This is a genomic window from Malonomonas rubra DSM 5091 (assembly GCF_900142125.1).
Classification (GTDB): domain Bacteria; phylum Desulfobacterota; class Desulfuromonadia; order Desulfuromonadales; family Geopsychrobacteraceae; genus Malonomonas; species Malonomonas rubra.
In genome coordinates this window covers 114,896-230,238 of the sequence record NZ_FQZT01000001.1, presented here as the reverse complement: position 1 = coordinate 230,238, position 115,343 = coordinate 114,896, and the positions used below count along the sequence as shown (strand labels likewise).

Annotated in this window: 96 protein-coding genes, 3 tRNA genes and 1 riboswitch (2 of these 100 running past the window's edge); of the genes, 67 read left to right on the top strand and 32 right to left on the bottom strand. The window is 51.3% G+C overall.

The genetic code is table 11. The features are described 5' to 3' along the window. From lon (BUB13_RS01030) to BUB13_RS01015, 4 genes are all read left to right on the top strand, one after another. On the top strand, window positions 1-1,801 hold the 3' portion of the coding sequence (gene lon / locus BUB13_RS01030) for an endopeptidase La (protein ID WP_072904890.1). It extends 518 nt beyond the left edge of the window; the window shows 1,801 of its 2,319 coding nt (coding positions 519-2,319); the start codon falls outside the window, past its left edge; it ends in the stop codon at window positions 1,799-1,801. Between the two features lie 108 nt (window positions 1,802-1,909). After that, on the top strand, window positions 1,910-3,388 hold the full coding sequence (locus BUB13_RS01025; RefSeq protein ID WP_072904889.1) for a M16 family metallopeptidase: 1,479 nt from the start codon (window positions 1,910-1,912) through the stop codon (window positions 3,386-3,388). Continuing rightward, window positions 3,388-4,797: a M16 family metallopeptidase gene (locus BUB13_RS01020; protein WP_072904888.1), complete on the top strand. Its 1,410-nt coding sequence runs from the start codon at window positions 3,388-3,390 to the stop codon at window positions 4,795-4,797. Before BUB13_RS01025 ends, BUB13_RS01020 begins: the two co-directional genes overlap by 1 nt. A gap of 38 nt (window positions 4,798-4,835) precedes the next feature. After that, entirely contained in the window at window positions 4,836-6,233 is a 1,398-nt protein-coding gene (locus BUB13_RS01015; protein WP_072904887.1) for a YihY/virulence factor BrkB family protein, read from the top strand. Here the strand turns inward: BUB13_RS01015 and BUB13_RS01010 are convergent. After that, window positions 6,221-6,928, bottom strand: a complete 708-nt coding sequence (locus tag BUB13_RS01010) for a UDP-2,3-diacylglucosamine diphosphatase (protein WP_072904886.1) — start codon at window positions 6,926-6,928, stop codon at window positions 6,221-6,223. The two genes, BUB13_RS01015 and BUB13_RS01010, sit on opposite strands and share 13 nt — an antisense overlap. A gap of 69 nt (window positions 6,929-6,997) precedes the next feature. Between BUB13_RS01010 and gloA the strand changes: the two genes are divergently transcribed. From gloA to BUB13_RS00985, 5 genes are read left to right on the top strand one after another with little or no spacing between them, the layout of a single operon-like run. Further along, on the top strand, window positions 6,998-7,387 hold the full coding sequence (gene gloA, locus BUB13_RS01005; protein WP_072904885.1) for a lactoylglutathione lyase: 390 nt from the start codon (window positions 6,998-7,000) through the stop codon (window positions 7,385-7,387). A 14-nt stretch (window positions 7,388-7,401) separates the two neighbouring features. After that, on the top strand, window positions 7,402-8,172 hold the full coding sequence (locus BUB13_RS01000) for a tetratricopeptide repeat protein (protein WP_072904884.1): 771 nt from the start codon (window positions 7,402-7,404) through the stop codon (window positions 8,170-8,172). Window positions 8,173-8,195: 23 nt separating this feature from the next. Further along, on the top strand, window positions 8,196-8,546 hold the full coding sequence (locus BUB13_RS00995) for a CidA/LrgA family protein (protein WP_072904883.1): 351 nt from the start codon (window positions 8,196-8,198) through the stop codon (window positions 8,544-8,546). Then, a complete protein-coding gene (locus BUB13_RS00990) occupies window positions 8,543-9,238 on the top strand; it encodes an LrgB family protein (protein WP_072904882.1) in 696 nt (231 codons plus the stop codon). The genes BUB13_RS00995 and BUB13_RS00990 overlap by 4 nt, the downstream gene beginning before the upstream one ends. A 3-nt stretch (window positions 9,239-9,241) precedes the next feature. After that, window positions 9,242-11,194 carry a monovalent cation:proton antiporter family protein gene (locus BUB13_RS00985; protein ID WP_072904881.1) on the top strand — a complete coding sequence of 651 codons (1,953 nt, stop codon included), beginning with the start codon at window positions 9,242-9,244 and terminating at the stop codon, window positions 11,192-11,194. Window positions 11,195-11,273: 79 nt separating this feature from the next. Here the strand turns inward: BUB13_RS00985 and BUB13_RS00980 are convergent, their stop codons facing one another. Continuing rightward, window positions 11,274-11,561, bottom strand: a complete 288-nt coding sequence (locus tag BUB13_RS00980; RefSeq protein WP_072904880.1) for a PxxKW family cysteine-rich protein — start codon at window positions 11,559-11,561, stop codon at window positions 11,274-11,276. A 150-nt stretch (window positions 11,562-11,711) separates the two neighbouring features. On the opposite strand from BUB13_RS00980, the gene BUB13_RS00975 reads away from it, so the two are divergent. Further along, the gene (locus BUB13_RS00975; protein ID WP_072904879.1) at window positions 11,712-12,014 is read left to right on the top strand and encodes a YkgJ family cysteine cluster protein; all 303 of its coding nucleotides are present in this window, start codon (window positions 11,712-11,714) and stop codon (window positions 12,012-12,014) included. Between the two features lie 134 nt (window positions 12,015-12,148). Continuing rightward, entirely contained in the window at window positions 12,149-13,573 is a 1,425-nt protein-coding gene (locus BUB13_RS00970; RefSeq protein WP_072904878.1) for a phosphoglucomutase/phosphomannomutase family protein, read from the top strand. A gap of 70 nt (window positions 13,574-13,643) precedes the next feature. On the opposite strand, the gene ptsP is transcribed toward BUB13_RS00970, so the two are convergent. From ptsP to BUB13_RS00950, 4 genes are all read right to left on the bottom strand, one after another. Further along, a complete protein-coding gene (ptsP, locus tag BUB13_RS00965) occupies window positions 13,644-15,974 on the bottom strand; it encodes a phosphoenolpyruvate--protein phosphotransferase (RefSeq protein ID WP_072904877.1) in 2,331 nt (776 codons plus the stop codon). Between the two features lie 407 nt (window positions 15,975-16,381). Beyond that, the gene (locus tag BUB13_RS00960; RefSeq protein WP_072904876.1) at window positions 16,382-18,679 is read right to left on the bottom strand and encodes a sigma 54-interacting transcriptional regulator; all 2,298 of its coding nucleotides are present in this window, start codon (window positions 18,677-18,679) and stop codon (window positions 16,382-16,384) included. A gap of 63 nt (window positions 18,680-18,742) precedes the next feature. Next, on the bottom strand, window positions 18,743-19,729 hold the full coding sequence (locus BUB13_RS00955) for an ABC transporter ATP-binding protein (protein ID WP_072904875.1): 987 nt from the start codon (window positions 19,727-19,729) through the stop codon (window positions 18,743-18,745). Further along, window positions 19,729-20,685, bottom strand: coding sequence for an ABC transporter ATP-binding protein (locus BUB13_RS00950; protein ID WP_072904874.1), 957 nt, complete (start codon window positions 20,683-20,685; stop codon window positions 19,729-19,731). Before BUB13_RS00950 ends, BUB13_RS00955 begins: the two co-directional genes overlap by 1 nt. A gap of 135 nt (window positions 20,686-20,820) precedes the next feature. On the opposite strand from BUB13_RS00950, the gene BUB13_RS00945 reads away from it, so the two are divergent. Then, entirely contained in the window at window positions 20,821-23,097 is a 2,277-nt protein-coding gene (locus BUB13_RS00945; RefSeq protein WP_072904873.1) for a Tex family protein, read from the top strand. 74 nt (window positions 23,098-23,171) lie between these two features. Then, a complete protein-coding gene (locus BUB13_RS00940) occupies window positions 23,172-24,047 on the top strand; it encodes a PHP domain-containing protein (RefSeq protein WP_072904872.1) in 876 nt (291 codons plus the stop codon). 1 nt (window position 24,048) lies between these two features. Here the strand turns inward: BUB13_RS00940 and BUB13_RS00935 are convergent, their stop codons facing one another. From BUB13_RS00935 to hrpB, 3 genes are read right to left on the bottom strand one after another with little or no spacing between them, the layout of a single operon-like run. After that, window positions 24,049-24,228, bottom strand: a complete 180-nt coding sequence (locus tag BUB13_RS00935) for a hypothetical protein (RefSeq protein ID WP_072904871.1) — start codon at window positions 24,226-24,228, stop codon at window positions 24,049-24,051. Window positions 24,229-24,240: 12 nt separating this feature from the next. Further along, window positions 24,241-25,023, bottom strand: a complete 783-nt coding sequence (locus BUB13_RS00930) for an enoyl-CoA hydratase-related protein (protein WP_072904870.1) — start codon at window positions 25,021-25,023, stop codon at window positions 24,241-24,243. A gap of 1 nt (window position 25,024) precedes the next feature. Then, entirely contained in the window at window positions 25,025-27,523 is a 2,499-nt protein-coding gene (gene hrpB / locus BUB13_RS00925) for an ATP-dependent helicase HrpB (RefSeq protein WP_072904869.1), read from the bottom strand. Window positions 27,524-27,768: 245 nt separating this feature from the next. Between hrpB and BUB13_RS00920 the strand changes: the two genes are divergently transcribed. The 3 genes from BUB13_RS00920 to BUB13_RS00910 all read left to right on the top strand — a co-directional run bounded on the left by BUB13_RS00920 (window position 27,769) and on the right by BUB13_RS00910 (window position 34,309). Then, window positions 27,769-29,742 (top strand): response regulator, encoded by a 1,974-nt coding sequence (locus BUB13_RS00920; RefSeq protein WP_072904868.1) that lies wholly within the window; start codon window positions 27,769-27,771, stop codon window positions 29,740-29,742. 201 nt (window positions 29,743-29,943) lie between these two features. Beyond that, on the top strand, window positions 29,944-32,454 hold the full coding sequence (locus BUB13_RS00915; protein WP_072904867.1) for a two-component system response regulator: 2,511 nt from the start codon (window positions 29,944-29,946) through the stop codon (window positions 32,452-32,454). A gap of 73 nt (window positions 32,455-32,527) precedes the next feature. After that, complete coding sequence (locus BUB13_RS00910; RefSeq protein WP_208610103.1) at window positions 32,528-34,309, top strand: thiamine pyrophosphate-binding protein; 1,782 nt, start codon at window positions 32,528-32,530, stop codon at window positions 34,307-34,309. Here BUB13_RS00910 and BUB13_RS00905 read toward each other — a convergent pair whose 3' ends face one another. The 7 genes from BUB13_RS00905 to BUB13_RS00875 all read right to left on the bottom strand — a co-directional run bounded on the left by BUB13_RS00905 (window position 34,310) and on the right by BUB13_RS00875 (window position 43,128). Next, window positions 34,310-35,134 carry a citrate synthase family protein gene (locus tag BUB13_RS00905; protein WP_139249266.1) on the bottom strand — a complete coding sequence of 275 codons (825 nt, stop codon included), beginning with the start codon at window positions 35,132-35,134 and terminating at the stop codon, window positions 34,310-34,312. Beyond that, the gene (locus BUB13_RS00900; protein WP_072904864.1) at window positions 35,121-35,939 is read right to left on the bottom strand and encodes a citrate synthase family protein; all 819 of its coding nucleotides are present in this window, start codon (window positions 35,937-35,939) and stop codon (window positions 35,121-35,123) included. Before BUB13_RS00900 ends, BUB13_RS00905 begins: the two co-directional genes overlap by 14 nt. Window positions 35,940-35,941: 2 nt before the next feature. Beyond that, window positions 35,942-38,047: a TonB-dependent receptor plug domain-containing protein gene (locus tag BUB13_RS00895; protein WP_072904863.1), complete on the bottom strand. Its 2,106-nt coding sequence runs from the start codon at window positions 38,045-38,047 to the stop codon at window positions 35,942-35,944. 52 nt (window positions 38,048-38,099) lie between these two features. Next, window positions 38,100-39,716, bottom strand: coding sequence for a sensor histidine kinase (locus tag BUB13_RS00890; RefSeq protein WP_072904862.1), 1,617 nt, complete (start codon window positions 39,714-39,716; stop codon window positions 38,100-38,102). 7 nt (window positions 39,717-39,723) lie between these two features. Next, window positions 39,724-40,713, bottom strand: coding sequence for an ABC transporter substrate-binding protein (locus BUB13_RS00885; protein WP_084091634.1), 990 nt, complete (start codon window positions 40,711-40,713; stop codon window positions 39,724-39,726). A 123-nt stretch (window positions 40,714-40,836) separates the two neighbouring features. Continuing rightward, the gene (locus BUB13_RS00880) at window positions 40,837-41,991 is read right to left on the bottom strand and encodes an aminotransferase (protein ID WP_072904861.1); all 1,155 of its coding nucleotides are present in this window, start codon (window positions 41,989-41,991) and stop codon (window positions 40,837-40,839) included. A 3-nt stretch (window positions 41,992-41,994) separates the two neighbouring features. After that, window positions 41,995-43,128: a M20/M25/M40 family metallo-hydrolase gene (locus tag BUB13_RS00875; RefSeq protein ID WP_072904860.1), complete on the bottom strand. Its 1,134-nt coding sequence runs from the start codon at window positions 43,126-43,128 to the stop codon at window positions 41,995-41,997. A 201-nt stretch (window positions 43,129-43,329) separates the two neighbouring features. On the opposite strand from BUB13_RS00875, the gene BUB13_RS00870 reads away from it, so the two are divergent. The 6 genes from BUB13_RS00870 to BUB13_RS00845 are packed head-to-tail and all read left to right on the top strand — an operon-like array spanning window position 43,330 to window position 50,053. After that, window positions 43,330-44,691, top strand: a complete 1,362-nt coding sequence (locus BUB13_RS00870; protein ID WP_084091632.1) for a M23 family metallopeptidase — start codon at window positions 43,330-43,332, stop codon at window positions 44,689-44,691. Then, window positions 44,688-46,427: an aldehyde ferredoxin oxidoreductase family protein gene (locus tag BUB13_RS00865; protein ID WP_072904858.1), complete on the top strand. Its 1,740-nt coding sequence runs from the start codon at window positions 44,688-44,690 to the stop codon at window positions 46,425-46,427. The genes BUB13_RS00870 and BUB13_RS00865 overlap by 4 nt, the downstream gene beginning before the upstream one ends. Next, window positions 46,424-47,602: a class II aldolase/adducin family protein gene (locus BUB13_RS00860; protein WP_072904857.1), complete on the top strand. Its 1,179-nt coding sequence runs from the start codon at window positions 46,424-46,426 to the stop codon at window positions 47,600-47,602. The genes BUB13_RS00865 and BUB13_RS00860 overlap by 4 nt, the downstream gene beginning before the upstream one ends. A gap of 18 nt (window positions 47,603-47,620) precedes the next feature. Further along, window positions 47,621-48,730, top strand: a complete 1,110-nt coding sequence (locus BUB13_RS00855) for a tetratricopeptide repeat protein (protein WP_072904856.1) — start codon at window positions 47,621-47,623, stop codon at window positions 48,728-48,730. Between the two features lie 24 nt (window positions 48,731-48,754). Then, window positions 48,755-49,348 carry an acyl carrier protein phosphodiesterase gene (locus BUB13_RS00850; RefSeq protein WP_072904855.1) on the top strand — a complete coding sequence of 198 codons (594 nt, stop codon included), beginning with the start codon at window positions 48,755-48,757 and terminating at the stop codon, window positions 49,346-49,348. 18 nt (window positions 49,349-49,366) lie between these two features. Continuing rightward, window positions 49,367-50,053, top strand: coding sequence for a CAAX prenyl protease-related protein (locus BUB13_RS00845; protein ID WP_072904854.1), 687 nt, complete (start codon window positions 49,367-49,369; stop codon window positions 50,051-50,053). A 59-nt stretch (window positions 50,054-50,112) separates the two neighbouring features. Here BUB13_RS00845 and BUB13_RS00840 read toward each other — a convergent pair whose 3' ends face one another. Together BUB13_RS00840 and BUB13_RS00835 are read right to left on the bottom strand one after the other, a co-directional pair. After that, complete coding sequence (locus BUB13_RS00840; RefSeq protein WP_072904853.1) at window positions 50,113-50,625, bottom strand: hypothetical protein; 513 nt, start codon at window positions 50,623-50,625, stop codon at window positions 50,113-50,115. A 185-nt stretch (window positions 50,626-50,810) separates the two neighbouring features. Next, window positions 50,811-52,145, bottom strand: a complete 1,335-nt coding sequence (locus tag BUB13_RS00835; RefSeq protein ID WP_072904852.1) for a radical SAM family protein — start codon at window positions 52,143-52,145, stop codon at window positions 50,811-50,813. 42 nt (window positions 52,146-52,187) lie between these two features. Here BUB13_RS00835 and BUB13_RS00830 point away from each other — a divergent pair, with 42 nt between their 5' ends. After that, on the top strand, window positions 52,188-53,939 hold the full coding sequence (locus BUB13_RS00830) for a B12-binding domain-containing radical SAM protein (protein ID WP_244151819.1): 1,752 nt from the start codon (window positions 52,188-52,190) through the stop codon (window positions 53,937-53,939). Between the two features lie 54 nt (window positions 53,940-53,993). On the opposite strand, the gene BUB13_RS00825 is transcribed toward BUB13_RS00830, so the two are convergent. Together BUB13_RS00825 and BUB13_RS00820 are read right to left on the bottom strand one after the other, a co-directional pair. Further along, complete coding sequence (locus BUB13_RS00825; RefSeq protein ID WP_072904851.1) at window positions 53,994-55,226, bottom strand: OmpA family protein; 1,233 nt, start codon at window positions 55,224-55,226, stop codon at window positions 53,994-53,996. A gap of 107 nt (window positions 55,227-55,333) precedes the next feature. After that, a complete protein-coding gene (locus BUB13_RS00820; protein WP_072904850.1) occupies window positions 55,334-57,001 on the bottom strand; it encodes a DUF6178 family protein in 1,668 nt (555 codons plus the stop codon). A gap of 194 nt (window positions 57,002-57,195) precedes the next feature. Here BUB13_RS00820 and BUB13_RS00815 point away from each other — a divergent pair, with 194 nt between their 5' ends. Continuing rightward, window positions 57,196-59,592, top strand: a complete 2,397-nt coding sequence (locus tag BUB13_RS00815; RefSeq protein WP_139249265.1) for an ATP-binding protein — start codon at window positions 57,196-57,198, stop codon at window positions 59,590-59,592. Next, a complete protein-coding gene (locus BUB13_RS00810) occupies window positions 59,585-61,720 on the top strand; it encodes an LVIVD repeat-containing protein (protein WP_072904848.1) in 2,136 nt (711 codons plus the stop codon). Before BUB13_RS00815 ends, BUB13_RS00810 begins: the two co-directional genes overlap by 8 nt. 1 nt (window position 61,721) lies before the next feature. Here the strand turns inward: BUB13_RS00810 and BUB13_RS00805 are convergent, their stop codons facing one another. Continuing rightward, window positions 61,722-64,103, bottom strand: coding sequence for a TonB-dependent receptor plug domain-containing protein (locus BUB13_RS00805; protein ID WP_072904847.1), 2,382 nt, complete (start codon window positions 64,101-64,103; stop codon window positions 61,722-61,724). 125 nt (window positions 64,104-64,228) lie between these two features. On the opposite strand from BUB13_RS00805, the gene BUB13_RS00800 reads away from it, so the two are divergent. The 4 genes from BUB13_RS00800 to BUB13_RS00785 all read left to right on the top strand — a co-directional run bounded on the left by BUB13_RS00800 (window position 64,229) and on the right by BUB13_RS00785 (window position 70,398). Further along, window positions 64,229-65,110, top strand: a complete 882-nt coding sequence (locus tag BUB13_RS00800; RefSeq protein ID WP_072904846.1) for an energy transducer TonB — start codon at window positions 64,229-64,231, stop codon at window positions 65,108-65,110. Between the two features lie 158 nt (window positions 65,111-65,268). Next, window positions 65,269-66,561, top strand: a complete 1,293-nt coding sequence (locus BUB13_RS00795) for a response regulator (protein ID WP_072904845.1) — start codon at window positions 65,269-65,271, stop codon at window positions 66,559-66,561. A gap of 10 nt (window positions 66,562-66,571) precedes the next feature. Then, on the top strand, window positions 66,572-68,050 hold the full coding sequence (locus BUB13_RS00790) for a chemotaxis protein CheW (protein ID WP_072904844.1): 1,479 nt from the start codon (window positions 66,572-66,574) through the stop codon (window positions 68,048-68,050). Next, a complete protein-coding gene (locus BUB13_RS00785; RefSeq protein ID WP_072904843.1) occupies window positions 68,050-70,398 on the top strand; it encodes a hybrid sensor histidine kinase/response regulator in 2,349 nt (782 codons plus the stop codon). The genes BUB13_RS00790 and BUB13_RS00785 overlap by 1 nt, the downstream gene beginning before the upstream one ends. Before the next feature lie 104 nt (window positions 70,399-70,502). Here the strand turns inward: BUB13_RS00785 and BUB13_RS00780 are convergent, their stop codons facing one another. Then, a complete protein-coding gene (locus BUB13_RS00780) occupies window positions 70,503-72,482 on the bottom strand; it encodes a methyl-accepting chemotaxis protein (RefSeq protein WP_072904842.1) in 1,980 nt (659 codons plus the stop codon). A 136-nt stretch (window positions 72,483-72,618) separates the two neighbouring features. Here BUB13_RS00780 and BUB13_RS00775 point away from each other — a divergent pair, with 136 nt between their 5' ends. From BUB13_RS00775 to BUB13_RS00735, 9 genes are all read left to right on the top strand, one after another. Further along, window positions 72,619-73,212 carry an NUDIX hydrolase gene (locus BUB13_RS00775; protein ID WP_072904841.1) on the top strand — a complete coding sequence of 198 codons (594 nt, stop codon included), beginning with the start codon at window positions 72,619-72,621 and terminating at the stop codon, window positions 73,210-73,212. Between the two features lie 125 nt (window positions 73,213-73,337). Continuing rightward, window positions 73,338-73,414, top strand: a tRNA-Arg gene (locus tag BUB13_RS00770). A 54-nt stretch (window positions 73,415-73,468) separates the two neighbouring features. After that, window positions 73,469-73,544, top strand: a tRNA-His gene (locus BUB13_RS00765). A gap of 94 nt (window positions 73,545-73,638) precedes the next feature. Then, window positions 73,639-73,723: transfer RNA gene (locus BUB13_RS00760), tRNA-Leu, on the top strand. 92 nt (window positions 73,724-73,815) lie between these two features. Continuing rightward, complete coding sequence (gene tig, locus BUB13_RS00755) at window positions 73,816-75,147, top strand: trigger factor (RefSeq protein ID WP_072904840.1); 1,332 nt, start codon at window positions 73,816-73,818, stop codon at window positions 75,145-75,147. Between the two features lie 2 nt (window positions 75,148-75,149). After that, entirely contained in the window at window positions 75,150-75,737 is a 588-nt protein-coding gene (clpP, locus tag BUB13_RS00750) for an ATP-dependent Clp endopeptidase proteolytic subunit ClpP (RefSeq protein WP_072904839.1), read from the top strand. A gap of 24 nt (window positions 75,738-75,761) precedes the next feature. Then, window positions 75,762-77,009 (top strand): ATP-dependent Clp protease ATP-binding subunit ClpX, encoded by a 1,248-nt coding sequence (clpX, locus tag BUB13_RS00745; RefSeq protein WP_072904838.1) that lies wholly within the window; start codon window positions 75,762-75,764, stop codon window positions 77,007-77,009. 88 nt (window positions 77,010-77,097) lie between these two features. Beyond that, entirely contained in the window at window positions 77,098-79,452 is a 2,355-nt protein-coding gene (gene lon, locus BUB13_RS00740; RefSeq protein ID WP_072904837.1) for an endopeptidase La, read from the top strand. A gap of 137 nt (window positions 79,453-79,589) precedes the next feature. Then, window positions 79,590-79,877, top strand: coding sequence for an HU family DNA-binding protein (locus tag BUB13_RS00735; protein ID WP_279625953.1), 288 nt, complete (start codon window positions 79,590-79,592; stop codon window positions 79,875-79,877). A gap of 60 nt (window positions 79,878-79,937) precedes the next feature. On the opposite strand, the gene BUB13_RS00730 is transcribed toward BUB13_RS00735, so the two are convergent. From BUB13_RS00730 to thiF, 6 genes are all read right to left on the bottom strand, one after another. After that, complete coding sequence (locus BUB13_RS00730) at window positions 79,938-81,707, bottom strand: SLC13 family permease (protein WP_072904835.1); 1,770 nt, start codon at window positions 81,705-81,707, stop codon at window positions 79,938-79,940. 75 nt (window positions 81,708-81,782) lie between these two features. Further along, on the bottom strand, window positions 81,783-82,409 hold the full coding sequence (gene thiE / locus BUB13_RS00725) for a thiamine phosphate synthase (RefSeq protein ID WP_072904834.1): 627 nt from the start codon (window positions 82,407-82,409) through the stop codon (window positions 81,783-81,785). Beyond that, entirely contained in the window at window positions 82,409-83,533 is a 1,125-nt protein-coding gene (gene thiH / locus BUB13_RS00720; RefSeq protein WP_072904833.1) for a 2-iminoacetate synthase ThiH, read from the bottom strand. Before thiH ends, thiE begins: the two co-directional genes overlap by 1 nt. 4 nt (window positions 83,534-83,537) lie before the next feature. Further along, window positions 83,538-84,308 (bottom strand): thiazole synthase, encoded by a 771-nt coding sequence (locus BUB13_RS00715; protein WP_072904832.1) that lies wholly within the window; start codon window positions 84,306-84,308, stop codon window positions 83,538-83,540. A 33-nt stretch (window positions 84,309-84,341) separates the two neighbouring features. Next, on the bottom strand, window positions 84,342-84,539 hold the full coding sequence (gene thiS, locus BUB13_RS00710; protein WP_072904831.1) for a sulfur carrier protein ThiS: 198 nt from the start codon (window positions 84,537-84,539) through the stop codon (window positions 84,342-84,344). A gap of 14 nt (window positions 84,540-84,553) precedes the next feature. Continuing rightward, the gene (gene thiF / locus BUB13_RS00705; protein ID WP_244151818.1) at window positions 84,554-85,387 is read right to left on the bottom strand and encodes a sulfur carrier protein ThiS adenylyltransferase ThiF; all 834 of its coding nucleotides are present in this window, start codon (window positions 85,385-85,387) and stop codon (window positions 84,554-84,556) included. Between the two features lie 27 nt (window positions 85,388-85,414). Next, a riboswitch (TPP riboswitch) is annotated at window positions 85,415-85,516 on the bottom strand. Between the two features lie 146 nt (window positions 85,517-85,662). Here thiF and BUB13_RS00700 point away from each other — a divergent pair. Next, entirely contained in the window at window positions 85,663-85,983 is a 321-nt protein-coding gene (locus tag BUB13_RS00700) for a hypothetical protein (RefSeq protein ID WP_139249264.1), read from the top strand. 13 nt (window positions 85,984-85,996) lie between these two features. Continuing rightward, the gene (locus BUB13_RS00695) at window positions 85,997-86,305 is read left to right on the top strand and encodes a DUF3467 domain-containing protein (protein ID WP_072904829.1); all 309 of its coding nucleotides are present in this window, start codon (window positions 85,997-85,999) and stop codon (window positions 86,303-86,305) included. A gap of 15 nt (window positions 86,306-86,320) precedes the next feature. Here BUB13_RS00695 and BUB13_RS00690 read toward each other — a convergent pair whose 3' ends face one another. Together BUB13_RS00690 and BUB13_RS00685 are read right to left on the bottom strand one after the other, a co-directional pair. Next, on the bottom strand, window positions 86,321-87,250 hold the full coding sequence (locus tag BUB13_RS00690; RefSeq protein WP_072904828.1) for a diguanylate cyclase: 930 nt from the start codon (window positions 87,248-87,250) through the stop codon (window positions 86,321-86,323). A 185-nt stretch (window positions 87,251-87,435) separates the two neighbouring features. Beyond that, complete coding sequence (locus BUB13_RS00685) at window positions 87,436-88,479, bottom strand: 3-deoxy-7-phosphoheptulonate synthase (RefSeq protein WP_072904827.1); 1,044 nt, start codon at window positions 88,477-88,479, stop codon at window positions 87,436-87,438. Between the two features lie 208 nt (window positions 88,480-88,687). Here BUB13_RS00685 and BUB13_RS00680 point away from each other — a divergent pair, with 208 nt between their 5' ends. The 11 genes from BUB13_RS00680 to gcvPB all read left to right on the top strand — a co-directional run bounded on the left by BUB13_RS00680 (window position 88,688) and on the right by gcvPB (window position 97,155). After that, the gene (locus BUB13_RS00680; RefSeq protein WP_072904826.1) at window positions 88,688-88,975 is read left to right on the top strand and encodes a YggT family protein; all 288 of its coding nucleotides are present in this window, start codon (window positions 88,688-88,690) and stop codon (window positions 88,973-88,975) included. 15 nt (window positions 88,976-88,990) lie between these two features. Continuing rightward, complete coding sequence (locus BUB13_RS00675; protein ID WP_072904825.1) at window positions 88,991-89,527, top strand: DivIVA domain-containing protein; 537 nt, start codon at window positions 88,991-88,993, stop codon at window positions 89,525-89,527. Window positions 89,528-89,565: 38 nt separating this feature from the next. Continuing rightward, on the top strand, window positions 89,566-89,832 hold the full coding sequence (locus BUB13_RS00670) for a DUF167 domain-containing protein (protein WP_244151817.1): 267 nt from the start codon (window positions 89,566-89,568) through the stop codon (window positions 89,830-89,832). 68 nt (window positions 89,833-89,900) lie between these two features. Next, window positions 89,901-90,143 (top strand): FmdB family zinc ribbon protein, encoded by a 243-nt coding sequence (locus BUB13_RS00665; RefSeq protein ID WP_072904823.1) that lies wholly within the window; start codon window positions 89,901-89,903, stop codon window positions 90,141-90,143. 217 nt (window positions 90,144-90,360) lie between these two features. After that, window positions 90,361-91,215, top strand: a complete 855-nt coding sequence (folD, locus tag BUB13_RS00660; protein ID WP_072904822.1) for a bifunctional methylenetetrahydrofolate dehydrogenase/methenyltetrahydrofolate cyclohydrolase FolD — start codon at window positions 90,361-90,363, stop codon at window positions 91,213-91,215. Window positions 91,216-91,224: 9 nt separating this feature from the next. Beyond that, window positions 91,225-91,887 carry a methylenetetrahydrofolate reductase C-terminal domain-containing protein gene (locus BUB13_RS00655; protein WP_072904821.1) on the top strand — a complete coding sequence of 221 codons (663 nt, stop codon included), beginning with the start codon at window positions 91,225-91,227 and terminating at the stop codon, window positions 91,885-91,887. Then, window positions 91,884-92,741, top strand: a complete 858-nt coding sequence (locus tag BUB13_RS00650) for a methylenetetrahydrofolate reductase (protein ID WP_072904820.1) — start codon at window positions 91,884-91,886, stop codon at window positions 92,739-92,741. The genes BUB13_RS00655 and BUB13_RS00650 overlap by 4 nt, the downstream gene beginning before the upstream one ends. Before the next feature lie 43 nt (window positions 92,742-92,784). Beyond that, window positions 92,785-93,870, top strand: coding sequence for a glycine cleavage system aminomethyltransferase GcvT (gene gcvT / locus BUB13_RS00645; protein ID WP_072904819.1), 1,086 nt, complete (start codon window positions 92,785-92,787; stop codon window positions 93,868-93,870). Window positions 93,871-93,912: 42 nt separating this feature from the next. Next, on the top strand, window positions 93,913-94,296 hold the full coding sequence (gene gcvH, locus BUB13_RS00640) for a glycine cleavage system protein GcvH (protein ID WP_072904818.1): 384 nt from the start codon (window positions 93,913-93,915) through the stop codon (window positions 94,294-94,296). A gap of 49 nt (window positions 94,297-94,345) precedes the next feature. Then, complete coding sequence (gcvPA, locus tag BUB13_RS00635; protein WP_208610112.1) at window positions 94,346-95,701, top strand: aminomethyl-transferring glycine dehydrogenase subunit GcvPA; 1,356 nt, start codon at window positions 94,346-94,348, stop codon at window positions 95,699-95,701. After that, window positions 95,698-97,155, top strand: coding sequence for an aminomethyl-transferring glycine dehydrogenase subunit GcvPB (gcvPB, locus tag BUB13_RS00630; protein WP_072904816.1), 1,458 nt, complete (start codon window positions 95,698-95,700; stop codon window positions 97,153-97,155). Before gcvPA ends, gcvPB begins: the two co-directional genes overlap by 4 nt. Here the strand turns inward: gcvPB and BUB13_RS00625 are convergent, their stop codons facing one another. Further along, window positions 97,156-98,127: an energy transducer TonB gene (locus tag BUB13_RS00625; RefSeq protein ID WP_072904815.1), complete on the bottom strand. Its 972-nt coding sequence runs from the start codon at window positions 98,125-98,127 to the stop codon at window positions 97,156-97,158. It abuts the gene before it with no gap. A gap of 199 nt (window positions 98,128-98,326) precedes the next feature. On the opposite strand from BUB13_RS00625, the gene pta reads away from it, so the two are divergent. From pta to BUB13_RS00550, 15 genes are all read left to right on the top strand, one after another. Further along, window positions 98,327-99,328, top strand: coding sequence for a phosphate acetyltransferase (gene pta / locus BUB13_RS00620; protein WP_072904814.1), 1,002 nt, complete (start codon window positions 98,327-98,329; stop codon window positions 99,326-99,328). 160 nt (window positions 99,329-99,488) lie between these two features. Further along, entirely contained in the window at window positions 99,489-100,697 is a 1,209-nt protein-coding gene (locus BUB13_RS00615) for a type II secretion system F family protein (protein WP_072904813.1), read from the top strand. A gap of 14 nt (window positions 100,698-100,711) precedes the next feature. After that, window positions 100,712-102,430 carry a GspE/PulE family protein gene (locus tag BUB13_RS00610; RefSeq protein ID WP_072904812.1) on the top strand — a complete coding sequence of 573 codons (1,719 nt, stop codon included), beginning with the start codon at window positions 100,712-100,714 and terminating at the stop codon, window positions 102,428-102,430. Window positions 102,431-102,435: 5 nt separating this feature from the next. Beyond that, window positions 102,436-103,368, top strand: coding sequence for a type IV pilus biogenesis protein PilM (gene pilM, locus BUB13_RS00605; RefSeq protein ID WP_072904811.1), 933 nt, complete (start codon window positions 102,436-102,438; stop codon window positions 103,366-103,368). Further along, complete coding sequence (locus tag BUB13_RS00600; RefSeq protein WP_072904810.1) at window positions 103,365-103,919, top strand: PilN domain-containing protein; 555 nt, start codon at window positions 103,365-103,367, stop codon at window positions 103,917-103,919. The genes pilM and BUB13_RS00600 overlap by 4 nt, the downstream gene beginning before the upstream one ends. After that, on the top strand, window positions 103,916-104,491 hold the full coding sequence (gene pilO, locus BUB13_RS00595) for a type 4a pilus biogenesis protein PilO (RefSeq protein ID WP_072904809.1): 576 nt from the start codon (window positions 103,916-103,918) through the stop codon (window positions 104,489-104,491). The genes BUB13_RS00600 and pilO overlap by 4 nt, the downstream gene beginning before the upstream one ends. Continuing rightward, window positions 104,484-105,149, top strand: a complete 666-nt coding sequence (locus tag BUB13_RS00590) for a hypothetical protein (protein ID WP_072904808.1) — start codon at window positions 104,484-104,486, stop codon at window positions 105,147-105,149. The genes pilO and BUB13_RS00590 overlap by 8 nt, the downstream gene beginning before the upstream one ends. Before the next feature lie 39 nt (window positions 105,150-105,188). Further along, window positions 105,189-107,642: a secretin N-terminal domain-containing protein gene (locus BUB13_RS00585; RefSeq protein WP_084091622.1), complete on the top strand. Its 2,454-nt coding sequence runs from the start codon at window positions 105,189-105,191 to the stop codon at window positions 107,640-107,642. A gap of 14 nt (window positions 107,643-107,656) precedes the next feature. Further along, a complete protein-coding gene (locus tag BUB13_RS00580) occupies window positions 107,657-108,136 on the top strand; it encodes a prepilin-type N-terminal cleavage/methylation domain-containing protein (RefSeq protein WP_139249263.1) in 480 nt (159 codons plus the stop codon). A 3-nt stretch (window positions 108,137-108,139) separates the two neighbouring features. After that, window positions 108,140-108,547 (top strand): type II secretion system protein, encoded by a 408-nt coding sequence (locus BUB13_RS00575; RefSeq protein WP_072904805.1) that lies wholly within the window; start codon window positions 108,140-108,142, stop codon window positions 108,545-108,547. Between the two features lie 4 nt (window positions 108,548-108,551). After that, window positions 108,552-109,226 (top strand): cell division ATP-binding protein FtsE, encoded by a 675-nt coding sequence (gene ftsE, locus BUB13_RS00570; protein ID WP_072904804.1) that lies wholly within the window; start codon window positions 108,552-108,554, stop codon window positions 109,224-109,226. Between the two features lie 23 nt (window positions 109,227-109,249). Then, window positions 109,250-110,146 (top strand): permease-like cell division protein FtsX, encoded by an 897-nt coding sequence (ftsX, locus tag BUB13_RS00565; protein ID WP_084091620.1) that lies wholly within the window; start codon window positions 109,250-109,252, stop codon window positions 110,144-110,146. 4 nt (window positions 110,147-110,150) lie between these two features. Beyond that, on the top strand, window positions 110,151-111,293 hold the full coding sequence (locus BUB13_RS00560; RefSeq protein WP_139249262.1) for a murein hydrolase activator EnvC family protein: 1,143 nt from the start codon (window positions 110,151-110,153) through the stop codon (window positions 111,291-111,293). Between the two features lie 8 nt (window positions 111,294-111,301). Then, the gene (locus BUB13_RS00555) at window positions 111,302-112,609 is read left to right on the top strand and encodes a S41 family peptidase (RefSeq protein ID WP_072904801.1); all 1,308 of its coding nucleotides are present in this window, start codon (window positions 111,302-111,304) and stop codon (window positions 112,607-112,609) included. An 80-nt stretch (window positions 112,610-112,689) separates the two neighbouring features. After that, on the top strand, window positions 112,690-113,805 hold the full coding sequence (locus BUB13_RS00550; protein ID WP_139249261.1) for a divergent polysaccharide deacetylase family protein: 1,116 nt from the start codon (window positions 112,690-112,692) through the stop codon (window positions 113,803-113,805). On the opposite strand, the gene BUB13_RS00545 is transcribed toward BUB13_RS00550, so the two are convergent. Next, window positions 113,799-115,190 (bottom strand): ParA family protein, encoded by a 1,392-nt coding sequence (locus tag BUB13_RS00545; protein WP_072904799.1) that lies wholly within the window; start codon window positions 115,188-115,190, stop codon window positions 113,799-113,801. The two genes, BUB13_RS00550 and BUB13_RS00545, sit on opposite strands and share 7 nt — an antisense overlap. Window positions 115,191-115,325: 135 nt before the next feature. On the opposite strand from BUB13_RS00545, the gene xseA reads away from it, so the two are divergent. Next, window positions 115,326-115,343: the start of an exodeoxyribonuclease VII large subunit gene (gene xseA, locus BUB13_RS00540; protein WP_072904798.1), read on the top strand. Its footprint extends 1,185 nt past the window's final position; 18 of the gene's 1,203 nt are visible here — the first part of the coding sequence; it begins with the start codon at window positions 115,326-115,328; its stop codon lies off the right edge, out of view.

Sequence of the window (115,343 nt, the reverse complement as noted above, 5' to 3'; positions counted from 1 at the left end):
TCCTCTCGATGTGCAGCAGCAGCTGTTGACCATCCTCGATCCGATCGAGCGCCTGAAATCGGTTTTTATCCACCTGACCAACGAAGTGCAGAAGATGCAGGTGAAGGGTGAGATCCAGACCGAAGTGACCAAGCGGCTCGGCAAGAATCAGAAAGAAAATATTCTGCGTGAGCAGATGAAACAGATTCAGCAGGAACTCGGTGAGCAAGACCCGCGGCAAGCCGAGGTGAACGAATTGCGGACCCGCATCCGCCAGGCGAATATGCCGGATGAGGTGCTGATGGTGGCGGAAAAGGAGTTGCGGCGGCTGGAGCAGATCAACCCTGCATCGCCCGAATACACGGTATCGCGTGGCTACCTCGATTATCTTTGCGCCGCTCCCTGGGAAAAAGGAACCGAGGACAACCTCGATGTCAGCAAGGCGGAAGCAGTGCTCGATGAAGACCACTACAGCCTTAAAGAGGTAAAGCAACGCATTCTCGAATATTTGGCGGTGCGTTCGTTACGCGATACCACCAAGGGGCCGATCCTCTGCTTTGTCGGCCCGCCCGGAGTCGGTAAAACCTCTCTTGGCCGCTCCATCGCTCGTGCCATGGGACGTAAGTTCATCCGCTTCTCGCTTGGAGGGATGAAAGATGAGGCGGAAATTCGCGGACACCGCCGGACCTATATCGGGGCCCTGCCGGGGCGCGTGATCCAGGAGCTCTGTCGGGCCGAGTCGAATAATCCCGTATTTATGCTTGATGAGGTCGACAAGATCGGCCAAGACTTCCGTGGCGACCCTTCATCGGCACTGCTCGAGGTCCTCGACCCGGAGCAGAATGACAGCTTTAAAGACCATTACATGGATGTCCCCTTCGACCTGTCGAAGGTGATGTTTATTACCACCGCCAACCTGCTTGATCCCATTCCACATGCCCTCAAAGACCGGATGGAAGTGATCCGGCTGAGCGGCTACAGTGATGAAGACAAGCGGCAGATCTGTTTCAAATACCTGATTCCGAAACAGATTGAAGAGAACGGTCTGGCGGAGTTTCCTCTTGAATTCAGTGAAGCTGCTATCGCCAAAATAACTCAGGACTACACCCGCGAGGCCGGGGTCCGTAGCCTTGAGCGGAAGATTGCCGCTATCTGCCGCAAAGTGGCGAAAGAAATCACCCAGGGGGGAGAGGCACGCCAACGGATCGATGCGAGCGATGTTGAAGCGCTGCTCGGCCCCTGTACCTATTTTGCCGACGTGGCCAGTGAAGAAGACCGTGTCGGCGTGGTTACCGGCCTTGCCTGGACCGCATCAGGCGGCGATATTCTTTTCGTTGAAGCGGCAAAGATGCCGGGCAACAAAGGCCTGACCCTGACCGGCAGCCTTGGTGACATCATGCAGGAGTCGGCCAAGGCGGCGCTGACCTATGTTCGTGGCCGGACTGAAGACTTCGGTATCGATGCCGATTTCTTTGAGCATCACGACCTGCACATCCACGTTCCCTCCGGTGCAATCCCGAAAGATGGTCCTTCTGCTGGTGTAACGATCGCCACTGCGATCATCTCGTTGCTCAGTGGCCGACCGGCACGGCGCGATATTGCCATGACTGGTGAACTGACGCTGTCAGGTCGGATTCTTCCAATCGGCGGGGTGAAGGAGAAGGTGCTGGCAGCACGACGGGCCGGGGTTAAAACAGTTCTGCTTCCTGCCCGCAACAAAGAACATCTGGCTGAGTTGGAAGAAAATATCCTGGAAGGGATTGATGTTGAACTGGTCGAGTCGGTCGATCAGGTTGTCGAGAAGATCCTCCTGCCAAGATAATCTATTCCCTTTTGTGGTGATAAAAAATCACTGCGCCGGGAGTTGTCCCGAAATTGATGGGTTACTATAATAGTCAGAAATCAGTCTTTGATCTGACAGGGGTTTATCATGCTTAAAATATTCATGTCATTCTTTTTCCTGGCATTGTTGCAGCCGTTTTCGCTTTCTGCTCAGACTCTGGCAGAAAAGGTTCAGGAACATAAGCTAGATAACGGTTTAACGCTGTTGATGGTCGAGCGTCATAGCTCGCCAACAGTTTCGGCCTATATCAGTTTCCGCGTCGGAGCCGTTGATGAGGACAGCAGTCATCGTGGTGTGGCTCACCTGCTTGAGCATATGTTGTTCAAGGGGACTAAAACTCTCGGCACCAAGGATTTTTCTGTTGAGGCTCCTCAGTTGGAGAAAATAGCGCAGTTGGGTGCGCAGATCGATGCATTGAAAAATCTTCCCGACCGTGATGAGCAGGAATTGCAGGGCCTGCGCGAACAACTAGCCGAGTTGCAGCAGCAGCACCGCGACTTAGTGGTGAAAGACGAGTTTTCGAAGATTTACGCCGAGAACGGTGGTGTTGGCTACAACGCTTTTACCAGTAAAGATCAAACCACTTACCTGATCAACCTGCCGGCAAACAAGCTGGAGTTGTGGGCAGTGATCGAATCAGACCGGTTGAAAAACGCCGTGCTACGCGAATTTTATACCGAGCGCGAAGTCATCAGGGAAGAACGTCGTCGCTCATACGAAAGCAGCCCCGGCGGCATGCTCTATGAAACCCTTTTGGCGACCGCATACAAGGTGCATCCCTACCGTGATCCGATTATCGGTTGGGATTCCGATATCAAGAATCTCACCCTTGAGGAAACCCGGGAATTTCTGCACAACTACTATTCACCGGTCAATATGGTGATTACCCTGGTTGGCGATTTTGACAGTCAAGAGGCTAAAGCCTTGGTCGAGCGCTACTTCGGGTCCCTTGAGCCGGGAATCCCAGTGCCACCAGTGGTTGAGGTGGAACCACCACAAACAGGTGAGCGCCGGGCGCGTGTGACCTTTGATGCAGAGCCGCAATTGATGATTGCTTACCATAAGCCGACCATGCCAGCGCGTGAGGATTATGTTTTCGATATCCTGATGCAGGTGCTGGGGGAAGGGCGGACATCACGCCTGTATAAATCCTTGGTGGTCGATCAGCAGGTTGCCACCGACGTTTCTGTCTTTAGCTCCCCCGGTTCTCGCTATGCCAACTTGATGACTATCATGTTGACGCCACGTGCGACCAGTACAACTGTTGATGTCGAAGCCGCAGTTTATGCCGAACTGAAAAAGTTGCAGGATCAGCCGATCAGCGCCGCTGAGTTACAGAAAGCGCGCCGGCAGATTCTGACTTCAATCCTGCGCGGTCTAAAAGGGAACAGTGGCTTGGCGAGGATGCTCTCTGCCTATGAAATCCTCGGCGGCTGGGAATATTTGGTCGATTACGAAGAAAAGCTGAATTCGGTGACTGCTGAAGAGGTGATGCAGGTGGCAAAAAACTATCTTCAGGCAAACAACCGTACAGTCGTCGGTGTCGGCCGGGAGGATTTTGAATAATGCGTTATTTCCTTTTTGTGCTGTTTCTCCTGCTGGTAGCCTGCGTCCAACCGAGTACGAAGGCAAAGCAGATTCGTCCGGATCAGCTTGAGTTCCCCGAGCTTGAGTTTAGCTTCCCGGATGTCGAAATCGCTCAGTTGAGTAACGGTATGCGGCTCTATTTCATGCCGGACCACGAGCTGCCGCTGGTCGAGATGACGCTGATGATCGAAGGCGGCAGCATTTATGACCCGCCCGAAAAAAACGGTTTGTCTGCTGTGTTTGCAACTGTTCTGGGGACTGGTGGGGCCGGTGAGTTGACGGCAAGTGAATTGGAAGCTGAACTGGAAGCGATGGCGGCCAAGTTGGCTGTGTCCAGTTCAAGCTACGATTACAGTGTCGATCTTTCTTTGCATCTGCGTGACCTGCAACGCGGGGTAGAAATTCTTGCTGATATTCTGCGTCGCCCCCGCTTTGAACAGCAACGACTGGAGCTGGCGAAGCAGCAGCTGCAGGAAGCGATTCGCCGCAAGAATGACGATCCAGGCGAAGTCGCTTCGCGCCTGCTGGAAGAAGCCATGTTCCCCGGCCATCCTTTCGGCATCACTCCGCAGGTCGATGTTGTGAAAACCTTCAGCCGGGGTGACCTGCAGCAGCTGCAGCGAGAGTATCTGCAACCGCAGAATGTTTGGATCGCCGTCTCCGGCGCTGTTGACCGAGAACCATTGGTTGCCCTGCTGGAACAGCAGTTCGGCGACTGGAGCCCCGGTGCCAAAATCGAGAGATCTGCTCCTTCGCTTCCTCCGGCGCCGGGTGGGCAGATTTTGCTGGCGGATAAAGATGTGCCGCAGACCAGTATCAAGCTAGGCCATCCCGGTATCAGCAAGGATAATCCAGATCTATTCGCTCTGCGTGTTGCCAACTATATTCTCGGCGGAGGGGGCTTCAATTCGCGGATGATGAGAGAAATCCGTTCCAACCGTGGACTTGCCTACTCAGTCTATTCCTATTTTCGCGTCGGGCGTCGCTTGCCAGAGTTGTTTATTGCCGCCAGCGAAACTAAAAGCGCATCGACAATCGAGGTTGTTGAACTGATGCGTGATCTTATGAGCCAGTTGCGTGATCAACCCGTTTCTGAGGCGGAACTGGACCTTGCAAAGCAGAGTTTGATCAATTCTTTTGTTTTTGCTTTCGACGATATCCATTCCGTGGTCAGCCGAAAAATGCGCCTTGAATACTTCGATTATCCGGATGGGTATCTGGAGACTTACCGAGAAAAAGTTGCTGCCGTCAGTGTTGAAGATGTTCAGCGGGTTGCCCGTAAATACCTGCAGCCGGAAAAGTTGCAGATCGTCCTGGTTGGCGATAGCCGTATTTTTATCAATGATCTGGAAGATTTAAACCTGCCGATTAAGCAGATCAAGCTATAATGAAGTTTACTGCTTCACTTTGACCTGCGGGGGAATCGATGGCGGGAACTGAGCGTTTGCAGAAAACACTGCAAGCCAGGATCAAGTATCTGCTCTGGGAGCAGAATCCGAATGAACTGAACGTTCTGCATCGTATGCTTCTGCGGCAGATCCAGACAGCGGTCCTGGTGGTGCGGGATTTCGGCATTAACCAGAGCATGCTGCGCGCATCGGCGTTGACCTACTACACCATGTTGTCGATCGTGCCGTTGCTGGCGCTCACCTTCGCCCTGCTCAAAGCTTTCGGTGTGCAGAATCTGCTGGAACCGCTGATCATGGAGAAGCTGAAAGTTGGCGACGGGCAGGCGGTTCAGGCAATCCTCGGCTACATCAACAACACCCAAGTCGGCAGCATGGGTGCCATCGGCCTGATTTTCCTTCTTTATGCAGTCGTCTCTTTGCTGACCAACGTGGAAAAAGCGTTCAACCATGTCTGGGGGGTGCGGGAAGTCCGTCCGCTGATGCGTCGTTTTGCCGATTATTTGTCGGTGATTCTGGTTGGCCCGGTGTTGATTATCTCCGCTATTTCAATGACCTCCAGTCTTGCCAGCAACAACCTCGTGCAAAAGTTGATCGAAATGGAGATGGTGGGCAGCCTGATCCTGCTTCTGTTCAAGGTGACGCCTTTTGTTTTCATGTGGCTGGCATTCACTGTGCTCTATGTTTTTATGAGCAATATCCGCGTTGAATGGCGGGCGGCTTTTATGGGGGGGATTGCTGGCGGAACCCTCTGGCAGATGGCACAGTGGGGCTACGTGAATTTTCAGGTCGGCGTTGCCAAGTATAACGCTATCTACGGAACGATGGCTGCGCTGCCGATCTTTATGATTTGGGTTTATCTCTCCTGGGTGATTGTTCTTTTCGGACTTGGTGTGGCTTACGCCAAACAGAACCTGCGCACGAGCGGACGAGACCTGCGCGATACCGAGGTCAGTCGCAGCAGTTATGAACAGGTCGCACTGGTGCTGCTGGTGACGCTGGCCGATCGTTTCTCTCGCGGTGAAAAAGCATTAACTCCGCAGCAGTTGGCCAAACTTCTGTTTATTCCTAACCGCCTGTGCCGCAACATTCTGCAGGCGATGACTGAAATCGGCCTGGTTTCCGAGCTTTGCAGCAGACTCGGTCGACGCAGCTACCAGCTCGGTCGCTCGGCAGAACATCTGGCGTTGGCGCAGATTTTCAAGCTGTTGCGTGACAAGGGAGAGGAGGCACTTCACCTGCACCCGCACGCGCAGACGCTGGTCGCCCTGGAGGCCTGTGAAAAACTTGAAGATCTGGTCGAAAAGGGCTTGGCGGGAATGAGCCTGAGCGATATGGTTGCGCAGTGTCAGGGGAAGGCGCAACAGGGGGTTGAGACGGCAACGGTCGACGACAGCGATGAGGATCAGTCGGAATAGGTTTTCAGGGAAATTTCACCGTTGATCATTTCGGCGTAGGAGAACTGCTTTATCCAGTCTCCGACAGCGACAACCTGTTTCCCCATAACTTCGCTCTGCAGCGGTTGATGAAAGTGGCCGCAAAGGATCACATCAGCTTTTTTGCCAAGCTCGGTACTGATCAAAGGGTGAATCAGTGGAGACGGGTCCCAACTGCTTTTGCCACGTTTTTTCCGGCTGCTTATGTCGCTCAGCCAGATTCCGAAAGCCCAGACTGGATCGGGGTGAAGAACTTTACTCAGCAGTCGAATTGGAGCGCAGCGCCAGAAGGAACGCAGAGCTTGATAGCCTTTGCTCGGGTTGAGCAGGTCGCCGTGACTGAGGAATAGTTTTTTGCCGTCCCACTCGATCAGATCCTGATCCGTGATGACTTTGCACCCGAGGGTTTCTGTGAAGTAGGGGCCGATGTTGAAATCGTGGTTGCCTTCGACAAAATAGAGTTTGGTGCCGTTTTCTGCAAAATGCCGAAGTTTTTCCAGGATGGGAACGTAGGCGGAAAATACCAGGTGACGGTAACCTAACCAGAACTCGAAGATATCGCCCAGTAGGAAGAGCGCATCGAGGTCCTGCTGCTGATCGAGAAAATCGAGCAGCTTGCGGTAGTTTTCGTCCTTTGCATAGCGCAGGTGGGCATCGGCAATAAAGATAGCTTTCATGGTCGGTCACTATAAAGAGGCGACAGGATCATGTCAATTACCACAATTAAGTGCTGAAAGTGAGGTTCTATGGAATATCCGATGATTCATATCTGTTACCGGGTGATGGACTTGGACGCGAGCGAGGAATTTTACCGCAAGGCATTCGGTTTTGAAGTTTCGCGAAAGAAAGACTACCCGGAAGGACGTTTCACTCTCAGTTACATGACCTCGGCTGAGCTGCCGTTCGAGTTGGAGTTGACCTACAATTACGATCAGAAGGAACCATACGTTATCGGTGACGGCTATTCTCACCTGGCGGTCGGCGTGACCGATCTGGAAGCTTCTCACAAGCGGCACAGCGAAATGGGACTGCAGGTCACACCGTTAAAAGGCCTTGAAGCCGGAAATCCGCGCTTTTACTTTGTTACTGACCCGGATGGTTTCCGGGTTGAGGTTGTGCGGCGGAACAGTTTGTAGTTCAGGAGAAAATAATGGAATTTGAAGACTTGCTCGATGAGGGGCAGAAGGCGCTGGAACAGGATGATAGTCGTAAAGCGCTCGAATTGCTGAAGAAGGCGATCAAGCTCCAACAGACAGCCGATGCCTGGTTGTTACTGGCGGAAGCACAGCTGGATGAAAACCAGACGTCGCAGGCGAAAAAGAGCGTGACGGAAGGGCTGAAGCTTGATGAAGGTAATATCGATCTGCTCTATCTGTCGGCCGATATCTGCCTGGAAGACGAACGGATAAACCCAGCTATCGAGGTTTACCGCAAAATTATTGATGTTGATCCACAGCAGATCGATGCTCGGGTCAACATTGCCCTGTTGCAGATGGACGAAGAAAAGCTGGATGTGGCCGAGCAGACATGCCGTGAAGCTTTGCAGGTCGATCCAGAGTCGGTGCTGGCACTTAATGCGCTGGGCGATATCTGCACCACTGCCGGGAAACCGCAGGAGGCTCTGGAATGTTACCTGAAAGCGGCAGAGCTCGACCCTGAAGAGCCGCAGACGTTTTTGAATCTGGCTGATCATTACTACGATACAGAAGAGTTGGAGCAGGCTGAGGCTGCATGCAACAAAGCTCTGCAACTTGATGCCGGGTTGCCCCTCGGCTACCTGACTCTTGGTTACATCTACATGGATCAAGAGAAAGCCAAAGAGTCGATCGAGAATTTTCAGCAATTTCTCAAGCTGGAAAAAGACCTATCTGCCAAGCAGGTGCGTGACGAAGTTAAAGCAGTTATTGAAGGTTTGAAATAGTTTTCGTTTCCCGGAGGGCTGTTATGCTGCAGGGAATGGTCCTGCTTCTGTTGTTCCAGTTTGTTGGTGAGGGGCTGTCTCGTCTTCTTGGTTTGCCCATTCCCGGTAACGTTATCGGTATGGCGCTGATGCTGCTGGCGTTGGTGCAAGGCTGGGTCAAGGTAAAGTGGCTGGAGCAGGCGGCAGATCTGCTGTTGTCGTACATGGCGCTTTTTTTTGTTCCTGCCGGTGTCGGCGTAATGCTTTATTTTGACCTGATTGCTCGGGAGTGGTTGCCAATCGTTGCCGGAACCGTCATCAGCACGTTCGTCGTATTGGCTGTCACCGGCTGGTGCGAAAAGCTGCTTGATAAACAGGAGGAGTCGCAGTCATGAAAGAGCTGCTGGCTTCGCCGCTTTTCGGCATCTGCCTGACCCTGCTGGTTTATCGCTTGGCCGAACTGCTTTACCAGCGCAGCCGGTTTATCCTTTTTAACCCGGTGGCTGTGTCGATTGTCAGCATCATTCTGTTGCTGAAGCTCTGTAACATTCCCTATCAGGATTATAACAATGGCGGCCGGATGATTCTTTTTCTGCTTGGCCCCTCGGTCGTTGCGTTGGCGCTGCCGCTTTATCAGCGGAGACAAGAAATTTTGCGGCGCAAGCTACCGATTTTAATTGGCATAGTCGCCGGTGCGTTGTCATCGATTATTTCTGCAGCGGGAATCAGTTGGCTTCTTGGAGGCAGTGAAGAGGTGGTGCTGTCACTGGTGCCGAAATCCGTAACCACGCCGATTGCCATCGGTATTACGGAAAAGATCGGCGGTATTGTGCCGCTGACGGCTGCGCTTGTTGTTCTGACCGGTTGCCTCGGTGCGATCTGTGGCCCGGAATTCTGTCGCCTGGTCGGTATACGTTCAAAAGCCGCCATTGGCCTGGCTGTTGGAACCGCATCACACGGCATCGGCACGGCAAGATTATTGGGGGAGGATCGCTTTTCCGGCGCAATCGCCGGATTGGCGATCGGCTTGAATGGTTTGGCAACAGCACTGCTGGTGCCTTTGCTTTGGTTTCTGTTCGGATGGTAAGACATGGGAATTGCTGCTGATATTGTTGTTATTGTCGTTGCTGCGCTGCTGGGCGGACTGATTGCGCAGAAGCTGCGCCAACCGCTGATACTCGGTTATATATTGGCTGGCGTGGTGATTGGCCCGTTTACCGGAGGGGTGACGGTATCGGACGCACACGAAATTGAAAAGCTGGCCGAGATCGGTGTCGCGCTGCTGCTGTTTGCACTGGGGCTTGAATTCTCGCTAAAAGAGCTGCGCCCGGTGCGCAACATCGCCCTGATCGGTGGGCCGATTCAGATTCTGTTGACTGTTGGTTACGGTTATCTGGTCGGTCAATGGCTCGGTTGGGAGACCGTGCCCTCGCTGTGGTTAGGTGGCATCGCTTCGCTCTCCAGCACCATGGTCATCCTGAAAACCCTCATGAACCAAGGCATGATGGGAACCCTTTCCAGCCGGGTAATGATCGGTATCCTGATTGTCCAGGATCTGGCGGTGGTGCCGCTGATGATCATGTTGCCGCAACTCTCCGATCCGGCCAGCGGTCTGCCGATCCTTGGTGTTGCAGCTGTGAAATCAGTAGCGTTCCTGCTGGTGATGTTTTTCATTGGTACCCGTGCATTGCCCTGGTTGCTGGCTATTGTCGCCCGCTGGAACTCGCGCGAACTTTTTTTGCTGACGATCACGGCCATCGGTCTTGGCATTGGCTACGCCACTTACCTAGTCGGTCTTTCGTTTGCTTTTGGTGCCTTCGTCGCCGGTATGGTGCTGAGTGAATCTGACTACGGTCATCAGGCGCTTAGTGATATCATTCCGCTACGTGACCTGTTCGGGCTGCTCTTTTTTACCTCGGTCGGCATGTTGCTGGATCCGAACTTTCTGCTGAAAAACTGGGCTGGTGTGGCGCAGCTTGTCCTGCTGATTGCTCTTGGAAAAGGGATCATGATGGCGGGCATTGCACGTGGTTTCGGCTACGGTAACGTGGTGCCGCTGGCAGTCGCCTTGGGCATGTTTCAAATTGGTGAATTCTCCTTCGTACTCGGACAGGTCGGTTTTGGCGGAGGGTTCCTGAACCAAGAGCAGTATTCCTATATTCTCTCCGCGGCAATTTTCAGCATGGTGATCACTCCGTTCGCTTCCGGATTGACTGCGCCACTGTACGGTTTAAAACGTCGCCTGTTGAAAACAGAAACACTGGAAACCGTCAACCTGCCGAAAGAAGGCTTGCATGAACACATCGTCATCGCTGGCGGTGGCCGGGTAGGTCAGCATGTCGCCCAGGTGCTGCAACAGCTGGAGGTGCCTTTTGTTATCATCGAGATGAGTCATCGTCTGATCGATAAATGTAAAGAGTGCGGTTATCCTGCCATTTACGGAGATGCCAGCCAGGAAATGATTCTTGAAGTTGCGAACCTTGCCGAGGCGCAGCAACTGCTGATCACGATTCCGCATATCACACCGACAGAAACCATAGTCCGCTACGTGCACCGCCATCACCCTGATCTGAATATCGTTGTGCGTGCTGAAGGTGTTGAACAAATGGAAGCGCTTTATGCGGATGGTGTTTACATGGTGATTATGCCGGAATTGGAAGCGGGGCTTGAGATTGCCCGCCAGACACTTTTGAACCTGAAAATTCCGATTCCGATCATTCAGCGTTATACTGACGCCGTGCGACTTGATCATTATCACCCGGATATGCAGAATCAGGATGGTAACCAGGAAATCCGTCTTTTGAAAAATGCCCGTGAACTGCTCGAGCTTAGCTGGGAGAGGTTGGGTGAACAGAGTCTGATGGTCGGGCGCAGCCTGCGCGACCTGGAAATTCGTCAAACCCTCGGCGTATCGATTGTCGGCGTCCTGCGCGATGGTCAGTTCACCTCAAACCCCCCGGCGGATTTTGTTTTTAAGGTCGACGACCTGATCGCGATTATCGGCAGCCAGGCACAGCAGGAAGCGCTGCAGGGGTTTAACTGATACGTTGTGACGACATGCAACGAAAAAAAGGCCACCGCAAATGCGATGGCCTTTTTTAATGTTTTTCGCTCTGTCGGATTTACTTGCGACCGGCAGCTGCACGCTTGGCAGCTTTGAGCGGGTTGACGCGAACGTCATCGGTCTTGAGGTCGACCTTCTTGTGAGTCGCGAAGTTGCACAGGCCGCTGGCCCATTTGGCTGCAGGGTTCGGGTAAGAGCTGCAGACATCGCCGATGGACCCTTTGACGATACGATCACAACCCTGACACTCTTCAACAATAACCTGGCAGCTGCCGTTTTCGGCAACGCAACCGGCTTTTTTCCAGAAAGTACACTCGGTACCTGCGAGAACAGTTTGGCACTGCATGTTTCTATTCCTCCTAGCTTTTTATGCTTTGGTTCAGATTCAGAACGCCTACTAATAGCGAATTTCACTTTTCGAGTCAACGATTTTTCGGCGCTTTTTCCCTGTTTTTGCAGATTGACCTTTGCCTGCACAAGCCGCTAATCTTGCGTCATGAAAAAACAGAATAGAAAACCGCAGCCCGGCAGCGCGGAATGGGAAGCGATTTGTCAGCATTGCGGTCGCTGTTGTTATGAAAAACTCGATTATCGCGGCCGAATCTACTATACGAAGACACCCTGTCCCCATTTGGATACAGCAACCAACCTGTGCCGTATCTATCATCAGCGCTCCGAATTGCACCCAGAATGTGCCCAACTGACCCCCGAACTGGTCGCTGCTGGAATATTGCCCCCCGATTGTCCTTACGTCGCTGAAATCGAAGATTACCCTGCGCCGAAACTGCAGGACGATTAATTTTCCGTTCCATCAATATAACCTGAATAATTATCAGTTACGCTTGCCCGTCAGGTGGGGATTCCTGTGCTATATTTATTTCTGTAGCGAATGACACTGAAAAAGATAAATTTAACTCTCAAGGAGATCGACTGATGTCGCAGATCAAATTCGGCACCTCCGGGTGGCGTGGAATTTTGTGTGAGGATTTTACCCTGAACAACGTGCGCGTTGTCACTCAAGCCATTGCTGATCACCTGCAGGCCGAAGGCCTCGCCGATGCGGGACTTGTGATCGGCTACGATGCTCGCTTTATGGGCGCTGACTTTGCCCGCGAGACAGCACGTGTACTGGCGGGGGCCGGGATCAAGAGCTTTTTCTGTATACGCGATACTCCGACGCCGGTTATTGCTCACGAATTGTTGCGGCGTAAAGCGTCCGGCGCGATCAACTTTACCGCCAGCCACAATCCTTACGATTATAACGGGATCAAGTTTTCACCGGCCTGGGGTGGACCGGCGCTGCCTGAAACCACAGGTGATATCGAAAAGCGTGCCAACGAAATGCTGGATGAAATTGTCTATAAAGAGATCACCCTGACGCAGGCAAAAGAGAAAGGCCTGTTCGAGGAGATCAATCCGCGTGAGGAGTATTTCAAGACTCTGCGCAAACTGATCGATTTCGATGCTATTGCTGCATCGGGAATGAAACTGGCGGTCAATCCGCTTTACGGTTCGGGACGCGATTATCTCGATACCATTCTGGAAGAGGCCGGTGTGCCGGTGGTAAAGGTCAACGATCACCTCGACCCCTACTTCGGCGGTGAGCCACCGGAACCTGCCGAGGCACACATTCCTGATTTTATCGAGCTGATTAAAAATGATGACTCGATCGCTTTGGGGATTGCCACCGACGGTGACGCGGATCGTTTCGGTATCGTCGATGGTGACGGCAGCTACATCGAGCCGAACTACATCCTGGCGCTGCTGTTTGATTACATGATCCGGACGAAAAAAATGAAGGGTAACGCCGCCCGCAGCGTGGCGACCTCGCATCTGATCGATGCGGTTGCCAAGTACCACGGCGTCGAAGTGCTGGAGACTCCGGTCGGGTTCAAGTACATCGGCGAATATATCAGTGAAGATAAAATCCTTATTGGAGGAGAAGAAAGCGCAGGACTGAGCATCTGCGGCCATGTGCCGGAGAAGGACGGCATCCTGGCCTGTCTGCTGGTGGCGGAGATGGTTGCGGTAGAGAAAAAGAGCCTGCGCGAATTGCTGGCCGATCTCTACTCTCGTGTCGGTGAAATCTATACCAAGCGGATCAATATTCGTCTTTCTCCGCAACTGGAAGCTTCATTGCCGGCGAAATTGCAGAATCCACCTCATGAGATCGGTGGTAATACAATCGAGCAGGTCATCAAGATCGATGGCAACAAGTTCCTTTTCGATGACGGCAGCTGGATGCTGTTCCGCAAATCGGGAACCGAGCCGGTTGTGCGGCTGTACGGCGAGGCGGGTACTGCCGAGCGCCTAGCCGAAGTGATGGCGCAGGGGCAGGCGTTTATTCTTGGTGAGTAAAAGTTTTAGTTTGACCTGAAAAAGCCCGAGCATTGCAAAGTGTTCGGGCTTTTTCGTGTGTGGAAAATATCTAGTTAGCTGAGAAATTATCGATCTTTTCCAGCAGTCTTGCGCGAATCGCTTTGCTTTCTGGCAGGGTTAGTATTTCTGCTGCCAGCTTTGTCGCTTCTGTACTGTCGATCGAGTTGATAAATTCTTTCAGCCGCGGAATGTAGGGTGCCGAGATCGAAAACTGGCGTATGCCGAGGCCGATCAGCGCCAGCAGGCAGGCAGGGTCAGTAGCCATCTCGCCACACAGGCAAATGTCGGTGTCGTGTTGCTTTGCCACCTGTGCCAGATATTCGATCGACAGCAGCACGGCAGGGTGCAATGGGTCGTAGTAACGTTCGACCAGGTTGTTGCCACGGTCTGCCGCGAGCAGGTATTGCACCAGATCGTTGGTACCGAGGGAAAAGAAATCGACCTCTTTGGCCAGGTGTGGCGAAATGCGCACTGCAGCCGGGACTTCGATCATCGCCCCCAGTGGAATATTTTCTTCATAGGGAATGCCGAGCCGTTTCAGGTTCTGCTTGGCTTCGTGGACAATCTCTTTGCAGCTGCGGATCTCCTCGAAATTGGAAATCATCGGGAACAAGAGGCGGATCGGACCATGCACGGCCGCCATCAGGATCGCTTCGATCTGGGTCTGGAAAATTTCCCGGTTGTCCAGGCTGACACGGACCGAACGCCAGCCCATAAAGGGATTGTCTTCCTGCGGCGGAGTGAAGTAGGGCAGGGCTTTGTCGCCACCGATATCGAGGGTGCGGATAGTGACCGGTTCGCCCTTGAAGTCTTCAATAACGCGTTTGTAGAGCTGGTACTGGTCTTCCCGGTCGGGGAAACTGCTTCGTGCCATGTAGGGGAATTCGGTTCGGTAGAGGCCGACCCCTTCAGCGCCATTTTTTCGCGCGATGTTGATGTCGCTGATCAGGCCAATGTTGGCGCGCAGCATGACCCGCTGATTGTCGCGGGTTGTCGCCGGAACCTCACGTAACTTGTCGAGACGTTCCTTCTCCTGCAGGCGATCATGTTCGAGGCGGAAGTATTCATCGAGAATCGAATCGCTTGGGTTCAGGTAGATCGCCCCGGCATTGGCATCAAGGATCAGTTCGGCATCCGGCTCGATCTGCGAGAGGGCGCCTTTAACACCGATAACAGCGGGAATGCCAAGGGCTTTGGCCATGATGACCGAGTGGGAATTGGCTTCATTCGACTCGATGATCATGCCGCGAATCAACTCGTGATCAAGAATCGCCATGTCGGACGGCAGCAGGCGCTTGGCAACCAGGATGCCTTCATGCTGGAGTTGCAGGCCCTCTGTGACCTGGCCAACCAGGTTCGCCAGCAGGCGACGGCCGATATCCTCCATGTCTGCGGCGCGTTCTCGCAGGTAGGCGTCTTCCATCTTGCCAAAGGCCTTCAGGTAGCCGCCAATAACCTTTTTCAGTGCGTAGGGTGCGCTGTGCCCCTCTTCGATGCGATCGTGCAGACGTTCTATGAAACCGCGGTCTTCCAGGATCATCAGGTGGGTATGGAAGATCGCCGCGTCTTCCTGGCTTAACTTGTCGGCAACCCGTTTTTCCAGGTAGAGGGTCTGGATTCTGGTCTTGCGCAGTGCTTCATCCAGCTTTTTCAGTTCGGCCTCGATGTTGACATCCTGTTCGTCGAAGATGTCGGCAAAACCGAGCTGTTGATCAATAATGTTGGCCTGTCCACTGACGACGCCGGGGTAGGCGATCTGACCACGCAGGACCACATATTCTTCAGTGTCCAGTTCGCGGGATTGTGTTTCCTCTGCTCCGATCGTTTCAAGCTCAAGAAATTGCTGGTTATCGATGGTGTCAAGCAAGCGGGCATTGACAACAATTGAAGCAACTTGAAAGGCGATCGTTGTCAGCGTTGATAATTCTTCTTCACTGTAGTGGTAGAGATCACGGTTCTGGATGACCAGAACGCCAATCGTCAGAGTCCGGTCGAAAAGGGGGATACCAACGAAGGTATGGAACTGCTCTTCTTTTGTCTCGGCAAAATAGCGGTAGTGAGGATGGTTCTGTGGTTCTTCCAGCGCGATCAAGCGTTGCTCTTTGGCAACCTGGCCGGTCAGACCTTCGCCGATTTTCAGACTGACGGAGCCGATCGAAGCCGGGTCGAGGCCCTGGCTGGCGCGCAGGCGCAGGGTGACAGCGTCATCATCAAGTAAATAAATCGAGCAGACCTCGGAGTGCGCCCGATCAGAAACAAGCTTGACGATGTTGTTCAGGGTTTCGTCGAGATCGTGCGACTGCAGGATGAGCGCGCTGATATCTTGCAGGGTGCTCAAGCCAAGACTGTTGTCAGATTTTTTGTGAACTTTTGGGGTCATGAACCAGCCATGAAGCGGAGAAAGAAATCAAACTTCTAGAGTTTAGCCTAATTGTCATGATTTGGATATTGCCAAACAAAAAAAAACGCCGTCAAGGGGAGAGAGGTCCTTGACGGCGAAAAGGGATGTTTCTTGTTTCCGTTCGGGCGGGAACGGGATGAATCCCTATGCATTTGCTCGTAATATAAGCAATCGGCATGCCAGCTTTCTTGTTTAGAACATTAGAGCGAGAAAAGGCGGATTTCTGCGGTATGCAACTTTGTCAAAAGGGAAGAGGTGTGCCACTTGTGGCACGATTTGGCGTGATTTTAATTCGACTTGGTGTTATGACCACCCCGACTGGCAAAATAGCCATGTGTCATGTTTGGCACATCTGTCTAAGGATTGTGCATTATTTGGCACAGTGTTTATTTTTTGTCACGGTAGGCCTTACTATCAATTTTCTGTCGTTCAAGCATCCGGTAAAAAGTTCGCCGGGGAATGTTGGCCAGCCTTGCAGCCGCAGAGACATTGCCTGCTGATTCACGCAAGAAATGAATTAGCAAGTCGGCTTCAATTTTACCGGCCTGCAGGTCGCGTTGCTGGCGTAGGCCAGTATCTCTTGCGCTGGTGGCTCCCTGGTTCTTTCGCAACAGCTCGCCAAAAACGACCGGCAACTGTTCCAACCTGATGACCTGGTCGGGAGAAAGGACAACAGCGCGTTCGATAATGTTCTGCAGCTCACGAATATTACCGGGCCAGTGGTAGCACGTCAGCGCCTGGCGGGCGTTGTCATCTATCTTGTGAATGGTTTTATTCAGCCTGCGCGCGGCCAGGTTAAGGAAATGGTCAACCAGCTGCTGCAGAGAATTCAAGCGGCTGCGCAATGGCGGCAGGGTGATGGTGAAAACGTTGATGCGGTAGAAAAGGTCTTCACGGAACCAGCCTTGGGCGATCCCTTCTTCCAGCGCCTTGTTGGTTGCAGCTATAATGCGGACATCAACATTTATCGTTTTGTTGCTGCCGACCGGCTTGATCTCGCCGCTGTCGAGCACGCGTAGCAGCTCTGCTTGCAGTTTTGGGGTAATGTCGCCTATTTCGTCAAGGAAGATGGTGCCACCAGCAGCTGCTTCGAAAAGGCCTTTCTTGTCTTTGACCGCGCCGGTAAAAGAACCTTTTTTATGGCCGAACAGTTCACTCTCCAGGAGGCTGTCGGTCAAAGTGGTACAGTTGACGGTGACCAGTGGTTTTTCGGCACGCAAACTAGCTTCGTGGATGGCTCTGGCGGTCAGCTCTTTACCTGTGCCGCTTTCCCCGCGAATCAGAACCGAGGTCGGTGTCGGACCGACCTGCTTGATCATGTGCAAAACCCCCTGTGTGCGGGTGTCGTTGCCGATTATCGTGGTGCCGGCATATTCCTGGTCAAGTGCGCGTTTTGCAAGATCGTATTTCTGTTCCAGGCTGGTGCGGTCTTCTTCCAGCTGGTTCATCGAAAATGGCAGGCACATGCGCGTGTCTGCCAAGCCCTGGTAGACCGCTACGGCATGCTCGCGGCAGGTCGCGTAGCCGCAGCTGCCGCAGTTCAGTTCATCCTGCTCGTTAAATTTTTCCGTTTCGTTCAGAATGCGCCGGATCGCATCGCCGCTCGGTCGTTCCAACTGGTGCTGGCGATTATTGAAAGTGCGGTCGAGTTTCAGGTCTTCAGGGGCTTTAAGGTAATGTGGCGACGGCTTGTAAGGAATCGATTGCTTGCGGTAGTTGATGATCAGGTTGCGTTTAGAAAAAGATGTCAGCCGGTTGGTTCGTCCGGGGCCGCCGATGCATCCCCCGTTACAGAAGCGGACATCGACATACTGCGGCGAAATCCGTCCGGCAGCAAGGTCGTGAATGACTTCGAGACTGGCTTCTTCGCCGACAGTGGCGACAAAATTCGGGTCGAGCCCGTTATTGACGATGCCAAAGTTGTTGAAAGGGCCACCAAAGATAGAAAACGTGCGCCCTGTGCTGGTCGGCAAGCCTGAAAAGGGAGTCTTTGCCAGCCGGTGTGGATCGATGTTGCGCTCTTTCAGCATCCGGTTCAGTTCGCTGTAGGTCAGGACGCTGTCGATGGCGCCCTGAACTGACTCGGACGTGACCTCGAACTTCCCGCCGATGCAGGAGCTGATGTAAACAACTTTGGCTTCTTTGCCGCGATGAGCCTTGATAAATCGGCCGATGGCTACCATCGGTGATACAACCGGAACCAGGTTTTTCAACAAGCTTGGATGGTGTCGTTCGATGAGGTCAACGACTGTCGGACAATGACTGGATATCAGTGGGAAGTCATTCTTTTTGTTGATCAGCTCACGGTATTCCGGAGCGATCATTTCAACTCCGGCAGTCCCTTCAAGTACTTCGTCAAAGCCGATCCTGCGAAGTGCCGTCACCATCTGAGCCGGGTCGACATCGTAGAAGAATGCCGGAAAAGAACAGCCGAGGACCGCGACAACCGGTTGCTTTCCCTGCAGAATCTTTTCAGTTTCCTTGATCGCGTCAGCAATCACCTTCGCATTTTGTGAACACACTTGCAGGCATTTGCCACAGCCGATACAGCGGTGGTGGATAACTTCAGCGGCATCCTGGAAAACCCCGATCGCTTTGGTCGGGCAGTTGCGTACACAGGCGTAGCATTTGCGACAGCGTTCGCGAATGGTTGCAATCGGTCCTGACCATTTTGGATTTTGCATAGACCCTATCCTTTGTCTGCGGGTGGGCCAGGATTGTGCCAGTGGTGGCACAATATGTCAAGTTTAGGATCTGTGACGCAGGTAGCGTCCAACCTGATCGAAATGGTGGCAAGCGACTTGACGGTTGCCTACTGAGGCAGTCAAGATCGGTGCTTCTGAACGACATTTTTCGTCGGCATAGGGGCAGCGTGGATGGAAATGGCAGCCACTGGGAGGATCGATCGGCGAAGGAATTTCGCCGGTCAGTGGTATCGGCCGTGGATGTCCGGGGTCGGGAAGTGGAACCGCGTTGAGCAGCGCTTCGGTGTAGGGATGCTGTGGAGACCTGTAAAGATCTTCTGCACCGGCTGTTTCAACGATTCTGCCAAGATACATGACCGCGATGCGATTGCTGACGTGCTCGATCACCGATAGATCGTGGGCGATGAACAGGTAACTGAGATTGTTTTCCTGCTGAATTTCGCGGAGCAGGTTAAGAATCTGTGCCTGGACCGAGAGATCGAGAGCGGAGACCGGTTCATCGGCGATAATCAATTTTGGCTGTACCGCCAAAGCCCGGGCGATACCAATCCGCTGCCGCTGTCCGCCGGAGAATTCGTGGGCGTAGCGGAGTTCATGTTCCGCTTTCAGACCAACCTTCTCCAACAGTTGGATCACCCGATCACGGATCTCCCGTTTGGGTGCCAGCTTATGAATGATAAAGGGTTCACTGAGGATGTCGGTCACAGTCATGCGCGGGTTGAGCGAAGAGAAGGGATCTTGGAAGATCATCTGTATCTGGCGGCGGTAAGGGCGCATCTGTCGCGGGGTGAGTTTGCGCAGGTCGGTCCCTTCAAACAAAACCTCTCCTTGTTCCGCCTGCAGCAACTGCATGACAAGTTTGCCGGTGGTCGATTTGCCACAGCCCGATTCGCCGACCAGACCGAGCGTTTCACCCGCCTGCAGGGTGAAAGAGACATCATCAACCGCGACCAGCCTGCCTTTCGAGCGGCCGAATGCATCAGTCGTGCGGAAGCTTTTGCGCAAATTGCGTACGTCGAGCAAAGACATCAATATCTCCAGCAGCGGACCCAGTGATCCGGTTCAATTTCCTGTAGCTCCGGTGTCTGGTGACCGCACGGGCCGCAGGGCCTGTCGCAACGGTCGAGGAAGAGGCAGCCTTCCTGGTTTTCGCCGACATTCGGCAGTTGTCCCGGAATGGTCGGCAAGGCACTTTTCTGCCCAGGCCGCGGAATGCAGTTGAGCAGCCCCTGTGTGTAAGGATGTAGCGGATTTTCGAACAGCATTGGGACCGGACCGCTCTCGACAATTTTGCCGGCATACATGATGGCCAGCCGATCGGCGTTGCCCGCAACAACGCCGAGATCGTGGCTGATCAGCAAGGTTGCCATCTGTCTTTCCTGCTTCAGGCGCTGCAGCAGGTCCATGATCTGCGCCTGGATGGTCACGTCGAGGGCAGTGGTCGGTTCGTCGGCGATCAGCAGCTGCGGATCACAGGCCAGTGCCATGGCGATCATGATGCGCTGGCGCTGGCCACCGGAGAGCTGATGTGGATAATCGCGCAGGCGCCGCTGCGGGTCGGAAATGCCGACCAGCCTGAGCAGCTCGGCCGATTTGTCGAGAGCATTCTGCTCGCTCAGCCCTTCATGCAGGCGCAGCACCTCGGCAATCTGTTCGCCGATTTTAAGTACCGGATTGAGCGACGTCATCGGCTCCTGAAAAATCATCGAAATCTCGTTGCCGCGAATACGACGCATTTCCAGGTCGGGAAGGCGCAGCATGTCGCGTCCCAGCAGTTGTATTTCTCCATTGACGACTTTGCCTGGTTCCGGCAATAGCCGCAACAGTGACAACGCGGTCATCGATTTGCCGCAACCCGACTCGCCGACCAGCGCCAGGGTTTCCCCTTTAGCGATGGCAAAGCTGACGTCATCGACTGCTTTTACCAGCCCGGCACGGGTGAAAAAATAACTCTTGAGATTTTTGACTTCGAGAAGCGTAGACATCGGATTCCTGTAGCAGTTGGGATGATTCTCATTGTGTACACGCTGGCGCAGCAATGGTCAAGTATCCACCTTTGCAAACCCGTGCTTGCGTGGTAACATCGCGCACCTTTTTTAAGCCATAGGGATTCTTTAAATATGACGCAAATAGTATCGAACGAAATCAGACAATTGCTGGTAGAAGAGACCGGTCTGCAGATAAACCAGGTCAATCAAACTGTAGCTTTGTTGGAAGAGGGTGCGACCGTCCCTTTTATCGCCCGCTATCGGAAGGAGGCGACCGGTGAGCTGGACGAGGTCCAGATCCGCGAGTTGCAGGAACGGCTGACATATCATAAAGAACTGAACGATCGACGCGAAACCATCCTCAAATCGATTGACGAGCAGGGCAAGTTGACGCCGGAACTGAAGGCAAAGATCGACGGCTGCCGACAAAAGACGGAGCTGGAAGATCTCTATCTGCCCTACAAACCAAAACGGCGCACCAAGGCGACCATCGCTCGTGAACGTGGTCTTGAACCCTTGGCGAAGCAGCTGCTGGGGGCAACCGGCAGAGTTGATCTGGATGCGCTGGCAATGCCATTTGTCGATGTTGAAAAAGAATTGGCTGACTGCGGCGCTGCCCTGGCAGGTGCGGGGCATATTCTCGCCGAGCAGTTTGCTGATAACGCCGAGGCACGAGCTATTGTGCGGGAACTGACCTGGCAGCAGGGCGATTTCCGTTCGCAACCGGCGCGCGGCAAAGAGGGCAGTGTCAGTAAGTACGAGATGTATTACGATTTCAGCGAGCCACTTAAGCAGGTTCCGTCTCATCGGATGCTGGCGATGCGTCGCGGTGAAAAAGAAGAGGTGTTGCGCTTGGCAATCGCCGCGCCGGAAGAAGAAATTCTGCAGCGTCTCAGTACGCTGCTTGTGCCAGAAAACAGCGGCTGCCGAGATTGGTTGCAGGCTGTTGTTGCCGATGCTTACAGCCGTCTGCTGGCGCCTTCGATTGAGGTCGAGTTGCGGCTGCAGGCAAAGAAAGCAGCTGATGATGAGGCGATTCGCGTGTTTGCCGAAAACCTGCGCAACCTGTTGCTGGCAGCACCAGCTGGCAGTCGTCGAGTGCTGGGTGTCGACCCCGGCTTGCGCACTGGTTCCAAGCTGGCCGTCGTCGACGGCACCGGAAAATTCCTCGAGCATGTCACCATCTATCCGCATGCCGGTAGCGGCAAGGTGGAACCGGCGAAAAAAGAACTGCTGCGGCTGTTGCAGGCGCACAATATCGAGATGGTGGCCATCGGCAACGGTACCGCCGGTCGGGAGATGGATCAGTTCGTGCGCCAGGCGGTGAAAGAAGCCGGGCTGAAAATTCCGGTGGCGATGATCAGTGAATCGGGCGCAAGTGTCTATTCCGCCTCCGATATCGCCCGCGAAGAATTCCCCGATCTCGATCTGACCGTTCGTGGAGCCATCTCCATCGCCCGGCGCTTACAGGACCCCCTGGCCGAGCTGGTGAAAGTCGATCCGAAAAGTATTGGCGTCGGTCAGTATCAGCATGATGTCAGTCAGACGGCACTGAAAAAGGCTCTCGACGAGGTGGTCGAGTCCTGCGTTAACTATGTCGGTGTTGATTTGAATACTGCCAGTTGGGCGCTGCTCAGTTTCGTTTCCGGCATCGGCGAATCACTGGCGAAGGCGATTGTTCTTCACCGTGACACGCAGGGCAGCTTCGTCGGCCGCAGGCAGTTGCTCGATGTCCCCCGTTTCGGTCAGAAGGCGTTTGAGCAGGCTGCTGGTTTTCTCCGTATCCGCAATGCGCAACAGCCTCTCGACAACACGGCTGTTCACCCGGAACGTTACAAACTGGTGGAAAAGATGGCTACCGATGTCGGTGCATCGGTTTCACAGTTGATTGCGGAGCCGGCTATGCTGGCAAAAATCGATCTGAAAAGATACGTCAGTGAAGACGTCGGGCTGCCGACGCTGCAGGACATTCTCGCCGAGCTGAAAAAACCGGGTCGAGACCCGCGCGAAACTTTCAGCACAGCAGCCTTCCGTGAAGATGTCATGGAAATGAAAGATCTCCAGCCGGGTATGCGTTTGAACGGCGTGGTGACCAATGTCGCCAACTTCGGTGCATTTGTCGATATCGGGGTCCATCAGGACGGGCTGGTGCATATCAGCCAACTGGCCGATCGTTTTGTCAAAGATCCGAATCAGGTGGTCAAGGTCGGTCAGCAGGTCCAGGTCAGGGTGCTCGAGGTTGATCTGCAGCGCAAACGGATTTCGCTGAGTATGAAAGCCGAATCGGATGAAACTCAAAAGCGTCCGCAGAAACAGGACAAGAAGCCGGTAAAAAAGCAGCAGGAGAAAGCCGTGATGAACGACCTGGCCGCAGCATTTGCCAAGTCAGGCTTCAAAGTAAAGAAATAGTTAGATTTATTTCCCCGGCTCACTCCCCGGCAGGATGCGAAATGTGCTATACATGAGCAGGAAAGGCTCATTAAATGGAAGCAAAACTGGTCGATTTACATATTCACTCTACTTGCTCCGACGGTTATTTTACCCCGGAGGAACTGGTCGAAAAGGCGCTACAGGCCGATCTGGTAGCAATCGCTATTGCTGACCACGATAACGTCGACGCCATTGCGACGGCGCAGAAAATTGGTGCAGAAAAAGGGCTGGAGGTGATTGCTGGGGTGGAGTTGTCGACTCAGTGGTACCAGTATTATGACATGCATCTTCTCGGCTACGGCTTTGACCCCGAGTGCCCCTATCTCAACCGTGAGCTGAGCGAATTTCAGGATTTCCGTGCTGGGCGCAACCGGCAGATCATCGACCGGGTCAATCAGAAATTGGCCGAAGAAGGGCGGGAACCGATCGACCCGGATGCGGTGCGCAGGCTGGCTGATGGCACCATCGGTCGACCGCATATCGCGCAGGCGTTGCGTGAGGGCGGATATGTCGAGGATAACGAAGAAGCTTTTAATCGTTACCTGGTGCCCTGCAACGTACCGAAGCGTTATTTCCCGGTCGATGATGCAATCAAGTTGATCCAGCAGAGTGGGGGTATTGCCGTGTTGGCCCATCCTCCCTACATCACCCGTGAACGACGACTGCTGGAAAAACTGGTTGCAGAGCTGGTCGGCCTCGGTCTCGATGGTATCGAGGTTTACAATAACGGTTCAAACATGGAAGACACCGACTGGTTGATCAAACTGGCGCGCAAGCACGGATTGATCATTACCGGGGGGTCTGACTTTCACGGCGATCCGGGTTCTAATATCGAAATCGGCAGCGGTTTTCGCGGCATGAAAATCCCCTACAGCTGTGTTGATGAAATCAAGTCGGCGTTGCACCGGCGGCAGCAGGAACGTGTCTGACCTATTTATATTTCTGCTCGGGTCCCTGTGCCGGTTTCAGAATGGCAATGATCAATACGGCAAAAGGACCAAGCAACAAACCGATGCAAAACCAGATATTTTGGCGCCGGTTTTTTCCCTTGGCCAGTGATCCTGCCGCAAATCCAAACATGGCCCACAAAAGCAGGTATTCAAGCGCCATCGTAAATCTCCTTTAGCGGTCTTTCCATTCGGGAGTACGTTTCTCCAGGAACGCACCCATGCCTTCTTTCTGGTCTTCGGTAGCAAAACAGAGCCCGAACAGTTCCGCTTCGTAGGAGAAGGCTTTCTGGCTTTCCATCTCAATGCCGTTGTTGACGGCCTCCTTGATCAGGCTGATGGCAACCTGGGGCATCGCGGCGATCTTTTCCGCCATCTGCTTCGCCGTTGCGATCAAAGCACTTTGCGCCACCACCTGGTTGGCCAGGCCCAGCTGTACAGCTTCTTCAGCACTGATCATGTCGCCGGTGAACATCAGCTCTTTCGCTTTGCCTTTGCCGATCAGCCGAGGCAGCCGCTGGGTCCCGGCCCAGCCGGGAATGATGCCGAGCTTGATCTCCGGCTGGCCGAATTTGGCGTTGTCTGAGGCGATACGGATATCACAAGCCATCGCCAGTTCGCAGCCACCGCCGAGAGCGTAGCCGTTGATGGCACCGATCACAACTTTTTTTCCGTACTCGATGTCGTTGAAAAGCTGTTGCGCTTTCTGCGCGACTTTGCGCGCATCCATCGGGCCGAGAGGTTGCATGGCGGAGATATCGCCACCGGCAACAAAGGCTTTTTCCCCCGCACCGGTAAGGATGATGACCTTTACCTCGGTGTTCGCTTGCAGGTCAGCAATGGCCTGAGAAAGAGCATCCATGGTCACCATGTTGAGGGAGTTGAGCGCTTTGGGTCGGTCGATGGTGATAAGAGTGATATTGTTTTCGATCTCGATGCGAAGGTTTTCGTAAGCCATTTCATTTCTCCTGTTGGGCGAGTTTGCGTTTGGTTTTGGCCGTCGGCAGAGCTTGCAGTGGATCATCCGGCCATGGATGCTTCGGGTAGCGTCCTTTCATCTCCTTTTGCACTTCCGGGTAGCTCTGTTCCCAGAAGTGGCGGAGGTCTTGAGTGATCTGCAACGGGCGTCCGGCCGGGGATAGCAGGTGGATGACGATAGCTACTTTGTTATCAGCGATGCGTGGCGTTTCGGTTTGACCGAACATCTCTTGCAGCTTGACCGCCAAAACGGGCGGCTGATCGTCCGAGTAGTGCAATGTGATGCGCGATCCACTGGGTACCTGCATTTTTTCTGGGGCTAATGTATCAAGTTGCTGCAACTGTTGCCAGTCGAGAAGACTGTTCAGTGTGGTCTGGATGTCAATTTTCTGCAGGTCTGCCCGGTTTCGTGTATTGCCGAGGAAAGGTTGTAGCCAATCTTCAAGCGTTGCCAGCAGCTTTGCATCAGACACATCAGGCCACTTGCGGGCGTCGTGGCAGTTGTGCAGGAACTGCAGCCGGGTACGGAATCGTTGAACATTTTTCGAAAAATTTAGCAATTGCAGTCCTTCGTTGCGGATGGCGGAGAGGATGGCCCGGTCTGCCTGCTCCCGGTCAATCTGGGCCGGCCGCTGGTTCAGGACCAGTTTACCGATACGCTGCTGCTCGCAGGCGATGATGCGTCCTTCCAGCTGATCCCACTCACAGCTCGATTGCCAGGGCAGTTTGGGGAAGAGTTGTTCGATGTCGCATTTTTCCAGACCGCTGGCCAGCCTGATTTCACTCTCTCCACGACGATTCTCGCGCAAATCGACAGCGACCAGGTAGTCGTTAGCCTGCACAGCCGAATGATTTCCCAGTTGTACACCCTGCCCGGAACTGAGCAGGAATTTCTTTCCGCTGCCTTGTCGTGCCTTGCCGATGCGGTCCGGGTAGGCTGCGCAAAGCAGTAGCGACAGTTGTGCTTTTGTTGTTGTGCCTGTATCGGTTTTCCCCGACAGGTTGAAATACTTCTTCCAGTAGCCATGGCTGCGAGAGATGGTACTGAATTCTCGGGCGTCAGGATGATTACGGAAATATTCGAGTCGATCAAGAATGTCACTGCCACTGTGATGATTGGGTGTTTTCTTGAACCAGGGATCAGGCTCACTCAGCAGGGCAGCAATCTCACAGCCGAGACCCAGCAGATTGTTTTCCTTGGCAACCGTCAGCAACTTTGCTAAGCGGGGGTGAGTCGGTATTTCCGCCAGTTTATGACCGGCCTGGTTGAGCTGCTGCTTGTTGTGCAGTGCGCCGAGCAGTTCGAGCAGGTCGATGCCGTTTTGCCATGCTGTCGGGCTTGGTGGGTCGAGCCAGAAAAGTTCGGTTGGGTCGCTGATCCCCCAGGAAAGGAGGTCCAGAACCAGCGGAGCCAGGTCGGCAGTCCTGATTTCCGGAGGTGTAAAGGGGAGCAAGCTTTGCTGTTGGCCTTCACTCCAAAGGCGATAGCAACGGCCGGGACCGAGACGACCGGCGCGGCCGGTACGTTGCGTGCTGCTGGCTTGCGAAATACGACCGAGGTGCAGGCGAGTCAATCCACTGCCGCTGTCGTAACGGGGTTGACGACTGTAGCCGCTATCAACGACAACACTGATTCCTTCAATTGTCAGACTGGTTTCGGCAATGTTGGTAGCAAGAACGATCTTGCGTTGCTGCGCCGGTTGGATTGCTCGTTCCTGTTCGCTGAAAGGCAGGTTGCCGTAGAGCGGGCAGACTGCCAGGTTGTCCAGCCCAATCAAATCCTGGGTGCAACGACGGATTTCTCCCTCTCCCGGCAGGAAGGCCAGGATGTCTCCGGAGGTTTCCTGCAAAGCGCGGCGTATCCCTGAAACTGTTGCTGCCACCAGGGATTCATTGTCCTTCTGCGGCAGGTAGCAGATGTCTACCGGGAAACTGCGACCTTCGCTGGTAAGAAGCGGAGCTCCCAGCTGTTCGGCCAGCGGAGTCGAATCGAGCGTCGCCGACATGATGAGAAGTTTCAGGTCATCCCGCAATCCGTTCTGAATATCGCGGCAAAGGGCGAGTGCGAAGTCTGATTGCAGGTGGCGCTCGTGAAATTCGTCGAAAATCACCAGGCCGACTTCAGAAAGTTCAGGATCACTCAGCAGCCTGCGTGTCAAAATCCCTTCAGTAACGACTTCGATTCGTGTTTCCGGCGAAACTTTTCGTTGATAACGGATGCTATAGCCAACCGTTTGGCCGACAGTTTCACCAAGTTTCTGTGCCATGAAGCGAGCAGCGTTGCTTGCCGCCAGTCTCCTCGGTTCAAGCAGCAGGATTTTTTTCTTATTCAGGACATCCGAATTCAACAGCGCTAAGGGAACGCAAGTTGTTTTCCCCGCGCCTGGAGGGGCTTGTAAAACCAGATTCCTGTGGCAGCGAAGCTGTTGCTCAATTTTAGGCAGAAGAGGGGTTATGGCGGGAATGCTTTGTGTCGTCATCGCTCTATCATAGGACAAGTTGAGTTGCTTATTAAGCCAGCAGTGGTTTGTTTTTCACAGCCCCCAGTCAGGTTACAGTCAGATCAAAAGATTATAATATGTATAATGGATTAGATAACTTTTATTTTATGCTGGTTTTTATGCGATTTCAGTGATTTAATTACGATTCAAGCTTGCTCGATTTTGGCAATAGTACTCAATTATCATTAACTCTCCAATAACCCCGTTGAATCTCGGTTGAGGATATGGAACAGGTTCCTCGTCTATTGCTCGTGAACGCTGTGCAGGATGATCGGGCGGAACTGCGCGCTGTTCTTGAGTCTTTGCGTCTGCAGATTGTTGAGGCGGCTTCAGGTCTTGAAGCAGTTGATGAACTGCAACGGAACCAGTTTGACCTCGTCGTCACAGCCATTGAAATTGGCGAGTTCGATAGCTGGAAACTGGCACGCTTTATCCGTTCTGGAATCTGCCGTGGCGGCCGATCAATCCCCATCATTATTGTTACCCGTGACTGGTGTGAACGAATTACAGAAATCACTGCCCGTGATTTTGGCATCAACCAGCTGCTGACTTTTGGTGACAGAAAGCGGCTACCGGAACTGGTTGAGGGATGCCTGGCAAAATCAGCTGATGTGTTGGGAAAATTACGCATTCTGGTTGTTGAGGATCATCAGGATAATGCTCAGCTGATCGAAAAAATTCTCAGCTCCCGTTTCGATGTCGAGTTGACTGCCAACGGTGAAGAGGGACTGGCGGCCTGGAAAGCGAGGCGACACGACCTGGTGCTGCTCGACGTTATGCTGCCGCTCATGTCGGGTGGTGATGTGCTCAAAAATATTATGGCGATTGATCCATCGCAGCCCGTTGTCATGGTGACCGCTCATGGAACGATGGACGTCGCAAAAAAAATGATGCTGGATGGCGCTGCAGATTTTGTCACCAAACCGTTCCGGGTGGAAGAGTTGAGGCGTGTCTGTGAACTGGCGACTCGGCGGGAAGATTATCTCGTCAGTAATGCGCAAATGATTGAGCGGCTGGAAGACCTGCAGCAACTGAAGGGATTGCTTGGGAATATTGTCGATTCAATGCCGTCGTTGCTGATAGGTGTTGACCTGCTTGGCAGAATCAACCTTTGGAACCGGCGGGCAGAAACTGTCAGTGGCGTCATGGCTGATGATGCGCATGGGCGCTTGTTACAGGATATCTGGCCGGAGTTTAATTTTATCCCGGAAGTCGAAGCGGCTTTGCAACAAGGTGAGATGTACAGCCTCGATAGGGTTGAGCAGTGCCTGCTGGGTAAGAACAGCTTCTGTGATATTACGATTTATCCCCTGTGTGAAGCGACTGTGGTCGGGGCGGTAATCCGAATTGACGATGTCAGCAGCCGCGTACAGCTGGAAGAACGGATTATTCAGACGGAAAAAATGGCTTCGATGGGTCAACTTGCGGCTGGCATGGCGCATGAGATCAATAATCCCCTAGCCGGTGTAATGCAGAACGTTCAAGTGGTGAAGAACAGGCTGTCGCCAAGCTTGAAAGCGAATCGCGATGCCGCCGAAGAGGCAGGTTTTGAAATCGAGGAGCTGGAAGATTATCTGCAGATACGTGAGATTCCTGCCCGCTTGGATGCCATTATGGATGCGGGAAGACGGACTGTGGAGCTGATTGATAATATGGTCAGTTTCAGTCGCCAGGATAATGAATCACTTTCGGACGCTTTGGTGTCGGAGTTGATCGATAAATCGGTTGACCTGGCTGCTGGGAATTTCGATTTGAAGCGCAAATTCGATTTTCGCTCGATAGAGATTATTCGAGAATATGATTCCGCAGTTGAAACGATCGAATGCAATGCCATGCAGATTCAGCAGGTCATTTTTAACCTGCTGCTGAATGGAGCTCATGCGATGGAAAAAAAGGTGACTCAGCATCGCTCTGTCGGTGGTGCAGATTATCGGCCATGCTTTGTTTTGCGTACGTCTAACCAGTTGAGAAAAATTCGTATCGAAGTCGAAGACAACGGGATCGGTATGGATGAAGTGATGCAACAGAAGTTGTTTGAGCCATTTAATACCATTCGCAGCATCGGCAACGGTACCGGGCTCGGCATGTCGATCTGCTATTTCATTATCACAGAAAATCATGGCGGCAGCATGAGTGTAGAGTCCCGTCCTAATGTCGGGACCCGGTTTATTCTTGAGTTGCCGAAAAAGTTTCAATAACTCCATTTCCCTTCTTCCTGTCATGGTAAAATTTAAATCTGATGAGAAATTCATCAGCTTTTTTTGTGTGTATTTCGTTAAAATCTATCTGGTTGTTGACGATAATTCCATCCTCTGTTAATAAATAACATCTTAACATTATTCTCATAATTATCTGATATTACAATATTTACTATTGATAGTCGATCATAGGGCTTGTATATGAAATCAACAAATTCTGAAGTGTTAGTTGTTAATGAAGATGTTGCTACAAGGCAAGCTGTCTGCCGTAATCTGGGAGTTTCTCTGGACCGGGTCGTTGAAGCTGAAACTGGACTTGAAGCGATCCAGGTACTGCAAACTGTTCCGATCCGTCTGGTGGTCATGGATGCAGACATAGGCGAGATTGATGGTTGGCGATTAACCCGTCTGATCCGCAGCGGGATTTATAGATGTGAGAGCAAAGTTCCTATTATCCTGGTAACAAAAAACTGGTGCGAGCGCGTCACCAGGATTACGGCTCGTGAATTCGGCATCAACCACCTGCTGTGTTCAGACAACCTTTCACACTTGCCTGAACTGGTTGAGAGCTCGTTGGTCGGGCCGATGACAGGGCTTCTTTCGCCAAGGTTGCTGGTTGTTGAAGACAATATCGATAACGCAGAGCTGGTCAAGCGCATCCTGCGCAACCGTTTTTCAGTTGAGTTGGCAACAGATGGAACCACGGGATTGGCGGCGTGGCTTGAAGGACGGCATGATCTCGTGTTGCTTGATGTTATGCTGCCGGGAATTTCCGGGCCGGAAATTCTGGAAGCTATCCTGCGGATTGATCCGAAGCAGCCGGTCGTTATCATGACAGCCCACAGCACAATGGAATTAGCACAAGAGATGGTCAGTAAAGGGGCAGTCGATTTTGTCAGCAAGCCATTTCGCGCAGAACAGCTACGCAAGGTTTGTGAGTTGGCCAGTTGCAGGGAAGATTATCTTGTCAGCCAGTCCCAGTTTGCTGCACGACTACACGAACTGCAGGAGCGTACGGAAGAATATCGCAAGGTGTCCGAAGAGCACCAACGCTTGCTTGACAATCTGAGTACGGTCATTCTGAAACTTGATTCTGCCGGGTGTATTGTTTTTCTCAGCCAGGCATGGACCCGTTTGACCGGGTACAGCATCGAGTCATCGTTGGGACAAAAGTTGACCAGCTATTTGGGTCCAGACATTTTGCTGCGCCAATCGAATAACTTGAAAAAGCTATTCCGGTTGCTGGCCGGAGAGCTTCATCAGTGCGAGCTGGAAATTCCGCTACGCACCAGTCATGAAGATATTCTCTGGCTAGCATGCAAACTGGATGCGATTTCGGAGGATGACGCTGGGCTGACTTTTTTCGGCTATCTGGATGATATCTCCAAGCGTAAACAGGCCCAGCAACAACTTGAATTTCTTGCCATGCACGATTATCTGACAGGAGTGAACAATCGCCACTATTTCGACAAAGTGATCGAACAGATGAACGCATCCGCAGCACGCGACAGGGAGTCGCATGCTTTGCTCTATATCGACTTGGACCATTTCAAGGTTGTCAACGATACTTTTGGTCATAACCACGGCGATATCGTGCTGCAGGATATCGCCTCCTTGCTGAGAAGCAGAGTGCGCAAGTCAGATGTCCTTTGCCGCATCGGAGGCGATGAGTTTGCTGTTCTGGTCCACAAGTGCGCGCCCGGGCATGCAAAAAAAACGGCTGATCTATTGCGTGCTCTGGTGCATGGTTATCGGTACAGCCATGCCGGACAACAGGTGGCGACCAGCTGCAGCATCGGGATCAGTGAGATCGATGGTAAGGCTGATACGTCGAACGATTATATGAAACAGGCCGACATGGCTCTCTATGTTGCAAAACGTCGTGGTCGCAATATGGTGCATTGCTATCATCCAGAAGACCGGGAAAGCGCTGATCTGCGTGCCAGCATCAGTTGGGCCAGCCGTTTTCGTCAAGCGCTTGAGGAAGACCGGATTTTTCTGCTTTTTCAACCGGTCATGCATATTGCCAGTGGTTCCGTGGCCTATTACGAAGCCTTGGTTCGTTTGCGGTTGCCCGATCTCGGAGTTGTGTCTCCGGCTGCGTTTATTCCAGCACTGGAAGAATCGGGGGATATGCCTTTACTTGATCATTGGGTGATTTCTCGCTGCATCGAGCTATTGCGCCAGTACCCGAGCCTGCAGCAGGTTGCAATCAACCTTTCCGCACAAGCCTTTCGCGATGAGAAGCTTGTGACTTTGGTAAAACAGCTGCTTTTGCAGCATCAGGTTGAACCGCAACGAATAATCTTCGAGCTGACAGAGAGTGCCAGTATGTCAAACGTTATCGCCACGCAGCAGATGATTGAACAGCTGCAAAAGATTGGTTGCAGTTTTTCGCTGGATGATTTCGGCACCGGTTTCAGCACATTCAGTTACTTGAAACAGTTCCCGGCCCAGAGTGTTAAAGTGGATGGCAGCTTTATCACGCAAGTCGACGTCAGTCGTGAAGATCAGGCAGTGGTTCGTGCCATCACCCAAGTTGCCTCTGCACTTGGTAAACAGACTGTGGCTGAATACGTTGAAGAGAAACGAGTTTTCGATATGCTGCCGAAGCTGGGGATCGATTACGCCCAAGGGTATTTTGTTGGGAGACCTATAGCTATTGAAGAAATTTTGCAGACAGATGAGCAGAATTGTTGTGCGCGGTTATAATCAAATAAACTATTTTTTATGAATAACTACTTGCTGCAGCCTTGTTAGTTACTACCGAGTCAGTGAAGAAGCCATGTCGATGAAACTTTTCTCTCCAACCGTTGAAGTCAGGGCAAAAGAACGAAACACCCTGGCTGATCTGATCGTTGAACAACTGGAAAAACTGGGTGTCGAATATATTTTTGGCGTGCCGGGTGGATCGATTGAACCGTTGTATAACGCCATGGCCCGGAGTCAGCGTGCTGGAGGTCTACGTCCGGTCGTCGCCCGCCACGAAGCTGGTGCCGCATTTATGGCGGATGGCTACGCACGCGAAACAGGTAAGCTTGGAGTTTGTTGTTCAACGACCGGCCCCGGCGCGACCAATTTGCTGACAGGTGTCGCTTCTGCGCACATTGAGCAGGTTCCGGTTCTCGCTATCACGGCACAGACCGTTTTGCATTCTTTTGGCAGGCAGACATTGCAGGAATCGACCTGCAGTGCTGTCGATACGGTTGCTATTTTCAAGGCTTGCACCAGGTACAGTAGTCTAGTTTCGCATCGGGGGCAGCTTGAAAACAAGCTCGCTGCTGCGATTGCGGCGACTCAGGGTGCGCCAGCGGGACCGGCGCACTTAAGTATCCCGATGGATATCATGGCGGATTCTCGGCGAATGAATAGCTATCAACCGATGGCCAGCCTTGATTTCCTGCTGAAAAAACCTGCAGTCACAGACGCCGCGGCGGTCGCCGAACTCGTCCTGGAGATTCAGCAGGCGAAACGGATGGTACTGCTGCTGGGGGATGGTTGTGGTAGTGCCATTGATGAAATCATACGTTTTGCTGAACGTCTGCAAGTTCCAATTATCACCGGACCATCCGGTAAACGTTGGATATCGCAGAGGCACCCTTTGTACCATGGTGTTCTTGGTTTTGCCGGGCACAAAAGTGCGAGTGATCGTTTAAAAGATGAACGGAATGACCTGGTGCTGGCGGTTGGGACCAGGTTCAGTGAGATGATGTATCCCAACCTAGAAAAAGATAAATGGCTCAATAGCAAGCTGGTCCACATTGATGATGTGCTCGAGAATTTTTGTCATTCGCCGATGGCCCGCTTGCATGTCTGTGGCGCTTTGCCACTGATTTTTTCCACCCTGCTCAACAGTTTGCCAGATAGAGAGAGAAAACAGCCTGTCGCCGTCAATCATACTGCACCGACGGGCGAGGGGGACAAAACAATTATCTATACAGCACCTAGAGTCAGATTGGATGACGAAGATTCCTGTTATTCTTCCGCTGTCCCATTGAAACCGCAACGGGTGATGCGTGAACTGTCACTGCGACTGCCGGAGGACGCACGGGTTTTTGTTGATGCTGGCAATAGCTGGGCCTGGGCAACTCATTATCTGCATCTGCAAAAAGGTGGTTTGTATCGTATTGCTATTGGCTTCGGCAGTATGACCTGGGCGATCGGCGCTGCAATCGGCAGTGCGGTGGCAAGCAAGGGCGTTCCAACGATCTGTTTGACTGGGGACGGCAGCTATCTGATGAGCGGGCAGGAGATAACCGTCGCGGTCGAGGAAAAACTGCCGGTGGTGTTTATCGTGCTGAACGACCGTGCCCTTGGCATGGTCAAGCATGGCCAGCGACTGGGTGGTGCCGAATCGATCGCCCACGAACTGCCACCGGTCGATTTTGTCGGCTTGGCCCATTCCCTTGGGGCTCAGGCTGAGGTTGTGCGCACGCCTGAGGAACTGGAAAGTCTCGATTTGATTTCGATCTGCGAACGGCCGGGTCCGACATTGATCGAAGTGCAGATTGATGGTGAAGAGGTTCCGCCGATAGGGGCACGCATGAAAACGCTTGAGCGCGGTTGATCAGTTGTTTTCTTTGCCGGGGACCGGGCGTGGAGCCGGCCCCTGGTAATCGATGTCCGTGCAGCGCAGGGGATAAAAGGATTCCGCCGGGCGCTGCCAGGCATCAGTGTGGCATGCAAGGATGCCGCCGGCGATCAGCAGGGTGGAGATGCGGTAGGTTTCCTGCGGTGAAAAACCGAAGTCGGACATGATGGCACAGCAGTAACCGTTGACGTTGATCGATTCATCGTACTGTTGCAGCAGCACGTTATCGATTTCGCGGGCCAGAAGCAGATGCTCCCCCTCTGACAGTTTCAGCTCTTTAGCGTACCTTTCCAGCGCGACAACACGTTCGTCACCTTTGGCGATTGGTCTGGCGTAGCCGACAATATTCGGTTTGCCGCGATGCTTCTGCGCTTCGCGGGCGACGATCTCGGCAGCCGTTAGCCCCTTTTTCTTTTCCTGCAGCGCCGACTGGATAAACTCTGCCCCGGCGATCAGGGTTTTCTGTCCATAAAGACGAGAATCGCCTGCCATGTTGCCAACCGAGGTTGAAGCAACAACGGAGCTGCGTAACGTGCCGCCGAGGCTGCCGATCTGGTTGCACCAGATCCGAGGATCCGGCCAGCTCAGACAGATGAAAACAGCCTCAATCCAGTCAGCTTGCTTTTTTTCGATCATTCTTCCGGTGGCATTGAGAACCATCACCTGAAAATAACTTTTATAGCCGACGAGATCTGCCATCATTTCATAGTCGTGGTTGAAGATTCCACGACCGATTTTCCAGCCACCCTTGCTGCTTTTGATGATACCGCGATGCTGATCCCAGAAATCAAGCTTGCTCATCCTCAGGCCTTTCGATGAAATAGTCTTCATCTTTGACGAAGGGCATCGCTGTGATCGGCTTGCTGCAATATTCCTGGCCATGTGCCAGCAGACCTGGAGCCGAGAGCAGCTGATAAATTCCTGCTCCCTGTTTGGCGTTGAACCCGAGATCGAGCAGGGTGGCAGCGGCTAGGCCGGTTGACAGCCAACCCATATCTTTTTTTGCCAGGGCGTCAGCAAGACTGTTGCCCCATTGCAGGTGCTTGCCCGCTGCATCCAACTGCACGAAGTGTTTGGCGATTTTATTCTGGAAAATATCGATAGCGGAAAAACGGCTGCCGAATCCAGGTGCAGGATGATGGTCAACGTCGCCAGAATGATCCTGAGAAACAAGGGTCGCAGCCAACTCTGCAGTTGGCTTGCGCAGGTTTTTTTTGATAAAGCGCATGCTGGCTTCTACTTCGGCTGCGCCGAGATGAGCACCGCCGATAACTGCCAGTGAGATCGGCAGAATATGAACGCTATCCGTTTTGCCGACTGCTGCGTTTAGGCCAGCCCGAGTGGCTGGATGCCGAGGGCCGGGGTTGATCAATGCAATCATCAGCTGCTGGAGAAGTTCGCTCTGCGCTGATGAGGGAAGCTTCCCGTTGAACAACAGGAAAAAAACATCGACGAAGCTGCGCTTCTCCATCAGTTCAATCAGGTTGTAACCGTGACAGAAATGATCGACTGCAATGTAGGGGTTCGCACTGTCTGGTTGCTCGAACCAGATTTTACTGCTTTGCCTGCTGCTGAAATTTTCGTTGCGCGATTCTGTTTTTTGCATAACTAAAATCTGTAGCTCAGTTCACACCAGAGGCTGCGGCCTTCCAGTGGGTAATCGTCACTGATTTTGTCGCCGTCGCTTGGCTCATAAGCATCTTCATCAAACAGGTTGCGGACGCTCAATTTTACTGTCAGACGCTTGAATATCTGGGTGCGCTGCAGGGAGAGATCAACAAGCAGATAATCATCAACTTTTTCACGTGTGTCACTGTCACTGCGGTGACGTGAGGCGATCCAGTTCAGCTGTGAGTAAAGACGCCAGTTCGGGAGGAAGTTCCAGTTACTGCTGATAAATACCTGCTGGCCCGGAGCATCGCTGACACGTTTATCGCTGTCACAATCGACAGAATACTGCCAGGAATAATTTGCGCTCAGGCGCAGTTTGTCGGTTGCATCCCAGTTGGCTTCAAGTTCAAAGCCGTAGCCTTCCTGATCGCGGATATTCTGTGCTGTTTTTGTCCCATCACCATTGGAAACGTATTCGATCAGACCGTTGGCGCGATAAAGATAAAGGTTCAAAACGGTCTGGAGTGAGTAGGTCGGGCGGTAATCGAAGGCCAGTTCTGCAGTATCGATAGTTTCCGGCTCAAGTTCCGAGTTGCCGAGGGTGACCGGGTTTTGTGTCGCGTACAGTTCCTGGAAGGATGGAGCCCTGAAGGCACGACCGTAGAGAAGTTTGGTTGTCAGGTTGTGACGCGTTGACCAGACCAGTGCCAGACGCGGGTTCAGAGTGTTGCCGAAGTCGGAATAATTATCGAAGCGCAAACCGCCGGTAAACTCCCAGTCGGGCGCCAGTTGCCATTCATCCTGCAGCGACAGGTAGAAGAGTGCCCGGTGCTTGTCCGGTACGGAGACATAAGCTGTGTCGCTGACATCGGTCATTGTGCCGGGATTTGTGCCGTAACCGAAGTTTTTTATTTCATCCGTATCCTGGTGGTAGTACCTGCTGCCACCACTTAAGCGGAGACGATGGCCGGAAAAGCCGGTGTAGCTGGTGGAAAGTTCAACACCGGTCTGTTGGCTGGTGCCGCTTGGATTGCCGATGACGCCGTCGGGAAAGGGGAACAGTCCGGGTTGTGAGATGTCGGGATAAGTTCCGGGCGGGTTGAGTACCAGGTAAATATCTGATTCCTGGTAAAGGTAGTTAAGGCTGAAGTTCAAACTCCAGTCAGGGGCGAAAGAATCATTATTGTAGGTCGCATCAATCAGGTAGATACTCTCGTCCTGATATCCGACCGGGTCGAGCGCTAGCGAACCACCTGCGCCAACACCTGCTTTGTTCAGATGCCAGTTCCAGAGCCGAAGATTGAAGTTGCCTTTTTCAGCGTTTAGCATAGCGTTGTAAACTTCGTAATCGGTATTTAAAGAACCGGGGGCCAATGAATAATTGGTGCCTGGAATTTTTCCCTCTTCCAGCAGGACAGTTTGATAGTCACTGGATATGCGGCGATCACTGTCGCCATCGCTGGTTTGATACTCGAAAGAACCGCCAATTTTCCAGCCACCCAAGTCGCCATTATGCTGCAGCCAGACATCCTGCGAGTCGAAGGATCCGTAGCGGGCGCCGACTTCCGATTCGAGCTCGTTGGCGTCTTTGGTGATGATGTTGATGACGCCGGCATAGGCGTCCGCCCCGTAGATAGCGGAGCCCGGGCCGCGGATGACCTCGATGCGCGAGATCGAGGTCACGGGCATACGGAACAGGGTCGGGTGGCTGCCGGTCAGGGGCGGGCCGAAAGGGATACCGTTCAGCAACAGTAGAACCTGCGGGTTGAAGCCTGTGTGGATGCCGCGGATTGAGTAGACCGAATCGAGTCGGTTGATTGCCGAAAGTCCGACGTGGAGCCCAGGTACGGTTTCCAGCACTTCGTTGATGTTGCGTGCACCCATTTCCGCAATTTGTTGCGCGGTGATCACACTGGCGATCGCCGGGGCTTTGTAGACCGGTTTTTTGCTGCCGGTGGCGATACTGACCAGTTCTTCATCGCCATAAAGTTCCGTCAGGCCGACCTCTTCAAAATCTTCCAGCCCTTCAGCTGCGTCGGCAAACGATGGCTGGCAGATACATAACAGTACCAGTAGCCAGATGCATAGCGATTTATACGGCATGGTGAAACTCCCTCGATGAGATAAAGCCCCCCCCTGTGGCAATAGATGATTATTAGATTGGCGGTGCATTGTCATTTGTTTCTATCCCGGTTTCGACTGCAATTGTGCTTGGTTTCAGTGGTAGCGGGATGTGCAGGGAAAAGCTGGCTCCCTGCCCCGGAGTACTGTCGACTTCGATGGAACCTCCCATCTCTTCGACGAAGCGCTTGGTGATGGCCAGCCCCAGTCCTGTCCCTTCAAAGTTTCGGGTTGTACTGCCATCGACTTGACGGAACTCGTCAAAAATGAATTTCTGATCACTTTCGCTCAAACCGATACCTGTGTCTGTGACAGTGAGCAGCAGTTGAGAGCCACTTAGATTTGAATGAAGATCAACCGTGCCATTCTGGGTAAATTTGCCGGCGTTACTGAGCAGGTTGATCACTATTTGTAACAGTTTCTCCCGGTCGATCTCCAGTTCATGCGTGCTCGAGTTGTCGTGCCAGTTGAACCTGTTGTTGTTATGGCGAAGAATCGGCATGACGGAATCTACTGGCTCCTGCAGGAGGTCGGGCAGGAATACCAGCTCCATCTGCAAATCCATTTTTCCCGATTCCGCTTTCGCCATGTCGAGGATACCGTTGATCATGGTCAGTAGCCGTGTGGCATTACGAATAACACGTTCGAGTCCTTCGCTCTGTTCGTGAAAACCGTCGAGTTCCAACTCTTCTTTTGCAATGTCGGCATAGCCGATGATTGCTTGCAGCGGCGTCCGTAACTCGTGGCTCATGTTGGCAAGAAATTGGGACTTGTGGCGGTTGGCAGTGAGCGCTGCGTCGCGAGCTGTAACAAGCTCGCGGGTGCGGAGTTGCACCATGGTTTCAAGCTGCTCACCATGCTGGCGTAATTTGCGGTCCCGCTCATCAAGGCTGCTCATCATCCGGTTGAAAACGCTGGCAATATGAGTGATCTCTTTCGGCCCGGTCAGTTCGGCGTAGACCCTGGTCTGCTCTTGTTCGTTCTTTTCCATAATGTCGATCAGTTTGTAGAGCGGTTGCATCATCCTGTCGATACCAAGGTTGACCAGGGTGCTCAGAACGATTGCAAAGGAGAGAGCAATAAAGATGTTATTGAGGATCATGGTAATCTGCAGGTCGCGTAGAGTTTCTTTGTTCATGACCATATAACAGTAGCCAAGCAGTTCGATTTGAGTCGGAGAGCTGATGTCCGGTTCGTCGAGAGGGAACAGGTCTTCCGAAAATTCAACCACCACTGGGGCGATAAAGTGCCAGGCCTGGTTGGTTTCCTTTAAAAGGCGCGCCTGCTTCAGAGGGAGCTGGGACGACAGGTTTTCAAGCAGGATGTTTTCTTCCCCCTTTATGATCAAAGGGGACAAGTCGGAGTGGAAAATTCCAGCTTTCTCGATGCCAGGAAAACTGAGAATTGTTTCCAGTGGCTTCTCCGCGTTGGCCGGACTTTCATAGAGCAGCGAAAGGATGCTTTGGGACGCCAGCGTTTCAATGTTTTTCAGGCCTTGGGCAATCATCTGTTCAGCTGCGCGTTGACCGGTCACCAGGGCTGCAGTAATAGATGCCGTCAGCGCAAGGCTGAGAATGCCGAGAGAGACAACGCCGAGCAAGCGTCCTCGGAAACTGGAAAAGGGCTGCATAAGTCGTTTCATCAAACTCATAGCGCCCTCACTGCGACGGGAAGGTCAGTGTGAACTGGTCACGCTGATTCCGGTTGAAGGTGAGCCCCAAGTGAGAGGCTGTTCGCAGATTGATTGCCAGATTAAGCTGGCTGAGCGGCAGGACAATCGATCTCTCAGGATGAATCTTCTGCTGTTCCAGTAGCTCGGCCAGTTGTTGCCCAAGCCCATAGTTGTCAGGATACATGGCGAACAGAACGCCTCGTTTGGCATGGCCCGGTTTGTTCGACATCAGCAGGAGATTTTTATCCCAGGCCGATTGCAAAAGAAGTGGCAGAATGACATCGTCATTAACCGTAACTCGGTCAAGAGGCAGCCAGATGGCGTCTGTGCCACTTTCACTTTTTTCCAGAAGATTGCGATAGTGATGCATCGCTTCACGCAGGTCAGCCGCAGGGTAGGTAACCAGTTGCAGGCCATTTTGTTCAGCTGCGTCTTTTGCGGAAGGGATCAGCCATCCGTTGAGGCGCTCGGAATATACGACGAAAACCCGCTTGCTTTCAGGGTGCAGCATTTTCAGCTTGGCAAACATGACATGCGGGTCTGCCGTTAAGCTGACACCGGAGATCCCGTTCGGGATGAGGGAAAGTGCTCCCGCGACCAGTGGTAAATCGGTATTCAGGTGCTTGGCAACCCGATGCCCTTTTTTCCCCAGGCTGATGATGCCGTCGCTGCCGCTGTCGTACAGTGTCTGTTTTGCCTTTTCCAGCTGGTAATCTTCGCTTAGCGGGTAAAGCTCGACATCGCTGGTCCCGCTTTCGCGGATTCCGTCAATGATGCTTTGAAAGATATTCTGGTAAGCCCCGGATAACTCAGGGTAAAGAACAAACGTTTTGCCTACTGCATAGGACGGGCAGGGTATGTACAGGAAAAGACAAAAGGCAAGCAGGACGCATTTGCCTCTGTAGCAGAGATAGCGCAATTTGAAGAAAAAAAACGATAAAAGCGCGATGAGGGAAGTTGGCGTTGCTGGTATCATCGTCCCCGTTCACTTTACATTTAGTTCGAGCTATTGCTAAAAAACAAGCAATTAAATTAATTAAAATATAATGATTCCATAGTATTTCAGTCTGGTCAACAGTTTTCTACTTTTACCGAAATATTAAAAACGGAAGCGTTCAACAGCAGAATTTATATGCTGGTCAGAAATATTGCCGAAAGCAAGCCGTAAGTAAGTGGACAAACCGGGTCCAAACGCTTCGCCCGGCAGGCAGATCAGGTTGGCGTCGTCGGCAAGTTTGCGTGCTGCCTGTCGACTGTTGAGTTGAGGCCATGGATGTTTGATCCAGGCAAAGAAAGACCCGCTGGCAACCAATTCAAATGAATGGTCTGCAGAAATGAAACTGTTGCGGAACTGATCGTGCCGTTTCTGCATCATGCGGCAATTCTCATTTACCCAGTCATTGAGTTTATTGCAGCCGAACTCCAGCGCCAGTTGTGCCGGGCGTGGTTGGCAGACCGCCATGCTGTCCTGAATTTTCAGAGCCTGCTCGATAAGTTTTTTACTTGCCACCAAAGCCCCGCAGCGCAGCCCGGTAAGCGCGAATGTTTTACCAAAAGATGCTATGTGGATGAAGTTTTCACCCCAGTCATTGCGACCGAAAAGTTTGTGGGGCGGGGCATCGATAAAGGCATTGTATGTTTCATCCAGGATCAGGGCGATATTATGCTTTTGGGCAATTTTGAACAGCTGCTCTATCTGTTGATGTGGAATGACCGCACCGGTCGGATTACTTGGAGTCACCAGCAGGATCGCGCGGGTGCGTTTGGTGATCAGCTGCTCAATCTGATGATTGTCGGGCAAACCGGCGTCAGCCGGATCGAAGGGCGCGAAAACCGGTTTAATCCCCAGGGCCTGTAAAGCCATGGGGTGGTCAAAGTAGGCTGGCAGCTGAACAATGACCTCATCCCCGGCCTGGCATATGCTGCAGATCGCTAGCCAAAATGCCTGACTGGCACCAATTGTCAGGCAGATCTGTTCCGCTTTCGGAGCAGCCTGGTAGCGTCGCAGATACCAGCTGCTCACTTCCTTGCGAACCTCTGGCAAGCCTTCATCCGGGCTGTATTTGAAACTGAGAGGATCATCCAGCGTCTGCTTGAGATGTTCTACCAGTTCAGACGGCGGCGAATAGTTTGGGATCGCCTGGCAGAGGTCGATCAGGGGTTTGTCGGACGGAAATTTGCGCCCGTTCAGCCAGCTTTTGACTTCGGTGATTGGCGGCGGCTGAACCTGCTCGACCTGCTGCGAAAACTGCATCGATCAGGCCCGACGAATGATTTCGACTAGCAATTCACTGACCTTGACCATGTCGTTGACGCTGACCTGCTCGTTAATGGTGTGAACTTTCGCCATCCCTGTCGCCAGTATCACCATGTCGATGCCGTTACCGTTGAAGATGTTGGCATCGGAACCGCCTCCAGCTGCCTGGACCTGTTGTGGCCTGCCAAGAGCGGTCCCGGCCTCCCGGACAATCTGCAGGATAGGTGCATCATCTCCGACCTGCATCAGCGGGAAGTCTTCACGCAGTTCCAAGGCCATTGACGCTGCTTTGGTCTCACCGTTGACAACGATGGTTGCGCTGTCGACTTCTTTTTCCAGCGCGTTGACGATCTGCTCAGTCTGTTTGCGCAATTTCTCAGCGCTGTGGCTGCGGATTTCGCCACGCAAGGTGACTTGTCGGGCGACGATGTTAGAGGCCAGCCCGCCCTCAATCGTGCCGATATTGGCCGTGGTTTCATGGTCAATACGGCCGAGCTGCATCCTGGCGATTGCCTTGGCGGCAATTTCGATCGCCGAAACTCCCTGCTCGGGGCAGACGCCAGCGTGGGCCTCATGGCCGAAAATATCAACTTTCAGCCGGTTGCAGGAGGGCGCGCGATTGATGACGATATCGACACCAGTGGTGTCAAGAGCAACCCCTTGTTTTGCTTTAAGTTGCGAAAAGTCGAGCTGCTTCGCTCCGAGCAACCCTTGCTCTTCGCAGACGGTGACGACGATTTCCAGCGGGACATGAGGAATGTTGTTTTCCCGCAGCACTTCGATCGCTTCAATCGCCTCGACGATACCGGCCTTGTCGTCAGCGCCAAGGATGGTCTCCCCGGCGCTGGTGATGATGCCGTTGTTAAGCACCGGCTCAACATTGTCTGCGGGAGTTACTGTGTCCATGTGGACGGAGAGCAGTAGCGGGTCTCCCTCCTTGGTTCCTGCGATGCGGGCGAGTAAGTTCCCGCTTTCACTGCCAATTTTATCGCCGACATCGTCGAACTCTACCGTTGCGCCAAGCTTGCGGAAACGTTCCGCCAGATAGCTGGCAATCTTACCTTCTTTATAGGACGGGCTGTCGATGGCAGCCTGTTGAAAAAACTCGTCAATAATTCTTTGCCGGTTTATCATTGCAAATCCCTTCGTCGATAGATTCAAGAGCATCTTATGTTAGACGGAAGCTGATCTGCTTGGCAATCATTTTAGGGGGTTGGAGACTGTCAGTTTTCTGGACACTGGCCTTTTTGAAATGTTATAGTCTCTTAATTCGCACTGTTTGTTTGACGCTTTTTTTCAAAGGCGGGCAAGGATTGCCGCTTTCGTGGTTTTGAAATGAGTCTGAGAAAAGATTATCAACCTCCCCGGCGGTCGAATATTTTTGCCAATCGCCGTAGAAAACCGATAAAACGATATTCTCTGATTGCCGGAATTATGCTGCTGGCCGTAGCCGGCTTTGCATTGTTTCACGATGTCTCCAGCCCCGAGTTGGAAGCAAGCCCTGCACCGGTTGAAATGGCTGCTCCGCCGCTTGTTGCGAAATCCATACCACCACAGCCTGAATTAAAAGAACTGAAACGGGAAGTCCAGTCGGGAGAAACGATTACGGCACTTTTGGGAGACTATTTTTCTCCTCAAGAAATTCACGAGCTGAATCAACGCAGTCGAAAAGTCTTCCCGTTCACGAAAATCTGTGCCGGGCAGCCGTATAAAATCTGTATCAGTGATGGAGATTTCGATAGCTTCGTTTACGAAATTGATGATAACGAGCAGTTGATCATCAGGAAAAAAGAAGATGAAACCCTGATGAAGCGGGTGCCGATCGTCTACGATGTCGAACGCGAGCTGGTCCAGGGGGTGATCAAAACCAGTTTGTTCGACGCGGTTAACGAGATTGGTGAAGATTCGGTACTGGCCATCGCGCTGGCGGATATTTTTGCCTGGGATATCGACTTCATCCTCGATTTGCGGGTCGGTGATACTTTTCAGGCGATGGTGGAAAAGCGTTACCGCGAAGGTCAGCTCGCCGGTTACGGGCGCGTTCTGGCTGCGGAGTTCGTAAATCAAAAAAAGGTTTACCGTGCTTTCCGTTTTGAAGATGCCGATGGCCGCGCCGGTTATTATGATGAAGAAGGGCGCAATGTCCGCAAAGCATTCTTGAAAGCACCACTTTCCTTTACCCGGATATCATCCGGTTTCACCATGAAGCGTTTCCACCCAATTACCAAAACCTGGAAAGCTCATCCTGCGATCGATTACGCAGCTCCTCCCGGGACCCCGATTAAAACAGTCGGCGATGGCACCATTAAACGGATCGGCTACACCAGGGGGAACGGAAACTTCATCGAAATCCGTCACAGTAATGGCTATTCGACTCTCTACTTGCATATGAAGGGATTTGCCCGTGGTATGAAGCGCGGAAAAAAACTCAGCCAGGGGCAGGTCATCGGTTATGTCGGCAGCACCGGTCTGGCGACTGGTCCACACCTTTGTTTCCGTATGCGGCTTAACGGTAAACCGGTCAACCCGACAAAAATAAAGGTGCCTTCATCGAAATCTGTTGCCAAATCACGGATGCAGGAATTCAATGAAGTCGCGGCTCCATTTGTTGTTCTTTTCGATGAAACGCATGCACGCGAAATGCACGCCAATGCTCAGATTGCTGATGGGGTTCCTGTTCTGGAGAGTGCGCAATGATGGGGTGGACAGGACAACTGCTGAACGTCGATCTGACGACTGGCCGGATCTGGAAAGAACCCATCGGAGAGGATTTGCTGCAGAACTATCTTGGCGGACGTGGGCTCGGTGTGCGCCTGATGCGCGATTATTACAGGCTCGATCCTTTCGCTCCTGAAATTCCGCTACTGTTCTCCGTTGGCCCATTGTGCGGTACTGCTGCACCAACTGCTGCACGTCTGGGAGTCGTTTCCCGTTCTCCGCTGACCGGAACCATTTATGATTGTTCAGCCGGGGGGCGTTTTGCCTGGCGCTTGAAAGCGGCCGGGATTGATGTCCTGCGTATTGTCGGTCGGAGTAACTCGCCAGTTTTTCTTCAGATTGATTCCTCCGGGGCAAAATTGCACCCGGCGGATAAACTTTGGGGGCAGCGGGTCGGCGAAACAGTCGCTGCCCTTAGCGAGCATGGTAGTGTTGCTGCCATCGGCCCTGCGGGCGAGAACAAAGTCCTCTACGCGAATATTATGATGGGGGAGGGCAACTCGGTCGGTCGAGGTGGTCTTGGTGCAGTAATGGGCGGCAAAATGCTGAAAGCGATCGTGGTTGATGGCGACGGTAAGGTTGATATTGCCGATGCGGATCGCTTCGCTCATGCCCGGCAGGATGTTATACGTCTCTTTAAAGCCTCGCCGGTCATTTACGGTGATCTCGGCATTGCCCAATACGGCACACCGGCCCTGGTCGATCTGATGGGACAGCGCCGCATGGCGCCGACAGAAAATTTTCGCAAGACCCATTTTGCTGACGCCGGCAACTATTCTGGCCCGGCGATTCGTAAAGAATTTACCCCGAAGAATCATGGCTGTTACGGCTGTCCGATCCAGTGCAAGAAAAGCGCGCAGGATGGAACTCCGTTGCCGGAATATGAAACCGTCAATCATTTTGGTGCACTGAATAATATAAAGGATTTGCGCTCCATCGTTAATTCCAACAACCTTTGCAATCAGCTTGGCATGGATACCATCTCTGCTGCTGCAACCTTGTCGGCCTGGGGAGAGGTTCGTGGCGAATTTCCCCGGGCTGAAAATATTGGCGATCTGCTGCTGCAGACGGCCTTGCGTCAAGGGGATGGAGACCTGCTGGCTGAAGGGGCACAGCGCTTGTCGCAACAGCTCGGCAAGCCTGAACTGAGCATGAGCGTCAAGGGTCTGGAATTGCCGGCCTACGATCCCCGCGGAGCTTACGGCATGGCGCTGGCCTATTGCACCAGTAACCGGGGCGGTTGTCATCTGCGTGCCTATCCGATTTCGCATGAGATTCTGCGCAAACCGGTTGCGACCGATCGTTTCGATTTCGCCGGAAAGGCGCGGATGATCAAAATTGCCGAAGACTGCAACGCTACCATCGATTCACTGGTGGCCTGCAAATTCTCTTTTTTCGGCGCCAGCCTTGAAGAATATGCCGAATTGCTGTCAGCGACGACCGGTCTCGAATACACCCCGCAGAAGTTAAAAGAGATTGGCGAGCGGATTTACCTGACCGAACGTTTTTACAATCTTGAAAACGGTTTTGCCGCAGAAGACGATCTGCTGCCGAAACGTTTCTTCACAGAGAGTGGAAGCAGCGGCGATGGCATAGAGGTTGCGCCAATCGATCGCGAGCGCTTTGTCGAGGAAATGCAGAAGTATTACCGTATCCGGGGCTTGAACGAACAGGGCGGTTTTGTTGATAGCACTTTTCTGGAGCGACAGCCATGATTCGTCAGGTGCGGAAATATCTGCAGAAAATGGCGACCGATGGCAGCGCCTCTGTCGATCACAGCCTGATTCTGGCGAAAGATGATTGCTTGCTCTGGCAGGGAAGCGCAGAACTCCTGCCGTTGGGCCAGACGTTGATCGAACGGCTGAACATCATCTCCCTGGTGGTGGCCGAACCGCCGCTGCCGATCTGTGATGTTCTGCTCGGCCGCACCTCGGCCGATGCGGCTGAAATCATCCCGCAGGATACGGAGACCCGTACCTTTCTGCATGATATTCCGGTGGTGCGGAAGGATGAATTTTCTGTCGATAATGCCCAGTCGATTGTCGATCTGCTTGGCCAGCGTAAAGGTATTCTGGTTGAAGGCGTCGGTATTGTTGCCACTGGCAGCGTGACGGTGGAGCAGGCCTATATCAACTATTCATCGGTTTATCATGCCCTGTTTGTCAAATTGATGCTGCAGTTGCTGGCCGATGATCAGCCACCAAGCGCGCAGGAAATGAATCTGCTGCAGCCTCTTTGGGCCCAGCTCGGTACTGATATTCCACTGCACTGCGATGATCTGTTGGCTGGGCCGCTGCTTGAGAAGGCTGATATTCTCAAGGCGATTGATCAGGTTGGCAAGAGAACTGTCGCACTGAAACTGGTCGATTCTTTTTTCGGCAATATTTCCTGTTTTGTTGATGACAGTTTATATATTTCGCAAACGGGTGCGAGCCTTGATGAACTGCCTGGTTGTATCGACTTTGTGCCGAACGACAATTCGAGTACGGCCGGAATTACTGCCTCGAGCGAGTTGATTGCTCATCGCGCCATCTTTGCCAAAGGGAATTTGCGGACGATTCTGCATGGTCACCCGAAGTTTTCCGTTGTTCTTAGCCTTTTTTGTCGGGAAACCGATTGTAAAATTACTGACTGCTGGAAAAATTGTGATAAAGTCAGGTACTTGAATGATGTACCGGTCGTGGCTGGTGAGGTTGGCGCTGGTGGCCTGGCACGGAAAGTGCCGCCGGTGATCGATTGCGGTATCGCCGTTGTTTATGGTCACGGTGTGTTCGCAACCGGAGATGAAGATTTTCGTCAGCCTTTGTCTGCTATGATCGACTTGGAAAACCGTTGCCGCAACGAATTCCTGCAGGCTGTTCAGGCGCGTTGCACAAATGAAACAAAATGAATATAAATGGAGCCGTAAATGTCAGAGAACAGAGGGGAAAAGCGTCAGCTTTCGGTTATTGATCTGTCCAAAAAAGGACGCCAGAAGTTCCGTTCCCGCCGTTATCAGGAAGCTTGTGACCTTTTTTCTCAAGGTCTTGAAAGAGAACCCGATAATCCTTACCTGCTCTCTGGAATGGGAGATGCTTGCCGAGAAATAGGTAATTTCGAGGAAGCGGAGCGCTGTTACCGTCATCTTCTCGAAATTGACAAAAATAACCTGTTTGCTCTGCGTGGACTTGGGGATGTCTGTAAAAAGCTGGGTCGCCACCAGGAAGCGATTCGGTTATGGAACCAATATCTGAATCTGCGTCCGCGAGATAAGCACGTCATGACCCGGATTGCTGACAGCTGTAAAGCTTTGCTGCAATTTGACAAGGCGGAAGAAGCCTACCGGCAGATCATTAAGTTTGACCCGCGTGATCGCTTTGCCCTGACCGGGATGGCTGATCTGCAACACCGGCTTGGCCATGACGAAAAGGCAATTGAATATTACGAGAAAGTTCTCCAGTTTGACCCGAACGAACTGCATATTCTCACCATTATCGGCAAGCTCTGCTGGCGAATCAACAAGTTCGAAAAAGCAGAAAGCTTTTTCCGTCGCGCCTTGAGCATCGATCCGCATAACCCTTATGCCCTGTACGGTCTGGGGAACTGTTTCCGCTGGCATCACCAGTACGACAAGGCGATCGAAATCTGGCAGGAAATTCTCAAGCACAATGAGGGGACCCAGGCTCTTTTCACCCGGATGGGTGATGCTCACATGCATTTGGGTGATATCGATAAGGCTGAAGCTTCCTATTTGAAAGCGATGCAACTGGGAGATGATCCTTTCGCTGTTGCCGGTCTGGTGCGCCTGTATTGCGACAAGAGCGAATTCCCTCAGGCAGCCAAGTTTTTCTGGATTCTGGTTGCCGATGAAGACGACGCCGCCCCGCAGATTGAAGAACTGGTCAAGCGTTTTGTCCGCTCTGGCCAGCGTGATGTCATGCTGCAGTTTTTCCGTTTGTTATTGGCCGACCCGCAGGGAGGCGAACGGGCAATCCGGGAAATCGAAGCCATGGTTGAGAGGTTGGAAGGCGAAAACTGATCCGTCTTTCAAACTGAGTTTGCTTTGAATTATCTGGCTCATCTCTACTTTTCTGCTGCGACTCCTCATGCCTGGGCTGGGTCCTTGATGGGAGACTTTGTCAAAGGAGCCGTCCCTGAAGACTGGCCACAGGAATTGAAGCTGCACCTGTATCTGCATCGCAAGCTTGATCGTTTTACGGCTGATGATCCGATCTTCGCACAGAGTCGCATGCGGCTCGATCCCCGCTTTCGCTACGCACGCGGAATTCTGGTCGATGTCTTTTATGATCACTTTCTTGCTCGTAATTGGAGCCGTTATTCTGATCAGCCGCTCGAATTTTTCTCCCGGGATGTTTATCGTGGTTTGCTGCAATGTTTCGAACTGCTTCCTGCGGCATTGCAGCAGCAATTGCCGCGAATGATCGAGTACGATTGGTTGACATCCTATCAGTACCCAGATGTGGTTTTGCGGGTGTTGCAACGTCTTCAGCAGCGGCTGAAAAACCGGTTTCCGCTGACTGACGCATTCAGCGACCTGGAGCGTTGGGGGGATGATCTTGAAGCCGATTTTTTCCGTTTCATGCCTGTTGCCGCAAATGAAATGAACAAATGGCGAGAACAGGCGGCTGTCGATTAAGCCTTTGATGGAGGGACGATGAGCAAAGAAGCCTGGTACAGAATTATCCCGTTTGCCGTATTTATGGCTTTTATCGGGGTGCAACAGGGCGTTGAATGGCTGGTCGAGAAGGGAATCTTGAGCTTGTCAGGGCAGCAGCTGCTGTATCTTTACCCGATCAAAGCCGTACTTGTATTTGTCCTGCTGCTGGTTTTCATGCGGCATTACGAAGAACTGCGCTGGACCGACCTGAAAAAGTTACAACATACTCTTGGCAGCATTCTGCTCGGACTTCTGGTGTTTGTTCTCTGGATCAATATGGATTGGGATTTCGCTACCTTTGGGGAAGCGAAGGGGTTTAACCCGCAACTGGTGGATGATTCCGCTGTGCGGCAAGGTTTGATCTTCTTCCGCATCTTTGGTGCGGCACTTGTGGTGCCGATTATGGAAGAATTGTTCTGGCGCTCATTTTTGCTGCGATACATCATCAATCCTGATTTCAACCTGGTGAAAATAGGCACCTACAGCCTACCGTCTTTTGCTATCGGCGCTGTCTTGTTCGGCTTGGAGCACAACCTGGTTTTGGCCGGCATTATGGCCGGGGTCGCGTACAGTCTTCTGCTTTACTGGACAAAAAGTATCAGCCAGTGTGTGCTGTCCCATGCGGTCACAAATTTTGTTCTGGGTCTGTACGTCTTGCAGACGGGATACTGGCAATTCTGGTAAAAAATAGCCCCGGTCATTTGGCCGGGGCTATTTTTTTGATTAGCTTAAAAGTTTTTCAGCTATTCCGCCGTTATTTTTTGGCGTGGATTTTTACGGGAGAAGGCTTCAGACAGTTGCAGCGCAACGCCGATCCCGAGCAGCAGTGCGAAGTGCTGCTGCAGTGCGCCGGCATACCAGTAAAAAACGTACATGGAGCAAAGGAACAGCAGTTGCTTGATGGCAAAACGATCAGAGTTTTTGCTGCGCTCGCGGCAGAATACCAGGATCAGTTCAGTGAACAGGTAAATCGAGCAGGCGATGTTGATCCACAGCAGCGGGGGTGCCATGCCGAGTAGGTTGCGTAACTCTGCCGAAGGTTGTGGGTAAACATCGATCAGTACTAGCGTGCCAATATTCAGAATTAAAAACGTAATAAGGCTTTTCAGTTCATAAAAGCCTGGGAAGGAAATCCTGCGGGACTGTTCGGTTCCCTGAAAATCGCGCCAGTTGCGGCGGGCCGCTTTTTCCTGAATAAAGCTGCTGGGTTCGTTACTTTCGCTTTTGTGCAGTTTTTGTTTTTTTTGCGGTGCCATAATTCCCTCGTCTTTTTTCGAATGGTAGGAAACACAGTCCGCGTTCTCATTTATTTGAGATTATTTATCAGCATCAAGCGTGCCAGTAACGATAAAAACACTCAACTTTCTTTGTGTTTTTTAATTATATATTTGAAAAAGGTTTTAGAAATCACCTATCTGCAGAGAAAGAGTTTGATGCTTTTTTATACTTCCGCCGGTAATGGCCAATCCTCATGAAAACCAGGCGGATAGAAATTTTCCCTGGTTCGGTTGAAATAGCCGAACTGGATACGTGGTATGGCTGACTTAAGCCGGTCAAGCATCCGTTTCATGCCAATGCCTGAGCCTTCAGCCCCAATGGCATTCCAATACAGCAACGGGTCGATGCTCAAATTGCGCATCTGGATCATGTCGATTCCCGCCGATTCTATGAGCTCAAGCAGTTTTTCCAGTTCATCTTCACGATCGCTGATACCGGGAAAAACCAGGTAGTTGAGCATGGTGTACATGCCATTGCGCTTGGCCCGGTGAATCGAGTCGACGACATCGGCAAACCGGTAACCCTGTGGGCGGTAGTAAGCGTTGTAGAAATGTTCCTGCACAGAATTCAAGGAAACGCGGATCGAATCGACTCCGGCATCTGCCAGTTTGTCGACGGCATCAGGAATTGACGCGTTAGAGTTGAAATTGATGGTGCCGCGCTCGGTCTGCTTGCGCATCTCTCTCACCGCAGCGCAGATAGTATCAGTCTGCAGAATCGGATCACCTTCGCAGCCTTGTCCGAATGAGACAATGGCGTTCTCCGCTCTTTTCAGGTGGGGGACAGCAACTTCGCAGAGTTCCTGCACAGTCGGAACGAAGGTCAGGCGCTCCTGGCTGGATGGACAACAGTCGGGCGCCTCCTGCTTGGAGATGCAACCAACGCAGCGAGCATTGCAGGTCGGTGAGGTCGGCAGCGGCGCTTCCCAGCGATCAAAGAACAGGTTTTTCGCAGCAAAACAGTGATAGTCGAGGGCGCAGCGAGAGAGTTGCTCAATCAGCCGGTTCTCTGGATATTCAGTGACCCTTTTGCGGACAAGTGGTTCCAGTTTGCGGTCATCGAAATGCTCCGGCTGCCACTGTTGATTGCGATCGACCCGCGCAGCGGCAACGTAAAAGCGTTCTTCCTCAACGCACCAGCCGACAGCAGTGTAAGACCAGAGTGTCAGCTCGACCGGCTTGTCAACGTAGGCAGCAGCTGGAAGCAGGGTGCGGGTGAAGGCTGGCGTCATGAAAGCGGAAACGGCCTGGACTTTGCCGCCGCCCCAGCTTTTCGGCAAGTTGGTGAGGGTTTTCAGCTTTCCGCTACGCCGATCAAAGCCGACTGGTGGTGTGTCGGGGATTGTGAACAGGCGACTGCCTTCGGGCAACGGAATCAACTCGTCCTCTTCAGGTTTGCGCGCTGTCATCCCGTTCATCCCGGCCATCAGCAGTTCCGGGTGTTCGAAAACCTCGCCACTTTCATCGGCAACAACCGCCAGAATCGTTTTTTTCATCATCATCTCCATTGATTTCAGGCGGCAGAGAATAGCACAGATTCAATGGCGCGAGAAAGGCTGAAGCTTTGCCTCTTGAACATGCCTTCACTGCGAGGTATTCTCGCCCGCATGCGAACCTTGTTGACGACACTGCACAGCAAATATATCCATGCCAGCCTGGCTTTGCCTTGCCTAGCCGCTTTTTGTGGTGATGACTGTGGTGAGTTGCTAATCCGTGAATACACGGTGCACGAGCCGAAGGAGTCGCTGTTGGCCAAAATCATTGCCTGCAATGCCGACGTGGTGGCTTTTTCTGTTTATCTGTGGAATCGGCAGCTGACTCTAGAATTGGTTAATTGCCTCAAGCTGATTGATCCGCAACTTAAAATAGTCCTTGGTGGTTCTGAGATTTCTTTTGAACCTGATTATTTTTTCCAGCAGCACCCGGTCGATGCATTGATTTGCGGAGAAGGAGAGCTGCCGTTGCGCCAGCTACTGTCTGCGTGGCAGCGGGGAGAAGATCCGCAACTGATCCCCGGATTACGTTTGCCTTCGGCTCCGCAGGAGAACGGACGCAGCGAGCTGGAAAGGCTTGCTGAATTGCCATCACCATTTGCAGCAGGCCTGGTCAATCTGCAACGCGGGTTGGTCTATTACGAAAGTAGCCGTGGTTGTCCGTACAGCTGCAGTTTCTGTATGAGTGCTCTGGATGACCGCGTGCGTTCTTTTCCCATGCCGCGGATTTTCTCCGATCTGCAATTTTTGATCGATGCTGGTGTGAAACAGATCAAGTTTGTCGATCGTACATTCAACTACAGCAACGAGCGCAGCCGGGAGATCTTTGAGTTTATCCTGCAAAAAAATCGCAGCAGCCATTTTCATTTCGAGATCGGCGCGCACCTGCTTGACGGAAAGACTTTGCAGCTGCTCGAGCGGGTTCCGGACGATATGTTTCAGTTCGAGATCGGTGTGCAGTCGACTTTACCAGAAACACTGGCACAGATCGGACGAACTGCGTCGCTGGAAAAACTGGAAGAGAATGTCCGGAGATTACGGCAAAAAGAGAACATTCATCTCCACCTTGACCTTATTGCCGGTTTGCCGGGAGAAGGCTATCAGCATTTTATGGCATCCCTAGATCGTGTCGCTGCCCTGCAGCCACATCACCTGCAGGTGGAACCGGTCAAGCTGCTGCCGGGGGCACCGCTTCGCAGCCAAGCTGCAGAACTTGGGTTAAAGTTTGATCCATTGCCGCCATACAGCATTTTGCGTTCACCTGATATCGATTATTGCCAGCTTGAAAAATTACGCGGAATAAGTCGTCTGCTTGATCTGCTTGTGAACAGTGAACGGTTTAAGCATTTGTTGCCACTGCTGATTGAGTCCTTCGGTGGGTTGTCGGCTTGCCTGGAAAATCTCGACAGTTTCTGGCGTTCTGAAAATCTTTATGACAGTCCGCAAGCGTTGCGGCAACTGGCTTTTTCCCTTGATCGTTATCTGCAAAAGAGTTTCAGCGGAGATGTGTTACAACGCTACCGAGAAGCCCTGGCTCGTGATTATGCTCATCAGGAGCGGGTGGTTTCCGGATCCGAACCCTCTTTTTTCGATTGTCGAATCAATGATCTGGAGAAAGAATTAGTGCGGCAGCGGGTTAAGCAAGAGGTTGAGCTGCTGGAACGCTCCGGTAAGGTGCAATATTTCGCTGGCCGCTTTAACAGTTTGCCCGAAGCGCCAGATGGTTGCCTGCTGATTTTTATTTATCAGACGAAAAGTAGAAAAGGTCAAAAAGTTAAGGAAGTTATGCTGTGTAATTGAAAAGGCCGGGAAGAGTCCCCGGCCTTTTCAATTTTCCAGTTATTGCTGTTGTTATCAGTTGGTTGCACCGCAGGCAACATCAACGCGGCGATTTTCAAAACGACCTTCAGCCGTTGCGTTGTCAGCAATCGGCTTAGTCTCACCGAAACCGCGTGCACTCATGCGCGATGCCGGAATGTTGAATTTCTCGACCAGGCGATTAAGAACCGCCTTGGCCCGGCGCTCGGAGAGCTGCTGGTTATAAGCAGCAGCCCCACGGCTGTCGGTGTGTCCTTCGATGTTAACCTTGTTGCCGGGATAGTTGTTGATACATTCAGCGGCCTTGGCAATCTCAGCATCGTATTCAGGGCCGATCTTGTCACTGTCGTGACCGAAATTGATCTTCAGGCTGAGCTTGGTTGGGCAACCGTCTGCATCGACCGATACGCCACGAGGTGTGTTCGGGCACTTGTCCATGTAATCATAGACGCCGTCGCCGTCAGTATCGAGCGGGCAGCCGACACTGTTGACCGGCGCTCCTTTCGGGGTGTTCGGGCACTGATCCATGTAATCGTAGACGCCGTCGCCGTCAGTATCGAGCGGGCAGCCGACACTGTTGACCGGCGCTCCTTTCGGCGTGTTCGGGCACTGATCCTGATCGTCATAAACGCCGTCCCCATCTGAATCGACCGGCTGTGGTTCCGCTGGAGGTTCTTCCTGAACTACCGGTTCCGGCGCTGGTGCGGGCTCTTCGGCAATTTCAACCGGTGCAGGTGCCTGCTTGACACCTCCAAACTGGAACAGGGCGCCTGCAGAGTAGAGCAGATTGTTTTCCGGGTCAGGGAATTCGACCAGGTAACGCATGTCAGCCCGCAGCGCAACTGTTTCATTCAGGAAATACTTGATGCCGGCACCGGCATTTACCAGCAGGTGCTCTTTTGTCTCGCCTTGATCAGGATTGGTTTCGATCTCACCAAGACCGACCGCAAGATAGGGGACCAACTTGTTGTCCGTCATGAAATGATAAAGAGCATCAAGGCGATAGGTACGAATCCTGGCGTCAGTATCACCAGCATTATCTCCGTCAGCGTCAGTCTGGCTGAAAACAGCTTCAAGAGCTGCACGCTCTGTCAGGTTGTAACCGAGTCCGATAGAAAAAAGATCGTCGTTGTCCAGATCCTGATCGCCTTCGAAAACATGCCCCCCGATCATTGGTGAAAGAGTGAATGCTTCGGGGCGGATTTCTGACCATGCAGAGGTAGTAAGAAGGACTACTAAAGCAAGAGATGAGAGAAGTCGAAATAGCATGAATGCCTCCTGTCGATATTAGCGCTGGATCGCGCTATTCATTAAAAACAAGGTTAAAGATAATCTCTCTCATTGGAGATTGCAACCGCAGCAGTAATATTTTTCCGTCAGTCTTCCAATAAAAAACAGAATGGTTCTTCCGGATCGAAACTTTCCAAGTCGAAAGCAGTTAGGTCGTCGTGCCAGCACTCAAGGCAAAAGTTGATAAATGTCTGATAGTTAACACCAGATTGTTGAATAAAATTATTAAGCTCTTTGACTAATTCTTCACTCAGGCTGCCAGCAGATATTGTTTGCGATTTAAGTAACAACAAATCTTCAGGCGACAGTGGCGCCGGAATAAAATCTCGTCCGAGCAGACGGTTGCCAACGGCAGTCAGAAAATAGGTTGATAGTGTTGCATCCGCTTCTTCATCATCATCGATTTCCGGCAGCGAAAAGGGAAGTTTTCCGCAGAATAAGGTTTCCAGTTCTTTGATTTGTAGTAAGCGGGTGCTGACAGCAACGAGCTCTTTCGACGTTGTGATCGGTTCCAGCGAACTGGGCTGGTCTTCGGTTGCCTCACGATAAAGAACCGGTGGTTTTTCCATCAGGGCATCGAGGAACAATTGCTCCGGATAATCGAAAAAGGGGCCAAGCGGACCGAGAAGCAATTGCTTGGCCTGAGTTTGCAATCTCTTTAGCAGGCTGTGGCCGAGTTGAAAAAGTTGCTGCAGGTACGTCTGGGCAACGATATCGATTGCTTTGTCGACATTTTTACCGGCCAGATGCTCCAGTGCTAGGTTGAGAATGTTGTACAGTTCCTGCAATGAACTGCCGAGTTCGCTCGGAGAAGAAATATCGGTACTGTCCGCACTCATTTTGCGATTGGCCAGCATGCAAAGTTCAGTCGCCAGTTCGTGGCTGAGGCCGTTGGTCAACACTTCAGCCAGCAGGTTTTCCGGGGCCGCCTGGGCAAGCAGTGCCCCGGGATTTGGCAGTTCGTCTGCTTCCAGCCGGTAATCATTTTTCCCGCCGGGAGTGAAGTTGTCGGGATCGACTGTTGCGTAGATACTCTGCGCTTCGTTTTTGGTTACGAAGCCGAGATCGGAGAGGCGATTGTTACGTGCTTGATAAACTTCCTCTTCCAATGTTGATGCCATTTCGCTGCGGATCATCTCCATCAGCAAAAGGTAGCTGTCCTGCGCTTGTTCCATAATGATCTTCAGGAATGCGCCGATGATCTTCGCCGCATCTTCGCTGGCGAAGTCGATATCGTAAAGCGATTCCAGCCGATTGGCGTTCTCGGCATCGTCATCATCGTAAACTTCCAACCCACGCGTAATGACCATGTGTTTTTTCAGGAAAATGGCAAGAATTTCTGGTTCGATCTGCTGTACCAGCTGGCAGACTTTTTCTGCCCCAGTATCGAGCAGTAATTGCAGCCAGGTGAGCGAGAGGACCGGGCTGACGCTGTCGCCATCCCAACAATCCATGTCGAGCAGGGTGGTGATCTGCTCAGCGGTTGCCATCGCCAGAAGTTCCACAGCATATTCGCTGCCGATTTCGTTAACGGTCAGATACAACTCCTGAGGGTGCAGTTGGGCTGTCAGTCGGTTGGCATCAGACGCGTTGATCAGCAGGTCGTATTTCTGCTTGCCATTTGCCTGACGGATCATCGCCATGCGCTCGGAGCGGCTGAGTGCGTTGTATTCCTGAACCGAGATCTTCCGGCCCTGGCGCAGCAGGGTGAGGTGACCAACATGGCGTTCGTTCGGTAAGTTTATCTGAGTCATGGTTGCTCCTTGCGGGACGGAATCCCGTTTTGTCCTTCTTTAAGCAAAAAGGACGCTACTCTAAAGCAGGTGCGTACTTTTTTCAATAGATTGATACTTGATTGCGTCGCATTTTCAAGCTTTTACTTCTCTTAAATTGTGAATATTGTTAGGCTGTCGCTCTAAAGTCATGCGGAGGGGATGAAGGTTTGCGCTTGAGTTTCAGAAATCTGTCGATCAGAAAAAAACTGACAGCCCTGATGATGATCGTCAGTGTCTTTATCCTGCTGCTGGTCAGCGGTTTTTATCTGCTTGAAGAGTATCATTCCTCGCGCGCTTTTCTCGAGCGGGAAATGAACGCTTTGGGGACCGCCATTGGTAAAAGCTGCAAAGCTCCGCTGATGCAGCGCGATATATCCACCACAGAACAGATTCTTTCATCTCTTGACGCCCAGGCCAACGTACGGGCGGCGTACCTTTTCGATGAAGTTGGCGACCCTGTCGCTGAATATATCGAAGCTGGCAATAACAGCTTCGTGCTAAAAACTATCCCCCTCGATTTTGTCGATCCGAACGATCGATTCTGGCTGCATATGTCTGAGCCCAGGATGACGATGGGTTGGCAGCATTACAGCCTTTTTGTTCCTATTCAGCATGATGACCGCCAGGTCGGCAGTCTCTACCTTTTAAGCGATCTGCAGGACCTTTATGATCGCTTTCGCAATGTTGTTTTTATCGTTCTATCAATGTCCGGATTGTTGATGTTCCTTTCCTGGTGGTTGGCGGGGCGTCTTCAGCGGCCAGTTTCTGTACCACTACTCAATCTGGTTGAAACAATGGAAACAATTTCGCACGAGAATGATTACAGTCTTCGTGCGCAAAAGCAGGGACAGGATGAAATCGGCCTGCTTGTGGACGGTTTCAACCAGATGCTTGAACAGATTGAACAGAACAGGCAGGAACTTGTCGAGCATAAGGAGTCTCTGGAGATCACAGTCGAAAAACGCACCGAGGAATTACGGCAAATGGTAGCGGTGCTGGAGATTGCCAAACAGCAGGCAGAAGCGGCAAGCGAAGCAAAATCCCAGTTTCTGGCCAACATCACTCACGAACTGCGTACTCCGTTGATCGGTGTTCTGGGGATGAATGAGCTGATGTTCCGTACCAGCATGAATGAGCAACAGCAGATGCTGGCGACAACAGTACAGAATTCCGGCGAAAACCTGTTGACGCTGATTAATAACGTTCTCGATTTCTCCAAGATCGAAGCGGGGAAAATGCAGCTGGAAGAGCAGGAGTTTTATCTCTATAAAACTGTTGATGATGTTCTGAATCTGCTTTCCGGCCCAGCTGAAGATAAAGGGTTGTCTCTGTACAGTGACATTCCGCTGGCGGCGACCTGCCGCGTGCTGGGGGATGAGGTGCGGTTACGCCAGATTGTGATGAACCTGGTAGGAAACGCAATAAAATTTACCGAAAAAGGATCGGTGTCTTTAAGGCTTGGTTGTGACTTCCCGGATGCGGGGACAGTTGCTTTTACACTGGAGGTTGTCGATACCGGCATTGGCATGGATGAAGGAGCGTTGAAACAGGTTTTTTCAGCGTTCCAGCAGGCAGATGCATCCCATACACGAAAGTATGGTGGCACCGGTCTCGGTTTGGCAATTGTTCAGCAACTCGTCGCTCTGCTGGATGGCGATCTGAGTGTTGATAGCCGGGTCGGCGAGGGTAGTTGCTTCAAAATATCGTTTTCTCTTCCTTTGGTCGAGGAGGCAGATCTGCAATTGCCAGAAAGCTTGCAAAATCAAAAAGTACTGCTTTGCAGTGACGATGAGACCTGTCGGCAGGTGTTGGCAAACAGGCTCACAGCGTTGTCACTGGACGTGTTTGTTGCCCAGACAGCAGCAGATGGCTGGTATCAATTGAATGCTGCTGAGCGTCAGCAGCAGCCTTTTGCTTTGGCTTTTCTGGCCGTCGATTGTTGCTTGCCAGAAGGGTTGGAGCTCTACAAGGCCCTTCGTGATCATTCTGCCAATGCGTCGTTGCGTCGGATTCTATTACTGTCTCGACATCAGGTTGTCGAGCAGCAAGGGAACGAGCAGAAACTTTATATGCCGGTGGGGTGGGATGCTCTACATGAAAGCCTTTGTCGCAGCTGGAACCAGCTCCACTTGGTTGAATCGTCACAGGACGTCGTTAATGATTCTGTTACTGAAAAAAATGATCGAGACCGACCGAAGATACTGCTTGCAGGCGGCAATGTCGCAAGCCGTGAGCTGATCAAAGTCGGTTTGCGGTCGTTACAGGTTGATTTTGATACGGCATCTGGTGCAGCGCAACTGCGAGAGAAACTCACCGGTGGTGAATATGTGGTGGTTTTGCTCGACAGTCAAAGTTTTACTGCAGGAGAAATAGTCGACATCGTTGATGAAAAGATCACATCTCCTTTGCTGTTTTTACTGGATGACCGGGTAGTTATCACGCAACTGGAAAAAAAGGGTGCAGCGGTTCTGGAAAAACCGGTCAAGCAGGATCACCTTTTAAAGACAGTGGAAGGGATTGTCCGTGGCAGTTCGGCCGCGTTGGGGGCAGAGGGGGCGGTACATGAGTAAGATTGTTCCTTTTGTTCTCGTTATTTTGATTGTTGTTTACCTGTCTTTGTGTGGATTTAGTGCTGTTGATCTTTCTGCTTACGGTCTTGCCGGGCAGGAGCTTACCATCCGATCGGTGACGCCGGTGGCAACTAATGCCGACGGGAGCCTTGTGCTCGATGTCGAGGGGGGCGGCTTTACCGATGATGTCCGCGTTTTTTCTCACTTTGATGTAAATAACCGCGCCGCTATCGTAGGCTCATTTCCGATTGACGGCATGGTCTTCGACATGGAGAAAACGGGCGATATTCTCTTTGTAGCCAGCCTGGTTGACGGTTTACGCGCGTTCGATGTGAGTGACCCGCTTAAGCCGGTTATGCTGCCGAACAAATACAGCTCGAATACTATTTATCTGGACATTGAACGACGTGGGCAAGAGTTCTTCTTCAGTTGCGGTGGTCAAGGCGTGCGGACAGCGAAGCTTAGCAACAGGGGGAGTTTGAAAGACTGGAAAACATTGCCCTCTTTTTCGACAGCAGTCGATACTGCGGTGGTCGGAAGTAAATTGTACGTTGCCGCCAGTAAGGCAGGGATGCTGGTTTATGATCTGGATCAACTGGAGAACTACCAACCGCTTGCTAGATACGAGGCTGAACAATCTTTGCGACAGGTAGAGGTTTATGAGCGCTATCTTTACGCTGTTTACGGTCGGGACGGAGTCTGGGTGTACCGATTGGATGAGCAGGGATTGCCAGTAAAAATCGCCACGCTCCCTGCTAAAAGATATGTCCGTTCAATAACTATCGTTGAAGACAAACTTTATCTGCTTGAAAATAACCGCCTGGCCAAGTTTGACCTGAAACGACCGGAAGAACCTGCCCTTATTGCTGAGCAGAACCATTTCAGTGCGCCGCAAAGGCTTTACAGCTTTGGCGGGCGGGTTTACGTCGCTGACAACCACAGTGGACTCGGTATTGTTAACATGGTTGATGGAAAGCTGGAAGAAACAGCTAGCTTTTTGAATCTCGGTGGGGATTCCCGAGCTGCAGTTATGGTTGATGGCTTGCTGTATGTTGGTGTCGCCAAAAAGGGGATCAACATTATTGATCCGCAAAAAATAAAGCCACGTCAGGTTGTGAAAACTCTTGAAAGTACGGGTTTGGTCAGGGATTTCCGTTTGCTGGGCGGTTATGGCTTTATTGTCGATTCTGTCGATGGGGTCAGTTACCAGAGTCTTGATGGCCCCCCAAAGAGAATGCGGTTGCCTGAGAGTGAAGGTCATGTTTATAAGACCTCTTTTATAACTTCCTCGCAAAATCTGTTTTTTGTTTCTTCACACAATGCACCCTTTAAAGTTTTTGATGCCAGTGACGCAGCAACGCTTGAATTGATAGCCGAGTTTGAAGGACTGAGGGGCAATCCGGTCATTCAGGACGATTATTTGCTTCTAGCGACAGGAGCAACCGGGTTCGAACTTTGGGACATTTCTGATTATGCTTCACCGAAACGACTCGATAGCATCGATGATGTGCTGGCGACACAGATAGCTGTGAAGAATGATTTGCTCTTTGTTGCCGGGGAGAGAGAAGGTGTCGGGATTTATAGGATCCTTGAGGGGCGTTTGAAGTTTCTCAGCCAAGTACAGCTACCGTTCCCGCTCAGTCCGTTTTCCATCTCGTTGAAGTGCGTTGTCCGTGGCAATACTCTTTTTGTTGCCAATGGAGATGCCGGGTTGATGATTGTCGATGTGAAGAACCCACAGAAGCCAAAAGTTCTGAATTCGCTACGTTTGCCGGGGCAGGCGAGTGACCTGATGGTTGAAGGTGACAGGGTTTATCTGCTCAGCCGCTATTATGGTTTACATACCATTGATATCAGTAATCTACGCAATCCCCGGCTACTCGATTCTCTGCACCTGTCAGATGTCTGGCGTGGGATGCAGCGCTGGGAAGACCTGTTCTACCTGGGGAATCGTTTTATGGGAGTGACCGCAATTCCATTTCCGGAAGAGATAAAAAGCGTCCACCGAGTTTCCTCGAAAAAACTGCGGATAACCGTTCCGAAACCGAAATATCCGGGACGATATAGCCTGCAGATCGGTAATACCAAGGGAACGGTGGATGTTGAGGGTGTTGTGAGTTTCCCGTGAGTTAGAACTTGTAAGTGAGGCCGGCCCAGAATTGGCGACCGATCTCGTAATTATCAATACCTGCTCCATATTTTGATTTTTTGTTAAAGACATTGTAGATGTCGAGACTTAAAATCGCTTGTTGCTTAGATGACGTAGGAACAGCCCAACTGAACTTCCAGTCAAAAGTCAAAGCACGCTTTTGTTGTGCGCGCTTGTAAACCCGAACCATTTGTGTCGGATCTATGCTGCTTGGCAGGCTGTATCCTTGGTATTCTCTCCAAGTGTAAGGCCCCCGGTATTTTGAGATATTGGTAAAAGTGATGCCGTGAGGGAGCTTCCCAGAATAAATTAGGTTTGCAACAAAAGGGCGGTTGTAGTCAGCTCGAATGAACTCATCTATACCGATTTCTTTTCCTTCGTACCAGATTGTGTCTGTAAGGTCATCGTCATTCAGGGTGGACTCATAATCAGTATGGTTACTTCTAGTCTCTTGCCATGTGCAATTAAGTTCTAAGGAATGATTTCTCCAATAGCGATGCCAACTTACCTGCCAATTTTCATGCTCAGATGTTCCATTGTTATTCAGGGTATATGTCTTAAGGTCAGAATCTTTTGATCGTGTAATCTCATCCTTGTTTTTCTTTTCTATGTATTGAACCTTTAGCTCCCCACCGAAAATCTTCTGGATTATGCCAATGCTGGTTTCATCGCTATAAGGAGTTTTAAGGTCACTTGACTGTCTTGTGTAGTTATCGGTTCCGACCCAAGGATCGTTTTGAGACGATCGTTTTTCTACTTCGTAATAAAGACTTGTGTAAAGTTCATAAGTGTGTGGTGTGCCACTGTAATAGCGATTTTTACCAACGTAAATGGTAGTTTTGTGGTTGCCGAAAACATCCAATGCGGCAGAAAATCTTGGTGCTAAATTGCCTTTTTTAGCAATACTATCGTAAGACATTCGTAAACCCGGGAAAATTTCTAATCTTTTCCAGGCGATTGCATCTTGAATATATGTAGCGAAATTGAATAAGTGTGAACTGCTTTCCCCTTTAAAATATTTTGTCCTGTACTTCAAGTATTGTTCATTTTCAATGCAGGCATTATCATCAGGTTGACATGTGATTGGAGCAACAACATCAACAAAATAATAATAATAGGTTTCAGGTCGGTTGTAATATCTGTCGGAGTAAGAAATCTCTGTGCCCAGTTTTATTTTGTGGTCTGTTTGCTTAAATTTTAGATTTTTAAATTCAAAGTCAGCGTTAGCGTTTATTTCGTCAAACCCAGTTTTTAGTGGGCCGAGACTTCCTTCAAACCCAGATTCCCAATCTATGGAAGTCGTAGAGGTGTCCCAAAAGAAACGATCGCTTCCTCCTTTTCGTTCGCTTTTTTGTCCGTTGTAGCCTATTGCAAACGTCAGTAATCCTGAATCCATATAATTTTCACTATTTATTACGAATGAATAGCTGTCTCTGTTGAGAGTGTAATCTCCATTTTTGAAATTATTTAGAAAGTATTTGCCTTCTACGGGGGAATAAAGGGCTGTTGCTGAAATTCTATTTGTCAATGAAAAATCATGGCCGAGTTTAAAGAAGAAACTTTCATGTTTTCGTGTTTGCGTTTCTGTTTGACCAAGTTGGCGCAGAGGGATAAATGACTTTTTTTGCTGGTATGCAGTAATAAAGGAGGTATCCGGACCTACCGGTGTGTTGATGATTAGTCCACCATCATGCTTCGTGAATTTAGGCTGATAATCATTGTCTTCAGAGTGGTAGAAATCCTCTTTGTCTTCATCGGAAATATGGAATTCAGTCCATGAGCTTCGTGTTGTGCGATAGTTTACGGAACCCCAAAAATCTGATGACGGGTTTATTGTTTTTACATCAACTTGTCCACCAATGAATCCGCCAAATTCTGCGGGGATATTGCTATTGTAGACTTTAATTTCTTCGATTAGTTCTTTTGATAAAAAATGTATCTGAGGATGAGCCGGTAGCTTGTTGGAATCAACATAATCACCATTTCCTGGGTCTACTGGGTTGTTATTGCTGAGACCGTCTATGGTGTAGTTGTTTTCGTAAAAGCGACTCCCTGAAATAGATACTCCTGGAGGCTCAACTTCACCGCCGGTAAAAGAATTTAGATAATCTTCTCCATACTGAATTCCCGGAGCAATGCCGATAATTTCATTGACACTTCCGTTTCGAGATGGAAGGTTTTCTATCATCTCTTTGTCGATGATTACTGTACCCGTTGTCGGGGCAATCCTCTCGGCTGAAACCTCCAAGGTTGGCAATTTTACAGTTGCCAGTTCATCGGCACAAATTGCTTGTTGGGCAAAAGAAAAAAAACAAACAAATGAAAAAAAAGCTATGGCATAGCCTTTATTTAAAAATGTCATGAACTATCCTGATGCGATAGAATGTTGATGGCAATTTCTGATATTTCGCGGTAACTTATCAGCGATTAGGGTAAAAGTACAAGTGAGTAACTACTTATCTGAAGTTTTCCTCTGGTGATATTGTTTTGTACTATTCGATCCGTTTTCTAGCTTTCATTCTACTGTCGCTCTCTATCCATTTATTATTACTTCAGTTTGATGTTTTACAGCCTGGCTCAAAACTTGTTTCAGGTTTGTCTGAAGGGGTGAGTTTACTGGAGCGGTCGAACGTCAGTTTTCGCCAGATTGAAAAGGCACCGGATAAGTCCCCAAAAAAAAGCCATTTGGAGCAGAGAGAAGCAACGCTGTTGGATGAGGAAAACGCAAAACAGCTTCAACCGAAAGAGAAGCCAATAGCAGCCCCCGATTTAGAAGCTTCGGAGAGTGTGACCAAAGAGTCAGTAACGGAAAGCATTTCCCAGTCTTTATTGTTGTCCAGTGATGAGTTTTTGGATTCTGTCGAATTAGAACCTTTGGACTCGGTAGTAGGAGCTGCTAGTATTTCAGTAAGTAGTAGTTCCAAGGTCGTAGATGAATATATAAATCAAGAGAGTGTTTCGTCGAAAACTGACGTGCTTACTGGCAGCGAACAATTCGTTGGATACGCCGGAGAGTTGGAAGAAATTCCCGTTTTTGAGCCTGGAACAAAGAGCACCGGAGATGGTGGACATCAACAAATAGTAGAGCCTTTGTTTTTGCAGGCTTTGCCACGGTACGATATAAATCCTCCTCCGATTTACCCAGATATTGCCCGTCGTCGTGGCCAGCAGGGCAGGGTTGAGCTTAAAGTTCTGGTTGAAAAAGATGGCAGCGTCGGTAAGCTCAAAGTCGAAACTTCTTCCGGCTACAAAGCTCTCGATCGGGCGGCTCTCAGGGCCGTTAGGTTCTGGACGTTCAAGCCTGCTTTGGATTATGGCTTGCCGATCGAAAGCTGGGTCATTGTTCCTGTCGATTTTGTCCTTGATTGATGACTGAATCCCGCCTTATCTATTTCCATTGTGAAACTTAAGAGAAAATTCATTTTTCTAAATTAAAAACTATGAATTTTTAATCTGCGATGGTAAACTTCTACCGTTTTACGCATTTTGATTGTTAACAGCTGACGATTTGCTGGGAGATTATTTACATGGCTACAGATGGCATCAAGGTTCTTCTGGTTGATGATTCGCCGACAGTTCGTCGTTTGGGGGAGCTGATCCTTTCGCAACACGGTTACAGCGTCTATACCGCCGAGGACGGTGAACGAGGCCTGGAAATGGTCGAGAAAGTTCGCCCGTCGGTTATTCTGGTCGACTTCATTATGCCGAACATGAACGGCCACACCTTCTGCCGTAAGGTCCGTCAGGATGAAAAAATGAAGGATGTGCCGTTGATCCTTATTTCATCCAAAGGCGAGTCGGTCGGCGAGACCTTCGAAAAAGAGTTTGGTGTTCTTTACTATTTTTCAAAACCGTTCGAGCCGGACGACCTGATCAACAAGCTGGAAGAGGTCCTCAAGGATGTTGTCATCGAGGAGCCGGAAGCGCCTGCTGCCGCCACAGAAGGAGCTGCTGGTATGGCGTCCATTGCATCTATGCATGAGATGTTCGACAAGTTGCTGCGCCAGTACTTTCAGAAAGACTTTCCGCTGCTGATGCGCAATGTCATGACCGACATGCTGACTGAGGCGGGAGTGCTGAAAAAGGGTGGTGTGGTTTTTTCCGGTGACTTGACGGAAGTTCCCCTGCCGGATGTTATCAACTTTGTCTACAATTCTCGTCTGTCTGGCCGTCTGACGATATTTTCCGCAGATATTTTCGGCGAAGTTTTCCTTGAAGAAGGGATGTTCGTTTTTGCCTCCTGTAGCAAAAAAGGTGCTAAGCAGCCGTTTTTGACTGATATCATGCGGAAGCAGAAATTGCTCGATGCCGACGATGAAACCATCCAGCAGGTCGTTACCGAGGCACGTGATCGAGGCATACCGATTGGCCGGATGCTGGTCGAAAAAGAGTTGGTTAACGAAGAGCAGTTGATGGAAGCGCTACGCCTGCATGCGCAGGATGCTTTCGGCAGCATTCTTGGCGCTAAAAGCGGGAATTTTTTCCTTGAGCGTGATGATCTGCCGACCAACCTTCGGGATATGAAGGTCCGCGTGCCGCTGATCAACGTGCTGATGGAAGGCTTAAGTCACTTAGATGAGCGTCAACTCGCTGCGACAGAATTTAAAGATGAAAGCATGGTTCTGGTGCGTCTCATCACCAACGAGGATGCTCTCGATACGGTTAATCTCAAATCCCGTGAGCTGGATATTTTCGCCATGATCGACGGCCGCAAACCGTTATCCGAGATTATCGCCGCCAGTCAGCTTGATCCGCTGGAAACCAAGCGAATCTGTTATGCCCTGCGTAAGGTCGGACTGTTGCGGGTAAAAGGCGCTTAAGGAGTAGCCGATGGATGACTTGCGGCAGAAGCTGTTTCCTATCTTCCTGGGCGAAGCCGAAAGAAACCTGAATGCCCTGCGCCAGTTTCTCAGTTATCAAGATCTCGCGCAGGCCAGCAGCGATGAACTAGAGGCCGCCTTTCGTGCAGCGCACACATTGAAAGGCACGGCGGACCTGGTTAAAGCGGAATCGATCTGCAAAATTTCCCGCCGCCTTGAGGCTATGCTGGAAAGGCATTTTGAAGCGCGGACGGTGCCGACCCCTGTTGAGCACGAAGCGTTGAAACTGGCGGTCGATTGGGTTTCTCCTCTGGTTGCTGCGCTACAAGGCGATCTGCAGGAGCCGACTTTGTTTGTCAAAGAGGCACTGCAGGCGCTCGATCTGGCCGAAGCCTTTCCTGGCCGTACACCTCTGGTCGAGTTGATCGACAGTCAAGAAGAACGGCGTGCTCCGATGCTGGATGATCCTTTTGCGGATGACCCCAGCTTGTTGTCCGAAGAAGGCTCCGCAGCTGTTTCCGATCCTTTCGCGGATGACCCTGCTTTCGGCATGGAGCTCGACCTGGTTAACGGAGTAGCAGACAAGCAGGCAGACAACGCTGATGATCCGTTTGCCGAAGATGATGATTTTTCCGTTGCTGAAAACGCAAATGTGGAAGCTCAAGAGCTCAAGGCTGAAACTGAGCAAAATGTAGAATCCGCTGAACCTCTCCCTTTCGATCCATTTGCCGAAGACACATTAGGGCTGGATGTAGAAGATGCTCTCCCCGTTGTCCGCGAATCGGAGGAGCCGGTTTCGGAAGAGCCCGACGAAGAACCTTTGGCTGCCGATGAAGTTCCGGTTGATGAGTCTGTAGAGGGTCAGGCTGTTGCGATGGAGGATCCTTTCGCCGAAGATGATTTTGATCTCGGTGTCGACACTGCCTCTTTAGCATCTGAACCGGACAATGGGCCCGTTGCAGATCCGTTCGCTGAAGATGATGATTTCAGTGAATCGGTTGAGGATGCTGCTGAAACAGAAGAAGCAGAGGAAACAGCTGATCCTTTTTCTGCATCGCCTGAACAAGTCGCTGAACGCGCCGAGAAGATCGCCGAGTCCCTGCTGTTACCGGATCAGGAATCTGCCCCGCGTAAAGAGTACGTCTGCTGCGTCTTCAAAATAGGTGAGCGTGATTATCATTTGCCGATCAAGCAGATGAAAGAAATCACCGATCTGCCTCAGGTTCTGCCGTTGCCGTTGGCTCCGCCGATGGTCAGTGGTTTGATCAACCTGCGTGGCGAGGTCCTGCCGGTGATCAACCTGGCGATTTTGAACAACCATCAGCAGGCGGAAGTGCGTGTACAGCGTCGTCTGGTGGTTGCCGAGTATCTGGGAGAATCACTATCTTTCCTTGCAGACGGGGTTCCATATCTCGCTGAGGAATTCAACGGAGAGAAGATCGATATGGCAGACTTTCTTTCCCTCTATAAAGTGAGAGGGGTTGAATAATGAGCATTATTGATAGCGTCTTCGGATTCTTTGTTGAAGAGGCGGATGAGCATCTCGGGGTTCTCGAAAACGGTCTGTTGCAACTGGAAAAAGATCCTTCGCTTTCCGCGGAGCTGATTGAGCCACTGTTCCGTTCGGCCCACACGTTAAAAGGGTCGGCGAACCTGATGAATGTCACCGATGTCGGCTCCGTTGCCCACCGACTGGAAGACCTGCTGGAAGGTATCCGAGATGGTGAGCAGGCCCTGACCATCGGCCGCGTCAATGCCATGCTGTTTGCCCTCGACCAGATGCGCGAAATGATTCACATCCGCAAGGCGGGTGAAGACCCTGCGGATGAGCTGGTCACGGAAGCATTGTCGCGAATTGCATTGGCCGAGAGCGAGGCTGCTGCTTCTTCTGCTTCGGATGAAACAGAGGATGAGACCAGTGAGACGCTCGCAGAGTCAGAAGAGCTGGTTGAAACTGCCGAGCCTGATGCTCTGACCGACACCGAGCAGAAAGAGGCTGAGGTTGACGAGGAAGACGAGGCGAATACTTACGTAGGTTCAGAACGTCGTAAGCCGACTCGCCGAATGGACGAAAGTGGAGTTGTCCGTGTCGGCCTTGACCGTATCGAGTCGTTGATGGGGTTGGTCGGTGAGTTTACCGTAACCAAGAACCACTTGCTTGATCGTCTCCCAGTGCTGGAGCGGATGAAGGGGGAGGTCGAGTTTGCCGGTCAGCGTTTGCTGAAAGAGGTCACCGGTTTCGCCGAGCGCTACGACTACACCATGCCGGCGCAAAATGCCGTTGCTGGTGGGGATGACGCCTTCGACGAACTGGAGTTCGACCGTTATGACGAGCTGAACCTTTTCTCGCGCAAGCTGCGAGAGATTACAGAAGACATTGAAGAAGCGATGAAGGAAATGTCCGGCTTCTTCAACCTGTTCTCGCAGGATGTTTTCTCGCTCGATCGTATGACCGACGATATGAAAGAGCAGATTTCGGCCGCGCGGACGGTCCAAGCCGGCCAGCTCTTCCAACGTTTCAACCGCTCAATCCGCGACCTTGCCCAGGAAGCGGGCAAAGCTGTTGAGCTTTGTATTTCCGGTGGCGAAACGGCGATCGACCGGGTTGTTTATGATGGTCTGTTCGATCCGCTGTTGCACATTGTCCGCAACTCTTTTGCTCATGGTATCGAGTCAGAGGAAGAACGGCGGGCAGCAGGCAAGCCGGAGAAAGCAACTATCTGGTTGAAAGCCGAACGTCGCGGTAACACTGTTGAGGTTGTTATCGAAGATGATGGCCGCGGTATCGACCTTGAGCGGGTCCGTGCCCGCGGGATCGAGAAGGGGTTCATCGTAGAAGGAGACGATGTCTCCGAGCAGGACCTGATTCAGCTGATTTTCCGCCCAGGCTTCAGTACGAACGTTGAGACTGACAGTGTGTCCGGTCGTGGCGTCGGCATGAACGTTGTCATGGACCGCCTTTCCAGCCTGAACGGCACAATTGATGTCTGGACGAAAAAGGGTGAAGGCACCCGTTTCCGTCTTCGTCTGCCGTTGTCACTGGTTATCGTCAACGTTATTCAGTTCAGCTGTTGCGAGCAGCGTTTCGTTATTCCATCTGCACTGGTTGATGAAATTGTCGATCTGGAATATGAAGCCCGTGCAGAATCGGGCAAATATACAAATATTAAGCAGGTCGACATGGCGAAGCTGTTGAAATTGCCAGCCGATGACAGCAAACCGGGTTACGGCATTGTGACCCAGTCGGAAGGTACGCCGATCATGTTGCTGGTTGATGTCGTTATCGGCCAGGAAGATACCGTTATCAAGCCTTTCGGTTCATTCCTTGACGAGCTGCCGTACTTCTCCGGTTCCAGTCTCTCCGGTGACGGGACCATGCGACTTGTGGTCAATCCGGCGCGGATGAAGCATCAGCGGATCGAGGTGGCGGAAGTTTCAGTTGAACCAGTTGCCGCTGCCCCATCGACTCCACATGTACTGGTCGTTGACGATTCGCTGAGTGTCCGCAAGTTTGCCAGTTTGATGTTGAAAGCGAACGGTTTTTCTGTGATCACTGCTGTCAATGGTCAGGACGCGCTGGAGAAATTGGACGAGGGCGAGAATGTCTTCTCTATAATCACCGACCTTGAGATGCCAATCATGCATGGTTACGAGTTGCTGCGCGAACTGCAGAACCGTGGCATCGATATCCCGGTTGCTGTCCTGACATCCCGAGCTGGTGAGCAGCATCGCCAGGAAGCTCTTTCGCTTGGGGCATCTGACTATCTGGTCAAGCCGTTTGATGAAGAGGGGCTGATCGGAGTCGTGACACGCCATCAGGAAAAAGTCGGAGTGTAAACTCGGGCTCCGGAGAGTTAGGCTCTCCTCTGAAAATCAATACAAACGAAAAGAGGCGAACCAAAAACGGTTCGCCTCTTTTCGTTTCACTATGACTGCTGGAATCAGGCAGGCACCTCCGGGGAAATGCTTTCTTCCTCTTCTTCCGGATCGGCAAAGATCTGATCCATGACATCTGCCGGTATTTCTTTTTCCTGTGGCTCTGCAACGGTTTCGATCTCAGCCACTGCGTCGTAAGCCATTTCTTCTTCATCAGCGGAAAGACGGAACTGGCCAAGCGACTGCAGCAGGGACTCGGACACACCGTTGAGACCTTCTGAGATCTGCGAGGAGGTGGTGATCATCGCCGAAGTGCTGGCGGTAATTTCCGACATCTTGTGGATAGTGGCAACCATGTCGTCGGAAATTCGCTGCTGCTCCTGCGACAGGTTGGTGATCTCGGTAACGACCTGCTTCGATTCGGTGGTCGCCTGGTTGATAGCCGCCAGAGCTTCACCGGTGTCTTGGGCAATCTTGGTTTGCTCCTCAACAGTCGTGGTCTCTTCTTCCAGTGCCAGGGTGACTTCGTTTGCCTCAGACTGGATTGCTTTGATGATGCCGCCGATCTGGCGGGTTGCTTCCGAGGCCTCGTCTGCAAGGCGCTTAATCTCATCTGAAATAACCAGGAAGCCGCGACCCTGCTCACCCGCACGTGATGCCTCGATCGAGGCGTTCATCGCCAGGATGGTGGTTCGGGTTGCAACGTCGGAGATAAGCTGGGAGATGGTGCCGATTTCCAGCAGGCGTTCCGAGAGCGACTTCATCTTCTTGTTGATGACCTGCACCGTCACCCGGATCAGCTGCATACCTTCGATATTTCTGTTAACCCGCTCGTTACCAAGGTTGGTTGCTTCTTCCACGCTCGTCGCGGCTTGCTGGGCGAGGGAGGTTTTTTGCGCGATTTGTTTGGCCGAACCAGCTGTTTCTTCTGCTGCGTCGATTGCGCTGGAAACGTGCTGCAACTGGTTGTCAGCACCGTCCTTCATGTTTTGGAAAATCTCAAGCAGGTGCCGCGATTCTTCACCAACTTCTTCCGCGTTGATGGTGGTGTCGGTCAGCAGGGCAGCGAGACTTTCAATCATCAGGTTGTAGGAGTCTGCGATGGTGCCGAAGGCATCCTCAGTAACCGGTGCGCGCAGGGTCAGATCACCTTCCGACGCTTCGGAAACAACCTCGAGGAAGTTAATGACGTTCTCTTCCGATGCCTGCCGCTCTTCGTCCGAACGGACAAAAGATTTGACGCTGTCGAGTGACTGGTTGAATGTTTTGGCGATTTCCGCAAATTCATCCTTTGAGGTGACCGGGATTTCTTTTAGGTTGCCTTGCTTAATATTTTCCAGTCCGCCCATAAGGATATTGAGTTGTGAACTGATACGACGGGAGACGAATATTCCGGCAATGACAGCCAGGACAAGAATGCCGACAGCGACACCGATTAAAATGTTCTGGATATTTTTTTCGAACGCTGCGGATGCTTCCTGTTGGGCGTCTAAGGCCTGGTTGATGTGTCTACGCATTTCCGCGACACTGCTGGTGAGTTCGTTGAGGCCTTTTTGATAAACTGCGTACTGGGCGTCAACCTGCAGGGCTGATTTGCCATCCAATAACTCTTTTGATAGCCCGCGCAGTCCATTCATCATGCCGTTAAAGGAGAGGCGGATGTTGTTGCTTAGTTGGTTGCGCTTTTCCATTGTAGAAAACTGGTTGGAGCCGCCTGCAGAAAAATCTTTCAGCAGACCACCAATATTATTGTAGGTCGCCAGCATCTGCTGGTGATAGCTGATCTGCTTTTCTTTATACTCTTTTTTCTTACCGAGGCTGGAATAGAAGAGGAACTCTTTTTCAAACAGGCGTGCCTTGGCAATAAGAGAATCGATGGAGTATGTTGTCTCGAGAGCCGGAACCAGTTGCGGTTTATGCTCGTCCATTTTCATATTGAGCAGGTAAAACGTTGCTGCGCCGACACTGAGTGCAACTAAAATCAGAAGCAGCACCATTGCCAACAGCTTGGTTCTGATTTTCAGTCCTTGGGTTTTGATTGCCATAGAGTTCTCCCACGGGGTTTGCTGATTGATAAGATTTTTCCAATAATAGTAGTCTGTCATGAAAATTTCAACATTTATTAATGCTTTTAATGTTTATTTCTTAAAAATATGGTTCAGGCGAAAGTGAGAACTGTAAATGTCCTCTCAGGAACTGGTAGATTTGGTAAATGATGATGATCAGATCGTTGGCCGTGCGATACGTTCAGACTGCCATGGCAACCCGGATCTGATCCATCGGTCGGTTCATGTGCTGCTATTCAACAGTAAGCTTCAGCTGCTTCTGCAGAAACGTTCGGCCAGTAAAGATATTCAACCTGGCAAATGGGATAGCAGTGTTGGAGGGCATCTCGAGCTGGGTGAAGATTACTTAACGGCAGCCAAGCGGGAAATGCATGAGGAGCTTGGAGTTACCGGTATTGCCTTGACTGGCCTTTATGCATCGAAAATTCGAAATGAAATAGAATCTGAAAATATTTATACATACCTGGCGATATACGATGGTGAAATAGAGTTTGCAGTAGACGAGATTGATGAGGTGCGTTTCTGGTGTGCCGATGAGATTGAACTGGCGCTTGGACATGGCTGCTTTACACCTAACTTTGAAGAAGAGTGGCAAATGTTCAGCGACTGGTCACGCAAGTACCAGGCTGATTCTGGAGAAAGAGCGCTTTGTGCAGGCGACAGCTTCCCAGATTTGTTTCGCTCTCTGCGGGGGACAGATGAGGCTTAAAACAGAGGGTATCCGCACATGAGATTCAACCTGACTTTTTGTTTGCAAAACTTTCCCCGGCATGCTAGAAACGCAGCCTGTCATCGGCGGTCAGCGCCAAAAGGCGCGGCTCTGACGGCGTTTGCGCGCCAGTAGCTCAGCTGGATAGAGCAACGGCCTTCTAAGCCGTGGGTCGGGGGTTCGAGTCCTCCCTGGCGTGCCATTTTTTGGATTGACAAGAAAAAGTCGTTTCCGTAATATGTCCGAGCTTTTCATGGTGGGTGTAGCTCAGTTGGTAGAGCACCAGGTTGTGGCCCTGGTTGTCGAGGGTTCAATCCCCTTCACTCACCCCATTTAACGTCATTGCTCACCTTCCGCACTCAGTGAGCCCGTCAGCTTGATCGGGTGGGTATGGAAGGTGAGCATTGTTAATTTAAGCACAAAAATGCGAGTGTGGCGGAATTGGTAGACGCGCTGGATTTAGGATCCAGTGTCTTATGGCGTGGGAGTTCGAGTCTCCCCACTCGCACCATATATAAGTAATGGTCAGTAGATATTTGCCATTTGAATATATGTTCTGATTGCCCGTCGGGCAAAAAAATCCAATTTGGGAAGGAAAGAATTATGAGTGTCACTGTTGAACAGGTGAGTAGCATCAAAAAGAAGCTGGTCATCGAAGTTGCTGCTGATGTCGTCGCTGCAGAGTTGGAAAATGGTTTTAAGAAAGCTGCAAAAAACGCCAACATCAAAGGTTTTCGTAAAGGCAAGGTGCCTCGTGCTATGCTGGAGCAGCACTACGGCGACCGCGTAAAGTATGAGGCCATCAACTCCCTGATCAATAACACCCTCTATAAGTCAATGGTCGATAACAAGGTTGAGGCGGTTTCTCAGCCAGAAATTACTGAGACCGGCGAGATCGAAAAAGATCAGTCTTTTACCTATTCGGCCGAAGTTGAGGTCCGCCCCGAAATTCAAGCCAAGGACTACACCGGTCTGGAGCTGGAGAAAGAGATCCTGAATTTTGATGACGCTGTTGTTGATCAACAGATAGAGCAAATGGCTTCTTCTAAGGTGCAGTTGGCTGTGACCAAGCGCAAGAAGGCGCGTGAAGGTGATACCGTTATCATCGATTTCGAAGGGTTTATCGACGATACCCCGTTCGAAAATGGCGCTGCCAAGGACTACCAGCTTGAGCTCGGTTCGAACAGCTTCATTCCCGGTTTTGAAGACCAGGTTGTCGGTATGAAGCGGGAAGAAGAAAAAGAAATAAATGTCAATTTCCCGGAAAGCTATGGCGCTAAAGAACTGGCCGGCAAACCTGCCATGTTTAAAGTTCTGGTCAAGGAGATCAAGGAGAAGGTTGAGCCTAAGATCAACGATGATCTTGCGAAAGAGTTTGGTTCTGAGAACCTGGCCGAGTTGAAAGAAACTGTCCGCGACAACGCCATGAAGCAGGAAGAAGGACGCATCAAGGCTCAACTGCAGGAAAACCTGATGAACGCGCTGGTTGAGAAGAATGAGTTCGAAATCCCAGAAGGCATGGTGAAGAATCAGTTGATGCATTTGAAAGATAGCTTCTCGCAGCGTCTTAAAGCACAGGGCATGAGCCTGGAAATGCTCGGCATGAATGACGAGAGCTTCGCGACGACTTACCGTGAGATGGCAGTTCAGCAGGTCAAGGGCGAGTTGATTCTTGATTCGATTGCAGAACAGGAAAAGATCGAATTGGAAGAGAGCGCGGTTGAGGAAAAGATGCAGGCGTTCGCTGACGAAAGCAACGCACCGCTGGAAGAAGTGAAGAAATACTTCGAAAATGCATCTGCGTTGGCAGGCCTCAAAGGTCAGATGTTGAATGAAAAAGTTATCGAGTTCCTGCTTGAGTCGGCAACCGTGACTGAGGTTGAGCCGAAACAACCGGAAGAAGAGCAGGAAGAAACCGTTGAGGAGGAATCCTGATTATGAGTTTGGTCCCGATGGTGGTAGAGGACTCCGGCCGTGGTGAACGCGCATATGATATTTATTCGCGTCTGCTGAAAGATCGGATTATTTTTCTCGGGGGCGCCATCGAAGATCATATGGCGAACCTGATCATTGCCCAACTTCTGTTCCTGGAGTCTGAAGATCCGGATCGCGACATTCATCTGTATATCAACTCTCCCGGCGGTGTCGTCACTGCCGGGATGGCGATTTACGATACCATGCAGTATCTGAAAGCGCCGGTGTCGACTATTTGTGTTGGTCAGGCCGCAAGCATGGGGGCCGTGTTGCTGGCCGCAGGTGAGGCCGGTAAGCGTTACGCGCTGCCCCATGCCCGCATCATGATCCATCAGCCTCTTGGTGGTTTTCAAGGACAGGCAACTGATATCAACATCCACGCCCAGGAAATCCTGCGCATGCGTGAGTCCTTGAACGGGCTTCTGGCAAAGCACTGTGGTCAGGATATTGAGAAAATTGCTGCCGACACGGAACGTGATTTTTTCATGGATAGCGAAAGCGCATGCAATTATGGTATTATCGACTCCATTGTTGACAGGAAAGAAGACTAACGGACAGTGTAGAGGAGTTAATACGTGAGCTCAAAAGATGAAAATGGGCACTTGACCTGTTCTTTCTGCGGAAAGTCGCAAGACGAAGTCAAAAAGCTGATTGCTGGCCCCACCGTTTATATCTGTGACGAATGTATCGAGCTGTGTAACGATATCATTGATGAAGAAGCTCGTCTGGACGATGCTTCGACCGATCAGGATCGTAAACTACCAAAGCCGGCAGAAATTCGCGATATTCTCGATGAGTATGTGGTTGGTCAGGACCGGGCAAAAAAGGTTCTCTCCGTTGCCGTCTACAACCACTACAAACGGGTTGAGTTTTCTGAAAAAAACGACGATATCGAAATCCAGAAAAGTAACATCCTGCTGCTCGGCCCGACCGGTAGCGGTAAAACCTTGCTGGCGCAGACATTGGCCAAGGTGCTGGATGTTCCATTCGCTATCGCTGATGCGACCAACCTGACTGAGGCCGGTTATGTTGGTGAGGATGTCGAGAACATCATCCTCAGCCTGCTCCAAGCTGCTGACTACGATCTGGAAAAAGCCCAGCGCGGTATCATCTATATCGATGAAGTTGATAAAATCGCCCGTAAGTCTGAGTCACCGTCGATTACCCGTGACGTATCGGGTGAGGGTGTTCAGCAGGCGCTGTTGAAGATTATCGAAGGGACGACCGCCAGTGTACCGCCGAAAGGTGGGCGCAAGCATCCGCAGCAGGAATTCCTCAAGGTCGATACCACCAATATCCTGTTTATCTGTGGCGGTGCGTTCTCCGGCTTGGAGAAGGTGATCAGCAAGCGTAGCGGGTCCAAGGTGATGGGCTTCGGCGCTGAGGTTCGATCGATCAAAGAAGAGAGCCTTGGTGATCTGCTGATTCAAGTGCAGCCGGGCGATTTGCTTAAATATGGACTGATCCCTGAGTTTGTTGGTCGTCTGCCGGTCGTCGCCACGCTGAGTGAGTTGGACGAAGAAGCCCTCATTCAGATTCTGCGCGAGCCGAAAAACGCCCTCATCAAGCAATACCAGCGGCTGTTCGAGATGGAACGTGTTAACCTGAAGTTCACCGATGGCGCTCTGGTTGCTATCGCCAAGGAAGCGCTTGAGCGCAAGACCGGCGCTCGTGGCCTGCGTTCGATCCTCGAAAACGCGATGCTTGATGTCATGTACGACATTCCGTCACAGGATCGGGTTAAGGAAGTCGTGCTCAACGAGGAAGTCATTACCAAGGGCAGTAAACCGATTATTCTTTACGATGTTGCTGAGAGCGCCTGAGTCTCAGCATAATTGATATATTTCACCAGTAAGGAGCGTGGAATCGTCGTTTGGCGCCGCGCTCCTTTTTCATTTCCGGGGTAAATCGATGTCACAGTTTGTCGATGAAAATATGCCGACCGGCCCTGTTATTCTGCCGGTTTTGCCGTTACGCGATATTGTTGTCTTTCCCTACATGGTCGCACCGCTGTTCGTCGGGCGACCGCAGTCGATCGGAGCACTCGAGAAAGCCACCGACAGCGATAAGTATATTTTTCTGGTCAGTCAAAAAGACCCGAAAGTTGATAATCCTGCAGAGAGTGATCTCTATTCGGTTGGAACCATCGGCAAAGTGACGCAACTGCTTAAACTGCCGGATGGAACTGTCAAGGTGCTGGTCGAAGGCTGCTGGCGCGCTGGTATCCTCGACTTCTATTCGACCGAAGAAATGCTCCAGGCTGAGGTGTCCCCGCAGGAAGAAGCTCTTGAAGAGACTGCGGAAGTCGCAGCGTTGATGCGTGCTATAAAGACGACGTTCGAGTCCTACGTCTCCTTGAGTAAAAAGCTTTCACCCGAAGTTAGCAATAGTGTCGCCGGTATTGATCAGGCCACTCGTCTGGCTGATACCGTTGTTGGCCATCTGCAAGTCCCGCTTGCTGACAAACAGGATATTCTTGAACTGCTCGATCCGATGCTGCGGCTGGAACAGATTCTTGCGCTGTTGGAACAGGAAATCGAAATCCTGCAGATCGAGGGGCGCATCCGCAGTCGCGTCAAAAGCCAGATGGAGCGCAGCCAGAAAGAATATTATCTGAACGAGCAGATGCGGGCTATCCAGAAGGAACTTGGCGAGAAAGACGAGTTCAAGCAGGAAATCCTGCATTTTGAAGAGCAGATTAAAAAGAAAAAAATGTCCAAGGAGGCAACGGACAAAGCTCGGGCAGAGTTGCGCAAGCTGAAGATGATGTCGCCGATGTCGGCAGAAGCCACGGTCGTTCGCAACTATATCGAGTGGCTACTTTCACTGCCGTGGAAAAAAGGCACCAAGGATTGCCACGACCTCGTCAAAGCTGAAGAGATTCTTGAAGCTGATCACTATGGCTTGGAAAAGGTCAAGGAGCGGGTGCTTGAATATTTGGCGGTGCAGGCGTTGGTCAAGCAGATCAAAGGCCCAATCCTCTGTCTGGTTGGCCCTCCGGGAGTCGGCAAAACCTCGCTCGGACAATCGATTGCCAAAGCGCTGAACCGTAAATTTATTCGAATGTCCCTTGGTGGTGTACGTGATGAGGCAGAGATTCGCGGCCATCGCCGAACATACATTGGTGCCATGCCTGGCAAGATCATTCAGGGGCTGAAAAAATCCGGGGTAAAAAATCCGGTCTTTATGCTCGATGAAATCGACAAGATGAGCACCGATTTTCGCGGCGATCCTTCTTCGGCTCTGCTGGAAGTTCTTGACCCGGAACAGAACAACAGCTTCGTCGATCATTTTCTCGATGTCGATTACGACCTGTCGCAGGTTCTGTTTGTCGCGACTGCCAACAACCTGCAGACGATTCCACGTCCACTGCATGATCGACTTGAGGTGATTCGGGTCGAAGGCTATTCAGAAGAAGAAAAGCTGCACATTGCACGTCGCTACCTGCTGAAAAAGCAGAGTACTGCCCACGGACTGGCAGAAGAACAGGCTAAATTTTCCGATCGTGCCCTGTACGAGATTATCCGGCGCTACACCCGTGAATCTGGTGTCCGCAGTCTCGATCGTAATATCGCGTCGGTTATGCGGAAACTTGCCAAGCGTGCGTTGCTCGAAGGAAAGGAAAAGAGTTTCTCGATTGGAGAAAGTCAAATCAAGAAATATCTTGGTGTTCCGCAGTACCAATATGGTGTCAGAGAAGAAGAAGATCAGGTCGGTATGGCGACAGGCCTGGCCTGGACGGAGACAGGTGGTGAACTGCTGGTCATAGAAGTTACTGTGCTTCCTGGTAATGGAAAACTGACCATTACGGGTAAGCTGGGTGAAGTGATGCAGGAATCTGCTCAGGCTGCGATGAGCTATGTCCGCTCCCGTTGGAAAGAACTTGATTTAAAGGAAGAGTTTTACTCTAAGCTCGATATTCATATTCACGTTCCGGAAGGGGCAGTCCCCAAAGATGGCCCATCCGCCGGCATTACGATGGCGACAGCACTGGCATCAGCATTGACCGGTCGCCCGGTGCGTAAAGACTTGGCAATGACTGGTGAAGTCACCCTGCGTGGCCGGGTTTTGATGATCGGTGGTCTGAAGGAAAAGCTGCTGGCTGCGCGTCGTGGTGGGATAAAGAAAATTTTAATTCCTGCTGACAATGAGAAATATCTGGTGGAGCTACCTGCGCAATTGACACGGTCTGTTGAAGTGGTAAAAGTCTCTCATATGGATCAGGTTTTGGCTGAAGCAATCACTGGAATGAAGGTCGAAAAATGAGAATTAATGAGCTTGCTGATTCGCCGGAAAATCGCATAAAACCTGCAAAAGCGGGGAAAAATAGCTTGACAGTTTTTTCGCAAACCTGATATATCATATCGAGTTTTCACGAGGTTAAAATTATTTCTAAAACTATTATACGGAGGTGTGCTGTGACAAAAGCTGATCTGGTCAATGCAATGGCAGAAAAAGCAGGCTTGAGCAAAACTGATGCTGAGGGCGCTCTGAAAGCTTTCACTGAAGCTGTAACTGATGCTCTGAAAGCTGGTGAGAAAGTCGCTCTGGTTGGATTCGGTACTTTCAGTGTTGGTCAGCGTGCTGCCCGCACCGGCCAGAACCCGCAAACTGGCGCCAAGATTGAGATTGCTGCCGCGAACGTTCCTAAGTTCAAGGCTGGCAAGGCTCTGAAGGACGCTGTCAACTAAACGGCAAACTTCATAAGAATAAAAAGAGGTAAGCACTTCCGGTGTTTACCTCTTTTTTGTTTAAAATGGAAAAATCAGCGGGATTGTAAAGCTGGCTGCAAACCATATAAGGATGTTCAATGGCGTCCCAACGCGCAGGTAGTCAGCAAAGACATAGCCGCCAGGGCCAATGACCAGCGCGTTCGACTGGTGACTGACAGGTGTCATGAAGCAGGTTGAAGCGGCCAGGGCAACAGTCATGAAAAAAGGTTGTGGGTTGACGCCGAAATGAAGAGACAGGTCAAAAGCGATTGGTGCCAGCAAAACAGCTGTGGCTGCATTGCTCATGATGCAGGTGAGCAGCATGGTGATCAGGAACAGGACGGCCAAGGTCAACCAGGGACCATAAGGGCCTGCCAGTGCTGTTAGCTGGTTGGCCAGATAGGCTGAAGCACCGCTGACCTCCATCGCCATGCCGAGAGGCAGGGTGCCGGCAATTAACATAATGACAGGCCAGTTGATACTTTCGTAGGCATCACTCAACTTGATACACCCGGTCAAAATCATTGCCGCTGCGCCCAGTGTTGCGGCGTGCATGATTGGCAGCAGGCCTGCCGTGACCGCGAGAATAACGGCAAGCATGATCAGTATAGCCAAGGGAGCTTTGCTTGGCAGGTATGGCTCAGGCTTAATGCCGCCGAGCAGTAGAAAATCATGTTTGTCCGCGAGATGAAGAATCTGGTTTTCTGGTCCTTCGATCAGAAGCATGTCTCCGAACTTCAAGATAACTTGATCCACATGCTTCACCACTGGTTCCCCTTTACGCCAGATTGCCAGTACGTTCAGGCCATGGTTGTCTTTGAAGTGGACCTCACGCAAGGTTTTTCCAACCAGTTCGTTGGTTGGGGTTAGCGCTACTTCTGCTACCCGAAGTTTCTCTTTTTCCTGTGCATCACTGATTTGTGCTCCGCCGGGAACAACCTCAATCCCTTTGATCTCTTTCAATTTCAGAATCTGCTCCGGTTTGCCCTCGAGGAAAAGTATGTCATCGGCGCGAAGGACAATGGAGCGGCGTGGTGAGGTTATTTTCAGCTGCTCCCGTAGTAGCGAACGGATTTTCAGCTGAAAGTCACTATTCAGCCCAGTTGCCTGCAGAGTTTTACCAACAAATGGTGATTCCTTTTTTAGCCGGATTTCAGAAATATAGGCTTTCACCTGGTTCAGGTGCGGTACTGAGGCTGGCGGATTGTCCGGTAGCAGGTGGCGCCCGAAAAGCATCATGTAGCCGATGCTGATAATGATAACCATCAGACCGAGAGGGGTGAAGTCGAACATGCTGAACTCATGCCCGGCATATTCGAGCATCAACTCATTAATCAGGATATTCGGCGGGGTTCCAATCAAGGTGCAGAATCCACCAATCAGTGAACCGAAAGCCAACGGCATCAGCAGGCGCGAAGCGGCAATCTCGGCCTTCTTCGCTATTCCGGTCACCATCGGTAAAAGTACGGCGGCAGCACCAATATTGTTGATGAAGGCAGAAACGATAGCGGTCAAACTCATAATCGCCAGGACCAGTTTGGTTTCGCTTTTTTCTGCAAAGCTGAATAGCCAACGGCCGAGATGTCCGGTAACGCCCGTGTTGGCAATAGCGGCGCTCATTATGAACATTGCAGCGACAGTAATGACCGCGGGGTTGCTGAATGCAAGAAAGGCTTGTTCTGCCGGGATAATATCGAAAAGGGGCAGGGTCAGCAGAATCAGGATGCTGACCAGATCCATACGGATCCAGCCGGTTGCGAATAACAGGATTGCCAGACAGAGAATGCTTAGAACGAGAGCAATTTGCATGTGGCACCGAGTAAAATAAATGGTTACCGATGCCTCTATTCTAATTTAACTCTTTGAAATGACAAGTAATCGAAGTCAGAAGTCGAAGTTTTTCAGGAACTGGTGATAACTGCTGGACGGTGAGTCAGCGCAAAGCAGACCAGAGATCATGGCGATTCCATCGGCACCTGCCTGCTTTACGTCTGGCGTATTCTCTGGTTTTATGCCACCCAGCCCGTAAATCGGGATTGTTTTTTGATGACAGGCTTGTTGCAGTTTTTCAAGGCCAACGGGTTCTCCGTAAGCCGCTTTGGAAGGCGTGTGGAAAACTGGGCCAAAAGTGACGAAGTCTGCACCCTGATCAGTTGCAGCGAAAACCTCATCAATGTTGTGGGTGGAAGCGCCAATCAACTTATCGGGTCCGATAAGCATTCGGGCGATGGTGGGGGGGAGTGAGTGCCCACCAAGGTGAACCCCGTCAGCATCGACGGCTAAAGCAACATCAATGCGGTCGTTGATCAGCATTCTGCAGGAATATTTGTTTGTCAGCCGACGTACCTGCAATGCTAGTGGCAAAAGCTCAGCAGCAGAAAGGTCTTTTTCCCGCAACTGCAACATGCCGACACCAGCTGCTAACAACTCTTCCAGGACCCTGAGAAAATGCTTGTCCTGTGGAATCTGTTTGCGATCAGTGATCAGGTAGATCGATGGCAGGTCGGGCATCAGCTGGCTTCGTTCAAAAAGGCGCTGTCCCAGTCCTTCCAGACCGGGTCATAGCCACGGGCGCGTAGCAATGCTTCCATTTCGGCCGGCGAGCGTTCATCGCTGATGGCAAACTGCTCGCTTTCGTGATCGTCATCGCCGTAGCCCCCGGGGGCGGTGCAGGAACCGGCGCTCATCTGGGTGATGCCAAGGGGCAGCAGGTTGTCCCGCAGTTCAGAGCTTTCCCGGGTCGACAGAATCAGACCAGCGTCCGGAATCAGCAGGCGCAGAGCACAGATAAATTGGGTAAGCTGGCGATCACTGACGATACTGTTCGGTTGGTAGCCGCCTTCGGCCGGGCGCATGCGCGGAAATGAGATTGTGACCTGTGTTCGCCAGAATTTGCGTGCCAGATAGAGCGCGTGTAAACCAGTGTAGAAAACGTCGGTCAGGCAATCGCCGAGGCCGAGCAGGGCGCCAACGCCGATGCGTCTCATTCCAGCTTCGCCGGCACGCTCCGGGGCTGCCAAACGATAGCTGTAATCGCTCTTCGGACCGTAGGGGTGGAGCTGGCGGTAAAGATCAGGGTCGTAAGTTTCCTGGTAAAGCGTCAGGCCATCGACTCCGGCGTCGACCATTCGCTTGTAGCCGTTGGTGTCCATTGGGAAGACTTCAATCGAAACTGAACCACAGTGATGCTTCATCGTTTTGATCGCTGTTTCCAGGTAATCGATACCGGCGGCTTCCGGTGCTTCGCCGGTTAGCAGCAGCATGTGGCGGAACCCCTGATCACGCAGCAGCTTGGCTTCGCGCTCAACCTCGTCGAGGGACAACGTTTTGCGTGGCAGATGATTGTCGGCGCTGAAGCCGCAGTATTTGCAGCCGTTGTGGCACTCGTTCGACAAGTAAAGGGGGGCATAAAGCAGAATGGTGCGACCAAAGCGCTGTTTGGTGATTTTGTGAGCGCGGTTTGCCATTGCCTCCAACTGATCGTCGGTCAGTTGTGGTGAGAGCAGGGCAGCAAAATCTTCCATGCTTAAGCGGGGACGATGTAACGCCTGCTCGATCCGCTGCGGTGTTGCGTTTCGCACCAGTTCATGAATTTCCTGCTGCGGGTACTGCTGCAATTGCTGTTCAAAACTCATCTTATTAATCTCTCAAAAAGCCGGTAAGTGGGCTGGACGCTTCAGCCTTGTCGCGCTGTGGTCCAAGCCCAGCCAAGTAGGCTTCACGACCTGCTTCTACTCCTTTTTTGAACGCGCGACCCATGGCTGCCGGATCGGGAGTGTCGGCGAGAGCGGTGTTGACGAGAACGGCGTCGGCACCCATCTCCATTGCTTCAGCGGCGTGGGATGGCGCCCCGAGCCCGGCATCGACAACGACCGGAACACCGGATTGTTCGATGATGATAGAGATCAGGTCGCGAGTGCGGATGCCGCGGTTGGTGCCGATCGGTGCCCCCAGCGGCATGACAGTCGCAGTGCCGGCTTCTTCCAGATGACGTGCCAGAACCGGATCGGCTGGCATGTATGGAAGAACGATAAAACCTTCCTTGACCAGGACTTCAGCCGCCTTCAGGGTTTCGACTGGATCAGGCAGCAGGTAGTAAGGGTCCGGGGTGACTTCCAGTTTAACCCAGGGTTCACAGCCTGCAGCACGCGCCAGGCGGGCCAGGCGGATTGCTTCTTCAGCATCGCGGGCACCGCTGGTGTTCGGCAGTAGCAGGTAGCGATTAGGATCGATGTGTGACAACAACGAATCTTCCGGGCTGTCGATATCGACACGGCGCAGGGCAACGGTGACGATCTCACTGCCGGAATTCTCCATCGCATCGACCATGGCCTGGTTGGAAGCAAATTTACCGGTTCCGACCATCAGGCGGGAGTTGAATTCACGACCGGCGATAACAAGTTTATCCATGATGTTTATCCTGTTTTTCTGGTTTAGTCTGTTTCAGCCGCCACCGACAAACTGAATGATTTCCAGCGTGTCGCCATCGTTCAGCAGGGTTTCGTGGGCTTCAGCAGTAAGGATTTTCGTGTTCAGTTCAATGACAACGCGCTCCGGTGCAAGTTGCAGCTGTTGCAGCAACCCGCTGATACTAAGCTGATGATCAAATTCGCGGTTCTGACCGTTGATTTTCAGTTGCATCAAATTTCGTCCTTTTATTCCGGCTTCTCACCGAGCAACAGGCGTAAAATTGCGTTGGCTTGGTGATGCGCTGCAATGCCGACTCTTGGAGCCATCAATCCACGACCCGGTTCTGCAGCTGTTGTGCCATCACCGCAGAGAATTAGCCGGTCGCTGAGCCGTTCCGTCTGGATGCTGTTTGATGGCTCATATCCCGCCATGCCTGAGCCGGCAACCAGTGGTTTGTCAGCAATTTTGCTAAGGAAGTTGCCTGTCAGCATCGCCTTCTCTTCCGCAGCATCGAATGCCTCTGCCAGAACATCAACCTGGCCAAAAAGTTCACAGATGTTGTCCGGTGTGACTTTGACCTGATGCGCTTCGATCTCTACCCCTGGATTGATTCGCTGCAGGTTTTCCTGTAGAGCAGTAACTTTCGGCAGACCGATCTGATCAATAAAATATTGCTGGCGATTCAGGTTCGATGGCTCGACCAAGTCGTAATCGACAATCACCAGTTTGCCGATGCCGATCCGCGTGAGCGCAACGGCAATGGCCGAGCCAAGGCCGCCGACGCCAGCAATACCGACGCAGCTTTGCTTTATCTTGTCGTGAACACCCGGTGTGTGTCTTGCCCGCAGCAAGGCGTCCAATTCGTCAGGGCGTGGTTGCTGGCCACGCTGAATAAGAACAACCCGATCATCCTCCTGCAAAGGTTGATCTTGTTTTGCCGGATGCCCGTTGATGATGAGCAGGTCCGCATCCGGTCGCCGCTGTTGACGCAGGTCGAACAGGCTGATATCCGCAGGAACCTCGATTGGTTGTTCGTTCAGGTAAATCCGCATCATTTCATTACGACAAAAAAAAGCCACCAAAAGGTGGCTGCCGGTTGTTGCTACCGGTGTATTCAGCCACTTCCCTACGCCGGTATTAGCCGGATCAGGTTCCAAGGGTCGCTCGAATTCGAGCTCTCAGTAACGACGACTCCCCTAGGGCTATATTCAGTTTTTTGAAAGTAACAGTCCGGACTCGAAAAAGTCAACTTTTTTACCCCGCTTTATCCCTTTCGGGCGTTGATCTTTTTTACCTCTTCGCTTAGGATGTCGCACTCGTTTTGCCGCTAACAAAGCAGATGAAAGGTTTTCAGATGTCAATCTCGGAACGCTACCGGCAGTTGCTGGATCAGCTGGATAAAGAATCGGATCGTTTGTACGAAGAACTCCCGGAATCGACTGTTAACGCGCTGCGTCAAGTCGATATTGCAGTCGAAGAGATGCAGGAATTGACAGAATCGGTCGGAGAAATCCCCCAGTTTCAGATTGAAGCGAAGTTGTCACCGGTCCTGTTGAAGAGCCATGAGTGTCTCGACCGCGCCCGAGTCATGCTGGAAAAAGATGGGCATGATAAGGCTGGCGCAAAAATCTGGGAACTTGAGCAGATGATTTATCGGCTGCTGAACGATCTGTAAACGGAGAGTTGTTATGGACAAAGCGAAAGAGCAGGAATTGAAACTGGAAATTCAGATCGATGACGATATCGCCTCGGGACGTTACACCAATATGGTGGTAATCAATCACAACGACAGCGAGTTTGTTTTCGATTATATTTATGTACAGCCACAGGCTCCGAAAGCCAAAGTCCAGTCACGGGTGATTACGTCGCCGCGCCATGCTAAGCGTCTGCTGCGAACTCTGCAGCGGAATATTCAAGCGTATGAACAGCGGTTCGGAGAGATAGAGCTGGAAGAGAAGACATCATTGAAAGCGGATGTTGATAGCCCGATGCATTAGGGGTTGCTTTGAAAATCAGTCTGAGATTTCTTTGTCTTTAACCTGATTGCGGCCTGAGTTTTTTGCTTCATAGAGGGCATCATCGGCGACACGTATCAATTCATCGATGGTGCCTTTGCTGTTTGTGCCATCGTAGGCTGCCACCCCAAAGCTCATCGTGATCGTGTGGTTTTCCATCGCATCACGAAATTTCATCTGTTCGGCACGCTGCCGGATCCGCTCAGCGACCTCGCAGGCTTCGTCAAGCTCGGTCTCCGGCAACACCAGGCAGAATTCTTCCCCACCATAACGTGCAGCCAGGTCGTAGGTGCGTAGTTCATGTTGCAGCAGGTCGGCAATTTTTGTCAGGACCTCATCTCCAACCTGATGACCGAAGCGGTCGTTGACCTGTTTGAAGTGATCGATGTCGGTCATGATCAGCGAAATCGCATTTTTGTTGCGGAAGCAGCGATTCAGTTCGACTTCCAGCTTTTCGTAAAGGTAGCGGCGATTGTAGAGGCGGGTCAGCGGGTCAGTTTGTGCCAGTTCCATTAATAGTTGATTGCTGCGGCGCAATTCATCCTGCAGGGTTTTAATCTGCATTTGCACGTGTACGCGGGCGACCATCTCTGCTGGTTCAAAAGGCTTGGTGATGTAGTCACATGCTCCAGATTCCAGGCCGCGAACTTTGGTGTTCAGATCGCCATGGCTGGTTAACATGATGATCGGAATTTCCTTCAGATCTTCGCGTGACTGCATCATGGCGAGAAACTTCAATCCATCAATGCCTGGCATTTCGATGTCACAAAGAACGATATCTATCTTGTTGCTGACCAGCAGCTTGAATGCCTCTATCCCGTCGGCAGCCGTCAGGATCTTGGTAAACAGTTTGCCATCAGAAAAGGTCTGTTCTACCTGGGTACGAATCGCTTTTGAATCGTCGATGATCAGAAGTGTTCGGGTCATTGAATACTCTCTGGATTTGATTTTAGGCGATTCTAATGTTTGTCGGAGTGAAAGTAAAGGTTTTTCGTATTTACGCTGACAGGGCTTTGCTGACTTTTTCAGTCTAGAATATTAACAAGAAGGTTGAACAGGAGTGAGTATTGGAAAATAAAAGGCAGGAGCGAGAGCCCCTGCCTTTAGTGTATTTAAGCTAAGCGGTTGAATGTTCGCAGCAGCATGTCTTCTGTTGTTTCCCAGTCGACACATTTATCTGTAACTGAGACGCCATATTTTAATTGACTGAGATCATCAGGAATACTCTGGTTGCCTGCCTTGAGATTACTTTCAATCATTACACCGTTAATTGACGTCGTTCCAGTCGCAATTTGCTCGACGATACTATCAAGGACTTCGCCTTGGCGCTCGTGGTTTTTGTAAGAGTTGGCGTGGCTGCAGTCGACCATGATCGATGGTGGCAGGTTATTTTTCTTCAGCAGCTCAGTAGTCGCGGCGATATCATCCGGTGAATAGTTGGGACCGTCGTTTCCTCCACGCAGAACAATGTGAATATCTGGATTGCCGGTGGTTTCAACGACGGAACTGCGTCCGGCATAGTTGATACCGAGAAAGCTGTGCGAGCAGCGTGCTGCCGCCATGGCATCAGTCGCGATTTTCAGTCCGCCGTCGGTACCGTTTTTGAAACCGACCGGGAAAGAGAGGCCGCTGGCCATTTCACGGTGGGTTTGCGATTCGGTCGTACGAGCGCCGATCGCACCCCAGCTGATCATGTCTGACAGGTAATGCGGAATGATCGGCTCAAGCATTTCGCTGGCAATCGGCAGATGTAGCTGGGTAATCTGACTGAAGAGTTGTCGGGCGATGCCGAGTCCCTTGGAGATTTTGTGCGAGCCATCCATGTCGGGATCGTTGATCAGGCCTTTCCAGCCGACAGTAGTGCGTGGCTTTTCAAAATAAACGCGCATGACCACCAGCAATTTGTCCTGCACTTTCTGCGACAGTGCGGCCAGCTTTTCAGCGTATTCAATGGCTGCTTTCGGGTCGTGAATAGAGCAAGGGCCGACGACCACAATCATCCGCTTGTCGTCACCATGCAGGATGTCTTTGATCGCGTTGCGGCTATCGTTGACAAAGGCCGCATCTTTAAGGTCGAGAGGGAAGACCTGTTTTAAATCTTCCGGAGCGATAATCGGGGTGACTTCCCGAACATTGATATTGTTTGTTTGAACCATGTTATCCTCTTTTTTATAGAATGATGTCGTAATCGGAAAAATATATATTCAAGTGCGAACAATCTAGCTAGATTTGAAATGAAAATAAAGCTAAAAGAACTAAGAGGTTATAAGAATTTCGTAAGTGTTTGACAGCTTCAAACTCTTTTTGTATAAGGTCATAAAAATTACAGTTTATTAAGTAGGAAATGAGAAGGAGTTTTCTTTTATGGATATGTTGATTGTTGCTTTTGCCAGAATTCTCGATTTGGCGTTTAATATTTATATTTTTATCGTCATTGCCCGAGCCTTGATCTCTTGGGTCAGCCCTGATCCATACAACCCGATTGTTCGTTTTCTCCATAGCGCAACCGATCCGGTTCTTTACAAGCTGCGTAGCCTGATTCCTTTTCTGCGCGCGGGAACATTCGACTTTTCACCGATCGTACTGCTGTTGTTGCTTTCCGTGGCCCAGCAATTCATTATTACTTTTCTGATGCGTCTGGCGCACGGATAGCGACTGGATAAGCAGATGCGGATTACTCCGATAGAAATTCAACAGCATCAGTTCAAGAGCCGGCTTTTTGGCTACGATACAGCTGCCGTCGATCATTTCCTGGAGATGCTGGCCGACGAAATTGAACGGTTGCACAAGCAGAACAACGAGCTGAAAGAGTCGCTGGCTCGTACCCGAACATCGCTTGAACAGATGCGCGACCGGGAAAAGGCGCTGCAGGAAACGCTTATGACTGCGCAGCAGGTGACGGAAGAGCTGAAAGAGAATGCCCGCAAAGAAGCGGAGGTTATGATTGCTGAAGCGCACCTTGAAGGGGAACATGTCGTGCGGGATGCGGCCGAGCGGCGTGTGCAGTTGCTCAGTGAAATACAAGAGCTGAAACGGCAGAAAATCTCCTTTGAGACCGGCCTTCGTTCACTCGTCGAAGGCCATCTGAAACTACTCGATCTGGATATCATGCAGTTGGAAGAGGAAGAAAAACAGGCCAGCCTGCTTGATCATGATCAGCCTTTGCTTGACAGGCTGAACAATGACGCTATTGATCTGCCTTGAATTATTCCTGCCTTAAACAGAGTAACGAAGGGACCCTTTTGTCGTTGCAGGTTCAGCCGCGTTCCAGCCGGAATCAGCTGGTTGGACTCCAGGGTGATGTGCTGAAAATCAAGCTGACATCGCCACCGGTCGAGGGGGCTGCCAACAAGGCCTGCTGTGCCTACCTGGCTAAACTTTTTGGTATCTCTAAAAGTTCTGTTGTCCTGGTTGCCGGGGATAAATCGCGGCAAAAACGGATTTTGCTGAAAGGTGTCGAGATGCCGCAGGCAGAAGTCGTCCTCAATCAGAACCTTTCCCCGTCTTGACAGCAGCTGCGACAATCATTATTATCTGCCTTCGTTTCAACAGACTAAAAACGCGGAGGAATTTTGCCATGCCTTTGTACGAATATGAATGTGAATCTTGTGGATTGCAGTTTGAGGTTCGCCAGAAGTTTTCCGACAAGCCGGTCAGTGAATGTCGTGAGTGTGGCGGTTCGGTGAAAAAAATGATTTCGCAAACTGGTTTTGCACTTAAGGGAGGCGGCTGGTACCAGCAGGGCTACTCGCAACCTTCCTCCTGTAGCGCTGAAAAAAGCGATGCCTGCGCGGGTTGCCCGAAGGCCGCCAACGGCTGATCATCATCATTCAGTTTCATTCACAGAAGCCCCTCTGGATTACCGGAGGGGCTTCTGCTGTTTTACCCATAGAAAAGTATACGTTGATCGGCCGGTACAGCCGCTTTACATTCATGAAATGCTTACGTATAGTTTGGCATTCAACGAGGTTAAATCTGCTCACTTTATCCCGTTCGAGCGGCTTTCATAATCAATTTCATCTCTTGGGAGGAAAAACGTGGCGACAGTTATCGATGGCAAAGCAATCGCAGCCGATATGCGTGAAGAAATCAAAGCAGACACTGCTGAACTGGTGGCTCAAGGGGTGACCCCCGGGCTGGCTGTTGTTCTGGTTGGTGAAGATCCGGCCAGCCGGGTTTATGTGTCGATGAAAGAGAAAGCCTGCGCGGCTGCAGGAATTTTCTCTGATGAGCATAAACTTCCGGCAGAAACGAGCGAAGCCGATCTGCTGGCGCTGATCGAAAAGCTCAATGCCGATGAGAAGATCGACGGTATCCTGGTGCAGCTGCCGCTGCCGGATCATATAGATGAAGCGAAGGTTCTCGACCTGATCTCACCGAAGAAAGATGTCGATGGCTTCCACCCGTACAACGTTGGTCGTCTGGCGACAGGAAACCCGTTGTTCCAGCCCTGTACTCCTTACGGCGTGATGAAGATGCTGGAGCGCACCGGCGTTGATTTGAAGGGTAAGGAAGTTGTTGTCGTTGGTCGCTCTAACATCGTCGGCAAGCCGGTTGCGCTGATGTGCCTGGCTGAACATGCCACAGTGACCATCTGTCACTCCCGGACTCAGGATCTGCCCGCCAAGGTTGCCGCCGCCGATGTTGTTATCGCCGCTGTAGGTGTGCCGGAAATGGTCAAAGGCGCGTGGATCAAGGAAGGCGCCGTAGTAATCGATGTTGGTGTGAACCGTGTCGGTGAAAAGAAGCTGGTCGGCGATGTTGAGTACGATGCAGCTTTCGAGCGCGCATCCGCCATCACCCCGGTTCCGGGCGGTGTCGGTCCGATGACCATCACCATGTTGCTCTACAACACCGTTGTCAGTGCCAAACGTCGCGCCGCTGGCGAATAGGTACGACTTATGATTATCGGCACGCAGAAATCCCGCGAAGAGTGGGCCGAACTGGTCAAGGATTACCACGCCTTGTTCCTGGTCGGCTGCGGTGCCTGTGCCACTGTCTGCAAAGTGGGCGGCGAGGACGAGGTCTTCGCCGCCCAGGAGTGGCTGGAAGAACGTGGTCATGAAGTGGTTGGCAGCGTCATCCTGGACGAAGCCTGCCACATCATGCGAGCGGCGCGCGAGCTGCGCCGCTGCAAACATCAAGTCGAAGAAGCCGATGCGCTGCTTGTTCTCTCTTGCGGCGCAGGTGTTCAGTCGATCTCCGATTGCGTCGACAAGCGTGTGCTGGCCGGCGTCAATTCTCTCTTTCTCGGAAATATTCGCCGCTTCGGTGAGTATGAAGAGCGTTGCTCTCTCTGTGGTGATTGCATCCTCAATGAAACTGCCGGTATCTGCCCGGTGACCAACTGCGCCAAAGGTTTGCTCAATGGCCCCTGCGGTGGGTTGGAAGACGGACATTGCGAAGTTGATGAGCAGAAAGAATGCACCTGGTTGAAAATTCATGAGCGGTTGGAAAAACAGCAGCGGCAAGGTGTGTTCGATCGTACTGTGCAGCCGAAAGACTGGAGTCGGAAATACAAACCGGGTAAGCACAAAATTGATCGTGGCCGGGGTGATAAATGAGTCGGCTCGCTGAAAAGTTGTCTCAGCAGCAGTTTGTCGTAACGGCCGAAATCGCTCCGCCGAAAGGGGTCGATGTCGGGCCGGCACTGGCCAAGGCCGAACTCCTGCGCGATATGGATGCTATCAATATCACTGACAATCAGGGGGCCTGTATGCGTATGTCGCCGCTGGCTCTGGCGGGGCAACTGGTCCAGCATGGTTATCAGCCGATTTTGCAGATTACCTGCCGCGACCGCAATCGTATGGCGCTGCAATCCGACCTGCTCGGTGCATCGGCGTTGGGAATTGAAAACCTGCTGCTGCTGACTGGCGATCATCCAAAGTTTGGTGATCATAAAGCTTCATGTCCAGTATTTGACCTTGATTCTGTGCAACTGCTTCAGGCTGTTTCCGGGCTGGAGCACGGCGTCGATATGGCGGGAAAAAAATTGAGTCAGCCACCGCAGTTTTTCTCCGGTGCTGCTGTCGCTCCAGCAGCAGAACCGCAACTTCTTACGCTGAAAAAATTCAAAAAGAAGGTCGCCTGCGGTGCGCGTTTTTTTCAGACCCAGGCGGTTTTCGAACGCACGAAACTCGAATCTTTTATGGCTGAAGCCAGACTTTATCAGGTTCCTGTTATACTGGGTGTGCTGTTGCTGAAAAACGTTCGCATGGCCGATTTTCTCAACCGTAATATTCCGGGTGTACAGGTGCCGCAAGATTTGCTACAACGCCTAGAAGATGCCCCCGATTCTCTGCAGGAAGGGGTTGCTATCGCCCGCGAAATGGTGGCCTTGGCGCGGGAGTTTTGCCAGGGAGTTCACCTGATGACTTTCGGTCATGAAGATTTGATTCCGCAGATCCTTGCGGGGTAAGCTATTCAATCAGTTTCCATTCAATATTCAAGGGAGCCCGCCGATGAAAAAAACCGTACTGAATCAGGTCCATCGAGATGCTGGTGCCCGCATGGTCGAGTTCGGCGGTTGGGATATGCCGGTTCAGTATTCCGGTGTTATCGCTGAACATATGGCAGTGCGTGAAGCCGCCGGTCTGTTTGATGTCTCTCACATGGGCGAGATTGAAGTCAGCGGCCCGCAGGCTTTCGATTTTCTTCAATACGCCACGATCAATGATGTCTCCGCTCTTGCCGATAACCAGGTTCAATATACAGCGCTCTGCTATTCGACCGGTGGAGTCGTTGATGATCTGACTCTCTACCGTTTTGCTGCAGATAATTATCTGCTCTGCGTCAACGCCGCCAATACCGATAAGGATTTCGAGTGGCTGGAAAAGCTGCTGGCCGAGTCTGAGTTTTCCGACCTTAAGCTGATAAACCGCAGTAGCGAGTTTGCTCAATTGGCTCTGCAGGGACCAAAAGCGGACGCAATTCTGGCTGAACTGACCGATACTGATTTATCGACAATAAAATTCTACTGGTTTAAAGAAGGGCAGGTTGCCGAAATCGAGACAATTATTTCTCGTACCGGTTATACCGGCGAAGATGGTTTCGAGCTTTATTGTCCGACAAAGGATGCTATCAAGTTATGGCAGGAGTTGATGCGCGTTGGTGAATCACATGGGTTGACCCCGACTGGCCTTGGCGCACGCGATACCTTGCGGCTGGAAAAAGCCTATGCTCTCTACGGTCATGAAATAACTGCTGATATTCTCCCTTTGGAAGCACGGCTGGCCTGGATCACCAAGTTGAAAAAGGGTGAGTTTGTCGGCTCGCAGGCTTTGATCGAGGCGAAGGAGACAGGTCTCAAGCGTAAGCTGATTGGTCTGAAATTAACCGAGTCAGGAGTTCCGCGGGAGAATTACCCGGTACTCTGTGATGGGAGAGAGGTCGGCTATGTCACCAGCGGCACCATGTCTCCTTGCCTCAAGCAGGGAATCGCGCTTGCACTGATCGAGGCGGAGATCGCTGATGGAAAGCAGGAATTACGGGTCGGTATCCGCAAACGTCAGGTTGCTGCCGTGCGGGTCAAGCCACCATTTGTATAAATTGAGATAAAAACCTACTTACAACAAAATCAGGAGGATGCCATGGAATTTCCGGAAGAACTAAAGTACACCGAAGAGCATGAGTGGGTCATGGTTGAGGACGATGTCGTTACAATCGGCATTACCGATTTTGCTCAGGATCAGTTGGGTGACGTTGTTTTTGTTGAGCTACCTGAAGTTGGTGATCAGCTGGAAGCAGGCAAGCCGCTTGGTGTTGTTGAGTCGGTCAAGGCCGTTTCCGATGTTTACTCTCCGCTGAGCGGTGAGGTTGTCGAGGTTAATGACGATCTTCCCGACGAGCCGGAGATGCTCAACAGCTCTCCTTATGAAGATGGCTGGATGGTGAAAGTCAAGCTGAATGATAGTGGCGAACTCGACGATCTGATGGACGCCGCCGCTTACCAGGAGTTCATCGAGCAGGATTAATTTCCTGCTCGATTCATTTCGACAACCTGTCAGTTTTTTGCTGAAGAGGATATCTATGCGTTATCTGCCCCATACCGAAACAGACATTCGGCAGATGTTGGAAACCATCGGTGTCACAGAGATTGATGAGCTGTTTTCCGGCATCCCCGAGCCCTGTCGTTTGCAAGCTCCCCTCGATCTGCCTCCTGCGCTTTCCGAATCGGAATCGATGACGATTCTGCGTGCGTTGGCAGAGCAGAATGCCAAGGTTTCGGAATGGGATTGTTTCCTCGGTGGTGGTGCGTATAACCATTTTGTTCCGGCAGTGGTTGATCACCTCGTCAGTCGCAGCGAATTTTATACCGCTTATACGCCGTACCAGCCTGAAATCAGCCAGGGCACTTTGCAGGCGATCTTCGAGTTCCAGACGATGATCTGCCAACTGACTGGCATGGATGTCGCTAACGCTTCGATGTACGATGGTGCTTCTGCCTGTGCTGAGGCGGTTTTGCTGGCACTGCGCGTCGGCCGCAAACGGAACAAAGTCCTGCTTTCTGAGGCATTGCCGCCACAATATCGAGAAACCATCGCGACTTACTGCCGCTATCTCGAAGTTGAGCTGATCGAAGTTCCACAACAAGATGGTGTGACCGATCAGGCAGAGCTGGCAGCGTTGCTCGATGATCAAGTGGCAGCAGTGGCTGTCGGTTATCCGAACTATTTCGGCCAGATTGAGGATCTGCAGGCATTGGCAGCTGCTGCGCATGCTGCAGGTGCTAAGTTGATCTCAGCTGTCGCTGAGCCGATGGCCCTCGGGATGTTCAAGGCTCCGGGGGAGCTCGGGGCAGATGTGGTCGTAGGGGAGGGGCAGAGCTTCGGTATTCCACTCTCCTTCGGTGGCCCCGGTATCGGTTTCTTTGCGGTGAAGCAAAAAGATATGCGTGCGTTGCCCGGACGTCTGGTTGGTGAAACTGTTGATCTGGATGGCAAGCGGGGTTTTGTGCTGACCCTTGCAACCCGCGAGCAGCATATCCGGCGCGAAAAAGCGACATCGAATATTTGTTCCAACCAGGGGATGTGTACCCTGATGGTCGGTATTTTCCTCGCTTTGCATGGTAAGCAGGGACTGCGAAAACTGGCTGAACTTAATTATGCGAAAGCTGCCTATGCCAAGCAGCAGATTGCCGCACTTGATGGTTTCGAGTTGGCCTTTGATGGTGAAACTTTCAACGAGTTTGTCGTCACCTGTAAAGAATCGGTGGCTGATCTGCAGCAGCGTTTGGAAAAAGAAGGCATTCTGCCGGGTATTTCTCTGATAAAAGATTACCCCGAACTGGGCAACGGATTGCTGATTTGTGTCACCGAACAAAACAGTCGCGAGCAGATCGATCGACTGGTTTCAGCCCTGGCAGGAGGTGAAGCATGAGCCGTACAGACAGCCGAGGGCTGGTTCTCGATGAAAAGTTGTTGTTCGAGTCAACTAGTGAAGGTCGGGTTGGCTACAGCCTGCCGCAGTGCGATGTGCCGGAAGTGACGCCAGACAGCAAGCTGCTGCGCGATGAAATTGCTGATTTTCCAGAACTCTCTGAAGTCGACGTGGTCCGGCATTATACCCGGCTGTCGACCTGGAATTACGGTGTCGACAGCGGGTTTTATCCGCTCGGCAGTTGTACCATGAAGTACAATCCCAAGGTTAACGAGCAGGCTGCGCGTTTGCCCGGGTTTGCTGAGTTGCACCCGCAGGCACCGGAACATTTGAGCCAGGGCGCGTTGCAGCTGATGTACATGCTGCAGCGGGATCTGGCTGAAGTTTCGGGTTTTGATGCCATCACGCTGCAGCCGGCAGCTGGCGCCCAGGGCGAATTTGCCGGCATGCTGATGATTCGGGCCTGGCACGAAGCGCAGGGAAACAAGCGGAACAAGGTTATCATTCCCGATACCGCTCACGGCACCAATCCAGCGACTGCCTCCCTCTGCGGGTTTGAGGTCATTCCGGTTGCAACCGATGGTGTGCTCAGCAAAACTGCGATCGAAGCGGTGATGAGTGATGAAGTCGCCGCGTTGATGGTGACCAATCCGAACACCCTTGGTTTGTTCGAGTCCGACATTCGAGAAATCTGCGATCTGATTCACGAGCGGGGTGGCTTGGTGTATGCCGACGGCGCCAACCTCAATGCCTTGATGGGCATCAGCCGCCCAGGTGATATCGGTATCGACGTGATGCACTTCAACCTGCATAAAACCTTCTCCACGCCGCACGGTGGTGGCGGCCCCGGTGCTGGCCCGGTCGGTGTGGTTGAAAAGCTGCTTCCTTTCATGCCGACACCGATTGTGGTGAAAGAAGGCGATCGGTACAAACTTGAGTACGACCTGAAGCAGTCGATTGGTCGGGTCAAGGGCTTTGCCGGGCATTTCGGAATACTGGTTCGCGCTTACAGCTATATCCTTTCGATGGGTGGGGAAGGACTGAAACGTGCAACCGAAATGGCCGTACTTAATGCTAACTATATCCGTGCCCGGTTGGAAGGGGAGTACGATCTGCCGCATAAGCAGCGTTCATTGCACGAGGTGGTCTTTTCAGAGGCCGCGCTGGAGAATGATTGCCATACCCTTGATGTCGCCAAGCGGTTGATCGACTACGGTTTTCATCCGCCGACGATCTATTTTCCGCTGGTTGTGCGCGGGGCGCTGATGATCGAGCCGACCGAAACTGAGAGTAAGCAGAATCTGGATGAATTCTGTGATGCACTGCTGGCCATTGCTGATGAAGCAAAAAAACAGCCGGAGCTGCTGAAACAGGCACCGGTGCGGGCCAAGGTGAAGCGGCTGGATGAGGCGACGGCCGCGCGCAAACCGAAGCTGCGCTGGGTGAGAGAGTAGTTAACGGTTTCTGCCGTAGATGTACTTACCGCTGATGCGGTAACTGAAATGGGCCATGATTTTCAGGTCCGGATAAGGATAGTTTCTGCCGAGCGGCCCGAACGGGGCTGCTCGGTATACTGCCTGGATCGCTTCGAAGTCGAGTATTTCTGAACCACTTGTCTGGAGCAGGTCGACATCAATCAGCTTTCCATCTCTATCAACAGTAATTTTCAGCTGCAGGGTTCCCTGCTGCTCTTTTTCGAGCGCTTCACGCGGATAGTTCCAGACCCCTTCTATCTGATCCCGGAATCTCCTGAAAAATGAGATCAGTCTGCCCTGGGTCAGATTGAGCCAGACTGTATCACCGGTCTCGATATCTGCCCGTTCTTTGATTCTTTCTCGTGCCGCAATCTCGCGCTGGACAATTCTGCCGACAGTATTTGCAGGCAGTGACGTCAGTTGATCGAGTGTCGGCAGTCTCTCTTCTGTCTCCACCTGCTGTTGTTTATCCGTTTTCTCACTCGTTGTACTCGGTTTTACTGCCTTTTCAGTAATGCTCTTTTGGGCAGATTCTGAGGTCACCTGTTTCTGAACAGGCTGTTGTTGTCTGCCTGTTGGTTGTGTGCTTGCTGATGGTATACGTGCCTTTTGATCTCGGGTGTCGTCACCTTCCGGTGCAGTTTCCTTCTCAACACGCTGGTTCTGCTCCGCCAGTCTGCTGCTCTGCTCTGGTGTTTCCGGTGTTGGTTTGAGAGGTTTTTGATCCAGCTCGTATTCAAAGCTTTTGGGTTGTTCAATTTTAGGCTTGTCAACTAAGCGAACAATTGTCGGCTGTTGCTTTTCAGTGAGGAGTTCTTCCGAGGTGAGCTTGTCGTAAGGTAGCAAAAGCACCACTGCCAGGTGAAGGAGAATCGAAAACAGCAGGCAGATCACCAGCAGTGCTGGGCGGTCTTTTCTTCTGTGCGATGTGAAGGTGTTGTCTGCGTGCATAGGCTGGCGATTATAGCGGCTGTTACGACTCCTTGCCAGTGGCATCATGTAACGAAAAATGAAAAAGCGATTGACCCTCGCTCAAGCCATTGGGTATAAACGAGTCTATTCTTCAGCGGGGTACCAGAATACCGTTGTTTTGATATTGTAATGCTGTTTTATCTGTCGGAAATCAAACATAAAGCGAAGGAGAAATGTTATGCATCTTGTCGATCAAATCAAAGCGAAGGCTCGTGAAAATCTGCAGACCGTAGTTTTGCCAGAAGGCTACGATGACCGCATGGTCGAGGCATCTGCGAAAATTGTTGCTGACGGCCTGGCGAAAGTCGTTCTTCTCGGTGATGCTGACGCCCTTAATGCCAAGGCTGGTGAAATGGGCGTTTCGCTTGCTGACGTGACCCTGATCGACCCGAAAAACTCCGATCTGCTTGATGGCTATGCTGATGAACTGGTCGAGCTGCGCAAAAAGAAGGGGTTGAGCAAAGAGCAGGCGATCGAACTGTTGACTGGTGATGACAACCTCTACTTTGGCGCCATGATGGTGCACAAGGGGGATGCCGGTGGTGCCGTTGCCGGTGCTTACAATACTACGGGTGACGTCTTGCGTGCCGCTTTCCAGGTGATCGGAACGGCACCCGGAATGAAAACTGTTTCTTCGGTTTTCCTGATGGTGACCAAAACACCTGAATTCGGTGAGAACGGCGTCCTCTGTTTTGCTGACTGCGCAGTTAACCCTAACCCAGATGCACAGGCATTGGCCGAGATTGCCGTCAGTACCGCAGCCAGCTGCAAAAGCTTTCTAGGTGTTGAGGCCAAGGTTGCCATGCTCAGCTTTTCTACCAAGGGCAGTGCGCAGCACGAAGATTGTGACAAGGTGCTGAAGGCTCTGGAAATCGCCAAGGGGCTGGCTCCCGATCTGGCCATTGACGGTGAGCTGCAGGCCGACGCAGCGTTGCTGCCGAAAGTTGGCGAGAAAAAAGCTCCCGGATCCACTGTTGCCGGAAAAGCCAATACCATCGTCTTCCCCGACCTTGATGCCGGTAATATCGGTTACAAGCTGGTTGAGCGTCTGGCTGGTGCGGAAGCTGTTGGTCCGATCGTCCAGGGCCTGGCAAAACCGGTTAACGATCTTTCCCGCGGATGCTCTGTTGACGACATCGTTAGCGTGTCTGCGATTACTGCAGTGCAGGCACAGGGCTGATTTAACAACGCTTTTTCAAAGTTAATTGCTAAAGAACGGGGAGTGGCCCATAAAGAGCCGCTCCCCGTTTTCGTTTTGTGAGGTTAATTGTAGGAAATCAGTGCCTTTTTTACGTTAAAAACATAATCTTTTTTTTCGCGTTATGTTAGTATCCTGAGCCATGCCGAGCTATATATGTAAAATCGGAACTGCCGATGGGCGGGTGGTAGAAAAAGAATTTGATTCCACCTCGAAAGAGCAGCTAAAAGAGAATCTTCAAGAGCAGGGTTTTTACGTTTTTCACATCAAACGGAAAGCCTTCCAGCTTTTCACTTCTTCTGAAAAACAAAGCGGTCGCCTGACTGGTCGACGTTTTCTCTCTTTTAATCAAGAGTTGCTGGTTCTATTGCGTTCCGGTCTTCCCGTGGTTCAGATTCTCGATACCCTGATCGAGCAGATGGAGGCAGGGGGATTTCGTGAGGCCCTCAACGACATCCGTGATGATATCAAGAGCGGAAGCGTGCTGTCGGATGCTTTTGGTAAATTTCCACGCTTTTTCCCGCCTCTTTACGTCGCTGCGGTAAAAGCGGGCGAAAAGACCGGAGACCTGCCGGAGACGCTGGCTCGTTTCATGGACTATCAGAAGCGTGTCGAAGCGATCCGCGCCAAAGTCAAAAGCGCTTCTTTCTACCCACTTCTCTTGACGTCTGCAGCAATTGCCGTTGTCATCTTCCTGATGGTTTTTGTCGTTCCAACTTTTACTCAGATCTACGCCGATGCCAAAGTCGAGCTGCCGATTATGACCCAGTTGCTGATCGGTTTTTCAAAGCTGATAAAAGGTTACTGGTATCTGCTGATTATTGCCCTGGCTGCAGCGGTGAGCGGCTTGAGGATTGTTCTGAGTTCTTCACGCGGACGGATGAAGATTGACAGGTTGATGCTGAAGATTCCATTTTTTGGCCCTCTGAAAATCGAATATGCCCTGTCCGGTTTTACTCGGACTTTGGGCACTACGCTTGCAAGTGGTACACCGCTGGTGGCTGCCATGCAGATGTCGCGTGGAACCTTGAACAATATGAGCCTGGAAAAAGAAATGCTGCAGGCGATCCGTAGAGTCGAAGAGGGCTCTTCATTGTCTGAATCGCTTGAGCGAACCGGCTTCTTCCCAAATCTGGCGTTACGTATGGTCGGGGTCGGTGAAACATCCGGTTCTTTGACCGAAATGCTTGGCGATGTCGCCGAATATTATGAGGCAGAGGTCGAGACCCGGTTGACCCGGTTGACGACAATGATCGAACCGGTTTTGATGATGACGATGGGTCTGCTGATCGCTTTTATCATCGTAGCCATGTATGTGCCAATTTTTCAGCTCGCCTCAACTGTCGGCTGATAGCGGATAATGAGATGAAATACCAACGTAAAATGCTCGGACGAATTCTCGTCGATATGGGAGCGATTACTGCTGCCGAGATCGATATCGTCCTGGAAAAATTGCAGGTAACCGGAAAGAATTTCGGTGACACCGGTGTTATCGAGAAGCTTTTTACTGAAGAGCAACTGGCGCAAGCCCTGGCAATCCAGTTTCAGTACGAGTATGTCGATCTGAGCGACCAAGTGCTTGATCAGGAACTGTTGGCGCTGCTGCCATCCGGCGTGCCGATGAAATACAATCTCGTGCCGCTAGATAAAACGGATGATAGGCTGACAGTTGCTATCGCTAACCCGACCGATGTGATTGCGCTCGACAACCTGGAGCTGCAGCTCGGCCTCAAGTTAGAACTGAAGATTGCAGCCAAAGGGCAGATCGAACGCTTGATTGAGCGGGGAGCCGGATCACAGCGGGTTCTGCGCGAGGCTTCAGAAGATTTCAAGCTGCAGCTGATCAAGGAGACCGATAAAGGCGACGAAGTCCTTTCCATCGAAAAGCTGACAGCTGATACCAGCCCGATTATTCGGCTGATCGACTCCACCTTGTTCGATGCCCTCAACAAACGCGCCAGCGATATCCATATTGAAGCGACTGGTGAAGGTGTCGTTATAAAATACCGAGTAGACGGGGTCCTCTATCAGGCAACCGAAACTATTGATGCCCGTTTCCAGAGCCCGATTATTTCCCGTATCAAGGTTATGAGCGAGCTCGACATCTCTGAGCGTCGGATTCCGCAGGATGGTCGTTTCAAGGTGCGCATGGGGACAAAATCGATCGATTTCCGGGTTTCGATCATGCCGACAATTTTCGGTGAAGATGCGGTTATCCGGATTCTCGACAAGGAATCGATCGCTGCTGACATGAAGGGATTGACGCTCGAAGTTCTGGGTTTTGCCGAGCGTGAACGAACCCGGATGCGTAGCCGAATTCGTGAACCCTACGGTATGGTGCTGGTGACCGGGCCGACCGGTAGCGGTAAAACGACAACACTTTACGCAGCTCTTTCAGAGATCAATTCAGAAGAAGAGAAGGTTGTTACCATCGAAGACCCGGTTGAGTACCAGGTCAAAGGTGTGGTGCAGATCCCGGTCAACGAGAAAAAGGGCCTGACGTTCGCCAAGGGGTTGCGCTCGATTCTGCGGCATGACCCGGATAAAATCATGGTTGGCGAGATTCGTGACCCGGAAACAGCCCAGATTGCTGTGCAGTCGGCGTTGACCGGTCACCTTGTTTTTACCACAGTGCACGCCAACAACGTTTTCGACGTGCTCGGGCGCTTTCTGCACATGGGGATCGACCCGTACAATTTCGTCTCCTGTCTCAACTGTGTGCTGGCCCAACGCCTTGTTCGCAAGTTGTGCCCGCATTGTAAAGAGCCGGTGACTCATCCACCAGAGCTGCTCAGCCAGTATGGACTGACAGAAGAACAATGCGCGGATGCCAATTTCCACGATGCAAATGGTTGCAAAGAGTGCAACGGTCTCGGTTATGCCGGTCGTAGCGCAATTGTCGAGTTGCTTGAAATGACAGATGAAATTCGTGAGCGGATCGCGGATAAAAGCCCCATTTCCGAGCTGAAAAAATTAGCGCGTGAAAACGGTACCCTGTTTCTGCGTGAATCAGCACTGGAGAAGGTGTTGCTGGGGGAAACCACTTTCCGTGAGATTGATCGCGTGACCTTTGCGGAGAACTAAGCGACGTGTTTCGACGTAATTATTTAGGACTAGAAATAAGCCGCGAAGGGTTGCGGGCGATCGCTGTTCAGCGGCGTGGCTCCCGTGTCGCACTGAGCGGCGGCAAAACACTACGTTTCGGCGATGATTTACTGCATCCGTCAGTTATGGAACCGAATGTACGGCAGCCGGATAAATTTGTTGAAGCAGTACGTGAAGTTCTGATGCCTTTGGCCAAACGGGAAAAGCGGATTGCCGTTGCTCTTCCGGATGCATCCGGGCATCTGTATCTGCTCGAAATCGAGACCCCGTTCAAGGGTTACAATGAAGGTTTGGAAATTGTCCGCTGGCAGCTGAAAGATATGTTGCCACCGCAATTGACTAAATACAGTATCGACTATCAGCTGCTTGGAAAACATGAATCGGGAAGTCAGCAGGTCCTCGCTTCGGTTGTGGCGACAGATGTTTTGCACCAATATGAAGAACTTCTGGTTGTGGCAGGTTTTGCTCCCGGTTTGATCGATTTTCATGCGTTGAACATGTACAACGCCTATCACGGCCGGATCGAGCTTGGGAATGACTTTTTCCTTGTTGCTGTTGATTCGGATCAACTCTGTCTGTTGGCATTTGAAAATCGGCGACTCGATCTTTATCGCACAAAAACTGTTGCCCTCGATTCAGAGCGGATTTTCCAGGAGATCAATCGCTCAATGGTTGGTTACCGCAAAGCTCATGGCTCTCTAAACCGCATGAAGGTCCATCTGCACACCGACTGGACGGAAACCGACGAGTTGAGCAAGGCAGTTGAGGCAGCTTTTGAGAAGAATGTCGACTTGCTGCCATCTCCTTTGTTGCAGCTGGTGGGATCACAGAAGCTGCATATTACTGATGCCGATGCACGTTCCATGGCGGCGGCTCTTGGTATTGCAGAGCGGATGATTACGAGGGTGAATAAATGAAACTGACCCTTAATCTGGCCAGTCGTCGTTATGTCAACGAACAGGCACTTCGCCTCGGCTATCTGATTTTCTCCCTGTTGTTGGTCTTGCTGCTTCTTTTTCAAATACGCTTACTTGGGCTAGAACGGCAAGAAAATGAATCTGTTCGCACAGAGATAAATACGTTGCAGGAACAACTGAAGGATAAAATTCCACAGCGTTTCGATAAAGCGCAGATTGCAGCGCATCAGGAACAGTTAGGGCGTGCCAAAGCGTTGCTGCTGCAGGATGCTTTTCGCTGGACAGCGCTGTTCGATCGGCTCGAAATCCTGCTGCCGAAGAATGTCAGTATCGTCAGTTTCAGTCCCAACTATAAAGATGCAAGCTTGCAGATCAGTGGAGCGGCTAAAAAGCTCAAAGATTTACAGCGTTTGCTTGATAATCTGCATGGTGATAATTTTAAACAGGTGTTCCTGAACCAGCAATCTGAAGGGGAAGTTCTCGATTACGCTGGGAATAAGCAGCCCGCGATTACTTTTACCATCAAGCTTGAAGGGGTGTTTGAAGAATGAAAACAGCTCTGTTGAAAGCGACATGGGAACAATCACGCGGTTGGGTGTTTTTTATTCTCGCTCTTATTCTGATTTCACTGGGACTTTTTATTTACCAGTCTCAGATTGTCGATGATGAAAGTGCTCATCTGCAGCAGCGCAGGCTTGAACTTCAGCAACAGCTTAAAGTGCGGGCGGAAAAAATGGCTGAGTCGGGTGTGCCGCTTTCTGCCGTTGAACAGATGGAAAAAGATTTACTTCGCTTTGCCGAACTGATCCCGCCAAAACAGGAGTTTTCCGCGTTTGTCGGTGAATTGTTCGATCTGGCGCAGAAAAGCACCCTGGAAATCCGCCAGGTGAATTATCAGCCCGAGGTCGACAAAGAAACCGGTTTTTTGAAATATGGCGTCAGCTTTTCGGTCGGTGGCAGCTATGAACAGGTGAAAAAATTTATCCATCTGCTTGAAAACTCTAGTCGTATCCTTTTGATTGACAATATTGGACTGGCAGGTCGCCAGACAAAAGAGCAGGGGATAAATGTTGCTTTGCAGATCAAGTTGACGACTTTCTTCCAGGGGGGCGGTAATGAGTAGAGCGCGGTTATTGCTCCTGTTATTGATACTTCTCGGGTTTGCAGGGTGGTATGCCTGGCAGCAAACTCCTCGGCAAAAACGAGTGGTTGGAAAGACTGAAGCGTTGAGCGTTAAATCGTTTGCGGCAGAAAAATCGAAAGAGGGGAACGCTCTCGATTTTTCTGGTGGAGAGGCCTCCTCTTTTCGGAAACCGAAGCGTGACCTGTTCGGCACTATCTATCCCGCGCCACCTATAAAAAAACTGCCGCCATCGAAACCGCAGCCGAAACCTGTGATCACGCCTGTACCGAAACCACAGCCGAAACCTGTGATCACGCCTGTGGAACCAGCTGTGAAGCCGATTCAACCCTTGACAGTTCTCGGCTATCTGCAGAAGGACAGGGAAAGAACGGTGTTCCTGGCCTCGCGGCAAGGAGAAGTGTTTTTGGTTAAACAGGGCGTTCGTTTTGCCGATGACCTGCTCGTACAAAAGATTGATGCGACCAGTATCCATATAGGCCGTAATGAAATAGACAAGGGAGTGACGCTGCAAGTCGCAGAGAGTAAAAAGCAGCGTATGGCGATACAGAATGTGTCTTCAGGGCGGCCGAGTGTGCCTGAGTATACCTCCCCGGCACCGACCCAAGAACAACCGGCAGTTTTGCCGGGGCAAAATTAAACAGCATAAGCGTAAGCTGAATATAGGAGTGGTAAAAGCATGCGATTAATGATCGGACGATGGTCAGCACGGTTTAGTGTTTTTCTGGCAGTTGTTGTGCTGGCAGGATGTGCAGCCGGCCGCGGTGAATTCAAGCGCGGCGAAGACGCACTGCAACAGGGTGACTATCAGCAGGCGGTTGCATCTCTACGTGAAGCAACAGAGAAAGCCCCGGATAATCATGCTTACAAGTTGCGTTTGAATACCGCACGTTACGAAGCTGCAAAATTTCACTGGAACAAGGCAGAGGAATATTTCGCTCAGGCAGATTATCAGCAGGCGCGTGAACACTATCGTTTGTCAGCAGAGCTGGATGGTTCAAATTTCGCTGCTGCAGAAGGCTACAAGCTTGCCGGACAGTACCAGAAAGCACAAAAGCTGGTTATCGATGCAGCCGATTTCGTTAAAGCCAACCGTCATCTGCAAGCAAGAAGAGCTGTTGAACAGGCACTTGACCAGGTTGAAGATTTTCAACCTGCACTGCAGCTGAAAAAAGTTCTTGAGCGGACCGCGCTGACAGTGATTGACGGCGTTGAGCTTGAAGTAATCTCCGATCAGCCGATTACTCTGAATTTCACTGATACCAAACTGCCGGATGTATTTGAAATTCTGACCAACCTTTCTGGTATCAATTTCATTCTTGACGAAGATGTTCGCAGCAACAAGACGACGTTGTTTCTGGAAAAAGCGACTTTTTCCCAGGCACTTGAGCTTTTACTGCGGATGAACAAGCTCGATAAAAAGATTCTCAACCGTAAAACCATCGTCCTTTTCCCGAAGACACGGGATAAGCAGAAACAGTTTGAAGATCAACTGATTCACACATTCTATCTTTCGAATATCGATGCGAAAAAAGCGGTCAACCTGCTACGCACCATGCTGCAGGTACGCAAGATTTACGTTCATGAAGAGCTGAATGCCGTTGTCATCCGTGATACTCCCGGCGTTATCAAGCTGGCGGCGAAAATTATTGAAGCGAACGATCGTGGCGATGCGGAAGTTGTTTTTGACCTAGAGTTGATCGAGGTTTTGCACACCGATGGTCTTACTTTTGGCCCTCAGTTGGGTGCGTATCAGTTGAATATTGGCATCAACCCTGATCCAACAACGACCGCGACAAGTATCAGCGGGGTCGTCGTCGATTCATTCGATGGCTTTGATACTCTTTACGGTTTGCCAGCTGCATCTTTCGATTTTCTCAAAGAGGCAAGTGATAGCGAAGTGCTGGCGAATCCGAAGATTCGGGTCAGGAACAAGGAAAAAGCGAAAGTACACATCGGTACCCGTGAGCCGGTTGTAACTGTCACCGTAACCGATTCCGGGACGACTTCCGACAACGTTGCTTATCAGGATGTCGGTGTGAAGCTTGACGTCGAGCCGGAAATTCAACTCGACAATACCGTGGTGACCAAACTAGGGCTGGAGGTCAGTAACGTTTCCGGTCGTTCTACCACTGCTAACGGGACCTCCGTTTTGACCATTACAACGACCAACGCCAATACGGCATTGACCCTGAAAGACGGCGAAAGAACTATTATCGGTGGTTTGTTGCGCGATAGTGAAAGTAAAGCGAAGACGACGATTCCCGTGTTGGGGGATATCCCTTTACTGGGGCGGTTATTTACCCACTACCAAAATACCGACAGCAAAAGCGAAATCCTTTTGTCGATTACTCCTCATATTGTTCGCTCAGTAAAACTGCCGACACGTGAGTCAGCCAGCATCTGGTCAGGCGGTGAGGATGACCTGAAATTCGGCCGCAATTTCGGCACCTTCGCAGATGAGTACCTGGAGGGTCAGCAAGACGTTGAGCTGATCAACAGTGATTCTGAAACTGAAGCGGCGGCTGAACCTGTTGATGCGGCGCCAGTTCCAGTTCTGCCCGTAGAAAAGGTAGAGCCTGCTGCTGTGCCTGCTGCTGTGCCTGCAACTGCGGCCGTAGTTGAGCCTGAGTCGGCAGCCACTGCTGAAGAACTAGTAGTAACTGCAGATGATCCAGTTGAAGAAGTGACTCTGCCTGTTCAACAGCCTAGTGGCATGTTACAGCCGCTGATCTATATTAAAGGTTCCGAGCTGGTAAAAAATGGAGAGGAATTTTCGTTGATCTTTTATGTCGATGAAATCAGCGAACTTTTCAGCGCACCGATGTATGTGCAGTATGACAGTAACCTGTTCGATTTTGTCAGTGCGACCGAAGGAGGTTTTCTCAAGCAGGGCGATAGCCCGACCGTCTTCACACACACGGTACTGAAGGATTCAGCTCGGGTCATCGTCGGTCTGAAACAGGGTGCAGGGGGAAAAGGTGTGTCAGGAGGTGGAGAGCTTTTCAGCATGACCTTCAAGGCGAAGGCTCTAGGCAAGGGGCTGATCGAGCCGACCCGGACCAACTTCCGCAATCCACAAGGCATTCGTTTGAATGCCGAACCGATCGGTCTTGAGATCGAGGTTCATTAACGGGGGCACTGAGGGTGGGTGTTTTTTCAAACAAGTCCGGATTAACCCTGATCGAGCTGGTTATCGCAATTGCCCTGATGGCAATTCTTGCTGCGACTGTTATCCCGCTCGCGGAGGTAACTGTGATCAGGACCAAGGAGTTGGAGCTACGTCGATCACTACGGACTCTTCGCACCGCAATTGATGAGTATCATAAGGATTATCAAGATGCTGTTGCGCAGAAGAAAATCTTCGCTGAAGTCGATGCCAGTGGGTATCCCGAGGAACTGGAGTTGCTACTGGAGGGGAACGATTGGGGAGGGCTGTTTCCGTTCAAAAAAAAATACCTGCGTCGCATTCCCCGCGACCCTTTTGATAAGTATGATGACGGCTGGGGATTACGGTCATACGATGATGAGCCGGATACTACCGTCTGGGGTGGAAACGATATTTATGATGTTTACTCACAGAGCGATGGGATCGCTCTCGACGGTACCTATTACCGTGATTGGTAGCTGATGATCAAACAACGAAAAATACTGAACCGGCGTGGTTTCACCCTGATCGAACTGCTAACGGTCATGGCTGTTATGGGAATCCTGCTTGCCATTGCAGTGCCATCGTACCGCCGCAGCCAGATAAAAGCACAAGAGACGGTACTTTCTGAAGATCTCTACTTGATGCGTAAAGCCATCGATGCGTATTATGCTGATCGATCGAGCTACCCGGACAGCCTTGAGCAGCTGGTTTATGACAAGTATCTGCGCGGCGTTCCGCGTGATCCTTTTACCCGTGAAACCGATACCTGGGAGTGTATTCCTCCAGAGCCGGCCGATAATGGGCAACTGGCTGAGGGTGGTTGTTACGATATTCGTAGCGGTAGCGATTTGATTGGCGGCAACGGAGTTCCTTACCGAGACTGGTAGCCTGATGATCCAACTTTTCAATGTGACAAAAAGTTATGGTGGCGAGTCCCCGGCGGTTAAAGATCTGAGTATCCAGATTCCGAAAGGGGATTTTGTTTATGTCACAGGAGCGTCCGGTGCCGGTAAAACCACCTTTTTGCGCATGTTGTATGCTGCCGAAAAACCAACCCGTGGCCAGATTCTGATTAACAATCAGAACATTACTCGCATTCGTAGTGGTCAGATTCCATATTTGCGCCGAAAAATAGGTGTCGTGTTCCAGGACTTCAAGCTTCTTCAGAGCCGCACCGTTTATGAAAATGTTGCCTTTGCTCTGGAAGCCCAGGGAAAGAAACGCTATGAGGTGAGCAAGAAGGTGTATCAGGCGTTGAAAGAGGTTGGCCTGGAACATCGCCTGCAGCGCAAGCCGCTGGAACTCTCTGGTGGTGAGCAGCAGAGGATTGCTATTGCTCGTGCGCTGGTTGTCGACCCTTTGATTCTACTGGCCGACGAGCCGAGCGGAAACCTCGACCAGGAGGTGACCCTTGATATTATGGAACTGTTTAAAAAGGCTAATGCCCGTGGCACTACGGTGCTACTGGCAACCCATGACCATAGCTTGCACAGGCGCTTCCCGCGTCGTGTTATGACCCTCGATAAAGGTCGCCTGATCGCAGATCAGCAGCCGGTCGAGGGCTGATTTTCTCACCGGAGGGTCCAGCTGTGCTGGAAAATATCCGCTATTTTATCCGTCGAGCCGTTCGCAATATGCGCCAATGGCCGCTCCTCTGTACAGCAGCCATTCTAACCATGGCGGTTGCGTTGGCGACTGTTGCCACTTTTTTCCTGGTCGTCGTCAATATAGAACAACTCGCCTCCAACTGGACGCGTGAAATCCAGGTTATCGCTTATCTCGAGAATCCTGTCAGCCATCGTGAATTGCCAGCTATCACTAAAAAACTGGAAGCTTTTGCCGAAGTAGAAAAGGTTCGTTACGTTTCGCCTGACGATGCGATGAAGCGTTTTGAAAATCGATTGGCAGATGACGCCAGCCTGCTCGAAGGTGTAAATCGCAACCTGTTACCGGCTTCATTCGAATTGACCCTGCAACCATCATTTCGAAATCAGGATGGAATAGAAAGAGTCATCGAGCAGCTCGATAATACGTTGGCTGTTGAGGATCTGCGGTATGGCCAGAAGTGGCTGGAGCGCTTTAATGATTTTGTTGATATGTTGCGATTTGTCTGTCTTATTCTTGGTAGTTTTCTGATTTTTGCGGCACTTTTTATCGTTTCCAATACGATCAAGCTAACCCTTTATGCGCGACGTGACGAACTGGAAATCATGGCTTTGGTTGGAGCAACGATGCGTTTTATCCAGATACCTTTTTTGCTGGAGGGAGCACTGCAGGGCTTGCTGGGTGGGCTTGTTTCGCTCGGCTTTCTGATTATTTCGTTCAAGCTTATACTCGTGCGGAGTTTAACATCTTTCTGGTTAACCCCGGCCGACTTTGACCTTCTTTTCCTTTCTCCCGGGCAACAGGGATTTCTCGTCTTCTCCGGCGTTGTGCTCGGAGTCCTCGGCAGTTTAACCTCTTTGCGTCGCTTTGTTCGTATCTGATTCCATGCGTTTTCGAGCCATTTCGATAATTCTGCTGCTGATTGTTTACAGCGGTGAGGTTGCTGCAGATCTGGATGAGAATCGCCGTCAGTTGCAGCAGGTCCAGCAACGTATAGAAAATACGCAAATCGATTTGCAACAGAAAGAGCAATCGGAAGTTCGTTTTACTCGTGAACTGGCTGTGCTGAATGGAACATTGCGCAAGATAGATGGACGGATCTCGCAGCTGAAAAAAGAACAGCAGCAGGTTCTTAAATCCATTTCTGCTCAGCAGAATCAGGTTGCAGCCGGCAAGAAAAAGATCCGTGCCACTGGCAGGCGGATTCAAAAACGTTTGGTTGCTCTTTACAAAGAAGGTGAAATCGGACCGCTGAAAATTCTGTTTTCTGCTGATTCGCCAACTGAGTTGGTGCAGCAGTATCATTATCTGACTCGCGTCGTTGAGCATGATCGTGAATTGCTGGATGATTACCGTCAGGTGATCGAAACTCATCAGCAGGAGTTGTCACGTTTACAGGATTTGGAAGAGCAAAAAACATCACTGCTCGAGCAGGAAAAACAGCAGAGGCAGGTTGCTGCCGATGGCCGACGTCTGCAAGCTCGTTTATTGAAAAAAGTCAAAGCAGAAAAAAAACAGCTGAATAGCGAGCTTGCCTCTTTGCAAGAGAAAGCACGGAGGCTGCAGGGGCTGGTAAAAAAACTGCAGCAGGAAAAACATGCTGAACCCAAACTGCAACCGGGCGGTGTCAGTTTTGTCGCGGATAAGGGAAGGCTTGACTGGCCAGTTCCTGGTGATGTGCTGATTGGGTTCGGTACCAAAAAAGACAAAGCTCTCGGAACCTATTATGAAAGTAATGGTCTAGAAATTTCAGCGACTCCCGGGACTTCAATTAAAGCTGTCGCTGATGGTAAAGTTGTCTTTGCAGACTGGTTTAACGGATACGGAAACCTGATGATTTTAAGCCACGCCGGTGGTTTTCATTCTCTTTATGCGCAGGCAGCTGAACTCAGCAGGAAGCCTGGAGAGGTTGTACGAGCCGGTGATGTTGTTGGATTGAGTGGTCTCGCAGGGCGTGACAGCATCTATTTTGAAATTCGTAAAGACGGAGCAGCTGTAAGCCCACTGACGTGGCTCAAGCGCCGTTAGGAGATATCATGCATCGTCTAAAAGTTTTTATTTCGACACTTGTGATGCTGGCAACCCTGCTTGGTTGCTCAGTCTTTTTTCTCGTTCCGGCGGTAGCGAACGAAAAAAAAGATTACCAGATGCTTGAGCTCTTCACCGATGTCCTTTCGATAATTCGGAAAAGCTATGTTGAAGAAACGGATACGACCGAACTGATTTATGGGGCAATCCGGGGAATGCTGTCCACCCTCGATCCTCACAGCAGTTTTCTATCGGCAGAAATGTATCAGGACATGAAGGACGATACCCACGGTGAGTTCGGCGGGCTGGGGATCGAAATCACCAAAAAAGATGGCCTGCTGCTTGTTGTCTCACCGATAGAAGATACCCCTGCGTTCAAGGCTGGCATCAAAGCTGGTGACCAGATATTGAAGATCGAAGATACACCGACAAAAGATCTGGAGATTATGGAGGCTGTCCGTTTGCTTCGCGGCCCGAAAGGAGCGGAGGTCACAATTAAAATATGGCGCGAAAGCTTCAGTGAACCGCAGGATTTTACCCTTGTCCGGGATCGTATTCAGCTGCACAGCGTAAAGAGCAAGTTCTTGCTCCCCGGCATTGCTTATGCGAGGGTTTCGCAATTTCAGGTTCGTACTGGTTCTGACCTGCAGGATGAGCTGCAAAAAAGGATTGCTGAGAATGGTGGGCCACTGCAGGGTTTGGTTCTCGACTTGCGCAATAATCCGGGTGGCTTGCTCGACCAAGCCGTCGCCGTTTCCGACCTGTTCCTTTCAGATGGCTTGATCGTTTATACTGAAGGTCGAGAGGAAGGAAGTCAGTTACAGTTCCGTGCAACCAGCGAAGGAACAGAGTCTGACTATCCTATCGTGGTACTGATAAACGGCGGTAGCGCAAGTGCGGCTGAGATTGTTTCCGGAGCTTTGAAAGATCACGGACGCGCCGTGTTGCTGGGTGAGCGGACTTTCGGTAAGGGGTCGGTGCAGTCGGTCATCCCGATGAGTGATGATACGGGACTTCGTTTAACGACAGCAAGATATTACACTCCCAACGGAATTTCGATTCAGGCCCGAGGTATTTTGCCCGATATCGAGGTGACTCAGCAGCATAACGGCATGTTGCAGGAAAATCACCAGCTACGTGAAAAGGACCTGGAAAACCATTTCCGTCCTTTGAAAAATTCTCAACCTGTTCAAGAAGAAAGTGAAGGGCAGGTCGAGTTTTTGGAAGAACATGAAAAAAATGACAATCAGTTGATGCGCGCGCTCGACCTGCTTAAAGGGTTGAATATCCTGCAGTATCAACGCAAAGCGGCCTGAAGAAAAGAACAGTTATCTTGAAAAAAACGAAAAAGAAATCAATAAAATCAAAATCATCAAAACTCAGCCAGAAATTCCCCATGCTGCAAAGCCAGAAAGTCCGGGTGGCGTTGGCAACCGTTTTCCTGCTGTCTTTCGTCGGTTTGTGTCTGGTGCTTCTGGTTGCGTTGCGCACTGCATTTTTGCCTGAATATGTTCCAGTCAGGCAGGTCGAAGTTGAACGACCGCAGGTGCAAAGTATCGTTGGGTATTCCCAGGTTTATCAGCTGGTAGATGATGAGTTGCTCAATGGACCGGAGTCGCAAGGCTGGCAGAAGCTGCCGGGCGAGGGCCGAATGCAGCGATTGAAGATGTTCGGAGATTTTCCGAAACAGGCTCGTTTACTCGATCTTGCGGCACGAATAAACGAAACAGGAGCTCCGGCCCATCTCGATCTTTTGCCACGCAAGGGTTACGTTCGTCTCTATTGGAATAAACAGTTACGGCTGGAATTGCGCTACCGGGTGCCTTTGGCCGTCACCAGCAGTCGTCCACGCGTTGCTATCATTATGGATGATATGGGGCGTTCGCTGAAAACTTTTGAACAGTTGCTTGCGCTTGACTTGATGGTGACGCCTGCAATTTTGCCTGAGAGTCGAAAGGCAACAGAAGCGGCATTGATGCTACAGAATATCGGGCGCGAATACATGATTCATCTGCCGATGCAGCCGAGTAATTATCCAAGAGTGAGTCCTGGTCCAAACGCGCTGCTGCTGGGTCAGTCGGAAATGGAAACCAGACGTCTGCTGCGTCGTTACATGGAAAAAGTTCCGGGGGCCGCCGGGGGGAATAACCACATGGGGTCCGGTTATACTCAGAACCGTCATGCGATGCGTGTCGTGCTGGATGAGTTACAACAGGGTGGGCAGTTTTTTATCGACAGCAAGACAATCGGCAGTTCTGTCGCCTACGATGAGGCGCGCCGAATGCATGTACCTACGGCGACGCGGCAGATATTTCTCGACAACAGCGAGGATGTTTCCTATATCCGCCAGCAGATTCGACGCATGGTGAAGATGTCGGACGACCGGGGCGAGGTGGTTGCGATTTGTCACCCCTATCCTGAGACCTTGCTGGCATTTCAGCAGGAGTTGCCGTGGTTGAAACAACAGCAGATCGATTTTGTTCCCGCATCTATGTTGGCAAAGGTTTACTGAGCTTCCGCCGCAAGATCGACTTTGACTCTGTCGAAAACGGCCTGGAACTTCTGGTAGTGGTAGTTCTCCAATAGCTCCAGAGGTTGATGTCCACCCCTGCGGGCCAGGATCATTTGGGTTTTCTGGCCCTGCTCTGTATCAAATTTTCGGAACAGTTTCAGCACCCGAGAATTTTGTGTCCGGTTGAAAAATCCTTTTTCCTTTATCACAAGACTACGTCCGGAGAGTTTTTCGCCGTTGTGATCGAGGCGGAAAAAGTCGATTTGCGACTCATCTTCCGGCAATTGGGTGCGTTGAAGCAGAATGTATGAACGGTCGGCAGTTTCCAACAACAGATCGCGCAACGAATCTTCCAGGCCTTTGGCCTTCTGCTCACCGAAACAATCCTGAACGATCATATCAAGAAAACAACTGTCCTCTGCAAATCCGCTCAGGCTGGCGTCATTGCTTTCCAGGTAGTAAGCACCTGGCAAAACATTTCCTTCTGGTAGTTCCTTCTCGCAGCAGAGGCAGCTTTTACTGAGCTGGGAAAAACGCTTCTGGCGTTCACGTTCGAGGGTCGCATCACGGTTAGATCGCTCCTTGGCAATCTCGTTCATCCAGCTCGGACCATTTTCAAGATATTCGAGATAGGCCTGCCGCGCCAAATGCATGAACTGCAAGTGGACATCTGTATTACGGCCGTGCGTAATAACGGAAAAAATTTTGCCACTCGGATTGGTGCTGAGCGATTCGACTTTGGGACTTTTGGCAACGTAACCTTCGTAGCATTTGTAACCGCGATTTATGGCGTAAGCCTTCAGAAGCTGGTAAGCATTGCGGAAAGGACCATCAAAGCGGATGCGTGTATCGACAAGACAAGGGAGCAGGCGCAGGGTTGATCTTGGCCGCTCCTGCTGGTGTAAAAAATCAGCCAGGTGGCGGCAATTCTCCAAAGAGGCCGCGTCCTTGATCGGCACGATCACTCGATCAGCGGCGTAAAGTGCGTTCTGGGTGAATGGGTCGATGACCGGACTGGTATCGATGATCAGGATCCCGCCAAGCTGGGAGCGACTCAGCTTTTCAGCGAGCAGGTCACAGGTTTGTATGCTATCTCGACATTCCTGGATGTTCCGGCTCGATGGCACAAACTGTACGCCATATTGACCTGGCACGACCAGTTCATCGATTGTTTTGTCGGTAAAAAGGTTGCTGATGTTCGGCGACTTCTCCTGTTTTCCGAGCTGGAACATCTGGTCAATAGTGAAATGGTTGTCGAAGCTGAACAGGGTGACTGGCAGATCCTCAGACAGACCTTTCAGGTAGATCGCCAGGTTGGTTGCCAGAGTTGTTTTGCCAACTCCACCTTTTTCACTCGAAATAGTGATGACGTAGGGTCGTCCCATAGAAGGCCCTCTTTGAAGAGATTTAGAAAATTTAACTATTTATAGGGGATCCAAGCAGCGCTGTCAATCTCTGTGCGAGCTGTTATAATACGTCCTCGCTTTATCTGGAGGGGCTGGAAAAGGCGGATTTGCTAGATGGAAAATAGTCAGATT

Bases quoted from the DNA above. Each gene is read 5' to 3' on its own strand.
- BUB13_RS01025 (WP_072904889.1), top strand. From the start codon at position 1,910: ATGCTTAAAATATTCATGTCATTCTTTTTCCTGGCATTGTTGCAGCCG.
- BUB13_RS01020 (WP_072904888.1), top strand. From the start codon at position 3,388: ATGCGTTATTTCCTTTTTGTGCTGTTTCTCCTGCTGGTAGCCTGCGTC.
- BUB13_RS01015 (WP_072904887.1), top strand. From the start codon at position 4,836: ATGGCGGGAACTGAGCGTTTGCAGAAAACACTGCAAGCCAGGATCAAG.
- BUB13_RS01010 (WP_072904886.1), bottom strand. From the start codon at position 6,928: ATGAAAGCTATCTTTATTGCCGATGCCCACCTGCGCTATGCAAAGGAC.
- gloA (WP_072904885.1), top strand. From the start codon at position 6,998: ATGGAATATCCGATGATTCATATCTGTTACCGGGTGATGGACTTGGAC.
- BUB13_RS01000 (WP_072904884.1), top strand. From the start codon at position 7,402: ATGGAATTTGAAGACTTGCTCGATGAGGGGCAGAAGGCGCTGGAACAG.
- BUB13_RS00995 (WP_072904883.1), top strand. From the start codon at position 8,196: ATGCTGCAGGGAATGGTCCTGCTTCTGTTGTTCCAGTTTGTTGGTGAG.
- BUB13_RS00990 (WP_072904882.1), top strand. From the start codon at position 8,543: ATGAAAGAGCTGCTGGCTTCGCCGCTTTTCGGCATCTGCCTGACCCTG.
- BUB13_RS00985 (WP_072904881.1), top strand. From the start codon at position 9,242: ATGGGAATTGCTGCTGATATTGTTGTTATTGTCGTTGCTGCGCTGCTG.
- BUB13_RS00980 (WP_072904880.1), bottom strand. From the start codon at position 11,561: ATGCAGTGCCAAACTGTTCTCGCAGGTACCGAGTGTACTTTCTGGAAA.
- BUB13_RS00975 (WP_072904879.1), top strand. From the start codon at position 11,712: ATGAAAAAACAGAATAGAAAACCGCAGCCCGGCAGCGCGGAATGGGAA.
- BUB13_RS00970 (WP_072904878.1), top strand. From the start codon at position 12,149: ATGTCGCAGATCAAATTCGGCACCTCCGGGTGGCGTGGAATTTTGTGT.
- ptsP (WP_072904877.1), bottom strand. From the start codon at position 15,974: ATGACCCCAAAAGTTCACAAAAAATCTGACAACAGTCTTGGCTTGAGC.
- BUB13_RS00960 (WP_072904876.1), bottom strand. From the start codon at position 18,679: ATGCAAAATCCAAAATGGTCAGGACCGATTGCAACCATTCGCGAACGC.
- BUB13_RS00955 (WP_072904875.1), bottom strand. From the start codon at position 19,729: ATGTCTTTGCTCGACGTACGCAATTTGCGCAAAAGCTTCCGCACGACT.
- BUB13_RS00950 (WP_072904874.1), bottom strand. From the start codon at position 20,685: ATGTCTACGCTTCTCGAAGTCAAAAATCTCAAGAGTTATTTTTTCACC.
- BUB13_RS00945 (WP_072904873.1), top strand. From the start codon at position 20,821: ATGACGCAAATAGTATCGAACGAAATCAGACAATTGCTGGTAGAAGAG.
- BUB13_RS00940 (WP_072904872.1), top strand. From the start codon at position 23,172: ATGGAAGCAAAACTGGTCGATTTACATATTCACTCTACTTGCTCCGAC.
- BUB13_RS00935 (WP_072904871.1), bottom strand. From the start codon at position 24,228: ATGGCGCTTGAATACCTGCTTTTGTGGGCCATGTTTGGATTTGCGGCA.
- BUB13_RS00930 (WP_072904870.1), bottom strand. From the start codon at position 25,023: ATGGCTTACGAAAACCTTCGCATCGAGATCGAAAACAATATCACTCTT.
- hrpB (WP_072904869.1), bottom strand. From the start codon at position 27,523: ATGACGACACAAAGCATTCCCGCCATAACCCCTCTTCTGCCTAAAATT.
- BUB13_RS00920 (WP_072904868.1), top strand. From the start codon at position 27,769: ATGGAACAGGTTCCTCGTCTATTGCTCGTGAACGCTGTGCAGGATGAT.
- BUB13_RS00915 (WP_072904867.1), top strand. From the start codon at position 29,944: ATGAAATCAACAAATTCTGAAGTGTTAGTTGTTAATGAAGATGTTGCT.
- BUB13_RS00910 (WP_208610103.1), top strand. From the start codon at position 32,528: ATGTCGATGAAACTTTTCTCTCCAACCGTTGAAGTCAGGGCAAAAGAA.
- BUB13_RS00905 (WP_139249266.1), bottom strand. From the start codon at position 35,134: ATGAGCAAGCTTGATTTCTGGGATCAGCATCGCGGTATCATCAAAAGC.
- BUB13_RS00900 (WP_072904864.1), bottom strand. From the start codon at position 35,939: ATGCAAAAAACAGAATCGCGCAACGAAAATTTCAGCAGCAGGCAAAGC.
- BUB13_RS00895 (WP_072904863.1), bottom strand. From the start codon at position 38,047: ATGCCGTATAAATCGCTATGCATCTGGCTACTGGTACTGTTATGTATC.
- BUB13_RS00890 (WP_072904862.1), bottom strand. From the start codon at position 39,716: ATGAGTTTGATGAAACGACTTATGCAGCCCTTTTCCAGTTTCCGAGGA.
- BUB13_RS00885 (WP_084091634.1), bottom strand. From the start codon at position 40,713: ATGATACCAGCAACGCCAACTTCCCTCATCGCGCTTTTATCGTTTTTT.
- BUB13_RS00880 (WP_072904861.1), bottom strand. From the start codon at position 41,991: ATGCAGTTTTCGCAGCAGGTCGAGCAGGTTCAGCCGCCGCCAATCACC.
- BUB13_RS00875 (WP_072904860.1), bottom strand. From the start codon at position 43,128: ATGATAAACCGGCAAAGAATTATTGACGAGTTTTTTCAACAGGCTGCC.
- BUB13_RS00870 (WP_084091632.1), top strand. From the start codon at position 43,330: ATGAGTCTGAGAAAAGATTATCAACCTCCCCGGCGGTCGAATATTTTT.
- BUB13_RS00865 (WP_072904858.1), top strand. From the start codon at position 44,688: ATGATGGGGTGGACAGGACAACTGCTGAACGTCGATCTGACGACTGGC.
- BUB13_RS00860 (WP_072904857.1), top strand. From the start codon at position 46,424: ATGATTCGTCAGGTGCGGAAATATCTGCAGAAAATGGCGACCGATGGC.
- BUB13_RS00855 (WP_072904856.1), top strand. From the start codon at position 47,621: ATGTCAGAGAACAGAGGGGAAAAGCGTCAGCTTTCGGTTATTGATCTG.
- BUB13_RS00845 (WP_072904854.1), top strand. From the start codon at position 49,367: ATGAGCAAAGAAGCCTGGTACAGAATTATCCCGTTTGCCGTATTTATG.
- BUB13_RS00840 (WP_072904853.1), bottom strand. From the start codon at position 50,625: ATGGCACCGCAAAAAAAACAAAAACTGCACAAAAGCGAAAGTAACGAA.
- BUB13_RS00835 (WP_072904852.1), bottom strand. From the start codon at position 52,145: ATGATGAAAAAAACGATTCTGGCGGTTGTTGCCGATGAAAGTGGCGAG.
- BUB13_RS00830 (WP_244151819.1), top strand. From the start codon at position 52,188: ATGGCGCGAGAAAGGCTGAAGCTTTGCCTCTTGAACATGCCTTCACTG.
- BUB13_RS00825 (WP_072904851.1), bottom strand. From the start codon at position 55,226: ATGCTATTTCGACTTCTCTCATCTCTTGCTTTAGTAGTCCTTCTTACT.
- BUB13_RS00820 (WP_072904850.1), bottom strand. From the start codon at position 57,001: ATGACTCAGATAAACTTACCGAACGAACGCCATGTTGGTCACCTCACC.
- BUB13_RS00810 (WP_072904848.1), top strand. From the start codon at position 59,585: ATGAGTAAGATTGTTCCTTTTGTTCTCGTTATTTTGATTGTTGTTTAC.
- BUB13_RS00805 (WP_072904847.1), bottom strand. From the start codon at position 64,103: ATGACATTTTTAAATAAAGGCTATGCCATAGCTTTTTTTTCATTTGTT.
- BUB13_RS00795 (WP_072904845.1), top strand. From the start codon at position 65,269: ATGGCTACAGATGGCATCAAGGTTCTTCTGGTTGATGATTCGCCGACA.
- BUB13_RS00790 (WP_072904844.1), top strand. From the start codon at position 66,572: ATGGATGACTTGCGGCAGAAGCTGTTTCCTATCTTCCTGGGCGAAGCC.
- BUB13_RS00785 (WP_072904843.1), top strand. From the start codon at position 68,050: ATGAGCATTATTGATAGCGTCTTCGGATTCTTTGTTGAAGAGGCGGAT.
- BUB13_RS00780 (WP_072904842.1), bottom strand. From the start codon at position 72,482: ATGGCAATCAAAACCCAAGGACTGAAAATCAGAACCAAGCTGTTGGCA.
- BUB13_RS00775 (WP_072904841.1), top strand. From the start codon at position 72,619: ATGTCCTCTCAGGAACTGGTAGATTTGGTAAATGATGATGATCAGATC.
- tig (WP_072904840.1), top strand. From the start codon at position 73,816: ATGAGTGTCACTGTTGAACAGGTGAGTAGCATCAAAAAGAAGCTGGTC.
- clpP (WP_072904839.1), top strand. From the start codon at position 75,150: ATGAGTTTGGTCCCGATGGTGGTAGAGGACTCCGGCCGTGGTGAACGC.
- lon (WP_072904837.1), top strand. From the start codon at position 77,098: ATGTCACAGTTTGTCGATGAAAATATGCCGACCGGCCCTGTTATTCTG.
- BUB13_RS00730 (WP_072904835.1), bottom strand. From the start codon at position 81,707: ATGCAAATTGCTCTCGTTCTAAGCATTCTCTGTCTGGCAATCCTGTTA.
- thiE (WP_072904834.1), bottom strand. From the start codon at position 82,409: ATGCCCGACCTGCCATCGATCTACCTGATCACTGATCGCAAACAGATT.
- thiH (WP_072904833.1), bottom strand. From the start codon at position 83,533: ATGAGTTTTGAACAGCAATTGCAGCAGTACCCGCAGCAGGAAATTCAT.
- BUB13_RS00715 (WP_072904832.1), bottom strand. From the start codon at position 84,308: ATGGATAAACTTGTTATCGCCGGTCGTGAATTCAACTCCCGCCTGATG.
- thiS (WP_072904831.1), bottom strand. From the start codon at position 84,539: ATGCAACTGAAAATCAACGGTCAGAACCGCGAATTTGATCATCAGCTT.
- BUB13_RS00700 (WP_139249264.1), top strand. From the start codon at position 85,663: ATGTCAATCTCGGAACGCTACCGGCAGTTGCTGGATCAGCTGGATAAA.
- BUB13_RS00695 (WP_072904829.1), top strand. From the start codon at position 85,997: ATGGACAAAGCGAAAGAGCAGGAATTGAAACTGGAAATTCAGATCGAT.
- BUB13_RS00690 (WP_072904828.1), bottom strand. From the start codon at position 87,250: ATGACCCGAACACTTCTGATCATCGACGATTCAAAAGCGATTCGTACC.
- BUB13_RS00685 (WP_072904827.1), bottom strand. From the start codon at position 88,479: ATGGTTCAAACAAACAATATCAATGTTCGGGAAGTCACCCCGATTATC.
- BUB13_RS00680 (WP_072904826.1), top strand. From the start codon at position 88,688: ATGGATATGTTGATTGTTGCTTTTGCCAGAATTCTCGATTTGGCGTTT.
- BUB13_RS00675 (WP_072904825.1), top strand. From the start codon at position 88,991: ATGCGGATTACTCCGATAGAAATTCAACAGCATCAGTTCAAGAGCCGG.
- BUB13_RS00665 (WP_072904823.1), top strand. From the start codon at position 89,901: ATGCCTTTGTACGAATATGAATGTGAATCTTGTGGATTGCAGTTTGAG.
- BUB13_RS00655 (WP_072904821.1), top strand. From the start codon at position 91,225: ATGATTATCGGCACGCAGAAATCCCGCGAAGAGTGGGCCGAACTGGTC.
- BUB13_RS00650 (WP_072904820.1), top strand. From the start codon at position 91,884: ATGAGTCGGCTCGCTGAAAAGTTGTCTCAGCAGCAGTTTGTCGTAACG.
- gcvT (WP_072904819.1), top strand. From the start codon at position 92,785: ATGAAAAAAACCGTACTGAATCAGGTCCATCGAGATGCTGGTGCCCGC.
- gcvH (WP_072904818.1), top strand. From the start codon at position 93,913: ATGGAATTTCCGGAAGAACTAAAGTACACCGAAGAGCATGAGTGGGTC.
- gcvPB (WP_072904816.1), top strand. From the start codon at position 95,698: ATGAGCCGTACAGACAGCCGAGGGCTGGTTCTCGATGAAAAGTTGTTG.
- BUB13_RS00625 (WP_072904815.1), bottom strand. From the start codon at position 98,127: ATGCACGCAGACAACACCTTCACATCGCACAGAAGAAAAGACCGCCCA.
- pta (WP_072904814.1), top strand. From the start codon at position 98,327: ATGCATCTTGTCGATCAAATCAAAGCGAAGGCTCGTGAAAATCTGCAG.
- BUB13_RS00615 (WP_072904813.1), top strand. From the start codon at position 99,489: ATGCCGAGCTATATATGTAAAATCGGAACTGCCGATGGGCGGGTGGTA.
- BUB13_RS00610 (WP_072904812.1), top strand. From the start codon at position 100,712: ATGAAATACCAACGTAAAATGCTCGGACGAATTCTCGTCGATATGGGA.
- BUB13_RS00600 (WP_072904810.1), top strand. From the start codon at position 103,365: ATGAAACTGACCCTTAATCTGGCCAGTCGTCGTTATGTCAACGAACAG.
- pilO (WP_072904809.1), top strand. From the start codon at position 103,916: ATGAAAACAGCTCTGTTGAAAGCGACATGGGAACAATCACGCGGTTGG.
- BUB13_RS00590 (WP_072904808.1), top strand. From the start codon at position 104,484: ATGAGTAGAGCGCGGTTATTGCTCCTGTTATTGATACTTCTCGGGTTT.
- BUB13_RS00585 (WP_084091622.1), top strand. From the start codon at position 105,189: ATGCGATTAATGATCGGACGATGGTCAGCACGGTTTAGTGTTTTTCTG.
- BUB13_RS00575 (WP_072904805.1), top strand. From the start codon at position 108,140: ATGATCAAACAACGAAAAATACTGAACCGGCGTGGTTTCACCCTGATC.
- ftsE (WP_072904804.1), top strand. From the start codon at position 108,552: ATGATCCAACTTTTCAATGTGACAAAAAGTTATGGTGGCGAGTCCCCG.
- BUB13_RS00560 (WP_139249262.1), top strand. From the start codon at position 110,151: ATGCGTTTTCGAGCCATTTCGATAATTCTGCTGCTGATTGTTTACAGC.
- BUB13_RS00555 (WP_072904801.1), top strand. From the start codon at position 111,302: ATGCATCGTCTAAAAGTTTTTATTTCGACACTTGTGATGCTGGCAACC.
- BUB13_RS00550 (WP_139249261.1), top strand. From the start codon at position 112,690: ATGCTGCAAAGCCAGAAAGTCCGGGTGGCGTTGGCAACCGTTTTCCTG.
- BUB13_RS00545 (WP_072904799.1), bottom strand. From the start codon at position 115,190: ATGGGACGACCCTACGTCATCACTATTTCGAGTGAAAAAGGTGGAGTT.